The 110268-nt window shown below is 67.5% G+C and carries 114 protein-coding genes, 1 tRNA gene, 1 other RNA gene and 1 pseudogene (2 of these 117 cut by a window edge); 59 read left to right on the top strand and 58 right to left on the bottom strand.

Annotated elements, in window-relative coordinates:
* A pseudogene (locus IEY26_RS09165) lies at nt 1-657 on the top strand (hypothetical protein); its annotated part reaches 135 nt to the left of the window's first position; the annotation flags it as partial.
* 474 nt (nt 658-1131) lie between these two features.
* Here IEY26_RS09165 and IEY26_RS09160 read toward each other — a convergent pair.
* Complete coding sequence (locus tag IEY26_RS09160) at nt 1132-2172, bottom strand: tyrosine-type recombinase/integrase (RefSeq protein WP_188978926.1); 1041 nt, start codon at nt 2170-2172, stop codon at nt 1132-1134.
* A 132-nt stretch (nt 2173-2304) separates the two neighbouring features.
* On the opposite strand from IEY26_RS09160, the gene IEY26_RS09155 reads away from it, so the two are divergent.
* A complete protein-coding gene (locus tag IEY26_RS09155) occupies nt 2305-2619 on the top strand; it encodes a MarR family transcriptional regulator (protein ID WP_229773996.1) in 315 nt (104 codons plus the stop codon).
* A complete protein-coding gene (locus tag IEY26_RS09150; RefSeq protein WP_188978156.1) occupies nt 2616-2912 on the top strand; it encodes a hypothetical protein in 297 nt (98 codons plus the stop codon). The genes IEY26_RS09155 and IEY26_RS09150 overlap by 4 nt, the downstream gene beginning before the upstream one ends.
* A gap of 178 nt (nt 2913-3090) precedes the next feature.
* Here the strand turns inward: IEY26_RS09150 and IEY26_RS09145 are convergent, their stop codons facing one another.
* The 11 genes from IEY26_RS09145 to IEY26_RS09095 form a co-directional block, all read right to left on the bottom strand.
* Entirely contained in the window at nt 3091-4032 is a 942-nt protein-coding gene (locus tag IEY26_RS09145; RefSeq protein ID WP_188978153.1) for a hypothetical protein, read from the bottom strand.
* Entirely contained in the window at nt 4022-4780 is a 759-nt protein-coding gene (locus IEY26_RS09140) for a hypothetical protein (RefSeq protein WP_188978151.1), read from the bottom strand. Before IEY26_RS09140 ends, IEY26_RS09145 begins: the two co-directional genes overlap by 11 nt.
* A 46-nt stretch (nt 4781-4826) precedes the next feature.
* Nucleotides 4827-5252, bottom strand: a complete 426-nt coding sequence (locus IEY26_RS09135; RefSeq protein ID WP_188978149.1) for a hypothetical protein — start codon at nt 5250-5252, stop codon at nt 4827-4829.
* Nucleotides 5253-5453: 201 nt separating this feature from the next.
* On the bottom strand, nt 5454-5621 hold the full coding sequence (locus tag IEY26_RS09130; protein WP_188978147.1) for a hypothetical protein: 168 nt from the start codon (nt 5619-5621) through the stop codon (nt 5454-5456).
* Nucleotides 5618-5827 (bottom strand): hypothetical protein, encoded by a 210-nt coding sequence (locus IEY26_RS09125; protein WP_188978145.1) that lies wholly within the window; start codon nt 5825-5827, stop codon nt 5618-5620. Before IEY26_RS09125 ends, IEY26_RS09130 begins: the two co-directional genes overlap by 4 nt.
* The gene (locus tag IEY26_RS09120; RefSeq protein ID WP_188978143.1) at nt 5824-7383 is read right to left on the bottom strand and encodes a hypothetical protein; all 1560 of its coding nucleotides are present in this window, start codon (nt 7381-7383) and stop codon (nt 5824-5826) included. Before IEY26_RS09120 ends, IEY26_RS09125 begins: the two co-directional genes overlap by 4 nt.
* Before the next feature lie 88 nt (nt 7384-7471).
* Complete coding sequence (locus tag IEY26_RS09115) at nt 7472-7828, bottom strand: hypothetical protein (RefSeq protein ID WP_188978141.1); 357 nt, start codon at nt 7826-7828, stop codon at nt 7472-7474.
* Nucleotides 7829-7863: 35 nt separating this feature from the next.
* Nucleotides 7864-8238: a hypothetical protein gene (locus tag IEY26_RS09110; protein WP_188978139.1), complete on the bottom strand. Its 375-nt coding sequence runs from the start codon at nt 8236-8238 to the stop codon at nt 7864-7866.
* A gap of 75 nt (nt 8239-8313) precedes the next feature.
* Complete coding sequence (locus IEY26_RS09105; RefSeq protein WP_188978137.1) at nt 8314-10125, bottom strand: hypothetical protein; 1812 nt, start codon at nt 10123-10125, stop codon at nt 8314-8316.
* Nucleotides 10122-10352 carry a hypothetical protein gene (locus IEY26_RS09100; protein WP_188978136.1) on the bottom strand — a complete coding sequence of 77 codons (231 nt, stop codon included), beginning with the start codon at nt 10350-10352 and terminating at the stop codon, nt 10122-10124. Before IEY26_RS09100 ends, IEY26_RS09105 begins: the two co-directional genes overlap by 4 nt.
* Before the next feature lie 395 nt (nt 10353-10747).
* Nucleotides 10748-10822 (bottom strand) — tRNA-Arg (locus tag IEY26_RS09095).
* 86 nt (nt 10823-10908) lie between these two features.
* Here IEY26_RS09095 and IEY26_RS09090 point away from each other — a divergent pair.
* The gene (locus IEY26_RS09090) at nt 10909-11745 is read left to right on the top strand and encodes a geranylgeranylglycerol-phosphate geranylgeranyltransferase (RefSeq protein ID WP_188978134.1); all 837 of its coding nucleotides are present in this window, start codon (nt 10909-10911) and stop codon (nt 11743-11745) included.
* Nucleotides 11746-11839: 94 nt separating this feature from the next.
* On the top strand, nt 11840-12250 hold the full coding sequence (locus tag IEY26_RS09085; RefSeq protein ID WP_188978132.1) for a CoA-binding protein: 411 nt from the start codon (nt 11840-11842) through the stop codon (nt 12248-12250).
* A gap of 48 nt (nt 12251-12298) precedes the next feature.
* Here the strand turns inward: IEY26_RS09085 and IEY26_RS09080 are convergent, their stop codons facing one another.
* Entirely contained in the window at nt 12299-13279 is a 981-nt protein-coding gene (locus IEY26_RS09080; RefSeq protein ID WP_188978130.1) for a PLP-dependent cysteine synthase family protein, read from the bottom strand.
* Between the two features lie 25 nt (nt 13280-13304).
* On the bottom strand, nt 13305-13646 hold the full coding sequence (locus IEY26_RS09075) for a DUF5798 family protein (protein ID WP_188978128.1): 342 nt from the start codon (nt 13644-13646) through the stop codon (nt 13305-13307).
* A 123-nt stretch (nt 13647-13769) separates the two neighbouring features.
* Between IEY26_RS09075 and ffs the strand changes: the two genes are divergently transcribed.
* An RNA gene (gene ffs / locus IEY26_RS09070) (signal recognition particle sRNA) lies at nt 13770-14086 on the top strand.
* Between the two features lie 33 nt (nt 14087-14119).
* On the opposite strand, the gene IEY26_RS09065 is transcribed toward ffs, so the two are convergent.
* From IEY26_RS09065 to IEY26_RS09045, 5 genes are all read right to left on the bottom strand, one after another.
* Nucleotides 14120-14353, bottom strand: a complete 234-nt coding sequence (locus IEY26_RS09065) for a hypothetical protein (protein ID WP_188978126.1) — start codon at nt 14351-14353, stop codon at nt 14120-14122.
* A gap of 39 nt (nt 14354-14392) precedes the next feature.
* Nucleotides 14393-14686, bottom strand: a complete 294-nt coding sequence (locus IEY26_RS09060; RefSeq protein WP_188978124.1) for a hypothetical protein — start codon at nt 14684-14686, stop codon at nt 14393-14395.
* 232 nt (nt 14687-14918) lie between these two features.
* Nucleotides 14919-15824, bottom strand: coding sequence for a mechanosensitive ion channel family protein (locus IEY26_RS09055; protein WP_188978122.1), 906 nt, complete (start codon nt 15822-15824; stop codon nt 14919-14921).
* Nucleotides 15821-16066: a YhbY family RNA-binding protein gene (locus IEY26_RS09050; protein WP_188978120.1), complete on the bottom strand. Its 246-nt coding sequence runs from the start codon at nt 16064-16066 to the stop codon at nt 15821-15823. Before IEY26_RS09050 ends, IEY26_RS09055 begins: the two co-directional genes overlap by 4 nt.
* Nucleotides 16067-16100: 34 nt before the next feature.
* Nucleotides 16101-16388 carry a ribonuclease P protein component 4 gene (locus tag IEY26_RS09045; RefSeq protein ID WP_188978118.1) on the bottom strand — a complete coding sequence of 96 codons (288 nt, stop codon included), beginning with the start codon at nt 16386-16388 and terminating at the stop codon, nt 16101-16103.
* Nucleotides 16389-16578: 190 nt separating this feature from the next.
* Between IEY26_RS09045 and IEY26_RS09040 the strand changes: the two genes are divergently transcribed.
* Nucleotides 16579-17667 carry a glycosyltransferase family 4 protein gene (locus tag IEY26_RS09040; protein WP_188978117.1) on the top strand — a complete coding sequence of 363 codons (1089 nt, stop codon included), beginning with the start codon at nt 16579-16581 and terminating at the stop codon, nt 17665-17667.
* Nucleotides 17668-17691: 24 nt separating this feature from the next.
* Complete coding sequence (locus IEY26_RS09035) at nt 17692-18798, top strand: glycosyltransferase (protein ID WP_188978115.1); 1107 nt, start codon at nt 17692-17694, stop codon at nt 18796-18798.
* 360 nt (nt 18799-19158) lie between these two features.
* Here IEY26_RS09035 and IEY26_RS09030 read toward each other — a convergent pair whose 3' ends face one another.
* Complete coding sequence (locus tag IEY26_RS09030) at nt 19159-19632, bottom strand: hypothetical protein (RefSeq protein ID WP_188978113.1); 474 nt, start codon at nt 19630-19632, stop codon at nt 19159-19161.
* Between the two features lie 237 nt (nt 19633-19869).
* On the opposite strand from IEY26_RS09030, the gene IEY26_RS09025 reads away from it, so the two are divergent.
* Nucleotides 19870-20079 carry a hypothetical protein gene (locus tag IEY26_RS09025; protein WP_188978111.1) on the top strand — a complete coding sequence of 70 codons (210 nt, stop codon included), beginning with the start codon at nt 19870-19872 and terminating at the stop codon, nt 20077-20079.
* A gap of 128 nt (nt 20080-20207) precedes the next feature.
* Nucleotides 20208-20687, top strand: coding sequence for a hypothetical protein (locus IEY26_RS09020; RefSeq protein WP_188978109.1), 480 nt, complete (start codon nt 20208-20210; stop codon nt 20685-20687).
* Between the two features lie 3 nt (nt 20688-20690).
* Here IEY26_RS09020 and IEY26_RS09015 read toward each other — a convergent pair whose 3' ends face one another.
* The 4 genes from IEY26_RS09015 to mvaD form a co-directional block, all read right to left on the bottom strand.
* Nucleotides 20691-21827 (bottom strand): NAD(P)/FAD-dependent oxidoreductase, encoded by a 1137-nt coding sequence (locus IEY26_RS09015; protein WP_188978108.1) that lies wholly within the window; start codon nt 21825-21827, stop codon nt 20691-20693.
* Nucleotides 21828-21882: 55 nt separating this feature from the next.
* Nucleotides 21883-22506 (bottom strand): helix-turn-helix domain-containing protein, encoded by a 624-nt coding sequence (locus IEY26_RS09010; RefSeq protein ID WP_188978106.1) that lies wholly within the window; start codon nt 22504-22506, stop codon nt 21883-21885.
* A gap of 43 nt (nt 22507-22549) precedes the next feature.
* On the bottom strand, nt 22550-22912 hold the full coding sequence (locus IEY26_RS09005) for a group I truncated hemoglobin (RefSeq protein ID WP_188978104.1): 363 nt from the start codon (nt 22910-22912) through the stop codon (nt 22550-22552).
* 285 nt (nt 22913-23197) lie between these two features.
* Nucleotides 23198-24187, bottom strand: a complete 990-nt coding sequence (gene mvaD / locus IEY26_RS09000; RefSeq protein WP_188978102.1) for a phosphomevalonate decarboxylase MvaD — start codon at nt 24185-24187, stop codon at nt 23198-23200.
* Between the two features lie 97 nt (nt 24188-24284).
* Between mvaD and IEY26_RS08995 the strand changes: the two genes are divergently transcribed.
* The 3 genes from IEY26_RS08995 to nth are packed head-to-tail and all read left to right on the top strand — an operon-like array spanning nt 24285 to nt 27938.
* Nucleotides 24285-25646 carry an NAD-dependent succinate-semialdehyde dehydrogenase gene (locus IEY26_RS08995; RefSeq protein WP_188978101.1) on the top strand — a complete coding sequence of 454 codons (1362 nt, stop codon included), beginning with the start codon at nt 24285-24287 and terminating at the stop codon, nt 25644-25646.
* 2 nt (nt 25647-25648) lie between these two features.
* The gene (locus IEY26_RS08990; protein ID WP_188978099.1) at nt 25649-27229 is read left to right on the top strand and encodes an acetolactate synthase large subunit; all 1581 of its coding nucleotides are present in this window, start codon (nt 25649-25651) and stop codon (nt 27227-27229) included.
* A gap of 25 nt (nt 27230-27254) precedes the next feature.
* A complete protein-coding gene (gene nth / locus IEY26_RS08985; protein ID WP_188978097.1) occupies nt 27255-27938 on the top strand; it encodes an endonuclease III in 684 nt (227 codons plus the stop codon).
* A gap of 262 nt (nt 27939-28200) precedes the next feature.
* On the opposite strand, the gene IEY26_RS08980 is transcribed toward nth, so the two are convergent.
* The 4 genes from IEY26_RS08980 to IEY26_RS08965 form a co-directional block, all read right to left on the bottom strand.
* Nucleotides 28201-28920 (bottom strand): NAD(+)/NADH kinase, encoded by a 720-nt coding sequence (locus IEY26_RS08980; protein ID WP_188978095.1) that lies wholly within the window; start codon nt 28918-28920, stop codon nt 28201-28203.
* Nucleotides 28921-29058: 138 nt separating this feature from the next.
* Complete coding sequence (locus tag IEY26_RS08975) at nt 29059-30366, bottom strand: M28 family peptidase (protein ID WP_188978093.1); 1308 nt, start codon at nt 30364-30366, stop codon at nt 29059-29061.
* Nucleotides 30367-30462: 96 nt separating this feature from the next.
* Complete coding sequence (gene cysE / locus IEY26_RS08970) at nt 30463-31023, bottom strand: serine O-acetyltransferase (protein WP_188978091.1); 561 nt, start codon at nt 31021-31023, stop codon at nt 30463-30465.
* Between the two features lie 105 nt (nt 31024-31128).
* Entirely contained in the window at nt 31129-31392 is a 264-nt protein-coding gene (locus tag IEY26_RS08965; RefSeq protein ID WP_188978089.1) for an MTH865 family protein, read from the bottom strand.
* A 103-nt stretch (nt 31393-31495) separates the two neighbouring features.
* Between IEY26_RS08965 and IEY26_RS08960 the strand changes: the two genes are divergently transcribed.
* Both IEY26_RS08960 and IEY26_RS08955 read left to right on the top strand, forming a co-directional pair.
* Entirely contained in the window at nt 31496-32566 is a 1071-nt protein-coding gene (locus IEY26_RS08960) for a polyprenyl synthetase family protein (protein WP_188978087.1), read from the top strand.
* 70 nt (nt 32567-32636) lie between these two features.
* Entirely contained in the window at nt 32637-33689 is a 1053-nt protein-coding gene (locus tag IEY26_RS08955; protein WP_188978085.1) for a M42 family metallopeptidase, read from the top strand.
* Between the two features lie 699 nt (nt 33690-34388).
* Here IEY26_RS08955 and IEY26_RS08950 read toward each other — a convergent pair.
* Nucleotides 34389-34928, bottom strand: coding sequence for an SRPBCC family protein (locus tag IEY26_RS08950; RefSeq protein ID WP_188978083.1), 540 nt, complete (start codon nt 34926-34928; stop codon nt 34389-34391).
* Nucleotides 34929-35024: 96 nt separating this feature from the next.
* Between IEY26_RS08950 and IEY26_RS08945 the strand changes: the two genes are divergently transcribed.
* The 6 genes from IEY26_RS08945 (at nt 35025) to IEY26_RS08920 (ending at nt 40130) form a co-directional block, all read left to right on the top strand.
* Nucleotides 35025-35765, top strand: coding sequence for an NAD(P)/FAD-dependent oxidoreductase (locus IEY26_RS08945; protein WP_188978081.1), 741 nt, complete (start codon nt 35025-35027; stop codon nt 35763-35765).
* Between the two features lie 238 nt (nt 35766-36003).
* Nucleotides 36004-37164, top strand: coding sequence for a bifunctional phosphopantothenoylcysteine decarboxylase/phosphopantothenate--cysteine ligase CoaBC (gene coaBC, locus IEY26_RS08940; protein ID WP_188978079.1), 1161 nt, complete (start codon nt 36004-36006; stop codon nt 37162-37164).
* 48 nt (nt 37165-37212) lie between these two features.
* Complete coding sequence (locus tag IEY26_RS08935) at nt 37213-37653, top strand: universal stress protein (protein WP_188978077.1); 441 nt, start codon at nt 37213-37215, stop codon at nt 37651-37653.
* A gap of 88 nt (nt 37654-37741) precedes the next feature.
* Complete coding sequence (locus tag IEY26_RS08930; RefSeq protein ID WP_188978075.1) at nt 37742-38152, top strand: cobalamin B12-binding domain-containing protein; 411 nt, start codon at nt 37742-37744, stop codon at nt 38150-38152.
* Entirely contained in the window at nt 38153-39145 is a 993-nt protein-coding gene (gene meaB / locus IEY26_RS08925) for a methylmalonyl Co-A mutase-associated GTPase MeaB (protein ID WP_188978073.1), read from the top strand.
* A 25-nt stretch (nt 39146-39170) separates the two neighbouring features.
* Nucleotides 39171-40130, top strand: a complete 960-nt coding sequence (locus tag IEY26_RS08920; protein ID WP_188978072.1) for an alpha/beta fold hydrolase — start codon at nt 39171-39173, stop codon at nt 40128-40130.
* Here the strand turns inward: IEY26_RS08920 and IEY26_RS08915 are convergent.
* The 4 genes from IEY26_RS08915 to IEY26_RS08900 all read right to left on the bottom strand — a co-directional run bounded on the left by IEY26_RS08915 (nt 40107) and on the right by IEY26_RS08900 (nt 42867).
* Nucleotides 40107-40526 carry a Zn-ribbon domain-containing OB-fold protein gene (locus tag IEY26_RS08915; RefSeq protein ID WP_188978070.1) on the bottom strand — a complete coding sequence of 140 codons (420 nt, stop codon included), beginning with the start codon at nt 40524-40526 and terminating at the stop codon, nt 40107-40109. The two genes, IEY26_RS08920 and IEY26_RS08915, sit on opposite strands and share 24 nt — an antisense overlap.
* Nucleotides 40526-41692, bottom strand: a complete 1167-nt coding sequence (locus IEY26_RS08910; RefSeq protein ID WP_188978068.1) for a thiolase domain-containing protein — start codon at nt 41690-41692, stop codon at nt 40526-40528. The genes IEY26_RS08915 and IEY26_RS08910 overlap by 1 nt, the downstream gene beginning before the upstream one ends.
* Nucleotides 41693-41930: 238 nt before the next feature.
* Nucleotides 41931-42209, bottom strand: coding sequence for a DUF7111 family protein (locus tag IEY26_RS08905; RefSeq protein WP_188978066.1), 279 nt, complete (start codon nt 42207-42209; stop codon nt 41931-41933).
* Nucleotides 42210-42282: 73 nt separating this feature from the next.
* Nucleotides 42283-42867 (bottom strand): LOG family protein, encoded by a 585-nt coding sequence (locus IEY26_RS08900; protein WP_188978064.1) that lies wholly within the window; start codon nt 42865-42867, stop codon nt 42283-42285.
* A gap of 45 nt (nt 42868-42912) precedes the next feature.
* On the opposite strand from IEY26_RS08900, the gene IEY26_RS08895 reads away from it, so the two are divergent.
* On the top strand, nt 42913-43086 hold the full coding sequence (locus tag IEY26_RS08895; protein WP_188978062.1) for a hypothetical protein: 174 nt from the start codon (nt 42913-42915) through the stop codon (nt 43084-43086).
* The gene (locus tag IEY26_RS08890) at nt 43083-43427 is read left to right on the top strand and encodes a hypothetical protein (RefSeq protein ID WP_188978060.1); all 345 of its coding nucleotides are present in this window, start codon (nt 43083-43085) and stop codon (nt 43425-43427) included. The genes IEY26_RS08895 and IEY26_RS08890 overlap by 4 nt, the downstream gene beginning before the upstream one ends.
* A 63-nt stretch (nt 43428-43490) precedes the next feature.
* On the opposite strand, the gene IEY26_RS08885 is transcribed toward IEY26_RS08890, so the two are convergent.
* Nucleotides 43491-44633, bottom strand: coding sequence for an acyl-CoA dehydrogenase (locus IEY26_RS08885; protein WP_188978059.1), 1143 nt, complete (start codon nt 44631-44633; stop codon nt 43491-43493).
* 203 nt (nt 44634-44836) lie between these two features.
* Here IEY26_RS08885 and IEY26_RS08880 point away from each other — a divergent pair, with 203 nt between their 5' ends.
* The 4 genes from IEY26_RS08880 (at nt 44837) to IEY26_RS08865 (ending at nt 50264) form a co-directional block, all read left to right on the top strand.
* Entirely contained in the window at nt 44837-45586 is a 750-nt protein-coding gene (locus IEY26_RS08880; protein WP_188978057.1) for a sulfite exporter TauE/SafE family protein, read from the top strand.
* On the top strand, nt 45583-47982 hold the full coding sequence (locus tag IEY26_RS08875; RefSeq protein WP_188978055.1) for a heavy metal translocating P-type ATPase: 2400 nt from the start codon (nt 45583-45585) through the stop codon (nt 47980-47982). Before IEY26_RS08880 ends, IEY26_RS08875 begins: the two co-directional genes overlap by 4 nt.
* 143 nt (nt 47983-48125) lie before the next feature.
* Nucleotides 48126-48854, top strand: coding sequence for an ABC transporter ATP-binding protein (locus IEY26_RS08870; RefSeq protein WP_188978053.1), 729 nt, complete (start codon nt 48126-48128; stop codon nt 48852-48854).
* On the top strand, nt 48855-50264 hold the full coding sequence (locus IEY26_RS08865) for a hypothetical protein (RefSeq protein WP_188978051.1): 1410 nt from the start codon (nt 48855-48857) through the stop codon (nt 50262-50264).
* Here the strand turns inward: IEY26_RS08865 and IEY26_RS08860 are convergent.
* Nucleotides 50261-50893 carry a DUF3267 domain-containing protein gene (locus tag IEY26_RS08860; RefSeq protein WP_188978049.1) on the bottom strand — a complete coding sequence of 211 codons (633 nt, stop codon included), beginning with the start codon at nt 50891-50893 and terminating at the stop codon, nt 50261-50263. The two genes, IEY26_RS08865 and IEY26_RS08860, sit on opposite strands and share 4 nt — an antisense overlap.
* Nucleotides 50894-51261: 368 nt before the next feature.
* Nucleotides 51262-52119 (bottom strand): 3-hydroxyacyl-CoA dehydrogenase family protein, encoded by an 858-nt coding sequence (locus IEY26_RS08855; protein ID WP_188978047.1) that lies wholly within the window; start codon nt 52117-52119, stop codon nt 51262-51264.
* A gap of 152 nt (nt 52120-52271) precedes the next feature.
* Here IEY26_RS08855 and IEY26_RS08850 point away from each other — a divergent pair, with 152 nt between their 5' ends.
* The 4 genes from IEY26_RS08850 to IEY26_RS08835 all read left to right on the top strand — a co-directional run bounded on the left by IEY26_RS08850 (nt 52272) and on the right by IEY26_RS08835 (nt 56554).
* Complete coding sequence (locus IEY26_RS08850; RefSeq protein ID WP_188978045.1) at nt 52272-53060, top strand: class I fructose-bisphosphate aldolase; 789 nt, start codon at nt 52272-52274, stop codon at nt 53058-53060.
* The gene (locus IEY26_RS08845) at nt 53057-53950 is read left to right on the top strand and encodes a class 1 fructose-bisphosphatase (RefSeq protein WP_188978043.1); all 894 of its coding nucleotides are present in this window, start codon (nt 53057-53059) and stop codon (nt 53948-53950) included. The genes IEY26_RS08850 and IEY26_RS08845 overlap by 4 nt, the downstream gene beginning before the upstream one ends.
* A 108-nt stretch (nt 53951-54058) precedes the next feature.
* Entirely contained in the window at nt 54059-54787 is a 729-nt protein-coding gene (locus IEY26_RS08840; RefSeq protein WP_188978042.1) for a GAF domain-containing protein, read from the top strand.
* Nucleotides 54788-54832: 45 nt separating this feature from the next.
* Nucleotides 54833-56554, top strand: a complete 1722-nt coding sequence (locus IEY26_RS08835; RefSeq protein WP_188978040.1) for an acyl-CoA carboxylase subunit beta — start codon at nt 54833-54835, stop codon at nt 56552-56554.
* Between the two features lie 158 nt (nt 56555-56712).
* On the opposite strand, the gene IEY26_RS08830 is transcribed toward IEY26_RS08835, so the two are convergent.
* The 4 genes from IEY26_RS08830 to IEY26_RS08815 all read right to left on the bottom strand — a co-directional run bounded on the left by IEY26_RS08830 (nt 56713) and on the right by IEY26_RS08815 (nt 59949).
* Nucleotides 56713-57342, bottom strand: a complete 630-nt coding sequence (locus IEY26_RS08830) for a GNAT family N-acetyltransferase (protein WP_188978038.1) — start codon at nt 57340-57342, stop codon at nt 56713-56715.
* An 816-nt stretch (nt 57343-58158) separates the two neighbouring features.
* Nucleotides 58159-58764 carry a PH domain-containing protein gene (locus IEY26_RS08825; RefSeq protein WP_188978036.1) on the bottom strand — a complete coding sequence of 202 codons (606 nt, stop codon included), beginning with the start codon at nt 58762-58764 and terminating at the stop codon, nt 58159-58161.
* A complete protein-coding gene (locus tag IEY26_RS08820) occupies nt 58761-59420 on the bottom strand; it encodes a PH domain-containing protein (RefSeq protein WP_188978034.1) in 660 nt (219 codons plus the stop codon). The genes IEY26_RS08825 and IEY26_RS08820 overlap by 4 nt, the downstream gene beginning before the upstream one ends.
* A gap of 61 nt (nt 59421-59481) precedes the next feature.
* Nucleotides 59482-59949, bottom strand: a complete 468-nt coding sequence (locus IEY26_RS08815) for a MaoC family dehydratase (protein ID WP_188978032.1) — start codon at nt 59947-59949, stop codon at nt 59482-59484.
* Nucleotides 59950-60291: 342 nt separating this feature from the next.
* Here IEY26_RS08815 and IEY26_RS08810 point away from each other — a divergent pair, with 342 nt between their 5' ends.
* On the top strand, nt 60292-60972 hold the full coding sequence (locus IEY26_RS08810) for a PGF-CTERM sorting domain-containing protein (protein ID WP_188978030.1): 681 nt from the start codon (nt 60292-60294) through the stop codon (nt 60970-60972).
* 119 nt (nt 60973-61091) lie between these two features.
* Nucleotides 61092-61940 (top strand): HpcH/HpaI aldolase/citrate lyase family protein, encoded by an 849-nt coding sequence (locus tag IEY26_RS08805; RefSeq protein WP_188978023.1) that lies wholly within the window; start codon nt 61092-61094, stop codon nt 61938-61940.
* Nucleotides 61941-62334: 394 nt separating this feature from the next.
* Here IEY26_RS08805 and IEY26_RS08800 read toward each other — a convergent pair whose 3' ends face one another.
* Nucleotides 62335-63594: a Glu/Leu/Phe/Val family dehydrogenase gene (locus tag IEY26_RS08800; RefSeq protein WP_188978021.1), complete on the bottom strand. Its 1260-nt coding sequence runs from the start codon at nt 63592-63594 to the stop codon at nt 62335-62337.
* Nucleotides 63595-63758: 164 nt separating this feature from the next.
* Here IEY26_RS08800 and gdhB point away from each other — a divergent pair, with 164 nt between their 5' ends.
* Together gdhB and ggt are read left to right on the top strand one after the other, a co-directional pair.
* A complete protein-coding gene (gene gdhB, locus IEY26_RS08795) occupies nt 63759-65060 on the top strand; it encodes a glutamate dehydrogenase GdhB (protein WP_188978019.1) in 1302 nt (433 codons plus the stop codon).
* A 349-nt stretch (nt 65061-65409) separates the two neighbouring features.
* Entirely contained in the window at nt 65410-67032 is a 1623-nt protein-coding gene (ggt, locus tag IEY26_RS08790; RefSeq protein ID WP_188978017.1) for a gamma-glutamyltransferase, read from the top strand.
* Nucleotides 67033-67108: 76 nt separating this feature from the next.
* On the opposite strand, the gene IEY26_RS08785 is transcribed toward ggt, so the two are convergent.
* A complete protein-coding gene (locus tag IEY26_RS08785) occupies nt 67109-67309 on the bottom strand; it encodes a hypothetical protein (RefSeq protein WP_188978015.1) in 201 nt (66 codons plus the stop codon).
* A gap of 94 nt (nt 67310-67403) precedes the next feature.
* A complete protein-coding gene (locus IEY26_RS08780) occupies nt 67404-68546 on the bottom strand; it encodes an acyl-CoA dehydrogenase family protein (RefSeq protein ID WP_188978013.1) in 1143 nt (380 codons plus the stop codon).
* A 105-nt stretch (nt 68547-68651) separates the two neighbouring features.
* On the opposite strand from IEY26_RS08780, the gene IEY26_RS08775 reads away from it, so the two are divergent.
* From IEY26_RS08775 to IEY26_RS08760, 4 genes are all read left to right on the top strand, one after another.
* Entirely contained in the window at nt 68652-69446 is a 795-nt protein-coding gene (locus IEY26_RS08775) for an RIO1 family regulatory kinase/ATPase domain-containing protein (protein WP_188978011.1), read from the top strand.
* Nucleotides 69447-69494: 48 nt separating this feature from the next.
* A complete protein-coding gene (locus tag IEY26_RS08770; protein WP_188978009.1) occupies nt 69495-70340 on the top strand; it encodes a response regulator in 846 nt (281 codons plus the stop codon).
* 87 nt (nt 70341-70427) lie between these two features.
* Entirely contained in the window at nt 70428-71945 is a 1518-nt protein-coding gene (locus IEY26_RS08765; protein WP_188978006.1) for an aldehyde dehydrogenase family protein, read from the top strand.
* Between the two features lie 385 nt (nt 71946-72330).
* Entirely contained in the window at nt 72331-74364 is a 2034-nt protein-coding gene (locus tag IEY26_RS08760) for a hypothetical protein (protein ID WP_188978004.1), read from the top strand.
* Between the two features lie 6 nt (nt 74365-74370).
* On the opposite strand, the gene IEY26_RS17665 is transcribed toward IEY26_RS08760, so the two are convergent.
* Complete coding sequence (locus IEY26_RS17665; RefSeq protein ID WP_268239804.1) at nt 74371-74493, bottom strand: DUF7503 family protein; 123 nt, start codon at nt 74491-74493, stop codon at nt 74371-74373.
* Between the two features lie 303 nt (nt 74494-74796).
* Here IEY26_RS17665 and IEY26_RS08755 point away from each other — a divergent pair, with 303 nt between their 5' ends.
* The 3 genes from IEY26_RS08755 (at nt 74797) to IEY26_RS08745 (ending at nt 77216) form a co-directional block, all read left to right on the top strand.
* Nucleotides 74797-75759 carry a transcription initiation factor IIB gene (locus IEY26_RS08755; protein ID WP_188978002.1) on the top strand — a complete coding sequence of 321 codons (963 nt, stop codon included), beginning with the start codon at nt 74797-74799 and terminating at the stop codon, nt 75757-75759.
* 246 nt (nt 75760-76005) lie between these two features.
* The gene (locus IEY26_RS08750; RefSeq protein WP_229773993.1) at nt 76006-76884 is read left to right on the top strand and encodes a ParA family protein; all 879 of its coding nucleotides are present in this window, start codon (nt 76006-76008) and stop codon (nt 76882-76884) included.
* Nucleotides 76881-77216: a hypothetical protein gene (locus IEY26_RS08745; RefSeq protein ID WP_188978000.1), complete on the top strand. Its 336-nt coding sequence runs from the start codon at nt 76881-76883 to the stop codon at nt 77214-77216. The genes IEY26_RS08750 and IEY26_RS08745 overlap by 4 nt, the downstream gene beginning before the upstream one ends.
* 25 nt (nt 77217-77241) lie before the next feature.
* Here the strand turns inward: IEY26_RS08745 and IEY26_RS08740 are convergent, their stop codons facing one another.
* Both IEY26_RS08740 and IEY26_RS08735 read right to left on the bottom strand, forming a co-directional pair.
* Entirely contained in the window at nt 77242-78216 is a 975-nt protein-coding gene (locus IEY26_RS08740) for a Gfo/Idh/MocA family protein (protein WP_188977998.1), read from the bottom strand.
* Between the two features lie 68 nt (nt 78217-78284).
* Entirely contained in the window at nt 78285-78587 is a 303-nt protein-coding gene (locus IEY26_RS08735) for a PadR family transcriptional regulator (RefSeq protein ID WP_188977996.1), read from the bottom strand.
* 133 nt (nt 78588-78720) lie between these two features.
* Between IEY26_RS08735 and IEY26_RS08730 the strand changes: the two genes are divergently transcribed.
* From IEY26_RS08730 to IEY26_RS08720, 3 genes are all read left to right on the top strand, one after another.
* A complete protein-coding gene (locus IEY26_RS08730; RefSeq protein ID WP_188977994.1) occupies nt 78721-79698 on the top strand; it encodes a WD40/YVTN/BNR-like repeat-containing protein in 978 nt (325 codons plus the stop codon).
* Between the two features lie 127 nt (nt 79699-79825).
* Nucleotides 79826-80854 carry a WD40/YVTN/BNR-like repeat-containing protein gene (locus IEY26_RS08725; RefSeq protein ID WP_188977992.1) on the top strand — a complete coding sequence of 343 codons (1029 nt, stop codon included), beginning with the start codon at nt 79826-79828 and terminating at the stop codon, nt 80852-80854.
* Between the two features lie 84 nt (nt 80855-80938).
* Nucleotides 80939-82462 carry a hypothetical protein gene (locus IEY26_RS08720; protein ID WP_188977990.1) on the top strand — a complete coding sequence of 508 codons (1524 nt, stop codon included), beginning with the start codon at nt 80939-80941 and terminating at the stop codon, nt 82460-82462.
* A gap of 151 nt (nt 82463-82613) precedes the next feature.
* Here the strand turns inward: IEY26_RS08720 and IEY26_RS08715 are convergent, their stop codons facing one another.
* From IEY26_RS08715 to IEY26_RS08685, 7 genes are all read right to left on the bottom strand, one after another.
* A complete protein-coding gene (locus IEY26_RS08715) occupies nt 82614-83642 on the bottom strand; it encodes a phosphate signaling complex PhoU family protein (protein WP_188977988.1) in 1029 nt (342 codons plus the stop codon).
* Nucleotides 83643-83871: 229 nt separating this feature from the next.
* Entirely contained in the window at nt 83872-84939 is a 1068-nt protein-coding gene (locus tag IEY26_RS08710) for an ATP-NAD kinase family protein (RefSeq protein ID WP_188977986.1), read from the bottom strand.
* Between the two features lie 289 nt (nt 84940-85228).
* Complete coding sequence (locus tag IEY26_RS08705) at nt 85229-85933, bottom strand: competence/damage-inducible protein A (protein WP_188977984.1); 705 nt, start codon at nt 85931-85933, stop codon at nt 85229-85231.
* Between the two features lie 49 nt (nt 85934-85982).
* On the bottom strand, nt 85983-86690 hold the full coding sequence (locus tag IEY26_RS08700; RefSeq protein WP_188977983.1) for a DUF5803 family protein: 708 nt from the start codon (nt 86688-86690) through the stop codon (nt 85983-85985).
* A complete protein-coding gene (locus tag IEY26_RS08695) occupies nt 86687-87361 on the bottom strand; it encodes a DUF2110 family protein (protein ID WP_188977981.1) in 675 nt (224 codons plus the stop codon). Before IEY26_RS08695 ends, IEY26_RS08700 begins: the two co-directional genes overlap by 4 nt.
* Entirely contained in the window at nt 87362-87877 is a 516-nt protein-coding gene (locus IEY26_RS08690) for a transcription factor (protein WP_188977979.1), read from the bottom strand.
* Between the two features lie 55 nt (nt 87878-87932).
* Nucleotides 87933-88490 (bottom strand): tRNA (cytidine(56)-2'-O)-methyltransferase, encoded by a 558-nt coding sequence (locus IEY26_RS08685; protein ID WP_188977977.1) that lies wholly within the window; start codon nt 88488-88490, stop codon nt 87933-87935.
* Between the two features lie 198 nt (nt 88491-88688).
* On the opposite strand from IEY26_RS08685, the gene IEY26_RS08680 reads away from it, so the two are divergent.
* Entirely contained in the window at nt 88689-89579 is an 891-nt protein-coding gene (locus IEY26_RS08680) for an SDR family NAD(P)-dependent oxidoreductase (protein WP_188977975.1), read from the top strand.
* Between the two features lie 128 nt (nt 89580-89707).
* Nucleotides 89708-90640 (top strand): NAD-dependent epimerase/dehydratase family protein, encoded by a 933-nt coding sequence (locus tag IEY26_RS08675; protein WP_188977973.1) that lies wholly within the window; start codon nt 89708-89710, stop codon nt 90638-90640.
* Here IEY26_RS08675 and IEY26_RS08670 read toward each other — a convergent pair.
* Entirely contained in the window at nt 90629-90979 is a 351-nt protein-coding gene (locus IEY26_RS08670) for a BsuPI-related putative proteinase inhibitor (protein WP_188977971.1), read from the bottom strand. The genes IEY26_RS08675 and IEY26_RS08670 overlap by 12 nt on opposite strands.
* 48 nt (nt 90980-91027) lie before the next feature.
* Nucleotides 91028-92482 carry an arginine/ornithine antiporter ArcD gene (gene arcD, locus IEY26_RS08665; protein ID WP_229773991.1) on the bottom strand — a complete coding sequence of 485 codons (1455 nt, stop codon included), beginning with the start codon at nt 92480-92482 and terminating at the stop codon, nt 91028-91030.
* Between the two features lie 170 nt (nt 92483-92652).
* Here arcD and IEY26_RS08660 point away from each other — a divergent pair, with 170 nt between their 5' ends.
* The 9 genes from IEY26_RS08660 (at nt 92653) to IEY26_RS08620 (ending at nt 102897) form a co-directional block, all read left to right on the top strand.
* A complete protein-coding gene (locus IEY26_RS08660; RefSeq protein WP_188977967.1) occupies nt 92653-93294 on the top strand; it encodes a DUF7504 family protein in 642 nt (213 codons plus the stop codon).
* 150 nt (nt 93295-93444) lie between these two features.
* On the top strand, nt 93445-94305 hold the full coding sequence (locus tag IEY26_RS08655) for a TrmB family transcriptional regulator (RefSeq protein WP_188977965.1): 861 nt from the start codon (nt 93445-93447) through the stop codon (nt 94303-94305).
* 145 nt (nt 94306-94450) lie between these two features.
* A complete protein-coding gene (locus IEY26_RS08650; RefSeq protein ID WP_188977964.1) occupies nt 94451-95593 on the top strand; it encodes an NAD-dependent epimerase/dehydratase family protein in 1143 nt (380 codons plus the stop codon).
* A complete protein-coding gene (locus IEY26_RS08645) occupies nt 95589-96512 on the top strand; it encodes an NAD-dependent epimerase/dehydratase family protein (protein ID WP_188978921.1) in 924 nt (307 codons plus the stop codon). The genes IEY26_RS08650 and IEY26_RS08645 overlap by 5 nt, the downstream gene beginning before the upstream one ends.
* 19 nt (nt 96513-96531) lie before the next feature.
* Nucleotides 96532-97485 (top strand): NAD-dependent epimerase/dehydratase family protein, encoded by a 954-nt coding sequence (locus tag IEY26_RS08640; protein ID WP_188977962.1) that lies wholly within the window; start codon nt 96532-96534, stop codon nt 97483-97485.
* Nucleotides 97482-98687 (top strand): bifunctional sugar-1-phosphate nucleotidylyltransferase/acetyltransferase, encoded by a 1206-nt coding sequence (glmU, locus tag IEY26_RS08635; protein ID WP_188977959.1) that lies wholly within the window; start codon nt 97482-97484, stop codon nt 98685-98687. The genes IEY26_RS08640 and glmU (IEY26_RS08635) overlap by 4 nt, the downstream gene beginning before the upstream one ends.
* Nucleotides 98684-99838 carry a bifunctional sugar-1-phosphate nucleotidylyltransferase/acetyltransferase gene (glmU, locus tag IEY26_RS08630; RefSeq protein ID WP_188977957.1) on the top strand — a complete coding sequence of 385 codons (1155 nt, stop codon included), beginning with the start codon at nt 98684-98686 and terminating at the stop codon, nt 99836-99838. The genes glmU (IEY26_RS08635) and glmU (IEY26_RS08630) overlap by 4 nt, the downstream gene beginning before the upstream one ends.
* A gap of 3 nt (nt 99839-99841) precedes the next feature.
* A complete protein-coding gene (gene glmS / locus IEY26_RS08625; RefSeq protein WP_188977955.1) occupies nt 99842-101653 on the top strand; it encodes a glutamine--fructose-6-phosphate transaminase (isomerizing) in 1812 nt (603 codons plus the stop codon).
* Nucleotides 101654-101790: 137 nt separating this feature from the next.
* The gene (locus IEY26_RS08620) at nt 101791-102897 is read left to right on the top strand and encodes a glycosyltransferase family 4 protein (RefSeq protein WP_188977953.1); all 1107 of its coding nucleotides are present in this window, start codon (nt 101791-101793) and stop codon (nt 102895-102897) included.
* Nucleotides 102898-102911: 14 nt separating this feature from the next.
* Here the strand turns inward: IEY26_RS08620 and IEY26_RS08615 are convergent, their stop codons facing one another.
* Nucleotides 102912-103886, bottom strand: a complete 975-nt coding sequence (locus IEY26_RS08615) for an alkaline phosphatase family protein (RefSeq protein WP_188977951.1) — start codon at nt 103884-103886, stop codon at nt 102912-102914.
* 81 nt (nt 103887-103967) lie between these two features.
* Between IEY26_RS08615 and IEY26_RS08610 the strand changes: the two genes are divergently transcribed.
* From IEY26_RS08610 to IEY26_RS08600, 3 genes are read left to right on the top strand one after another with little or no spacing between them, the layout of a single operon-like run.
* Nucleotides 103968-105359, top strand: coding sequence for a sulfatase (locus IEY26_RS08610; protein WP_188977950.1), 1392 nt, complete (start codon nt 103968-103970; stop codon nt 105357-105359).
* Entirely contained in the window at nt 105360-106817 is a 1458-nt protein-coding gene (locus tag IEY26_RS08605; RefSeq protein WP_188977948.1) for an oligosaccharide flippase family protein, read from the top strand.
* A gap of 39 nt (nt 106818-106856) precedes the next feature.
* The gene (locus tag IEY26_RS08600; protein ID WP_188977946.1) at nt 106857-108218 is read left to right on the top strand and encodes a sulfatase; all 1362 of its coding nucleotides are present in this window, start codon (nt 106857-106859) and stop codon (nt 108216-108218) included.
* Here the strand turns inward: IEY26_RS08600 and IEY26_RS08595 are convergent, their stop codons facing one another.
* Nucleotides 108219-109355: a glycosyltransferase family 4 protein gene (locus tag IEY26_RS08595; protein WP_188977944.1), complete on the bottom strand. Its 1137-nt coding sequence runs from the start codon at nt 109353-109355 to the stop codon at nt 108219-108221.
* A gap of 39 nt (nt 109356-109394) precedes the next feature.
* On the bottom strand, nt 109395-110268 hold the 3' portion of the coding sequence (aglG, locus tag IEY26_RS08590) for a glucosyl-dolichyl phosphate glucuronosyltransferase (protein WP_188978919.1). 44 nt of this gene lie beyond the right edge of the window; only the last 874 of its 918 coding nucleotides appear in the window; its start codon lies off the right edge, out of view; the stop codon is at nt 109395-109397.

The raw sequence follows: 110268 nt of genomic DNA, 5'->3' as shown, positions 1-110268 counted from the left end.
CGCGAATACCTCCCCGCCGAGATGTGGACGTGGATGAACGAGGCGGCGATCCGTCGATGCAACCCGGAGAGCTTCTCCGCGTACGACTTCGAAATCTTCGACTACGACGTCGACGTCAAGACGTCGAGGGACATCTCCGCGTTCACTCCGCATGCCCTCGTCGAGAACGACTCCGACGACGACATCATCGTCATGGTGTGGCACCGGGACAACGAGGACGCGTTAATCCTCCTCGGCTGGGAGTGGGTCCAGAGCCTCACCACGAAGGTCGAGATGGAAGGAAAATACACCGGCGAGACGCCGGCGAAGCTCGAACCGATCGCCGCGAGCCCGATGAACGAACTCATCGACCTCGGACCCAACACCGCCCACCTGAACCAGATGCCGGAGAATCCCTTCTCACCGGGCGACCGCGTCGAGAAGAAAGAAGACCACCGCGGCGACCCCGCCGTCGTCGTCGAAGTCCTCCCACCCGAGACGGAAGCCAGCATCTACGGGAACACGATGGAAGAAGAAGCAGTCAACGTCGCGTTCCCCGGTCACTTGGAGGAGGGACCTGGGAACTGGGAAACCATTCACTCCGCGAAACTCGCGTCGTACTGCGACGACCAAGACATCAAACTCTACACGTACAAACACTCGAACTTGGAGTTCGCAGCGTAAGCGGCGACGTTCTCGACCTGGCAGCGTACTCGCGCGAAGCGCGAGTTTCGCCGCACGAACGAAGTGAGCGCGGAACGTCTTCACCGTAGCTTTTTGCGAGGAGCGGTGCGCGAAGCGTCTTCGAAAGGCGCGTCGCGCCTTTCGTGATGTCGTCGGATTCCTGCGGAATCCGACTGCAAGCGGGAAGCAAAGCTTCCCGCAATGACGAGAGAGTTTTGCTCTCTCGAACCACACCCGACGAAGTAAAACGGTACACGGGCGCTGCAGGATTTGAACCACGGTCGCTAGCGCTCCCGACTTGACGCTCGCTCTCGCTCGCGTCAACCACGGTCGCAACGCTGCGCGTTGCTCCCTGATTCAAATCCTTCGCGCCGCTCCGCACGTTTTCGCTCCGCGAAAACGGCTACGGGCGCTGCAGGTCTCTGAAACCGGCGGTTTCGCGGAGCCGGCCGCGCGAAGTTTCTACGGTCATCCGAGGAACTCCCACCGGCGGTCAGCCTTTTCGCGTTTGCTCGCTCGGTCGTAGTGCTTGTCCAGCATGTCCTCGGAGGTGTCGAGGCGATCAGACACGACGCCGCGGGGGACGCCATCGTTTCTGTACTTGGTCACACGGGCCTTCCGAACGTCGTGCGTCGACCGCGAACTCGGGCACTTCGTCATCCCGTCGTCGCGCGCCCACTCGCAGGTGGACGGCTCCCTGTCGTGGGGACAGACTATGCCGACCTTGCACGGCCTCGACCAGCGATAGAACGCGTTTCGGATGGTGGTGTGTGAGACGCGGCCGTACTTCGTCGTCACCAGCGGGGTACGTCCGGTGTCGTCGACGACGTCGTTTCGAGGGCCGTCGATGTAGTCCTGGAGCGTCGTCCGGACGCGGTCGCTAATCCTGTTGAACCGCTCTCCTTCTTCGTCGTTCTTGAGGGGTGTACCCGTTCCGGGTCGGTGTACGAAGTTGAGGCCCGGCTTGTTCTCGTCCAGCTCCACGTCGTGGAGGTCGAGCGCCCGGACCGCGCCGAGCCGCGCCCCGGTGTGCCAGACGAGCGACCAGATCACGTGGTCCCGCGACGCGTACTCGTACCGAGCCAGGTACTCGACGATTGCCGGCACCCTGTCCGGCGAGATCGTTCGGTCGCTCACTTCCTCGGCCGTCGAGAGGTTCGGCAGCGGGACCTTCTCGTACAGGTCTTCGGGGACCGCCTCGATTTGCGCGCAGAATCGGAGGAACGAGCGCACCGTGGTCAGGGCGGAGTGAATCGTTTTCGGCGCGATCTCCTCGTCTTGCCCCTTGGAATAGCCGCCGTTCCGCCTCCAGATTCTGAACTCGTAGAGGTCGCGCCCGTCGAGGTCGGTCATGTCGTCGACGCCGCCGTGCTCGCGGCACCACTCCGTAAACGCACGCAGGTGGCTCTCGTGCGAGGTCCGCGTCCACTCCGCACTGTCCTGCTTCATCGCCTCCAGATGCAGTTCCACCGCTTTCTCCGGAGCGAGCGAGGTTAGGTTGTCAGCCATACTTCCCACTGATGAGAAGCTTGACCATAAATGCGTTGCACAGTTTTCAGTGGTAACAATACCTGTAAGCAGTCATAGAAACTTCCAGTGGGTTATTCAACAGTCTATTGAGAACGCTACTCACAAGAGAGAATGATGCGCTACAGCGGCGAATGGATGCAGAAGTGGGACGACCGAATCCTCGAAGTCCTCGAGGAAGAAGGACCCCGCGGTGTCGGGTACATCGACGAGCATCCAGCTATCCGTTCGTCGCACTCGACTGTCTCGCGCCGCCTCAAGGACCTTGCCGCACACGGTCTGGTGAGCGAGAGGGGAAACGGTGTTTATATGATTACTGAGAAAGGGAAAGCCTACCTCAACGAGGAATACGACGCAGAGCATGAGGTATACCTTGACTCAGAGTCCGAGATTGGCTCGGATTCAGGAGATACGAACACTGTGTCATGAGATGGGAAGGTGACTGGCAGAAGTTCGACGACGAGCGGGTTATGGAGTACCTACGTGACCACGACACGGGGAACGTGAGCGAGATTCAGAAGGCACTCTCGCGAACAGTACCACACTACTTACTCCGGGAGCGGCTCCGGCTGCTTGCGCAGGCCGGGTACGTTGAGCCGGGACCAGATTACCGGAACTACGAGCTGACGAACTGGGGTCTACGATGGCTGGAGGGTCGAGTGCGCGCAGATCTCCTTCATCCAGCGCCGAGCGCGGCGCGGCCGGGGTACGTTCTTCGGTAGAAAGGGCGCGACCTCCCCCCGTTCAGGGGGTCGGTCGCTCGTTCGTTCGTTCGAGTACGTCACGAGTAGGCCGACATCACAGGCATCATCACTTTCGCAACTATCGGGATATTCACAACAGAGTACTTCAGTCGCCTCCAGTCAGAGAAACGCTTAGAACGCCATCAAAACGAGATAATCAGGAAGATAAGCTAAATTCTTGTTTTTCGTCAGGGTTGTAGGTAGCGGAAACCTCAGGAACCGGATCAACGGAGAACGCGTGATCGACGAGTTCGCCGCCGTCGACGCCACCGTAGAAGTGAGCACGGTACACGTCGTCGGCGAGGTCGTGCGCTTCGCGCTCCATTCGGACGACGTGGGTGCAGTGGGTGTGAATCGCGGGGGCGATGTCCTTGACGTCTTCGCGATGGCCGATGTTGATGATACGAAGGCCGAGCTTCGCCTTCGCGGTGATCAGCGGGTAGAGTTCCTCGTTCACCTCGTAGTTGTTCGTCTGTGCGTTCGCCTCCGAACTCATCTCGTCGAGCACGGCAATCACGTTCTCGTGCGCTTCAGCGACCGAACGGATACCCTCCGTCGTGTCGGCGAAGTGAGTCCGCTCGTTCAGTGAGTCCTCCTGCCAGTCGAGTTCACCGAGGTTCGCCACCAGGTGGGCGTCCGGGTCGTCGCGGAGGTAAAGCGCAGCGAGCAGGAGCGCCCAGTTCGTCTTCCCAGCGTTCGTCTGTCCACAGATGGTTTGCATATAGCCGTCGCGGCGCAGGTGGTGGACGATACGAGAGAACTCCTCGACCACGCTAAAGTCCGTCTCACGGTGGATGACGCCAGACATGAACGACAGCACGGAGAGCGAGCCTTGGGCGACGGCCTTCCGCGCGACGCGGGAGCCGTGTCCACCCACGAGGTTCTCGCAGTACTTCGTCAACTCGAACCGCGGCGGGAGGTCGCCCGAGTCGTCGAGCGCAAGCACGTGCGGGTACCGACGCTTCATCGTGATGTACCGCTTCAACGCGCGGCCTTCGAGGAACGGCGCGAGCGGGTACGTCCGCCTGTTGTCGGTCAGCCGGTCTTCGGAGACCTCGCGGAACTCGGCCGAGGCGATCCCGGCGCGATCACTCGGCATCGTTCTCACCTCCGTCGGGCTGCGCGTCAGCTGACGCTGGGTCCGGTTCGTCCTCGGTGGCGAGGTCCTCGTCGTAGAGATCGCCGAACTCGCGGTCTTCCTCACCGAGGTCGAGGTCGAACGGATTCGCCGACTCGTCGATAAACTGGTCATGCTCCGCACCGCGGAGGACGCCGAGCATGGCCTGGTCCGTCGCGTCGATCCGCGCAGTGTCCACCGACGCGCGTGCCTTCCGGGCAGCTTGGAGGCGTGGAACGACTTTCTCCAGCAGCGAGGAGTACGCTTCCCAGCGTTCGGCCACCTTGAGAGGCGGAACAATTCCTTCCCACGGGACGCGGATGACACGCTGGCGATACGTCTCCGTCTCCCCGTTCTCGTTCACTCTCTCGCGCTGCTCGAACTCGTGACCGAGCGAGATGTACACCGTCGAGTTCGAGAACAGCCCTTGCCGTGACGGCAGGCGCTTTCCGTCCACTTCGGCCGTTCGATGCTTCTCCGGGGAGAGCATCGTGAGGCCGATGGGGCCGTGGTCCTCGTCGATAACGAGATGTGGTCGCTCCGAGGAGCGCTTCCAAAGGTAGACCCACATCCCGATATATAGCACAAGCCACGGCCCGACGAGCAGCACCGTGAACACCGCGTATTTGAACTCGGGAACGGGAAAGCCGAAGACGAGCAGCATCGTCACGCCGCAGATGCAGACGAGAGCGAGCAGCAGGAACGGCAGCGTCCTCCAGAACGACGCCATGAACTTCTCCGTCCCGGTCTGACGCCGGGGTAGGTTCTGCGGGTTCTCAGAAGACAACGCGTTCACCTCCACGGTAGCGGTCGAGCGCCCAGGAGGCGAGCGGGAGCGTCACTACGACAAGCAGCACGACGACACCAACGGACGCGACGACGTCCGAGACTTCGGGGTTCCGAAGCCAGGACCCCGACGTGTCCTCTCCGACGTCCACCGTCGGGCACGACCGCGCCTGCTTACAGCCGTTCGTGACGATAGACGCGACAGCCTGCCCATCGTCTTTCGGCGCTCGCACCGAGACGTTCGTGGTTCCCTTATAGAACTGGACGTCGTGGATATCGAACCGCCCCGTGTCTGGGTCGCGGTTCCCGGAGATCGTCGCCGACCGATACGTATCGGAAACGATCACCATGTACATCACGCCGTCCTCCCAGTGCGCCGACTTCACGTAGCCGTGCGAGTCGATCTGCGTCACCATCTGGCTCGGGCTCGTCGCGTTCGGCGAGGCCGAGGTCGAGTTATTCGCGGCCGCGGCGACACCAGGCAATACCAGTGTCACCACGACCAGCAGCAGCCCGAGTTGACGGACAGATACCATAGACTCAGCCGCGGAGTCGAACCGCGGCCGCCGAGCACGGCGGGACCGTCCAGAGCGATTTCAGCGGCGTGTTCCGAGCCGTTAGAGCGACAGACCCGGAACGGACGGTAACAGCGCGTCACGGATTGGGTCGAGCGCCATGCCGACTACGTCGATGCCGGCGAGCGACGCCGCACCGAGTGCACCCACGGCGAGCATCGCGAGCCCGACGATGAACAGCACCAGGCGGACCTGCGGCGGCATCATCATTTGGCTGCCTCCGTGGCCGGGTCGTCCTGGACGGACGCCGCGGAGCGCGACACCGACACCCGGACACCGTGGTCGCGGGCGACACACGCGGCGAGCACGAGCGCCGGAACGAGTGTTGCGACGAGTGCCACAGCACCGAGGTCGAGGACGCGTGCGCTGACGAACAGCACGACGCTCGTGGTGATCCAGCGATAGGCCGAGGTCATCGCATACTCACCAGTATGATCGTCGAACCGATGACGAGCAGCGCCGCAACGCCTGCGACGAGCATCGTGTTGTTCGACCAGTTAAATCCGTCATCGTCCGACACCGGTTGCGACCCGCCGCCGGCGGTCGGTTCGCGCGCCTCGTACTGCGCGCTCAGATTCCGGATCTGCTCTTGAAGCGCGACGTAGTCGCTGTTGTTGATAGTCTGGTACTTGATCTGTACCGTCCGCGTGCTGTTGACCTGCGAGCCGTCGGTCGCCTCGATGGAGTCAACGGTAAACGAGCCCTGCATCTGCATCGTCCCGTTGTTCTTGGTGACCAGTAGCTCGCTACCGTTCAGAGACGCCGTGTAGTATGTTTCGCCAGTCTCCCAGCCCTGGTCAGGTGTCCGGGTTGAGGCCACGAAGCCCTCGTACGTCGAGCCGTTGAACGAGATCGTCATCATGCCGGTCGTGTCCATGTCAGGAGTCGACCAGCCGACGCCGCTCAAGGCCGCGAGCGACTGCGAGTAATGGCCGCCAGCAGAGCCGTTAACGCCGTACTCCTTCGCAAGCGCAAGCGGGCTCAGATAGCTACTTGCGGTCCCGTTACCGCTCACCACGTTGTCGTAGACAGTCGCTCCGTAGGCAGCGCCGCTATCGGAGACCTGCGAGGACTGGGCGGAAACGTCATTCCACGTGCTGTTCCACTCCTTATAGGTCGTCACGGTTTTTGACGGGTTAGTGCCGACATTATCAGCTTTCCACCCAACGACCTTGTACCCGTAAAATTCGTCAAGAACGCCGGGAGAACGCAATGTTAGTGTAACAGTCATACTGGGGTTCGACGTGCCACTCCCGGTATCCTTATCGTCAACGTACATACTCCCCTGATACTGAACACCTTTTTGCGAGACGGTGCTTCCATTGACCAAGACAGCATCAGACTGGACGACGGAATACGTACCTGAGCCGCTGTAAGTGTAGTTCTCGGACTTTGGCGTGGTTTTTATAATGGACAGAGTCGACCACGGACCTGCGCCGTGATTAGCCGACATATTTCGGATCGTCCACATTTTCTCGACAGCACTATTCCAGCGCTTGACGAGGTTTATCTGCTTTTTCGCGTAGTAGTCGTTAACAGCCTGACGAGCCGCAGCTTTGGTTTCAGAGCGGTTAGCTCCGTTTTCGATAGCCTCAACAGCGGCGCTCTCGGCTTTCGCCATCGCCGCCGTGCGGGTGTCCTGCAGATAGTTATCCTGCAGGGTAAGGTAGTCGTCTATTGACTTCCGTTGATCCGTGAGACGGTTGTAAGTCGTGACGTTGTTCGTGGCGTTCTGGTTCTGGTTGATGTCCTCGATGGTCTTACCGGCCTGATAGACCGGGTTACACGGGTTGTCCGCCGCTCCCTGTGGGTTGTTCGCTCCGACCATGTAGACTGAGTACATGAGGCCGTCAAGGAAGCCGCAGGTGTCCGAAGTCGTGGAGTTGTTCGCGGCAGCTGCACCGCCAACACCAGGTCCGGCGACCGCGGTGAGAACGAGGAGACCGGCGACTACGACCGCGCGAGCGTTCATACGCCAGCCCCCACGAGGAGACCGAGTGCCGTTACAAGCGCGCCGCCAGCCCACATACCGAGGTCGCGCTGAGTAATCACCTGCATGATTACCTCGCGACGACTCCACCGGCGGCAAGCTGCATCGCGAGCAGCACGGCGCGGGCAGGCAGGCCGATATCGCTGACCATCGCTTGGAACTCACCGAGGAAGGCGTACGCGAGCAGTACAATCATCGTGGCGACCACGACCCCGTACTCTGCAGGGTGGTAGTACCGCGGGTCGCGGGTCGAGGACGACGCGAAGATCACTGCGAGCGACAGCCCGGTCACGGCGAGCGGCAAGAACTTATACGTCGTCAGGAAGTCGATCACAGGCGTCGCGAGGCCGAGCATGACCGCTCCTGACACACCGAACAGCAGAATCGCGAACGACGTCACCACGGAAACCGACTGGTAGGCGTCCATGATTCCACCGAAGCCGCTTCCTTGACGGCGCGACATCAGGTGTCACCGTCCAACACGCGGACTTCGAACCCGTACGCCTCCTGCTCCTCGCCGTCCTCGTCCTCGAAGGTGTACGAGTCTTCGTCTTTCTTGATGCCGATAACGTCACCGGGGCCGACATCGGCATTGTCGAGCGGCCGCGTCACGGACGCGCTAGCGAAGTAGGACACGTACTTTGGTTCCTCGCCGTCCGTGCGGGTGAGGTGGTAGCGGTCACGGCCGTACCGGTCTGCGTCCCGCTCGATGGCGCGAACCTCGGCGACTACGGAGTCGCCAGGGTCGAGGTTCAGGACGTCGTCGTACTCTTCGTCGTCGTTGCCGGAGGAGACCTCGGAGAGGTCATCCCAACTCGGCTGTTTGCCTTGCGACATGCAGCCGAGTATTGTGTCTATAAAAACTAGGCTCTAAGCGAAGCACCGGAGCATGGGTTACTTATTTATAGACCTTCACTCAGGCGTCACCGCGTGCCTCGCGTGTTCGGCCGTTTCGAGGCCGTGAGTGCGCAAGTGCTTCGCCATCGTCTCGCCGTAGGCAGAGACACCGCACTCGCAGCGGTAGGACTGATTCTCGTCGAGAACCGAATCCAACCGACGGCGATAGTCATGCTCGATGCCGGAGGCTTCGACGAGGTCGACGCCGTTCCCGCTGCTGGCGGGGTACGTAGTTTCGCCGACAGTGACAGAGTCAACGCGCCAGGCGGGGCCGCGCTGGAAGCCGACGGCGTGTTCGCGGTCGAGGCCGGCGCGAATCTCGACGAGGAGGTCCGACCACTTGGGCGGTAGCCCGGTGAGTCCGAACAGGCGGGCATCTGTCGCGCGCGGATACCGGGTCATCGCATTCTCCAGTCGCTCGCGTGCAGCTGCGCGAGGGAGGGACTCGCCCCAGGTGACCGCGCCGCGTGCAGATTCCCACCGGTTTCGGAGGTCGTCGGTTCGCTCTTGGTCGAGGTCGAGGCCACCGTCGGTGGCCGCGCGCGGAGAATCAGCTTCAAGTCGGGAAGCGGACAGTGTCTGTTGTTGGTCGATACCGTGAGGAGAGCCGCAGCAGGCACATTCGAGCTTGACGCCTCGGCGCGAGGAGCGGACGAGGTTTTCACCGTGGTCGTCCTCTTGCTCAGAGGCCTTCGACTCGGCACGTTGTTTACATGAGTCCGCAGTCGCGGCCTGCTTCGCGGCGTTTGACCGGGTGACCGTTTTGATGTTTCCGGCGGACATGGCAGCGGCCCACGCCTGGTATTCAGTTGAGCGTTCGAGGAGATCGTCCGGCTGGATGGAACAGTAGTCAGCGACGTAGGCCGCGACATTCTCCAATTCATCGGGTCGGCGGATTGTGACAGTCCCGACGTCTTCGGGCCGAGCAATCCAGTTCGGCACGTCGAGGTCGTGAGCGTCAGCACCGGCCCAGTCGCAGCCGTCTACGTGTTTCTCAACGATTGGGCGGAGGTCTTCGGGAGTGATTTGCTGGTCGGTGACGAGCACGATGTGATCGTGCGAGTAGCAGGCGTTCGTGCCGCGCTGGTCGCCGCGTTTGCTGGTGTGCGGCTCTGAGCGGCGGTCGTACTGCCATTCGACACCGAGGTCTCGCATAGTGTTACGCAGGGTGTGGTAGACGGAGTCCCAACTGTCGCGGAGACGGTTGGCGTGGTCAACGGGAGAGACGCGGCCATTCGGGGTCGAGGACGCCGAGAGCGTGACAAGCGCGATGTGCGGGTCATCGAACGCGGCATCTGTCTCGCCACCGGACGGGCGCGTGCCTCCGCAGACCTCGCGGAGCCAGCCGTTCATCTGGGCATAGTACTTCTTTTGATAGGACGCGAACCAGCGAGTTTCGGCCTCGACGGAGAACTCGGCGTACTCTACGTCGGCCGGTCGGCCGCGGACGAGGTTGACGCGTGTTTGACGAGCCTCCGCGTGGCTCTTGAGGAGCCGGCGGACGGCTTCGCGCCACGCGACGGGTTCGTGCGCAGTGACGTGCGTACCGGACGCAGAGCGTTCAGTCTCGCCGAGCGCCTCGGTCTGGAACTCCTCGGTCACTTCGTTGGTGTAGTCCGCGCGCAGCGACGTGCCGTTTATCCCGGTGACCGGGAGGCCGGCGCGGTCGCCATAGGTTTCCATGAACTCTGCAACGCACTCGTCGGGCGTGGGTAATTCATCGGAGGCCGATTCTCCCGACGGGGAATTACCCGGCTCTTGGGGCGTTACAGAGTTGGTCTGGTTGGTGTGCCGAGAGCCGCCACCCGGTTGTTCACCGCTACTCATTCGCCAACGAGGTAGGAAACGTAGCAGTCGAGGCAGACGCGAGCGCGGTAGAGAATGGAGTCCGCGGGGTTGATGCATCCAGCCTTGCAGTTCGGACAGCGGTAGGCTCGATGATCAGCATCGAGGCTGGTGGACAACTCCGCCTCGATTTCTGCCCGGAACTCCTCAGCGGCCTGCCGTGTACCGGAGTCTGCCCAGCCGTGGGGCGATTGGATGCCGCCACTCATCGGCGTCTCCGTGCGTACGCGCTTTCGACTCCGCTCCGGAACGAGGGCGTTCGGCCTACGGCCTCACTATGTTCCGGGCGCGGGCGGCGCCGTTCCCTCCGGTCACGGAGTCGCCCGTGCCGGGCTTTCACCCATCCTCCGCTCCGTCGCCTACCGCGAAGACGGGAGGCGGTGGACGGACGCGGGGGCTGGTTGGTGGCAGCAGTGTCCTCGACGAGCCTGCCCGGTTGACCGCTATTTGCGAACGGAATCGCCAGACGGAGCGGGGCCGAGGCACGTCCCGTGTTGGTATCAGATTTTACCGTGTTTCTGAGAACGGCGGAAGCGTCGAGAACGCAGCAGAGAGCAGCGCTACCGCTGGAACGGTTTTGGCTGCGAACCGAGTAAATTTCACACGGGCGCTGCAGGATTTGAACCCGCGGCATCTTGGTCCGAAGCCAAGTGCTCTGTCCAGGCTGAGCTAAGCGCCCGCGTGTCTACGTAGTCGGAGGGTGTGTTTAAACTTCCCGACTCGGGGTTCGGGTGTTTTATCGGCGCGGGGGGTGGAGTCGGGTGTATGTCTGTGGGTGAGTCGATTCGGGGGCTAGTGGAGGTGACGCGGCCGGGGAACGCGGTCGCGTCGGGTGTGATGACGTGGGTCGGGGCGTTCGTCGCGGGGGTGCCGTTCGGGCTGGGGGCGGGCGTGGCGGCGGTGGCGACGGTGCTCGCGGTGGGGGCGGGGAACGCGATCAACGATTACTTCGACCGGGATATCGACGCGATTAACGCGCCGGAGCGGCCGATTCCGCGAGGCGCGGTGTCGCCGCGGGGCGTGTTGGCGTTCAGCGCGGCGTTGTTCGCGGCGGCGGTTGCGTTGGCGGTGACGCTGCCCGTGATTGCGCTGGCGATTGCGGCGGTGAATCTGGTGGCGCTGGTCGCCTACACGTCGGTGTTCAAGGGGCTGCCGGGGGCGGGGAACGCCGTCGTCGCCTACTTGGGCGGGAGTACGTTCCTGTTCGGGGCGGCGGCGGTGGGGAACCCTCTCGACGGCGTCGTGTTGTTCGCGCTGGCGGCGCTGTCGACGTTCACGCGCGAGGTGGTGAAGGACGTGGAGGACGTCGAGGGCGACCGGGAGGAGGGCCTCAACACGCTGCCGATCGCGGTGGGTGAGCGGACGGCGCTCTGGGTGGGCGTGGCGTGTCTCGTGGTCGCGGTGGTGGCGAGCCCGCTTCCCTATCTCCGCGGGACGTTCGGCGTGCCGTACCTCGTGCTCGTCGTGCCGGCGGACGCGGTGATGTTGGCGGCGGCGTACTGGAGTTTCGACGACCCGACGCGGGGCCAGTCGCGGCTGAAGTACGGGATGTTCCTCGCCATCGCGGCGTTCGTCGTCGGGCGCGCGTGGACGTACCTCTGAGACGGCCAGACTCTGAGGGGAATCGGACTCTGAGGCGAACCGGGATTTCCGTGGACCCTCCAATTTCTTGGGCGGCGGCGTCGTACCGTCAGGCATGCTCGTCGAAGACGACGCGGAGCTAGCGGAGATTCTCGAGTACGACACCGTCGCGGTCGTCGGGTGTTCGGCGACGCCGGGGAAGGACGCCCACGACGTCCCGAAGTACCTCCAGAACCACGGCTACACGGTCATCCCGGTGAATCCGTTCGCGGACGAGATTCTCGGTCGGGAGGCCTACGACTCGCTCGCGGACGTCGAGGAGGAAGTCGATATCGTGGACGTGTTCCGGCCGAGCGAGGAGGTCGCGGGTATCGTGGACGAGGCCATCGAGCGCGGCGACGTGAAGGTCGTGTGGACGCAACTCGGAATCGAGGACGAGGAGGCGGCGGCGAAAGCCGCGGACGCGGGGTTGCGCGTCGTCATGGACCACTGCATCAAGGTCGAACACCGCCGCCTGATGCGATAGCGACGCTATCTCGCCGGCCGGCGCGTCGGCTCATACCGATACCGCTCCTTAGCCCTCCCACTCCTCGTAGCTGCCGTAGATGCCCTTGGAGAGGTAGCGTTCGGAGGAGTCGGGGAAGACGGTGACGACGGTGTCGTGGGGGGCGTCGATGTCGCCGTCGGCGATGCGGCGGGCGACGCGCTGGGCGGCGACGCTCGCCGCGCCGGCGCTGGACGCGACGAGGTGGCCTTCCTCGCGCGCGAGTCGCTTCAGTTCGTCGTGGGCGTCCCGGTCGCTCACTTGTTCGATGGTGTCAACGAGCTCGGGGTGGAAGAGCTGGTTCGTCGTGAGGTCGTGCGTCCCGATGCCCTCGATTTTGTACTCGGATTCGTCGACGTCAGCGCCCTTCGTGCGCGCGTAGAACGACCCCTCCGGTTCGACAGCCGTAATGTAGGTGTCTGAGTCTTGTTCGAGGGCGTACTCGGTGAGGCCCATGAGGGTTCCTGCGGTCCCGCAGCCGGCGACGACCGCGCCGACCTCGCCGTCGAGCGCGTCGTAGATTTCGGGCGCGGTCAGCTCGTAGTGTGCTTCGACGTTGAGCGGGTTCGCGAACTGCTGGGGGACGACGGCGTCGTCGAACTCCTCGGCGAGCTCGTGCGCGCGGTTCACCGCACCGCCCATCCCGGCTTCCGTCGGCGTGTTCACGACGTCGGCGTCGAGCGCGCGCATGAGCGTCTGCTTCTCGACGCTGAAGCGCTCGGGAACGACGAAGACGGCGTCGAGCCCGAGCTGTTTCGCGGCGAGCGCGAACCCGATGCCGGTGTTCCCCGCCGTCGGCTCGATTATCGTGCCGCCCTCGGCGACCTCGCCGCGTTCGAGCATCTGTTCGAGCATGTACGTCCCGATGCGGTCTTTCACGCTCGCGCCCGGGTTGAACGACTCCAGCTTCGCGTAGACGTCGACCCCGTCCGGGGACGCCTGTACGCGCATGAGCGGCGTCTCCCCGACGGTGTCGAGGACGTTCTCCAGCGGCCGGCGATGCGTCGTCATATCTTACCGTTACCACGCGGTTTCTTTAGGCGTTCGCATCCCCGTCGACGTCCGCCTCTCCGCTCTCGCCGTCGTCGTCCCGGATCGCGTCCTCCGTCTCGGTTCCGTCCGGTCCCCAGCCGACGGCCTCCCAGTCCACGTCGTCGCCGAGGGATTCGAGGTCGACGCCCTCGCGCTCCGCGAGCGCCGCGAGGACCGCACCCTGCGCGTCCGCCTGCGCTTCGAGCGTCTCCACGCGCTCGTTCGTCTCCTGCACCGTCTCCTGCATCTCCTGCACGCGCTCGATGAGGTGGTTCACGCGCTGGTAGAGCTTCTCCGCGACGTCCGCGACGGTCTGAATCTTCTTCGCCGTGCTTCCGAGTCCCATACCCAGGGGTGGCTTCCTCGTCGCCTTCCGTCTTTCGCCACACGCGCCGCCGACGCGACCGAATCCGCTCACGCGACCCCGACGCCGTACCCGAAAGGCCTTAATGTATCACCCGGCTAGGAGTGGATGGACTAGACCGGGCGGTTTGGCCCCGCCCCTCGCCCGCAAAATGGTCATTAGCGGGGGTCGAACACCGGACCAGTCCGGTCCGCCCGGACCGGGCCCCGGAAGCCAACAGAGAAGCCTCGTCCTTCGGGGACGGCGGTCCGTCGCCCGCGCGCCTGCAGGGGCGTCGCGGCGCGGTTCGTCGGTGGAACCCCGTCAGGCACGGAAGTGAGCAGCGGCACACCGAACGTCCGTCGCTCGAAGGGTCGCGGGGTGGAGAAGGCGACCGGGACTACCCGGTCCGGAACGACCGGGCGACTCCGGTACGTCCACTATTCATACCGCATTCACACCGACCAGCGCCGGCGCTACTTACTCTCGTTCTGACCGCGTCCGGCCGGGCGGACGCGCGTCACGTAGACGTAGAGTGAGACGAGCGCGCCGACCGCCGTGGTGAAGACGGCGACGACGACCCAGACGCTCGCGGGCGCGAACACCCCGCGCTTTCTCGCGTCGTACGCGATCCAGCCGGCCACGACGAGCGGCACGCCGAACATCACGACGGCGAACCCGACGACTGCGACGAAGGAGACAGCGGCCATACGCGTTCCTCCGTCGCTCGCCGGGGAAGGCGTTCCGGTCTACACCAACCGACCGACCGCTATCCAGCCGGCGACGCTCGCCGCCGCGAGACCGAGCGCGCCGACGAACACCACGACGTCACGCCGCCAGCGCGCGGGCGCGCCGACGAGCCGCCGCCGACTCACCGGTGCGAGCGCCGCCGCCGCTCCCAACAACACGACGCCACCGAAAACCGGGAGCACCGCACCCGCCGCCCCCGCTGCGACGTGCACCGCGCCGAGCGCCAGCAGACCAAGCGCGAGGAGGGCTTCCAGGGCGCTACTCGTGTACCGGACCGCCGTCGCGTACGCCATACCCGAAGCGAGACAAACGCACGACAAAAACGTTCCGCCGACCACGAACGGCCGCGTCGTTCGCTCGTTCGGTGGAGTCTGCTGCCACACCGACTCGCGGGTCGTTTCTCCCCGCTCGTCCCTTCAGTCGCGCGCAGCGCGACGAAAGGAGCGAGCCAGCGAGTGCGAGCAGGGAGGAGCTCGTTCCGACCGTGCTCGCTCGGCCGCCTTCGTCGGCCTCTCTCCGAGCCGCTTACTCGAAGTGTTCTGCGTCGACGGCCTCCCCGTTGACGGTGACCGCGCCTTCGAGCGTGCGGGTCGGGTAGGGGATGTTGATGCCTTCCTCGTCGAAGCGCTCTTTCACGGACTGGACGTACTCGCCGCGGGTCTTCACGAAGTCCGCGCGCGAGGGGTCCTGTATCCAGAACCGGCTCTTCAGGCCGACGTAGGAGTCCCCGAGTTCGGTGAGGCGAACGGAGACGCCGGGGTCGTCGAGGATGTCGTCGCGCTTCTCGGCTTCCTCGACGATAATCTCGGTGGCTTTGTCGATGTCGTCGTCGTAGCCGACGCCGAAGAGGAACTGCACGCGGAGTTTATCCTTCGCGACCGGGTTCTTGATGACGCCGTCGGTGAGCGCGGAGTTCGGGACCGTGAGGAGCTCGTTGTCGAACGTCCGCACGCGGGAGACGCGGAAGCTGATGTCCTCGACGATGCCGGAGTTCCCGTCCCACTCGATCCAGTCGCCGATCTTGAAGGGTTTGTCCGTGTAGATGAAGACGCCGGCGACGAAGTTTGCGATGACGTCCTGCATCGCGAACCCGATGGCGAGCGTCGCGGCCGCCGCGATGGTGGCGAGCGACGTGAGGATGTTCCCGTAGCCCGCGAGCGCGAACGCGAACGCGATGGCGACGAACGCGACGACGACGCCGACGATGCGGCGGAGCGGGCGGCGCGCGTGCGCTTCGAGGCCCCGACGTTCGAAGACGCGGTCGGCGAGCGGGACGACGGTCGCCTTCCCGAGAACCCACACGAGGAACGCGACGACGACGAAAATAATCGCCGCGCCGAGCGGGACGGCGTAGTTCGCGGGGAGGAACTGGGAGAGCCAGTCGGCGACGAACCCGCCGCTCGTCTGGAGCGGGAGTCCGGTCGCGCTCATCGCGTGTACACCGCGGTGTTCCCTCGCGTCTCGTAGAGGTCGGCGTTCGCCTCCGTGGCGAGCTCCGCGGCGAGTTCGTCCGTGTCCGTCCCGCCGCGTGACGACCGCAGGAACTTGACTTTCACGACGTCGCGCTCCTGGAGCTGGTCGCTGAGTTCGTCGACGACCGCGCCGATACCGGCTTTCCCCACCCAGACCGTCACGTCGGCCTCGTGGGCTTTCGTAGCTAAGTCAGCCATCATCTATCCGGTTTTCTCCCCGCTCGGGTTTGAACCTTTAGGCTTCTCCGTAGGGATACCGGGACTGATGGCCGCAGTCACAGGTCACGACGACGTGGCCGGCGCGGGTGCGGACGCGCGCGTTCCGGCCGGGAATCAGGTAGGCGTCACAGGCGTCACAGGTGAACCGGCGGAAGCGCTTCGGGAGCGTGAGCCGGTTGCGCTCGGCGATGCGGCGGGCGAGCCGCACGTACTCCCGCGCGAGGTCGTCGTCGCCGCCGCGGGCGGCCTCGCGAGCGAGGTCGTGCAGGCGGTCGATGCGCTCCCGTGCGATGCTCCGCGTCACGCGAAGAGGTTCCCGCGCGCCCGGTAAGGCCGTGTCGATTGGCGGCCCTACCCCTCTCGCTCTCGGCCCGCCGGCCGACGAACGCCGCGACGCCGACGACGAGCGTGAACGCCCCGAAGAGCGGCGCACCCCTCAAACGCCGTGTCCTTCTTCCGGAAGACTATTTCCCGAACCCCGTGAGTTTCGGAGTATGCGCGCCCTGAACTATCTCGAACTGGAGTCGCACATCCGCGGGGGGATGACGACGGCGGCGGCCCAACAGCGCAAGGCGCTCGCGACGACCGACGTCGACGTCGTGACGACGCCGTGGAAGGCCGGCAACCCCGTGCAATCCCTCGGGACGGCGTTCGCCGGCATGGGCTACTTCGAGGAGTTCGACGTCGTACACTGCAACCTCGTCGGCCCCGGGAGCGTCGCCGTCGCCCGCCACGCGAAACGCCAGGATATTCCGCTCGTCCTCCACGCGCACTTCACCGCCGAGGACTTCGCCGAATCCTACCGCGGCTCCTCCACTGTCGCCCCCGCCCTCAAACCCTACCTCCGCTGGTTCTACTCACAGGCCGACCTCGTCCTCTGCCCCTCCGAGTACACCAAGGGCGTCCTCGAATCCTATCCGGTTACTGCGCCCATCGAACCCGTCACGAACGGCGTCGACATCGAGAGCCTCCAAGGCCACGAGGCCCTCCGCGAGGAGACTCGGGAGCGCTTCGACCTCGACGGCACGGTCGTCTTCGCCGTCGGCGAAGTCATCGAGCGCAAAGGCCTCACCACGTTCTGCGAGACCGCGAAACGAACGGAGTACGACTTCGCGTGGTTCGGCCCCTACGAGACCGGGCCGCAGGCCTCCGCGGTGACGAAACGCTGGACGCAGAACCCCCCCGAGAACGTCCGGTTCACCGGATTCGTCGACGACAAACGCGCGGCGTTCGGCGCGGGCGACGTCTACATGTTCCCCGCCAAAGTCGAGAACCAGGGCATCGCCGTCCTCGAAGCCATGGCGACCGGGAAAGCAATCGTCGTCCGAGACATTCCCGTGTTCGAGGAGTTCCTCACCGACGAGCACGACTGCCTCAAATGCGACTCGACGGCGGAGTTCGTCGACGCCCTCGAACGCCTCGACGCCGACCCCGACCTCCGCGACCGCCTCGGCGAGAACGCCCGGGAGAGCGTCGAGGAACACACGCTCGACCGCGTCGGCGACCGCCTCGCCGACCTCTACCAGACCCTCCTCGACGACAGCGGAACCGCGAGCGGAAATCGGGAAGGGGAGTCCCTTTAACCCGCGCGGCGGAAAGAGAGAACCATGTCGGACGACCGGCCCGCCGTCGCCGCCTTCACGGACTCCTACCTCCCGACCGTGAACGGCGTGACCTACACCGTGCGGACGTGGCGCGACCGCTGGCGCGCCCGCGGCGGCCGCATGGACGTCGTCTACCCCGCCAGCGCCCACGACCCCGAACCCGGCGAACACCCCGTCCCCGCCGCCTCCTTCCCCTTCTACGAGGGCTTCCGCGTCGGCACCCCCACGGTTCCCGACGCCGTCGCCGACGTCGACGTCGTCCACGCCCACACGCCCTTCGCCCTCGGCCTCGCCGCCCTCCGCCTCGCCCGCCGCCACGACAACCCGCTCGTCGCCACCTACCACACCCCCGCCAGCGAATACGCCGACTACGTCGCCCCCGACGCCGCCTCCGGCGCAGTAAGTGCCGTCTCACGCCGCTACGAACGCTGGTTCCTCGACCGCGCCGACCTCGTCCTCACCCCCAGCGAAACCACCGCACGCGACCTCCGCCGCGACCTCGGCGTCACCACCCCCGTCCGCGCCCTCCCCAACGGCGTCGACACCGACTTCTTCCGCCCCACCCCCAGCGAGGCCTTCCGCGACCGCCACGACCTCCCGGACGGCCCGCTCGTCGGCTACACCGGCCGCCACGGCCACGAGAAAGAACTCGACGACCTCGTCCGCGCCGCCACCCACCTCGACGCCCCCGTCGTCTTCGGCGGCGACGGCCCCGCCCGCGACGAACTCCACGACCTCGCCGCCGACCTCGACGTCGACGCCCACTTCCTCGGCTTCCTCGACCGCGACGAACTCCCCGCCTTCTACTCCGCCCTCGACGTCTTCGCCTTCCCCAGCCCCGTCGAAACCGAAGGCCTCGTCGCCCTCGAAGCGAACGCCTGCGGCACCCCCGTCGTCGGCGTCGACGCCGGCGCACTCGCCGACACCGTCGACCACGGCACCACGGGCTACCGCTACCCCCGCGGCGACACCACCGCCTTCGCCGACGCTATCCAGCGCGCCCTCGCCGACGAACGCCACCTCGCCGAGAACTGCCTCGACGCCCGCGACGACATCAGCGTCGACCACGCCATCGACACGCTCGAAACGCTCTACCGCGACGTCCGATAGCAAAACACGCCCGCCGCTCGTCTTTCTCCGGTTCCACTCACGCTGGCTCACAGGGGTAGCGCGAGCAAGGAAGAAGTCGTTCCGACCGCGCTCACTCCCGCCTTCGCGCTGGCCTACGGGCCGCCGGACTCGCGGCGATGCCGTCACCGGAACGCGACGCGTTCCGGTTTCGAGCGAGAACTCCGTTCTCGCCACCGTTCGTTCGGCGGAACCGAAGGGTCCGCCTGCTCCCCGTTCGCCTTCCCGCGGTTCTCGGCCGCCTCGCGTGGTCAGCTTGGTCGCGCTGTCTCACGGGTCGCTCCTCCCCGTTCGCTGTTTCGCGGTTCTCACTCGCGCCTTCGGCGGTCGCTCCGAACCGCGTTAGTCGTCTTCTTCGAGCGCGATCGCGATGCGGTCGAGCTTGTTGTTCGTGCGCTCGACTTCCTTCCGGAGCTTCTTCATCTCCTCGGCGATCTGCTCGGTGTGCTCGCCGCCGGCGTCGCCGCCGCGCGAACCGGGTCGTTCGGGCTCGCCGCGGCCGCCCGGACCGCTCGGGCCGCCCATTCCACCGGGGCCGCCGGGGCCGCCGCCCATACCGCCGGGACCGCCGCCGCCGCCCATCATGCCGCCCATCATCTGCGCGAACGGGTTCCCGCCGCCGCCCATGCCGCCGGGGCCGCCGCCCATCGCTTCCTCCATGCGTTCGCGGCGGTCGCCCTCCTCGCCGTCGCGCTCTTCGCGCTCCTGCTCGCGCTGCTCGCGGATCTCTTTCACGCGCTCGCGGAAGGATTTCTCGTCGCTCTCTTCCTCTCCCTCGACGTCGACGTCTTCGGTGTTCGCGTCGTCTTCCGGCATACATCGGCCTTCTACCGGCGCGCGGAAAAACCCTTCTTCCCCGGTACGAGCCGGTTCGTCAGACCGCGAGATACAGGTACGAGCCGGTTCGACAGACCGCGAGGTGTCTGCGTGAAGACACGCGACCCCACTTAGTCTGCTTGAGTTTCCACGGGGCAAGCGTATCCGCGAAAACGCCCACTACTCAGGTGGAAGCAGGCGGCCGCACCCGCGGTCGCCGCGTTCCGAAATCCCCCCATGAGTGAACCCACGTATCCACGCGATTCGAGTGCGCTCCGCCGCGAACTCCGCGACGTCATCCGCGGCGCGTACGAGAACGGCGTCGCCGTCGAGGGGAGTTACGACATCCGATTCGACGACTCTATCCCCGACTACGACGCGACGCTCCTCGAAGTGACGAAACCGACGATGAACGCCGACGACGAATCCGAATCTCTCGCCGACTAACGCTCGGCGAGCACTTTTCCCTCGCCGGCTGGCGCATCGGTTCCGGGTGCGCCGCGGCTCGATAGATGCGGCGCTACTCGTCCGGGTCATCCCGCATGGCTAAGTATCGAACCCGAGTAGAGGTAGGCATGTCTGCCGCGCTCGCGCTCGTCGGGCTCCTCGTCGTGCTGCTCGTCTTCTACTGGAGCGCGCAGTCTCTCTTCGGGATGCTCCTCGGCGGCGGTCCGACGGCCGACCTCCTCGGGTTCGCCGGCCACGGCCTCCTCGGTCTCCTCGGGACGTTCGTCGGGTTCGCCGTCGCCGCCGTCGGCGTCTACGCCGCCGAAGCCGCGCTCTTCGAGGGCGGCGACGCCTTCCGCGCGCTCGGCACGACCGCGCTCGCCGCCGTCGCCATCGCGCTCGTCGGCTGGATACCGATGGTCGGCCCCGTCCTCGCCGTCGTCGCCTGGCTCGGCGTTCTCTTCTACCGCTACGACGACTCCTGGGTGAACGCCGTCGTCGTCGGCGGCGTCTCCTGGCTCGTCGCCTTCGCCATCACGGGCGTCGCGAACGTCTTCCTCGGTCTCTTCGGCTCCGGCCTCCGCGCCGTCGGCATTCCCGGTATCTGATCGTTAGAGGTCTCGCAAGTCCTCTTGAACGACGGAGACGGCGCGGCGGAGCGAGCCGTGTTCGGCGAGATAAGTGACGCCGACGCTCGACTTGATGACGTTCGCCGCCGCGCCCGTGAATACCTCCGGGCCGAGCTGGGCGACCGCGCCGTCGCCGACGCTCACCAGCCACCCGGGCGTGTCGAACACCCACTGCTTCAGGCGCGGCCGCGGCTCGCCCTCGCGGGCGGCTTCGACGACGCGCGTGACGTTCTCCGCGACCGTCTCCGACGCGCGCACCGCGGCGAGCGCCGCCGCCGGCACGACTGTGCCTTCCGCGTCCGTGATCTCGACCGCGTCCCCGATGCCGAACGTCCGGTCGTCGATGCGGAGGTCCGCGCGGACGCTCGGCCGGTCGCCGCCGAGCCCGTGGTTCCCCGTGATGCCGCCCGTCCACACGAACTGGTCGTACGCGTGCTCGCCGTCGTCGAGCGAAACCGTCCCATCGTCGACCGCAGTTACGGTCGTCTCTGTGCGGATGTCGACGTCGCGCTCGCGGAGTTCGTCGCGGACTGCGTCTCGGAAGTTCGCCGGGAACGACGGCGCGATATCCGACCGCTGTTCGAGCAGCGTCACGGAGACGTGGGACTCGACGCCCTCGTCGCGGGCGTACTGCGCGAGTTCGCCTGCGACCTGCACGCCGGAGAGGCCCGCGCCGCCGACGACGACCTCGCCGCCGCCCGCTTCCAGCACCGCTTCGAACTCCCGTCGCACCGCCGCGGCGTGCTCCAGGCGCTTCAGCGGCGTCGCGTACTCCTCCAGTCCCTCGATGCCGTAGTACGCCGTCTCCGCGCCGAACGCCACGACCGCCGCGTCGTACTCGATGCTGTCGCCGCCGTCGAGTTCGACGACGCGCTCCTCGCGGTCGACCGCCTCGACGTCCGCGACGCGGACCGTCGCGCGCTCCGTCAACTCCGTCAGCGGAATCGAAATCGCGTCCGTGAACGACGGCCGGCGAATCGCTCGGTGGAGCTCGTGCTGGACGAGGTGGTCGCCGGTGTCGTCGACGAGGAGGAGTTCGACGCCGTCCGGGAGTCGGTCTTCGAGCTTTCGCGTGGTGAGGAGGCCGCCGTAGCCGCCGCCGAGAACGACAACTCGCATAGCTGTCGTTTCGACGGCCGCCGGGATAACTGCGGTGGCAAACTACGCTGCGTGTTCAGGTGTCGTCGGCGTAAGCACGCACGAGCGCGGCTTCGGCTCGCCGGAGCACGCCGCTGAGCGTCGACTTCGCCACGTCGAGTTCGGCGGCGAGTTCGGTGAGCGAGCAGTCGCGCGGTTGCTCGTAGTAGCCGGCGTCGAGCGCCGCGAGCACGACCTCGCGCTGGTGGTCGGTGAGCGCGTCCTCCGTTTGGTTCGCGCCGCGCACGCCGTCGAGTCGGTAGTCGAAGCCGCGCGCGTCGAGTTCGGTGCGGAGGTCGGCGAGCCGGTCGTGGGAGACGGTGAACGTCCAGTGGGCTTCGCCGTCGCGGATGTGGAACGGGAACTCCAGCGGGACGCCGGAGGACTGCGTCGCGCGGAGCAGCATCGGCGATTCGGTCTCGAACTGGACGAGCGCGCTCTCGTCGAGGCGGCGGAGGACGGAGACGTCGCGGAGGTCCGCGGCTTCGACGGCCGCGAGGAGCGGGTCCACGTCGTCCCCGTTGAGTTCGAGCAGGCCGACGCCACCGTCCGGCGCGGGGAGCGCCGAGAGCACGCGGAACGCGGCGTCCGAGTGAGCGCGCGAGATCCGTCCGATCCACGCCGGCTCCGGGAGCGTCACGACGAGTTCGACGCGAGGCACATCTCGTGCTCACGCGTCGAGGGGAGAAGAACGCCGCGCTTCCTTACTGGCCGACGACGTCGTCTTCGAGCGCGGCGACGTCCTCGATGATGGACTCGACGGCGTCGCCCGGCACGCCGTTCTCGCGGAGCGCGGCGTCGAGATGGTCGGCGACGTGGGCGAACGCCTCCCCCGTGATTCCCATGCCTTCGTGCGCGGCCTGCATGTCTTCGCCGTCGTACTCCACGGGGCCGCCGGCGACGGAACTCACGAACTGGACCTGGTGGGCGAACAGCTCGTCCATGTCCGTATCCTCGAAGTAGGGCGTGAGGACGGGGTCGTCGAGCACGCGGTCGTAGAAGTCGTCCACGACTGACTCGACGGCGTCACGACCACCGATCTCGGCGTAGATGGATTTAGCAGACATCGAGTGAACGGACACGCGACACCCGGATGGTGGTTCTCCCGAACAGCTTCGGTCGCGCCTGTCGACCCCACGCAAGGACGGGGTCGAGCGCGCGGGGGCTAGCTGGCGGCGGCGACCGACCGCGCCCGGAGCGGGCCGCCGCACGACCGCAGTGCGCCCCGGGACAGCGTGGAACTGATACGCCGTCTCGCCGCCCGATATCGGATAAACTCTCGGACTGGACAGCCCCCTCGCCCGGGGTCGGTCGGAGAATCGGGCGGGGTGCGGCGAGAGCGCGGGACGCGGTTAGAAGAGCGCGTCGGCGTCGTCGAGGACTCGGGCGGGGCCGCCGGGCTTCCACACCATGGTGTCGACGCCCGTTTCGGCGACGGCGGCTTCGACCTCGTCGGCGTGCTCCGCTTTGGTGTTGACGTAGACGGTCGCGCCGGTGTCGGTCGAGAAGTAGACGGGAATACCCTCGTGGTTCCGGAGGTCGCGGACGGTGTTGAATATCTCGAGCGTTTCGGGCTGCCAGTAGACCCAGGCGGCGGGGCCGGTCATCGTGGTGGCGGCGAGGCTCAGGCTGTCCTTCTCGGCGGTCTCGAAGACGCGGTCGAAGTCGCCCGCTCGGAGGGCGTCCTTCATCTCGACGAGCTGGTCGTGGACGTGCGCCATCCGCGCTTCGAACATGTGGGATTCTTCTGCTTCCTTGTGCGCCTGCTCGGTCTCCTTGTACGCGGGGACGAGCCCGATGACGATGCGGACGTCCTCTTCGAGGTCGTCGGCGACGTCGAGGCGCTCGCTCCGGCAGTCCGCGTCGTTCCCGCCCGTGTAGAGGTCGCTGTACGCGCCGGTGACGGCGCGCGCGGCGCTCGCCGAACCGAGGCGGGCGATGGTGGACACGTCGGGGAGGGTGTAGTCGAGGTCGGCGGCCTCGGCGAGTGCGAGCGCGGCGGCGGCGAACCCGGAGGCGGAGGAGCCGAGCCCGACGTTCGACGGGAAGTCGTTCTCGGATTCGAGGCGCACCGGGTCGGCGGCGTAGTCGGCGGTCGCGCGCTCGCGGACCTCGTCGACGACGGACTGGATGCGTTCTGCGCCGCGGCCTTCGACGCGGTCGCCGTCGATGACGAAGACGTCGCCGTCGAGGGAGCCGTCGAACTCGACGGTGGTCTTGGTGTGGCTGGGGGCGGTGCAGAGGCTGATGGAGTCGTGGTAGGGGTAGCGTCGCTCGGAGTTCCGCATCCCGTGGTACTTCACGAGGCCCTGAATGGGGTGGGCTTTCGCGGTCGCCTTCATGCCGTAGAGGGGACGCGACGCCACAATAAACGGCCCGGTCTCTCAGCGGGTGGAACGGTCCCAAACTTGTTAGCCGCTGCCACGAGAAGACGCGAGTATGGACGCTGTGAATCCGGCGACGGGAGCCGTTATCGAGTCGTACGAAGAGGCGGACGACGCCGAGGTGGAGGCGGCGCTGGCGGCCTCTCAGTCCGCGTTCGAGGAGTGGCGGGACGTCCCGCTCCGGGAGCGCGAGGAGCTCATCGCGAACGCCGCGGACGTGCTCAGAGAGAACGCGGAGCGGTACGCGCGGCTGATGACCGACGAGATGGGGAAGCCCGTCGAGCAGGCGCGCGGCGAGGTGGAGAAGTGCGCGTGGGCGTGTGAGTACTACGCGGAGCACGCGAGCCAGCATCTCGCGGACGAACCTCGCGCGAGCCCCGCGGGGACGGAGGTCTACACGTCCTACGAGCCGCTCGGCCCCGTTTTAGCAGTTATGCCGTGGAACTACCCGTTCTGGCAGGTGTTCCGGTTCGCCGCGCCCTACCTGACGGCGGGGAACACGGGCATCCTGAAGCACGCGTCGAACGTACCGGGCTGCGCGCTCGCCATCGAGGAGGTCTTCGAGAAGGCCGGCTTCCCGGAGGGCGTCTTCCAGTCGCTCCTCGTCTCCTCCTCGAAAGTCGACGGCATCATCGCGGACGACCGGGTGCGGGCGGCGACGCTGACGGGGAGCGAACCGGCGGGGCGCGCGGTCGCGGAGACCGCGGGCCGCGAACTGAAGAAGACGGTCTTAGAGCTCGGCGGGAGCGACCCCGTCGTGGTGCTCGACGACGCCGACGTCGCGCAGGCCGCGGAGACGGGCGCGTGGGCGCGCTGTCAGAACACCGGGCAGTCCTGCATCGCGGGGAAGCGCTTCGTCGTCCACGACGCCGTCTACGACGACTTCCTCGACGCGTTCCTCGACGAGATCGACGCCTACACCGTCGGCGACCCGCGCGACGACCAGACAGACATCGGTCCGATGGCGCGCCGCGACCTCCTCGAAGACCTCCACGAGCAGGTCGTCCGGTCCGCACAGGCCGGCGCGGACGTCGTCCGCGGCGGCGAGCCGCTCGACCGCGAGGGCGAGTACTACCCGCCGACCGTACTCACCGATGTGCCGCGCGACGCGCCGGTCGCCGCCGAGGAGACGTTCGGCCCCGTCGCCGCCGTCCTGCGCGTCGACTCGGAGGAAGAAGCCGTCGAGGTCGCGAACGATACCGACCTCGGGCTCGGCGCGAGCGTCTGGACGGAGGACCGAGCTCGCGGCCAGCGCGTCGCCCACCGCATCGACGCCGGCTGCACCTACGTGAACGAGCTCGTGAAATCCGACCCCCGCGTCCCCTTCGGCGGCGTGAAGGACTCCGGGTACGGCCGTGAACTCGCGTCCGACGGCATCCGCGAGTTCGTGAACCGGAAGACGATCTGGGTGAACTAGCGATGAACGCCGCCGACCGACTCGTCGCGGGCCTCGAAGCCGAGGGCGTCGAGTACGTCTACGGGCTCGCCGGCGAGGAGACCACGGACCTGCTCTTCGCTATCCGCGACTCCGGTCTCACTTTTGTCCCCGTCCGCCACGAGCAGGGCGCTGCCTTCATGGCGGACGTCGAAGGCCGCCTCACCGGACGCGCGGGCGTCTGTTTCGCGACGCTCGGGCCGGGCGCGACGAACCTCATCACGGGCATCGCGGACGCCCAACTCGACAAGAGCCCGCTCGTCGCCGTCACCGCGCAGGGCGGGATGGAGACGATGCACCACGAGAGCCACCAGCACCTCGACATCGTCGAGACCTTCGACCCGGTCGTGAAGTGGAACACGCGCGTCCACCACCCGGACATCACCCACGAGGCGGTTCGGAAGGCGTTCAAGGTCGCGGAGACGGAGAAACCCGGCGCGACCCACCTCGAGCTCCCCGAGGACGTCGCCGCCACGGAGACGGCCGTCGAGTCGATGCCGGCGCGCGGGCCCGCGCCCGAGTCCGCGCCGAACCCCGACGCCGTCGCGGACGCCGCAGCACGCCTCGAAGCCGTCGACAGCCCGGCGGTTCTCGCGGGGAACGGCGCGGTCCGCGGGCGCGCCGCCGACGTCCTCCGCGCGTTCGTCGACCGCACGGAGATTCCCGTCGCCTCGACCTACATGGCGAAGGGCGCGATTCCCGACGACAGCCCGCAGAGCCTGATGACCGTGGACTCCGGGGACGGCGCGGGAGCGGCAGCCCTCGCCGCCGCCGACCTCGTGCTCGCCGTCGGCTACGACGTCGCCGAACACGACCCCGCGGGCTTCCACGGCGCGGACACCCCCATCGTCCACGTCGACAGCCAGCCCGCCGAAGTCTACGCCGAATACGACCCCGCCGTCGAGGTCGTCGGGAACATCGCGCGCGGCGTCGCCGCCATCGACGACGCCACCACCGGAGCGAGCTTCGACACCGACTGGTACGCGGGCTACCGGAACCGCGTCACCGACCGGCTCGCGACCGAACCCGAGCCCGACGCGCCGTTCACCCTCGAAGGCGTCATGCCCGCGCTCCGCGACGCCCTCGGGAACGACGACGTCCTCCTCTCCGACACCGGCCGACACAAGATGGTCATCGCCCAGGAGTTCCCGACGTTCGACGCGAACGCCGTCGTCATCTCGAACGGCCTCGCCACCATGGGTATCGCCGTCCCCGGCGCGGTTGCCGCCGACCTGAACACCGATGGAAACGTCGTCGCCGCGACCGGCGACGGCGGCTTCCTCATGAACGCCGCCGAACTCGACACCGCTCAGCGCCTCGACTGTTCCTTTACGACGCTCGTCTTCCGCGACGACGACCTCTCGCTCATCACGGAGAAACAACGCGAGACGCACGGCGACTCCTTCGGCACCGAACTCACGAACCCCGACCTCGTCGCGTTCGCGGAGAGCTTCGGCGTCGACGCCTACCGCCCCGAGACCCGCCGCGACCTCCGCGCCGACCTCCGACGCGCCGTCGAGAGCGACGACCTCGCCCTCGTCGACGTCCCCGTAGCGTCACTGTAAAGGCCGCGCGCGTGGCGTCTCCCCTATGGGCGAACCACTCGACTCCCGCGAGCAACAGGTCGTCGAGGTCATCGACCGCCTCGAAGGCGTCTACCCCGAACCCGAAATCTCGCTGAACTTCGACACGAGGTTAGAGCTCCTCATCGCCGTCGTCCTCTCCGCGCAGTGCACCGACGAGCGCGTGAACAAGGTCACCGCGGACCTCTTCGAGAAGTACCACTCCGCCGAGGACTACGCGAACGCCGACGTCGACGACATCGCCGACGACATCGACTCCATCACCTACTACAACTCGAAGGCCGGCTACATCCACGACGCCTGCGAGCAAATCATCGCCGAACACGACGGCGAGGTCCCCGACACCATGAGCGAACTCACCGACCTCCCCGGCGTCGGGCGGAAGACCGCGAACGTCGTCCTCCAACACGGCCACGACATAACCGAGGGAATCGTCGTCGACACCCACGTCCAACGCATCAGCCGCCGACTCGGCATAACAGAGGAAGAACGCCCCGAGAAAATCGAAACCGACCTGATGAGCGTCGTCCCCGAAGAACACTGGAAGGAGTACACCCACTGGCTCATCAGCCACGGCCGCGACACCTGCACCGCCCGCAACCCAGATTGTTCGGACTGCGTCCTCGAAGACATCTGCCCCTCCAGCAAACTCGACCACGACACCGACCTCGCCGACGGCAGCGCCTGGTAACGACCGCGAACGCTCTCTCGCTCCCGTTCGGCACCTCGCCTTCTCGCGGCTCCTAGCCGTCGAGAGCGGTGTTCCTCTGTCGCGCTGACTCACGGCTTCGCCGTTCGCCTTCTCGCGGTTCTCACTCGCTGCGCTCGCTCACGGGTCGCAGGCTCCCCGTTCGCCTTCTCGCGGTTCTCGCTCGCTTCGCGCTGGCTCACGGCTTCGCCGTTCGCCTTCTCGCGGTTCTCACTCGCGCCTTCGGCGCTCGCTCCGAACCGCGTTACTCGTAAAACCCGCGTGACTCCCCGGTCGTGAGAAGCTCGACGGGCCGCCCGGCTTCGACGTGGACGGGCGTATCGGGGTCGAGCGGGCCGACGTCGTCGCGGTCGACGAGGAGGGTGACGGGCGTTTCGTCGCGTTCGATGGTGAGGTCGAGGGGCGGGGAGAGCACCCAGTCGGTGTGGTCGATGCGGAAGGGGGCGATGGGGACGACGGAGACGACGGGCGCGCCCGGTTCGACGACCGGGCCGTCGGCGGCGGCGTTGTACCCGCGGCTCCCGGTCGGCGTCGCGACGAGGAGGCCGTCCGCGCGCACTTCGTCGACGGTCGCGTTCCGCGTGTGAACGCCGTACTCGGAGATCTCTGCGACCTCCGCCGTCACGAGCATCACGTCCGCGAGCGCGCGGTACGACGAGTCGCCGGCGGACACGGTCAGCGTCGCGCGCTCTCGCGTTCCCGTGTCGCCCTCGACGAGCGCCGCGACGGCCTGCGGGAGGCTCTCGCGCGGCACGCCCTCGTAGCCGCGGCCCGCGCCCACCGGGAGGACGGGCGTCGCGGCGTCCGCGTGCACGACGTCCAACAGCGCCTCCTCGCCGAGCGCGACCGCCGCGTCGTACGAACCGACCGCCCCGGCGTCCACCGCACGCCCCGACGCACCGTGGTCCTCGACGAGCGCGACGGCCTCCCCCGAGCCCTCGCCGACGACCGCGACTCTATCCATTACCCGACGCGACTCACCCCACGATGAAAAATCCGTATGGCTCACCGCCGACCCGCACTCGGCGTTGACGCGACTGCCCTCGGCCGCAGCCATCCGAGCGCGGAAACTCAGCAAACGGACCGCTCGTCCTCGCAGCTGTTAGTCGTCGTAGGGCCAGTCGCCAGTGATCTGCATGCCCTTCGCTTGGTCGTCGCGTTCGAGGCCGGCGGCGATGTCCTCGGGGCTGGCGTGCGCGACGGTGAAGCCGTCGTCGGCGAGGCGGACGGCGAGCTCCGCGAGGAGAATCGCTTGCTCGCGGAAGTCGCGGACTTCGAGCTTGTCGAGGGTGTCGGCGAACGTGTGCCCCCACCCGCGGCCGCTCCCTCCGGTGTCGCTGGCGACGTGGTAGCCGGGGACGCCCCACTTCGTGTACTCCCAGTGGTCGGAGTGCGGCCCCATCTCCGGCGTCACCGAGACGGGGTGGCCGAAGTCGCTCCCCAGGGATTCGGCGGCGTCGACGAGCGCGTCGAACCGGTGGCTCGTGAAGGAGAGCGTGCGTCCCTGCGTCACGCCGTCGAAGTTGAGCACCGTCTTCACGGCGTCGAGATCGCGGTTCGCGGCGTCGTAGGCGGCCCCGACGAGACCGACCTCCTCCGCGCCGAAACAGATGAAGTGGACCTTCGTGTCGAGTTCCGCCTCGCGCTCCGCGAGGACGCGTGCGACCTCCACGACCATCGCCGTGCCCGCGCCGTTGTCCATCGCGCCCTCCGCGATGTCGTGCGCGTCGACGTGCGAAGTGACGAGGACTTCCTCTTCCGTGTCGGGGCCGAGTTCCGCGTGGACGTTCTGGCTCGTCGCCTCGTACGTCTCTGCGGCCGTCTCCACCGTCACCTCGTCGCCCTCCCAGCGCCGCGCGAGGCGCGCGCCGACCTCCGAAGAGACGCCGACGGCGGGGATGTCGCCGATGGGGTTCTCCTCGTTCCCGACGCTCCCGGTGGGCGGCAGGCAGCCCTCGACGTGGTTCTTGTAGACGAACGCGGCCGCGCCCGCCTCCACCGCGTGGTAGTACTTCTCGCGGCGGTGGATGTAGCGGTCGAACCAGCCCGGCACGTCCGACGCGACCATCACGACCTTCCCCTCGACGTCGGCGTTCTCGAAGTCCTCCGGGAGACCGTACCCGAGGTCGACGAACTCCCCGGCCGCCGTGCCCGTCGGACTCCGCGGAAGCGCGATACAGTCCTGAGGCTCGCCGCCCGCGAGAATCTCGCTCATCTCCCGCTCCCACCCCTGCAGGTCGAACTCGTCGAGGCGCGCGTTCCGCGCGTACTCGCCGAGCGCGTCCCGCGTCGCCTCGGCGGCCTCGCGCTCGCCGTCCGTCCCTGCCATCCGGTCGCCGATGTCGACGAGCGTCTCCAAGTGCGCCCAGCCGACGTCGCTCCGGAACGTCTCACCGATCCAATCTACCATACTCGGAGTGCACGGAGGACGCGGGTAATAGTTGCGAACGGGGGAGTGGATTGCCGACTGTGAACGAACGAGTGCCGACCAGCGAACCGGGCGTCCTTAGATGTCGGCGTCGAGCTCGGTCTCGGTGTCACCGAGCTCGCCGACGCAGTCGCCGACGAGCTCCGCGGGGTTCCCGATGGCCGTGCAGTGCGCGGGCACGGAGTCGAGGACGACGGACGCCGCGCCGACTTTCGCCTCCCGGCCGATGGTGATGGGGCCGAGCACGGTCGCGCCCGTCCCGATGGTCGCGCCGTCTTCGACCGTCGGGTGGCGTTTCTCCCGCTTCATCGAGTCGCCGCCGAGCGTCACGCCGTGGTACATCATCACGTCGTCGCCGATTTCGGCGGTTTCGCCGATGACGACGCCGTCGCCGTGGTCGATGAAGAACCGCCGGCCGATTTCCGCGCCGGGGTGGATTTCGACGCCGGTGAGGAAGCGCGCGAAGTGCGAGACGAGGCGTGCGAGGATGACGTGCCCGCGCTCGGAGAGCGGGTGGGCGAGGCGGTGGAGCCAGACCGCGTGCAGGCCGGGGTAACAGAGGAGGACCTCCACGGGGTGGCGGGCGGCCGGGTCCTTCTCCATCGCCGTTCGAACGTCCTCGCGCACGCGACTAAACATCACCCGTGCGTTCGGCGGCCGCGAGTAAAGGTCTACGCACTCGCCGACGACGACGTGACACGCACACACGCACCGCGGGAACGCAGAGCAGCAGCAGGAGAGGAGCTATTCGAGGTCGCCTTCGTCTTTCAGGCCGCCGATGATGTCGTCGACGAGGGACTCGACGTCCGCGTAGGGGAAGTCGGCGCGGCCGGAGAGTTTCGTCGCGAGCTCCATCGCCGTGTAGGATTTCCCGCCGGCTTCGAACTTCGTCGCCGGACCGCGGGGGAGCGCGGGGACGAGCGCCATCTGGTTCTTCACGGGGTAGTCGGCGTTCTCGAAGGCGTCGGTGAGCTGCTTCCGGAGTTCGGCTTCGGCTTCGCTTGGCATACCGGGTTCTGCTCGCGGGGAGGGGGTAAAGGTTGCGGGACACGAGGTCCGCTCGGGGCGGCGAACTGAAGGTTTTTCCCCGCCGGTGCCCGACAGAGAGGGTATGCGAGAGGCCCTCGCCGAGTGGCGGCCGGAGATTGACCGGGAGATCGAACGCGTCCTCCCGCGGGACCTCGACGCCGACTACCTGGCCGAGTTCTTCGGCGCGGCGCACTACGAGTACGACGAAGCCGCAATCGACGACGCGCTGTCGACTCCCGTCTGGGACCTCCTCGACAGAGGCGGGAAGCGCTGGCGCGCCGTCGCCTTCCTCGTGCTCGCCGACGGCCTCGGCGGCGACCCCGCCGAACTCCTGCCGTACGCGACGATTCCCGAAATCCTCCACAACGGCACCATCGTCGTGGACGACGTGGAGGACGAGGCGACGATGCGCCGCGGCGAGGAAGCCGTCCACCACCGCTACGGCACGGACGTCGCGCTCAACGCCGGGAACGCCCTCTACTTCATCCCGCTGAAGATCATCAGCCGGAACCCCGCCGACCTCGACCCCGCGGCGCGCCTCCGCATCTACGAGATGCTGACGTACGAGCTGAACCGCACGCACCTCGGGCAGGGGATGGACATCCGCTGGCACAACGACGACGCCGTCGACATCACCGAAGACGCCTACATGGAGATGTGCGCGTGCAAGACGGGGAGCCTCGGCCGCATCGTCGGCCGCCTCGCCGCCATCGTCACCGGCCACGACGAGCAGGTCGAAGAAGCGCTCGCGCGGTACATGGAGAAAGTCTGCATCGCCTTCCAGATCGGCGACGACATCCTCGACGTGGAACACACCATCGACGCCGACCGAGCGGGCGACTTCGGGAAGGCGTTCGGGAACGACATCCACGAGGGGAAGAAGACGCTGATGACCGTGCACGCCGTCGCGCACGCCGACCCCGAGCGCGCCCGCCGCCTCGAAGGAATCCTCGCCGACCCCGCCTCCACCGAAGCCGACGTCCTCGAAGCCATCGACGTCATCCAAGCGACTGACGGCGTCGACTACGCCCGCGAGGAGGCGTATCGGCTCTCCGCCGAGGCGCGCGCGCACCTCGACGACGTCCCGCTCAGCGACGACGCCCGCGCGCAGATGGACGAGTTCGCGCGGTTCGTCGTCGAGCGCGACGCCTGACCGCGACCTACCGGCAACCCGCGTGCGGAGTTCGAACCGTTAAGTAACCGCCGCACTCAGTCGACGTACGATGAGTTTTGACTACGACCTCCTGAAGGAACTCACGGAAGCACAGGGCGCGCCCGGCTACGAGGACCGAATCCGCGACATCGTTCGCCGCGAGTTCGACGGCGTCGCCGACGACGTCCGCACGGACGCGATGGGGAACGTCGTCGGCACAATCGAGGGCTCCGAGAACCCCGACTACGAGGTCGCCGTCGCCGCCCACATGGACGAGATCGGCTTCATGGTGAAACACGTTACTGATGACGGCTTCGTGCAGGTGGACGCGCTCGGCGGCTGGGACCCTCGCGTCCTCCGCGCGCAGCGCGTCACCGTCCACGCCAGCGAGGGCGACCTCCCCGGCGTCATCGGCTCCCCGCCGCCGCACACGCAGAAGGAAGAAGACCGGGAGAAGAAGGACGAAGTCGAGGACGTCTACGTCGACCTCGGGCTCTCCGGCGAGACCGTCCAGGAGAGAGTCGCGGTCGGCGACATCGTCACGATGTCCCAGGAGACCGAGCGCGTCGGCGACCTAGTAACGGGCAAGTCGATGGACGACCGCATCTGCCTCTTCACGATGCTCGAAGCGGCGAAGCGCGTCGACCCGGACGTCACCATCCACTTCGCGGCAACAGTGCAGGAGGAAGTCGGCCTCCGCGGCGCGAAAGCGCTCGGCGTCGACCTCGACCCCGACCTCGCCGTCGCCCTCGACGTCACCGTCGCCAACGACATCCCCCAGATCGGCAGCGACGCGAAAGCCGTCACCGACCTCGGCGACGGCGCGGCGATCAAACTCAAAGACGGCAGCGTCATCACCAACCCGAAAGTCCACCGCCGCATGCGCTCCGTCGCCGAAACCGAAGACATCCCCTACCAGATGGAGGTCCTCCCCGCCGGCGGCACCGACACCGCCGGCTTCCAGAACACCCACGGCGCGAAACCCGTCGGCGCAATCAGCATCCCCCTCCGCTACATGCACACCGTCACTGAAGCCGCGAACACCGACGACGTCGACGCCGCCATCGACCTCCTCACCGCCGTTCTCGACACCGAAACCGGCGAGCACGACTACACCTTATAACGCCCGCCGCTAGCCGCGACCGCCAGTCGGTCGCGGCTTTCACCTCTCCCGCTCGCGATCGTACCGGTCGAGCGAGAGACTTCAGATTCGACCCCGTCGCGAACGCCGCCGTTCGCGTATCTTCTTCCGGTTGACTCGGTGTCGCCGAAGGCGCTCCGGCGGCTTGAATCGGCTCCCCTCCGAATCGCTTCGAAACCAGGGTATCATCGCCGAAACGACCAGTGAGGTGGATCAGTGGATAACTCGACTCGGGAGGACGAGTTGGCTCAGAGCGAGAAGCACGGTCGCGGACAAGATACCCAGAAGTAGATTCAGTGTCTGGTGCGGAAATCGACTTGCGAGGTAGTACATGATCGCGAGCAGAGAAGCAACTCCGATTAGCTTGGGGACCGACCGCCAGTAAGTACGGAGGCGATTGATTCGGGAGGCCGTCATCGCTACCATCCCGAGGAGAACCAAGAGTATCGAATCCCACGCCTGATTGAAGAACGCTGTGAGTATCACGAGAAGGACGACAGCGAGTAGTGTCTCACCGATTCTGGGAGCGTGCAACGTATTGGGGCTGGACTCTCGCGCCCTCTCGTCAATGGTCTGATTCCGCAATACTCGAAGAGTACAACCCAGCAACACATAGAATTCCCTCAACATCGATGAGCGGTCGGACCGACGGAACGAGTCTCTGACTATCAGGTCGGTCACTCACTCGTCGTAGACGACGTCGCCGTCGACGCGGACCTCGATGGGGACGTGTCGGCGGTCGCCCTCTAAGTCGGCGGTGACGTTCTCGACGACCTGTCGGCCTTCGTCGACGAGGAGGCCCGTGAGTTTGCCGAGCACCCAGCTCGGCGAGACGAGCGGCGGGAGCGAGACGCTGGCGCTCTCGAAGGATTTCGGGCGGTACTCGACGCGGAGCGTGACGCGGGTCGCGGCGTCGACGCCCTCGGGGGCTTCGTCGCTCGCGCCCGCGAGCTGCCACCCCCCGCGGGCGTTCAGGTCCTCGGTGACTCTCCACGCGATGCGGTGTGGCGGCTCGACCTCGGTGACTTCGGTGTGGGCGGTGTAGTCGAGCTTCCACCACGCGAACGTGAGGGCGTACTCGGTGCCGGGGCCGCCGTCGCCGCGCTCCTCGACCGACCGGAGGTGCTCCGAGTAGCCCGCGTAGCCGGGAAAGTCGAGGAGGAACTCGTACACTCGGGCGGGCGGCGCGAAAATTACCGTCGTGACCTCGACTGTCTGCACACCCGAGAGTCCGCGGCGACGACCCTTATACTGTCGGCTCGCCCGTCGACTGCGCCGACCGGCGGCCTTTTACTCGCCTCCCTGCTACCGTCGAGTATGCCCGAGACTCCGCGCGTCGTCGTGGTCGGCGGCGGCCCCGCCGGCCTCACGGCCGCGACCTACACCGCGCGACACGACGTCGAAACCACCGTGCTGAACGCCCCGGAACCCATCCTCCGGCGGAACGCCCACCTGGAGAACGTCCCCGGCTTCCCCGCGGGCGTGAACTCCCGGCTCTTCCTCGACATGCTCGAAGACCAGGTCGAGCGCGCCGGCGCAGTCCGCGAGGAAGCCGAGGTCACGGCCGTGGCGCGCGACGACGAATCAGGCGTCTTCACGCTCGAAACCGCCGGCGGCGACGCCTACGAGGCCGATGTCGTCGTCGCCGCGACGAAGTCGAACCCCGACTACCTCGACGGACTCGACATCGACCGCCTCCAACACGGCTCGAAAGTCCACGTCGACGTCGACGACCGCGGACGCACCGGCGTCCCGGGGCTCTACGTCGCCGGCCGCCTCGCCGGGAAACCCCATCAGGCCGTCGTCGCGCTCGGCCACGGCGGCGAAGTCGGCGTCACGATACTCGAAGACGCCGATGTCCCCTTCTACCACGACTGGGTCGCCCCCGAGGGCTACTTCACCGGCCGCGGGCGCGACGTCCCGCCGGGCTGTGAGGAGATCGACGAGGGGGAACGCCGCGAGCGCGAAGCGGAATCCCGCGAGGTCATGCGCGAGTACTTCGCGGAGCCACACCCGGAGGAGCCGACGCAACACCCGAGCGTCGAAGACGACGACTGACGACGAATCGACTGACCGCGTACCCCACCGACCGACGCCCACCGCTCGCGAGCCTTTTTACGAGATGACGCGGCGAGTGCGGCGTGTGACGTAGCGTTCACCGGTCGACGGTTCGCGGTTGTGCGGCCGCGCGTCGACCGACTGATTCGACCCCGCCGGCGGCCGCCCGTTCGCACCTATCGAAAGCTGACGCTTCATCGCCGCAATTTAAGCCGTCGCCCCCCGCACTCGCGAGTGAATGCTCGAAGGAGTGAACGTCGTGCTCGGCGTGTCGGGGAGCATCGCGGCCGTGAAGGTCGTGGAGCTCGCGCACGAACTCCGCCGCCGCGGCGCGGACGTGCGCGCCGTCATGTCGCCGGCCGCGCAGGATATCGTCGACCCGTGGGCCGTGCAGTTCGCGACCGACAACCCCGTCGTCACGGAGATTACGGGGCGCGTCGAGCACGTCGAGCTCTGCGGCCGCGAGGGCTGGGGGGACGTGCTCCTGCTCGCGCCCGCGACGGCGAACACGGTCGGGAAGGTGGCAGGAGCGATCGACGACACGCCGCCGACGACCTGCGCGACGACGGCGCTCGGCACGGACATACCGGTCGTCGTCGCCCCCGCGATGCACGAGCCGATGTACGACCACCCCGGCGTCCTCGACAGCATCGCGCGCGTCGAGGAGTGGGGCGTCGACTTCGTCGACCCCCGAGTCGAAGAAGGGAAGGCGAAGATTGCGACGGAGGACGCCATCTGTCTCGACGTCGCGCGCGCCGTCGGCGACCGGCCGCTGGCGGGCGAAGAGATCGTCGTCACGTCCGGCGCGACGAGCGAGCCGGTGGACCCGGTGCGCGTCCTGACTAACCGGGCGTCCGGAAAGACGGGGCGTGCGGTCGCTCGCGCGTGCTACGTGCGCGGCGCGGCCGTCACACTCGTTCACGACGACGGCGACGTGCCGTACGCGACCGTCGAGCAGGTCGAGACGGGCGCGGAGATGCTCGCCGCGGTCGAGGACGCCGTCGAGGGCGCGGACGCGCTCGTGTCGGCCGCCGCCATCAGTGACTTCACCGTCGACGCGGCGACGGAGAAAATCCGCTCCGGGGAGCCGGTGACGCTCGACCTCGAACCGACGCCGAAACTCCTCGACACCGTGCGCGAGGCGCACCCGGACCTAGCGATGGTCGGCTTCAAGGCCGAGACGTCGGGGGACGACGACGAGATGATTCAGCAGGCGCGGGACCTCAGAAACCGCGTCGACCTCGCCTTCGTCGTCGCGAACGACGCGAGCGTCATGGGATCGGTCGAGACGCGCGCGCTCGTCGTGAAAGCCCGAAGCGCCGACGAGTTCGCGGGGAGCAAAGACGGCCTCGGATTCCGCGTCGCGGACGAGCTCGTCGAGACGCTCGACGACACCTGAGGCGGACGCGCCGATAGCTCCATAAGTCGGCCGGGTGACTCGTCGAGTATGTACGACTCTGTCCTCGTACCGACCGACGGGAGCGCGGTCGCCGACCAGGCCGTCGAGCACGCGATGCACATCGCGAAGCAGAACGACGCGGAACTACACGTGGTGCACGTCGTCGACCCGGACGCCATCCCGGTGTCGGCGAACGCCGGCCGCGTCGAGGACGAACTCACGGACGCCGGCGAGCGCATCCTCGAAGACGTCCGTGACCGCGCGGTCGGGAAGGGGCTCTACGTCGAGACGGAACTCCTCCTCGGTACGCCGCACGTCGAGATTCTCGACTACGTCGACGACCACGAGATCGACCTGGTCGTGATGGGGACGCACGGGAGGGGTGGCGTTAGCCGCCTCCTCCTCGGGAGTACGACGGAGCGCGTCGTCCGGAGCGCACGCGTTCCCGTGCTCACTGTGCATCTGGACGAGGAACCCGGCGAACAGTAGACGTTCGTTCAAACCTCGTTGTAGTAGCTCAAGTCCACTGTAATTATCTTCCGTTAGAGTGAAAGCCGGCGTCGGTCTCTTCTTAGCTATGAGCGACTCCGACCGGAAGATCCGCTGTCTCGTCGCGAAGGTCGGCCTCGACGGCCACGACCGCGGCGCACACGTCATCTCCCGTGCGTTCCGCGACGCGGGCTTCGAAGTCATCTACTCCGGCCTCCACAAATCCCCGGACGAAATCGTCCAGGCGGCGGTGCAAGAGGACGTCGACGTCGTCGGCATCTCCATCCTCTCCGGCGCGCACAACACGCTCGTCCCGAAAGTCATGGCGGGCCTCGAGGAGTACGGCGCGCTCCACGACACGCTCGTCCTCGTCGGCGGCATCATCCCCGAAGAGGACCGCGAGCGCCTCGAAGACGCCGGCGTCGACGGCATCTTCGGGCCGGGCACGCCGATGGAAGAGACTATCGAGTTCGTCCGCAACAACGTGAAACCACGCTAGATGGCTGACGCGGACCCCGAACTCATCGACGACCTGCTCGCCGGGAAGCACAGAGCGCTCGCGCGCGTCATCACGAAAATCGAGAACCGAAGCGAGGGCTACCGCGACCTCGTCTCCGCGCTCTACGCGCACACCGGGACCGCCGACGTCATCGGCATCACCGGCAGCCCGGGCGCTGGGAAATCCACGCTCGTGGACAAACTCGCAAAGCGCTACCGCGACCGCGGCGAGACGGTCGGCGTCATCGCCGTCGACCCCTCGAGTCCCTTCTCCGGCGGCGCGGTGCTCGGCGACCGCATCCGCATGGCGTCGAACGTCGGCGACATGGACGTCTTCTTCCGATCGATGAGCGCGCGCGGCAGCCTCGGCGGGCTCTCCACCGCCACCGGCGACGCCGTCCGCGCGCTCGACGCCTTCGGCAAGGACAAAGTCATCATCGAGACCGTCGGCGCGGGCCAGAACGAGATCGACATCGTCCGCACCGCCGACACCGTCGCCGTCCTCGTCCCGCCCAGCAGCGGCGACGACGTCCAGATGCTCAAAGCCGGCATCCTCGAAATCGGCGACGTCTTCGTCGTGAACAAAGCCGACCTCGCCGGGAGCGATAAGACGGTGCAGGAGCTCCGCGGGATGCTGGAGATGCGCGAGTCGGAGGGCCCCGACGACTGGGAGCCCGAAATCGTCGAGACGGTGGCGAAGACCGACGAGGGCGTCGCGGGGCTCGTGGAGACGTTCGACGACCACGCGGCGTGGCTCGACGAGACTGGCGAGCGCGAGGCGCGCGAGCGCCGGCGGACGGCCGAGGAGATCCGCCGCCTCCTCCGGAACGACCTCTCCCGGCTCGCCGAGCGCGAACTCGAACGCAAGGGCGGCATCGAGGAGTTCGTGGATTCCGTCGTCGCGCGCGAGACCGACCCGTACTCGGTCGTCGACGACCTCCTCGACCCCTTCGAAGCCGTCACCGACGAGTCCGACGGCCGTCACAACGACTAACCGTTCGCCCGTCGTCGATTTCGACATGAACCTCCGGAACGCGCTCGCCGCGACGGCGGGCGGACTCGCCGCGACGGGCGTCGCGAACCGACTGCTCGAACGCCGCGCCGGCCATCTCGGCCCGCCGCTCGACGGCCGCCAGCGCGTCCACCGCTGGCGCGGGTTCGACGTCGCGTACACCGAAGCCGGCGACGCTGACGACCCCGACGTCCTCCTCCTCCACGGCCTCTCGCCTGCGGCGTCCGCCCACGAGTTCCGCGGCGTCTTCGACGCGTTGAGCGAGCGCTACCACGTCGTCGCTCCCGACCTCCCCGGGTTCGGCCGGAGCGACCGCCCGGACGTCACCTACGACGCGGAGCGCTACGTCCAGTTCGTCGGCGACTTCGCCGACGCCGTCGTCGAGAACCCCACCGTCCTCGCGTCCGGTCTCACCGGCGCGTACGCCGCGATGGCCGCGGGACGGGGCGGCGACGACGCCGCGGGCGGCGCGGCCGTCGACCGCCTCTGTCTCGTCTGCCCGACCGCCGACACCGCCGTCGACCGGCCGTGGCTCGAATCCGTCCTCCGAACGCCCGTCGTCGGCCACGGACTGTTCAACGCCCTCGTCTCGAAGCCCGCACTGGAGTATCTCGACCAGCGCGACGACTACTACCACCCGCAGGACGTCGGCGCGGGCGTCGTCGAGTACCAGTGGCGGACCGCTCATCAGGCCGGCGCGCAGTACGCGCCCGCCGCCCTCTTCGGCGGCCGCCTCGACCCCGTCGTCGACCTCGGGAGCGAACTCGCGGCCGTCGACTGTCCCGTCACCCTCGTCTGGGGGCGCGAAGCGCGAACGCCGCCGCTCGCCGCCGGCCGCACGCTCGCAGAGGACGCCGACGCCCGACTCGTCGTCCTCGACGAATCCCGACGCCGCCCGCACGCAGAACACCCCGAAATCGTCCTCGAAGCGCTCGCCGCCGACCTACCGCGGCTCGAAGACGACTGACCGCTCCGTCTCTGCGTCTCCTGTCTCTCCCCCGTCCCCGCCCGCTTCGCCTTCTGCGCTCGCGCCGCCGTCGACGCCGACAGTGACAGTCATGCCCGTCTCGACGTCGTCCGCGTCGACGCCACGCAGGATGCCGGTGAGGTTCACCGGACCGAAGTCGACGACCGCAGTCACGTAGGGGGCGTCGTCGACGAACGACGGCGTCGCCACGTGAACCTCCGTGTACGAGGCGACGTCGCCCGTCTCCGGGAGGGGTTCCTCGCGGAGGTCGCCGCCGCAGCGCGGGCAGACGCGGCGCGGCGGCAGGCTTCCGTGGTCGTTCTCGCAGGCGAGGTAGTAGCCTGTGCCGTCCGCGAGCGCGTCGAGGAAGTCGTCGTAGCCGGCGTCCCGCGCCATCAGTCGAGCACCTCCAGCACGTGGACGGTGGCAGACGCGACCGTGCCGCCGGCGTTGTGCGCGACGCCGACACGCGCCCCGGAGACGGCGTCACTGTTGTGGTGGTCGCCGCGGAGGAGGCTCGTCACTTCGGCGAGCTGGCTCACGCCCGTCGCGCCGACCGGGTGGCCCTTGGCCTTCAGCCCGCCGGAGAGGTTCACGGGGATTCGGCCGTCCTTCCTCGTCTCGCCCTCGCGGGCGGCGGTGATGCCGTCGCCGCGCTCGGCGAACCCGAGTGATTCGACGGCGAGGACTTCGGCAATAGTAAAACAGTCGTGGACTTCGGCGAGGTCGACGTCGTCGGCGTCGATGCCGGCGTCGTCGTAGGCTTCCGCGGCCGCGTCGTCCGCGGCGGGCGACGCCGCCATCGACGCGCGGTCCTGGAGCGCCATCATGTCCCCGCCCTGCCCCGTCCCGGTGACGGCGACGGGCGCGTCGAGGTCGTGTTCGTCGGCGTAGTCGTCGCTCACGAGCACGGCCGCGCTCGCGCCGTCCGTGATGGGGCAGGCGTCGTAGAGGTGGAGCGGGGAGGCGACGGTCGGCGAGTCGAGCGCCTGCTCGACCGTGATTTCCTTCTGGTACTGCGCGTGCTCGTTCCCGACGGCGTTCGCGTGGTTCTTCACCGCGATGTGCGCGAGGTCCTCCCGACTCCCGCCGTGCTCCTCGAAGTACGCGCGCGCCATCAGGCCGTACGCGCCGGGGAAGGTGAGGCCCGCGCGGACCTCGTAGAGGTCGTCCGCGGCGATGGCGAGCCCCTCCGTCGTCTCGTCCGTGCCGACGTGACTCATGCGCTCTGCGCCGCCGACGACGAGCACGTCCGCCTCGCCGTTCCGCACGTCTTTCACTGCCTGTCGGAGCGCCACGCCGGAAGACGCACACGCCGACTCGTAGCGCGTCGCCGGCGCGCGCACGCCGAGCGCCTCCGCGGCGAGCGGGCCCGTATGTCCTTGGTGCTCTGCGACTTCACCCATGAAGTTCCCGTAGAAGACGCTCTCGACGTCTTCTCGCGGCACTCCCGCGTCCTCCAGTGCGACGGCTCCCGCCTCCGCGAACAGGTCTCGGCTGGTGCGCTCCGGGTGACTCCCGAAGTGCGTCAGCCCCACGCCGGCAACACGAACGTTCGTCATACACGGAGGTTAGACGACCGTCGTGAAAAGACCGCCGGATACGGCCGTCGCGTCCGACGAGAACGCGCGAGAACCGACCAACTACCCGACACGCCCGCTCACACCTGTCGACCAGTGATTCGTCACGCGTCGAACCACTGACTGCCGGGAACATTCTCAGCCGTGAGAATAAGCGGAAAGCACTGAGAGATCACCGGCAGTCGAAGCCGCCGCATCGAGCCCGTCGCGTCCGCCGTCGCTACATCCCCATGTCGGCGGCGGCCTCGGGAACCGGGAGGTCGTTCGGCGAGACGCCGAGCAGCTCCGCCGCGTGGTCGAGCGCCATATCGAACCCGTAGTAGCGTTCGAGCTCGTCGCCGTCGGCGGTCGGCCGGACTTTGAGCATCGCGTACCCCTCGCGGTTCTGCGCGATTGCCGCCGTCGCGCGCTCCCCCTCGAACTCTAACACGCGTTCCTCCGCCGTCTCGTAGTAACGCGCCGTGATACCGTTCGCGTCCGCGGTCTCCGCGTCAGACATACCCGGAGTTCTCGGCCCCGACAGTCGAAGGTATCGGTACGAGCCGAGCGCCAGCCGGTTCGGCCTTCACGCGTTAGGTCTGTTCGATGTCGTCGACGTAGGATTCGGTGACGGGTGAGCGGTAAGCGTCGAAGTCGTCGAGGAGTTCGGGAACGGTGTCGGCGACGAGGACCATGTCGCGGTGGTCGTCGGCGATGAAGCCCTCGTCGGTCTGGTGGTCGAAGAAGGCGAGGAGGTCGTCGAAGTAGCCCTCGACGTTGAGGAAGCCACAGGGGTTCGCGTGGAAGCCGAGTTGCGCCCACGTGACGACTTCGACGATTTCTTCGAGCGTGCCGAAGCCGCCGGGGAGGGCGGCGAAGCCGTCGGCGCGTTCGGCCATCCGGGCTTTCCGGGCGTGCATCGATTCGACGACGTCGAGTTCGGTGAGGCCCGGATGGGCGTGCTCTTTGTCGTCGAGCGCTTCGGGGATGACGCCGTAGGCGTCGCCGCCGCCGTCGACGACAGCGTCCGCGACCGCGCCCATCATTCCGACGCTCCCGCCGCCGTAGACGAGCGCGATATCCCGCTCGGCGAGCGCGCCGCCCAGTTCGCGCGCCGCCTCGACGTACGCCGGGTCCGCGCCGGGACTCGACCCGCAGTACACGCAGAGCGCATCCATGCCTCGACGTTCGCTCGCCGCGAGGTAAACGCGTCGAAGCCCGCATTGGCGAATCACCGCGGCGAAGACGACGAGGAAGAAGCAGACGAGGGCCGCGGCGACTGCGAGCAGCCCGCAAGGGCCGCCGACTTCGAGTATCACGCCCGCGGCGAGCGCAACGCGATAGCCGACAGACGCGCGGAGCACCCCATCGAGACGCCGATATCGACGCCGCCGTGAAAAGCACGGAGACTCCTGCGACCGATACACGTATCACACTCACCGCCGAACTCGACACCGAATTGAACGTTCGAGAGTTCCGCTGGGAGATGATCGCGTGCTTCCTCACGGGACTGCTAGCCCTCGCCCTCTACACCGCGCTGGGGCTCTATGACCGGGCCACGACCGACCCACTCGCCGCCGCGCTCTTCCCCGTCCCCTACGCCCTCCTCGCCTACGGCTGGTCGGGCGGAGACCCCCGCAGACGGCTGCAAACCCTCGTGGTCGTGTCCCTCCTGCTCGCCGTCGGCGTCGCCACGCGCGGCCACTGGCTCCCCTTCGCCCGCTCGCTCACCGCCTAACGGGAATCCGCCGGGAGAACCGCGAGGGGCGAACCGGTCGTCCGCTCGTTCCTCCAGCGCCGGTCAGTCGAGGAGCTGGCGGGCGATGGTGTTCCGGAGCACTTCGCTCGTGCCCTCGTAGATCTCGTTCAGCTTGGCGTCGCGGTAGTAGCGCTCGACGTCGAAATCCGTCGTGTAGCCGTAGCCGCCGTGAATCTGGATGCCCTCGTTCGTGACTTCCCGCGAGATTTCGCTCGCGTAGAGCTTCGCCTGCGCGGCCTCCTTGACGAAGTCTTCCCCCCTGATTTTCAGGTCGGCGGCCTTGTGCATCAGGAGCTCTGCGGCCTGAATCTTCGTGTCCATGTCCGCGAGCTTGTGCTGGATGGCCTGGAAGTCGCTGATGGGCTGGTCGAACTGCTCGCGGTCCTGCGCGTACGCGAGGGCGTCGTCGCGCGCGGCCTTCGCGAGGCCGATGGAGCGCGCCGCGATGGTGATGCGCCCGCCGTTCAGCGTCTCCAGCGCCTGCTTGAACCCCTCGCCCTCCTCGCCGAGTAACCGGCTCTCGGGAATCCGCACGTCGTCGAAGCGGAGTTCGGCCGTCGGACACCCCTTGTCCCCGAGTTTGTCCTCCGTCCCCTCGACGTGGAAGCCGTCGTCCTCGTCGGGGCGCACGACGAACGAGGAGATGCCCCTGCTTCCCGCGTCCGGGTCGGTCTTCGCGAACACCGTCACCGTGTCCGCGACGCTCCCGTTCGAAATCCACAGCTTCCCGCCGTTCACGACGTACTCGTCGCCATCCTTCTCGGCGGTCGTCTCCATCGCCGGCACGTCGCTCCCCGCGCCCGGCTCGGAGAGCGCGAACGCCCCGACGTCCTCGCCCGTGTTCATCGGCGCGAGATACGTCTGCTTCTGTTCGTCACTCCCGTAGTGGTAGACCATGTTCCCCGCCAGGCTCGTGTGCGCGGCGACGACGGTCCCGAGCCCGCCGCTCCCCCGCGCGATTTCCGCGAGCGCCAGCGCGTACGAGTGGTAGTCGAGCCCCGCCCCGTCGTACTCCTCAGGGAACGGCATCCCCATCAGCCCCAGCTCCCCGAGGTCGTCGACGAGGTCGCGGGGGAACTCGTCCGTCTCGTCGATCTCCGCCGCCCGCGGCTTCACCTCCTCGTCCACGAACTCCGACACCATCTCCTGAATCTGGCGCTGCTCCGCGGAGAGACTGAAATCCATACGCGAAACTCCGTCGGAATCACACTTCACTGTTGGCATAGTTCGTGAGACACCGCGCCCCCACGCGCCGTCGACGCCCACTCGTCGACGCCGCATCCTGCTCCGTCTGTCGAACCGGGGGCGTATCGAGACCGACACGGGTAAACGGCCGTCTCACCGAATTCCGACTACTAGTCGGCCGTCGGCGCGCGGCCGCTCTCACCATGCCAGGTCAGCCACTCGAACTCGCCGCGTTCTTCGTCGTCGGCCTGCTCGGGGGCGCGCACTGCCTCGGGATGTGCGGCCCGCTCGTGTCGACGTACGCGGGGCGAATGTCGACTGATTCGGGGCCGCCGACGTGGTTCGAACTCCGCCAGCACGCGCTCTTCAACCTCGGGCGCACCGCGAGTTACGCCGCCGTCGGCGCGCTCATGGGCTTCCTCGGGAGCGCCGTGTACGTCGCCGCGGGCTACGCGGCGCTCGGCGACACCATCAGGGGCGTCTTCGGCGTGCTCGTCGGCGGCTTCATCCTCGCCGTCGGCGTCGTCCGCGTCGCCGGCGGGAGCGCCCACTCCCTCCTCCCGGAGGGGCCGGGCGGCGCGCTCTTCTCGCGCGTCTCCGGCTGGGCGGTCGAACGCATGGACGACTTCGTCGACAGCCCGAAAATCGCGCTCCTCGGGACGGTTCACGCCGTCCTCCCCTGCCCGCTCCTCTACCCGGCGTTCGTCTACGCGTTCGCGCAGGGCGACCCCGCGGCGGGCGCGTTGAACCTCGCCGTGCTCGGCGTCGGCACGATTCCCGCGATGTTCCTCCTCGGCACCGTGATGGGCACCGTCTCCGCGACGCGCCGACAGGCCGTCGAGCGCGCGCTCGGCGTCGTCTTCGTCCTGCTCGCGTTCGTCCCGCTCCTCATGGGGTTCCGCCTCCTCGGCGTCCCCGTTCCGATGATTCCGCTCCCGTACTCACCGCTATGACCACCTGCACACTCTGCGACCTCGACACGCCCGACCCGCCGATCACGGACCCGGACGTCGACGGCGCGTTCTGCTGTCGCGGCTGCCTTTCAGTCTACCGCGCCCTCGGCGACGTCGACCCCGACGCAGTCGACGGGGAGGACATCGCAGCGCCCGCTGACGACGCGGACGTTCCGGAGGACGCGGACACGGCCTTCCTGAGCGTCGACGGGATGCACTGCACGGCCTGCGAGGCGTTCGTCGAAGCGACCGCCGCCGACCACGACGGCGTCTACGCCGCCGACGCCTCCTACGCCACCGAGATGCTGAAAGTCGACTACGACGACTCGGCGCTCGACGAGGCCGACCTCCCCGACCTCGTGAAGCGCATGGGCTACCGCGCCGCGGTTCCCGACGTCGGCACGGACGCGAGCGAGGAGGAGCGCTTCGGCCGCGACGAGATCCGCACCGTCCTCGGCCTCGGTTCGATGATGGTCGTCATGACGCTCTACGCCTTCTTCCTCTACCCGTCCTACCTCGGCATCTACCCCGACTCCTTCCTCCGGGAGTCCGCCACCCGCCTGATGGTCTTCCTCCCGATGCCCATCGTCAGCACGTTCGCGCTCTTCGTCGTCGGCTTCCCCATCCTCCGCGGCGCGTACGTCAGCCTCAGCTCGGGGAGACCGAACATGGACGTCCTCATCGCCGGCGGCGCGCTCGCCGCCTGGGGCTACTCCATGCTCGTCGTCGCCGCCGGCGGCACCGAAGTCTACTTCGACGTCTCCACCGCCATCGTCGGCGTCGTCACCCTCGGCGACTTCCTCGAAACCCGCGTGAAACGCCGCGCCGTCGGCCGCCTCGGCGACCTCGACTTCGGGCGAGTCCGAGAAGTCACCGTCCGCGACCGCGCCGGCACCCACGCCGTCGACCTCGAATCCGTGGAACCCGGCGACGAGTTCGTCGTCAAACGCGGCGACCGCATCCCCCTCGACGGCGAAGTCGTCGACGGTGACGCCGCCGTCGACGAATCCCTCCTCACCGGTGAGGCCGCGCCGCGCGCCGTCTCCCCCGGCGACGACGTCGTCGGCGGGACCGTCCCGACTGACGGTCGCCTCGTCGTCCGCGCCGGCCCCGACGCCACCAGCACCTACGACCGGCTCCTCGGCCAGCTCTGGAACCTCCAATCCAGTAACACCCGCGCGCAACGCCTCGCCGACACCGTCGCCGCCCTCTTCGTTCCGTTCGTTCTCGGCCTCGCCGCCCTCACCGCCGCCGGCTGGTTCCTCTACGCCGGCTCCGTCGAACAGGCCGTCGTCACGGGCGTCAGCGTCCTCGTCGTCTCCTGTCCCTGCTCCTTCGGACTCGCGACCCCGCTCGCCGTCGCCGCCGGCGTCGACCGCGCCGCCGAAGACGGCATCGTCGTCACCCACGCCCCCGCCATCGAATCCCTCCCCGACGTCGACGTCGTCGCCCTCGACAAGACCGGCACCCTCACGACCGGCGAGATGACCGTCACCGACGTCGCCGCCGCTGACCCCGAGCGCGTCCTCCGGTACGCCGCCGCCGTCGAACGCGACGCCAGCCACCCCATCGCCGACGCCACCGTCGACGCCGCCGAAGCGCGAGGCATCGACGACGCCCTCCCCGAGCCCTCCGAGTTCACCGAACACCCCCGCGGCGCGGAAGCAGTCGTCGACGGCCACCGCGTCCTCGTCGGCCACCCCGCGCTCTTCGGCGACGACTGGACGCTCCCCGCGGAGTATTCAGAGGCCATTGACGCCGCCGTCGACGCCGGCGGGCTCGCCTCCGTCGTCGGCTGGGGCGGGGAAGTCCGGGGTGTCCTCACCGTCAGCGACACGCCGCGCGACGGCTGGCAGGACGCCGTCGAGCGCTTCGCGACCGCGTCCGGCGGCAGTGATTCATCTACCGACTCGGGCCACCGCGGGTCCGACCGCCCCGTCGTCGTCGTCACCGGCGACGACCAGACCTCCCTCGCCGCCTTCGACGACCACCCCGCCATCGCGGACGTCTTCACCGGCGTCCTCCCCGAAGCCAAAGCCGCCGTCGTCGAACGCCTCCGCGCGAAACACGGCGCGGTCGCCTTCGTCGGCGACGGCACGAACGACGCCCCCGCGCTCGCCGCCGCCGACCTCGGCATCGCCTTCGCGTCCGGGACCGAACTCGCCTCCGAAGCCGCCGACGCGACCATCGTGGACGGCGGCCTCGCCGGCGTCGAACGCCTCTTCGACCACGCCGAAACCGTCAAAGAACGCGTCCGCTCCAACATCGTCTGGGCGCTCGGCTACAACGTCATCACCCTCCCGCTCGCCGTCGCCGGCCTCATCAACCCGCTCTGGGCCGCCGTCGCCATGGCCGGCTCCAGCATCATCGTCGTCCTCAACTCCAGTCGCGACTAACGCCCGGCCGAAGTCGGCGCGCCGCCCCGCACCGGAATGGCCTCTACGGCGGTGCACGCTCTCCGTGGCGCGCTCGCGGTGCCGCCGGTCGAACCCCGTCACGGCGGGTACTTCTAAGGGGGAGTCACTCGACGTGTCGGGTAATGACGGCTCTCGACGTGCGGGACCTCCGGCGGTCGTACGGCGACGTGACGGCGCTCGCCGACCTCTCTCTCTCCGTCGCAGACGGCGAGCTCTTCGGCTTCCTCGGGCCGAACGGCGCGGGGAAGACGACGACGATAAAGATCCTCACCGGCCAGCTCACGCCGGACGGCGGCACCGCCGAGGTGGCGGGCGCGGACCCCGTCGAACACCCGCTCGACGTCCGCGAGCGCATCGGCATCCTCCCCGAGCAGGAGTCCCCGCCGAGCTTCCTCACGCCGCGGGAGTACTTCCAGTTCGTCGGCGACGTCCGCGACCTCGACGAGTCGAGGGTCGCCGAGGCGACCGAGACGTGGGCGGACAGACTCGGGTTCGCGGAGAAACTCGACACGCTCTCCACCGACCTCTCGCGCGGCCAGCAACAGAAGGTGATGATCACGCAGGCGTTCCTCCACGACCCCGGCCTCGTCTTCATCGACGAGCCGCTCGTGAACCTCGACCCGATAGTCCAGGAGCGCTTCAAGGCCTTCCTCACCGACTACACCGAGGCCGGGAACACGGTCTTCCTCTCGACGCACGACATCGACGTCGCCGAGGACCTCTGCACGCGCGTCGGCGTGCTCTCCGGCGGCGAGCTCGTCGCGACGCGGCGGCCGAGCGACCTCGACGAGGGGGAGAGCCTGCTCGACCTGTTCCTCGAAGACGTCGACGCCGCGGCGATGGAGGCTTAGATGTCCGGCTCCGACGCGTGGACGTACTTCCAGGGGATGCTCCGCGAGGAGTGGCGGCTGCACGCGAACCTCTTCGGCGGCGCGCGCTTCGCCGCGTTCCCCGTCTTCGTCGCGCTCGTCGGCGGCCTCACCGTCTGGGCGCTCACGCGAACGGGAACGAGCACGGGTAGCCTCGTGCTCGGCGTGCACGCGCTCGTCGCGCTCTTCGGCCTGCAGACCGGCGCGGTCGGCTTCGTCACGCGCGACGCGATGCGCGACCTCCTCGGCGACGTCACCCTCCTCGTCTTCACGTCCCGCACGCTCCCCGTCAGCCAGCGCCGCCTCCTCGCCGTCTTCCTCGCGAAAGACGCCGTCTACTACGCCGCGCTCTTCCTCGCCCCCGTCACGGTCGCGCTCGCGCCCGCGCTCGGCGTCGCCGCGCTCCCGTGGCTCTGGGCGACGCTCGTCTGCACGTTCACGCTCGGCGCGGCCGCGACGCTCGCGCTCATCGCCGCCTCCACGCACGGCCGCCGCGGGAAACTCGCCGCCGGCCTCGTCGCCGTCCTCCTCGGCCTCGCCGTCGCCGCCGGCGTCCCCGTCCTCGACTACACGCCGATCGCCCTCTACGAGACTCCCGGCCTCGCGTCCGCGCTCGGCACGCTCCTCTCCATCGGCGCGCTCGCCGCCATCGGCGTCGGCACCTACGACACCGAATACGTCCGCCCCGCACGGACCGCCGAAAGCGCCTACTACACCTGGAAGGACCGTATCCCCGACGCCGATTCCCTCCTCGTGAAGACGCTCCTCGACGTCGCGCGGTCCGCCGGCGGATTCTGGAAGGTCGGCCTCACAGCCGGCATCGTCTTCGCCGTCGCCTACTACCTCGTCGACCTCGTCGACGCCCTCGTCGGCGTCCGCCCTACTCCTGGTGTTGCCTTCGGCGCGATCCTCTCCCTCACCGCCTTCACCACCTACAACTGGCTCACCCAGTACGACGACATGGACTTCTACCTCCTCTACCCGACCAGAGTACGGGACCTCTTCCGCGCCAAACGCCAGGGCTTCCTCGTCGTCGGCGGCCCCGTCGCCCTCCTCCTCTACGCCGCGGCCGTCGTCCTCCTCGGCGCGACGCACGCCGACGCCGTCGCCGGCCTCGCCATCCTCTGTGGCACCGGCCTCTACCTCTTCGGCCTCACCGTCTACGTCGCCGGCTTCGACCCCAACGAACTCCTCTTCGACACGCTCGTCTTCGCGCTCTACACCGGCGGAATCATCGTCGGCCTCGTCCCCCCGCTCGTCGCCTCCATCGCCTTCGACGTCACCCCCGTCGCCGCGTTCGCCTACGCCGGCTGGGCCGTCGTCCTCGCCGCCGGCGGCCACCTCGCCTTCCAGCGCGCCATCCCCCGCTGGCGGCAGGAACTCCGCGCCTAATCCGCCGACTCGAACCAGTAGGAGTGCCGGAGGTCGACGTCGCAGAACACGACGTCCGCCGGGAGTTTCTGGACGAACGCGAGGCTCCAGAGGTCCGCCGCCGCCCCGCCAGTGTTCAGTGTCAGAACCATCCACGCGAACAACGCCACGAGCGCGTTCGGCGCGGCGAGCAACAACCCGAGACCGAGCACGTCGAGGACGATCAGCGGCGCGACGAGCACCCACACCGTCTCCGCCCGCGAGACGTACTGCCCGAACGCCGCCGCGTAGAACCCCCCGACGTGCGACGCCGCCCCGTAGGAGACGTCGTACCCGAAGTACCCGAGCACGAGGCCGTGCACGGCCTCGTGCAGCACGATCGTCACCACCAACGCCACGAGCACCGCCCCGCCGACCACGAACGCGTTCACCGTCACCCCGATACTCGTCGCCGTCTCCGACACCACCACCAGCCCGTCGAACGCCCGCGGCCCACGGACCAGCCCGTTCACCGCCCCGAACACCACGAACGCCGCGAACCCAGCCACCAGCGCCACGACGTTCACCACCAGCGCCGGCAGCCGCACCGGCTGCGCCGGCCCATACCCCGCCGGCGACGCCGGCACCCGCTCCGTCTCAGACTCAGACATGACTCACGGCCGACTCGACGACGCCCGACGACAAGAAGATGAAGGCCGCCCCACGGCTCGCTCCGAACCGCGTTTCGGAGTGAGCGTCGTCGGCGAGCCGGTTTCGAAGCTCTCACCCGCGCCGTCGGCGAATCCACTCCCCACGTCGCGCGGGCTCACGGGTCGCGTTGCTCCCCGCTCGCGTTAATCGCGGTTCTCAGTCGCGCCTCAGTCGGAGCAAGCTCCTCCTTGCCCACACTCGCTCCGCTCGTGTGGACTTCGGCGCGCCCTCCGAACGACGTTGCTCGCGTGTCGCTCCTTACAGTCGCTCCCGCTCGCGTTAATCGCGGTTCTCGCTCGGCCGCTTCGCGGCCTCGCTCCGAACCGCGTTAATACTCGTAGAACCCTCTCCCGGTCTTCTTGCCGAGGTCGCCGGCGTCGACTTTGCGTTTGAGGAGGTAGGCGGGCTTGTAGCGGTCGCCGAGTTCGTCGTGGAGGGTCTCGGAGGCGTCGAGGCAGATGTCGAGGCCGATGTGGTCGGCGAGCGTCAGCGGCCCCATCGGGACGTTCGTACCGAGCGTCATGCCCTTGTCAATGTCGTCCTTGGAGGCGACGCCCTCGTCGAACGCGCGGATGCCCTCGTTGATCCACGGCATGAGGATGCGGTTCGTGACGAAGCCGGGTTTGTCGTCGGACTCCCACGTCTCCTTCCCGAGCCCCTCGGCGAAGTCGTGTGCGAGGTCGACGACGGCTTGGTCGGTTTTCTCGCCGACGACGAGTTCGACGCCCTTCATCACGGGCACGGGGTTCATGAAGTGGAGGCCGACGATGAGGTCCTCGCGCTCCGTCGCTGACGCGATGGTCGTGATGGACAGGGTGGAGGTGTTCGTCGCGAGCACGACGTCCTCCGGGACGGTTTCGTCGAGGTCCTGGAAGATGGACTGTTTGACCTCCATGTTCTCGGAAGCGGCTTCGACGACGAGGTCGCAGTCGGCGAGCGCGTCGAGGCTCGTCGTCCCCTCGATGGCGTCGACGACCTCGTCGGCCTCCCCCTCGGTGAGCTCGTCCTTCTTCACGAAGCGCGCGAGGGAATCCTCGATGGTGTCGAAGCCCTTGTCGACGAACTCCTGTTCGATGTCGCGCATGACGACGTCGTAGCCCGCCTGCGCGGCGACCTGTGCGATTCCGCTCCCCATCGTGCCGGCACCAACGACGCCGACGGTCTCGATATCGTCGAGTCCACGCATACGTGAACGTGCCGGCGGTTCAGAGGTAAACCTGCCGGAACCCCCCGCAGTCGAGAACAACGCTCGTAGTAAATCGGGCGTTTCGCGGCGCGAGGCGCGCGTCTGCGGCGCTTCGGTTACCTTATTATACCGCCTCGACGAACGGCTAACTGATGCGCCCCTTCGACGACAGCGACCTCTCCCGCGACGGCAAAGTACTCATCCTCGCGTACGACCACGGCCTCGAACACGGCCCGGTGGACTTCGAGGACGTCCCGGAGACGATGGACCCCGAGCGGGTCTGGGACGTCGCCACGCACGACGCCGTCACCGCGTTCGCCGTCCAGAAGGGCATCGCGGAGGCCTACGCGGACGACTACCCCGACGTGAACCTCCTCCTCAAGCTCAACGGCACGTCGAACCTCTGGATGGGCGAACCCGACTCCGCCGTGAACTGCTCCGTCGACTACGCCGCCGAAGTCGGCGCGGGCGCGGTCGGCTTCACGCTCTACGGCGGGTCGAACCACGAAGTCGAGATGGCCGAGGAGTTCCGCGACATCCAAGAGGACGCGCGCGAGCACGACCTCCCCGTCGTCATGTGGTCATACCCCCGCGGCCAGGGCGTCAAAGACGACACCTCCCCCTCCACTATCGCGTACGCCGCCCGTCAGGCCCTCGAGCTCGGCGCGGACATCGCGAAAGTCAAGTATCCCGGCAGCCCGGACGCGATGGCGCACGCCGTCGACGCCGCCGGCCCGACGAAAGTCGTCATGTCCGGCGGGTCGAAGACGAGCGACGAAGCCTTCCTCTCCTCCGTGAAAGACGCCATCGACGCCGGCGCGGTCGGCCTCGCCGTCGGCCGGAACGTCTTCCAGCGCGAGGAGCCCGAGAAGATGCTCGACGCCCTCGAAGCCGTCATCTACGAGGAAGCGAGCGTCGACGCCGCGCTCGAACACCTGTGAGCGGGCGAGACAACGACACGGACCCGTCTGTCGAGCCGGGTCAGCGTGTCTCCCTCGACGCGGTCTTCGACACGCTGGCGGACGTCGCGCCGGAGATCCGCGCAGGCCTCCCCGGTCGCCGCGTGAAGACCGAGGAGACGAACGAGTCCGGGGAGCGTCAGCTCGCCGCGGACGTCTGGGCGGACGACGTCCTCGAAGACCGCCTCGGAGGTCTCGACGCCGTCGGCGAGTACGCGAGCGAGGAGCGCGCGGACGTCCTCGACACCGGGGACGGCGCGCTCTCCGTCGCCGTCGACCCGCTCGACGGCTCCTCGAACCTCCAGTCGAACAACCCGATGGGCACCATCGTCGGCGTCTACGACGAACCGCTTCCGGCACCCGGGAGCGCGCTCGTCGCGTCCGCGTTCGTCCTCTACGGCCCGCTCACAACGCTCACGGTCGCGCGCGACGGCACGACGACCGAGTACGTCGTCGAGGACGACGGCCCGCGCGAGGTCGGGACCGTCTCGCTCCCCGACGACCCGACCGTCTACGGCTTCGGCGGGCGCGTCCCCGACTGGACCGACGACTTCACCGGGTACGTCCGCGAGGTCGAGCAGGAGTTGAAACTCCGGTACGGCGGCGCGATGCTCGCCGACGTGAATCAAGTCCTCACCTACGGCGGCATCTTCGGCTACCCGGGCCTCCGCGAGAACCCGGAGGGGAAACTCCGCCACCAGTTCGAGGCCGCGCCGATGGCGTACGTCCTCCACTGCGCGGGCGGCGCGTCCAGCGACGGCGCGCAGTCCGTGCTCGACACGGAGCCGGACGGCCTGCACGGCCGCACGCCGGTCTACCTCGGGAACGAACGCCTCGTCGACGACCTCGAAGCCGCGCTCGACACCCGGTAGCGCTGCGACCCACCAGACGACGGCGGCTCTCGCCGGGCACCCGGTCGGGCCGCGATCCGGGAGCCACAACGTTCTTCTAGCCGGCTGTCGACAGTTGAAGTATAACGGATGGCGGCAGCTTCCGACACTCGCGTTCGCTATCGCTCGGCCGACCCGTCGGTTCGTGAGTTCTTCGCGGGGCTCTCCGGGTTCCGACTCGTCGACGACGCGCCGGACGTCGTGGTCGCCGACGACGACGCGTCGTCGCCCACCGGCGTCCCCACCGTCGAAGGCCCGCAGACCACGGACGAAGCCGACGCGCCCGCGCGCCTCGCCGTCGAAGTCCGCGAAGCCGCCGGCCACGCTCCCCTCCCCTATCCGGTTCCGCGCGACGAGAACGCGCGCCTCGACGCCCTCCACCGCTACGACACGACCGAGCAGACGCTCAACGCGCACCTGAACGCGCTCACTGTCGCCGTCAGCGCCTCACTCGAAACCCCCGGCTCCTTCATCGGCGTCGTCGACGAGCACGTCGAACGCGTCCTCGCCGACGACGGCCTCGGCATCGAGGAGATTCCGCGCGACGTCGCCGCCTGCTCCTACGGCATCCTAGACGACGACCCGCTCGTCATCGACGACGTCGACGCCGACAGCCGGGTCGACGTCACCGGCCTCGACCTCCCGTTCGAACCACAGAGCTACGCCGGCGCGCCGATTCGAACCGACGACGGCCACGCGGTCGGCATGGTCTGCGTCCTCGACGAACGCGAACGCTCCTTCGGCGACAACGAGACGGACGCGCTCACCTGGTTCGCGGACGAAGTTCTCCGCCACCTCGACGACTACGGCCGCGCGTAACCCAAAGGGAAAACCGTTTCAAATCTACCCCGGGTAGTGCCGGCTATGAGAGTTCGCATCGGCCCGGACGCCACCGACGAAGAGGCCGCCGCGGTCGCCGCCGCCATCGCCGACCACGTCGCAGCCACCGTCGACGTCTACGTCGGCGACGCCGACGAGCCAGCCGCCACCCACGAACCCGCGGAATCCGGCGACTCAGAGGCCGACGACGCGGCCGACGACCTCGGACCGACCGAGCGCGAAGCCCGCCTCCGCGAGGAAATCGAGGACATCCTCTCCGGCGGCCCCGAGAAGTACAAAGCACGCCTCGCCGAACAGGACAAACTCTTCGTCCGCGACCGCCTCGACCTCTGGTTCGGGGAGGACGGCTTGCAGTTCGAGGACGGGAAGTTCGCCGCGTTCGACGACGACGACCGCCTCCCTGCCGACGGCCTCATCACCGGCGCGGCCGACTTCGAAGGCCGCGACCTCCACTTCATGGCGAACGACTTCACTGTTAAGGCGGGATCGATGGCCGCGAAAGGCGTCGAGAAATTCCTGCGAATGCAACAGCGCGCGATGAAGACCGGGAAGCCCGTCCTCTACCTGATGGACTCCTCCGGGGGACGCATCGACCAGCAGTCTGGATTCTTCGCGAACCGCGAAGGAATCGGGAAGTACTACTACAACCACAGCCTGCTCTCCGGGCGCGTCCCCCAGATATGCGTGCTCTACGGTCCCTGCATCGCGGGCGCGGCGTACACGCCCGTGTTCGCGGACTTCACCATCATGGTCGAGGGGATGAGCGCGATGGCCATCGCCTCGCCGCGGATGGTGAAGATGGTCACCGGCGAAGAGATCAGCATGCAGGAGCTCGGCGGCGCGCAGATGCACGCGCGGGAATCCGGGAGCGCCGACCTCGTCGCGACAGACGAAGAACACGCGCGCGAACTCGTCGCGCAACTCACGAGCTACCTCCCCGATAACGCCGACGAGAAACCCCCGCAGACCGGGACGGTCGCGCCGGCGAAATCCCCCCGCGGCATCGACGAAGTCGTCCCGCAGGAGCCGAACCGCGGCTACGACATGCACGACCTCATCGAACGCGTCGTCGACGGCGACTCCTTCTTCGAGCTCAAACCCCAGTACGGCAAGGAAATCCTCACCGGATTCGCACGCGTCGACGGCCGACCCGTCGGTATCGTCGCGAACCAGCCCGCCGAACGCGCCGGCGCAATCTTCCCCGACGCCGCCGAAAAGGCCGCCGAATTCGTCTGGACTTGCGACGCCTACAACGTCCCCCTCCTCTACCTCGCCGACACCCCCGGCTTCATGGCCGGCTCCGGCGTCGAGAAGGACGCCATCCTCGAGAAGGGGAAGAAGATGATCTACGCGACGTCCGCGGCGACCGTCCCCAAACAGTGCGTCGTCGTTCGGAAAGCCTACGGCGCGGGCATCTACGCGATGTCCGGCCCCGCCTACGACCCCGAATCCACCATCGCCCTCCCCTCCGGTGAAATCGCCATCATGGGACCCGAAGCCGCCATCAACGCCGTCTACGCGAACAAGCTCAACGACATCGACGACCCCGACGAACGCGCGAAACGCGAACAGGAACTCCGCGAGGAGTACCGCGAAGACATCGACGTCCACCGCATGGCGAGCGACGTCGTCATCGACGACATCGTCCCGCCCTCCGACCTCCGCGAGGAGCTCGCCGCGCGCTTCGCCTTCTACGAAGACGTCGAGAAAGACCGCCCGAGCAAGAAACACGGCACCATCATCTAGGCGCGGAGCGCGAGACGGAGACCGCAGATTACCGCGTCGCGCGGGCTCACGGCTCCCGTCGGTCGCCGCTCGCCTGTTCCGCGGCTCTCGCTCGCTCGTTTCCGCTCACTCATTCCGAGCCGCGTTTCGCTCACGGCTCACTCCGCTTGCCGTTCGCGTTAATCGCGGTTCTCGGCCGCCTTCGGCGGCCTCCGAACCGCGTACTCCTCTCGGCTGATGCTGTAGCGCACGGAGTCCCGAGGGTCGCCGCTGATGACGATGTCGTTTCGAATCACGCCCTCGCGGCGGCCGCCGAGGCGGTCGACGTACTTCTCGATGGCGCGTTTCGACGGCTCGTTCTCGGGGTCGTGGGTGACGGCGACGACGTCGAGGTCGAGCGTCTCGAAGGCGACGTCGCACATGGCTTCGGCGCGCTCGCCGGAGTAACCGCGGCCCCAGAAGGGCTTGCGGAGCCACATCCCGAGCGTGGCGACGCGGCGGTCCCAGTCGACCTGGAAGCCCGCGCTCCCCGCGATGTCTCCAGCACCGTCCTCGTCCTCCTTCGGGCGGATGATGTAGGTGATCCCCTCGTTCTGCTCGCGCTGCTCGGCGGCGTGCGCGAGGTACTCAGCCGTCTCCTTCGGCGTCTCGTGCGGGCTCCACGTCATGTACTCGGTGACGCGCTCGATACCGGGTTCGCCGCGGGAGCAGACACGGTAGTAGTCGAGCGGGTCGAGGTCGGCGGCGTCACTGCCGACGGCGCGGAAGTCGAGGCGCTCGGTCTCGACGCGGTCGGGGAAGAGCGACATACCACCGAGAGCGTGACCGACGGCGAAGAAGGTTGCCCGAGCGAGAGAGTGTGTGGCGTGCAGGCGGAACGAACAGGCGTCGTCGCGTGCGCATCGTTCCGCCGGATTTCGCTGGCGCGCACGCGCTGGTCGTCAGGTGATACCGCTGTGTGGCCTCCTCTCCCTATTTGAACCTTCACCTGCTTCAGCCGATAATACGAACCCTTACTCGATACAGTGAACAAATCACTTACCGACCAGGAATTCTGGCTGAGATGGAATGAGTCACTCCCAGTAACCTCTATTTTTATCCAGGGTAGCCGATGTGATGTTATGAATCATACTCGTCGTCGTTATATTGGTGGGTTAGTGGCTGGAGCGGGTGTGGCCTCGATCAGTGGTTGTTTGGGGAGCTTGTCGAATAGCAGTTCCAGTTTGACTTTGCGGAACAATGGCGACAACACAGTCTCCGGAATCATCACGATTCAGTCTGGTGGTGAGGTGCTCGAAAGCCAGGCGTTTAGACTCGATACCGCGGAGTATCAGACGGTATACGAAACCACACGGAAGGAGTCCTACACTGTGGAAGTGGAATGCGATGGGTCAGTTGCGGAGGTAACCTGGGATGCAGGGCGGTGTTCTGGGGGAGAGATACGAATCACGGAAAATGAGGAGGTAGCGGTACTGTATCGGTGTTGATTGAATTGATGGCCGGGCGTGAGTCATTATATCCGCAAGTAGGTGTTCGCTCTCAGGCTGTTCTGCAACGCTGAAGCGGAAACTGCTGGCGACCGGTCTCGATAGGTCGACTTCGCGTGGAACCGACGACGCGGAACGCTACCTCTGGCCGTCGTCGTTGGCGAGAGCGCGTCGAAGCGCGCGGACTTCCCCGCGGACGGCGCGCCAGTCGTCGAGACTGCCCGGAAGCTCGCCGCTGGTCTGCTGGAGTTGGTCGTCGAGGAGGCGGCGGACACCGGACGGGTCGTCGACGCGGTCGAAGGCGAGGTCCGCGCCGCCGGCGACGGCGACGTGGACGGTGCCGTAGCCGAAGAGCGAGCCGGACACGCTCTGCCGGGACGAGCTGTTCTGGACGGTGTCGAGGGTGACTTGGGTGACGCGGCGGCCGAGCACGCCGCGTTTGACGTAGACGGCGCGGTCGGTGACGGCGTACTGGACGCCGCGGCGCGCGACCTCCCGCCAGCCGGCGAGCGCGAGGCCGAACGGAACGACGGCGTAGAGCGGCCAGAATCCGGTTCGCCACGCGACGACGCCGGCGGCGAGCGCGAGCACGAGGCCGACGGCGACGGCGGGGAGGGCGACGGTCCAGCGCGGGCGACCGACCCAGACGACCGTCTCGCCGTCGCCGAGCGGAATCGCGTCGCTGACCGGCGCGCTCTTCGTCCGCTCCGTCTCGTCTGTCCCTCCCTCGTCGTGCTCGCTCATCGGCCGTCGGAGAAGGTGTCGTCGCTCACGCGTCTCGTGACGGCGCTCCCCCGGCCCGCCGCATCCTCGGTGTCGTCGGCGTCGACGTCGCCGCTGTCGATGTCGCCGACGTCGTCCGCGTTCGCGTCGGCCTCGACGGCGTGGCGGATGGCGCGGAGTTCGGTGAGGATGTCGTCGAGCACGTCGCCTTTCGACTCCCCAGTCTCCGTGTCGCTCGGGCGGCCGGCTTTCACGCGCTTGTTGACGAGCTCCTGCACGCCCTTCGGGTCGGGGACGGAGCCGAAGCGCATCTCGACGCCGGAGCCGCCGGCGGTGGAGACGTCGACGTCGCCGTAGCCGAAGCGCGTGCCGAAGAAGCCCTGGCTGTACGAGGTGTTCTGGACTTTCTCGAAGTCGATGCGCTGGACGTCTCGCGAGAAGATACCGGTCTTCTTGTAGAGGGCGTCGGTGGTGACGACGAACTGCGTGTTCTCCCGGCTGAGGTAGGCCTCGGCGATGACGGCGAAGCCGACGAGGACGAGACAGAGCGGGAGACCCATGAGGACGGATGGCAGCATGCTGCTCTCGTGGGGGTTTCCGGCCCAGACGACGGACTCGCCGTCGTCGAGCGTCAGCCAGTCGAGGTCGGCGGAGTCGAGCGTGGATTCAGGGGGCACACTCGCCCCTCGTGCCGCCCGCCACAAGAAACCGGCCCCTCCCTTCCCCTCCGTCTCTTCCTCACTCCGCGTTCGCTCGCTTCAGACTGAGCGCGGTGCGGTCGAACTCGCAGACGAGCTCGTCGTCGCCGTCGCCGTTCACTTTGTAGGCTTCGACGTGCATCGTCACGACGCCGCGCTCGCCGTCGCTCGTCTCGCGCTTATCGGTCACGGTGGACTGCGCGCGGAGCGTGTCGCCGTGGAAGACGGGGTTCGGGTGTTCGACGTTGTCGTAGGAGAGGTTCGCGACAATCGTCCCGTCGGTCGTGTCGGGGATGGAGACCCCGACGGCGAGGCTCATCGTGTAGAGCCCGTTCACGAGGCGCTCGCCGAACTGCGTGTCGGCCGCGAAGTCGGCGTCGAGGTGGAGCGGCTGCTGGTTCATCGTCATGTCGCAGAACGCCTGATTGTCCGCCTCGGAGACCGTGCGTCGCTTCTCGTGTTCGATGGTCTCGCCGACCTCGAACTCCTCGTAGTAGAGACCCGTCACGCCCTGAGTCTCTCCCGGCGACGGCAAAACGATAACGAAAGACCACGCGTATCGGCGGCTCACGACCCGATTCCCGACAGCGCGCTGTCGAGTGGCCGTACCCCTTTTTCAGACCGCCCGGGTAGACGGGAGCGACGCAGCCTCACGCTGGTACTCACACCAATGACACAGCGAACGCGCTCTCTCGACACCGACCCGTCTGTCGAACCGGGTCGTATCGGTACCGACTCGTCTGTCGAACCGGGTCGTATCGGTACCGACTCGTCTGCCGAACCGAGTCGTATCGGTACCGACTCGTCTGCCGAACCGAGTCGTATTATCAGTCTACTCCTCGTCGCCCTCGTGGCGCTCGCGGCCGTGACGGGATTCGCGGCCGCCGCGTCCGCGGGCTCGGTCACGTCCAGCCCCGCCGACGCGAACGCGACAGTGACGCACACGGCGACCGCAACCGTCACTGACGGCGCGGCCGGTGGCTCCCTCACCGGGTTCGCCGTGAACTACTCGTGGACCGACGTGAGCACCGTCGGCCAGGGCGACATCGCGAAAGTCGGTATCGACCGCGGCGACGACCAGTCCGGCGCGGCCATCGACGTCGACGTCTCCAACAGCCTCGGGAGCGTCAACGCCGACGACAACGGCCACGCGCTCCTCGTCGGCCTCGACGGCTCCTACAGCCCCCACGCGGGCGACGAAGTCGTGGTCGTCTACGAGAACGTCCAGAACCCGAGCGCCGGCTCCTACGACGTCGGCCTCGACGTGAACCCGCAGTCGAGCGGCGGCGAGACGACCGCGACGCTCGACGTCGGCACGCAGTCGAACTCCGCCGGCACGAACGACGGCTCCGCGGACACCAGCGACGCCGACACGTCGAGCCAGACCACCGGCGACGACACCGCGAACACCGATTCACCTACTGACTCTCCGCAGACGACGACGCGGACGCAGTCGCCCGGCTTCGGCGTCGCCGCCGGCATGGCCGCGCTCTTCGGCGCGGCGCTCGTCGCGCTCCGCCTGGAGACCTAACTCCCTCTTCGACGCCCGGAAGCTCCGCTCCGTTTCCCGGACGCCCGCCCTCGGAGTTCTCGACTGTTCACAACCGCCGAGAGCAGTAGTTAGAAGTCGCCGGGGGACGCCCTCTCGGTATGCCGAGACGCTCCGTTCTCTTCACGCCCGGCGACCGCGCGTCGATGCTCCGGAAAGCCCCGTCGAGCGGCGCGGACGTCGTCACGTTCGACCTCGAAGACGCCGTCGCGCCCGAACGCAAGGCCGAAGCGCGCGAGACCGTGCGCGGCGTGCTCGCCGACCCCGACTTCGACCCCGACTGTGAGGTCTGCGTGCGCGTCAACCCCGTCGGCACCGTCGCCGACGACGACGTGCGCGCGCTCGCCGGCGACGACGTCCGCCTCGACGCCGTGATGCTCCCGAAAGCCGAATCCGGCGACGACGTCGACACGCTCGCGCGCCTCCTCCGCGAGCACGACGTCGACGCGGCCGTCATCGCTATCGTCGAATCCGCCGCGGGCGTGCTCGACGCGCCCGCTATCGCCGCCGCGGACGCCACGGCCGCCGTCGCGTTCGGCGCGGAGGACTACGCCGCCGACGTCGGCGCGACCCGCACCGGCGAGGGCACGGAAGTCCTCTACGCCCGCGAGCGCGTCGTCGCCGCCGCGGCCGCCGCCGGCGTCGACGCTATCGACACCCTCCACACCGACTTCGAGGACGCCGGCGGCCTCCGCGACGACGCCGCATTCAGCGTCCAACTCGGCTTCGACGGAAAACTCGCCATCCACCCCCGGCAGGTCGCCCCCATCAACGACGCCTTCTCCCCCGACCCCGCCGACGTCGCGTGGGCGCGCGACATCCTCGCCGAGAAAGCCGACGCGGACGCCGACGACCGCGGCGTCTTCCGCGTCGACGGCGAGATGATCGACGCGCCCCTCATCAAGCAAGCCGAACGCATCCTCGAACGCGCCGACCTCAACCGCGAATAGGTCCGCTCCGCCAGACCGGATTTTCGACAAATCGTTGGAGACGACACAGCAGTCGCGGTGCGGCCCCACCTACGGCCAACGAGTCGAACGAGCAAAGCCGGATGAATAGTGAGCGTGCGGTCGCGGCGCGGTTGAGGTGCGGAAGCGGTAGCGGTGGCGGCAGCGATTCGGTCGCAGTAGCAGTTGTGGAGGCGGTAGCGGTTGCGGCGCGGAAGCGGTGCAGTGGCGGTCAGGTCACCGCGTGATGCCGCGGGCGGCCGTCAGGCCGCCGTCTGCGTGCGCCGACGTTCGCGTGAGCCGACGGCGAACGCGAGCAGGGAGGCGCGCTCCGACCATGGTCAGGGTGGGAATCTGCAAGGGGTTTTCCGGGCGCTATGCGCCCGGAAAAGGGCTTTCAGGGCCAGTTCCCGTTGCCCGTGTACGCATCCACGACGCGTTGGATGGCGACGACGTAGGCGGCGACGCGGAGGCTGGGGAGGTCGAGAGTTTCGTAGGCGTGAGTGAGATTGTCGAAGGCGTCGACGATGACGTCTTCGAGTTCGTCGTTGACGCGTTCTTCCGTCCAGTAGAAGCGCTGGCGGTTCTGGACCCATTCGAAGTAGGAGACGGTGACGCCGCCGGCGTTGGCGAGGATGTCGGGGACGACGGTGACGTCGGCGTCTCGGAGGACGTCGTCGGCGTCAGGAGTAAGAGGACCGTTGGCTGCTTCGACGATGACGTCGGCTTTGACGTCTTTGGCGAGGTCTTCGTCGATGGCGTTTTCGAGGGCGGCGGGGACGAGGAGGTCGACGTCGAGGGTGAGGAGGTCCTCGTTGGTGAGTTCCTGGGCAGAGTCGTAGCCGGCGACGTGGCCGGTCTCGTTCTTGAACTCCTTGACGGATTCGGGGTCGAAGCCGTCTTCGTCGAAGATAGCGCCGCTGGAGTCGGAGACGGCGACGACGTTCGCGCCGAGTTCGTCGATGAGTTTCGCGCTGACCCAGCCGGCGTTCCCGAAGCCCTGTACGGCGACGGACGCGCCGTCGATGTCTTTGTCGAGGTAGTCGAAGACTTCGCGGGCGGCGAACATGGTGGAGCGCCCGGTGGCTTCGACGCGGCCCTCGCTGCCGCCGTTCTCGATGGACTTCCCGGTGATGACGCCGGGTTCGGTCTTGTCTTCGAGGGTCTCGTAGGTGTCTTTGATCCAGTTCATCTCGCGCTGGCCGGTGTTGACGTCGGGCGCGGGGACGTCGCGGTCCTCGCCGATGAAGGGGCGGAGTTCTTTGGCGAACGAGCGCGTGAGGCGTTCGAGTTCGCCGGCGGAGTGCTCCGCGGGGTCGACGACGATGCCGCCCTTGCCGCCGCCGTAGGGGATCCCCACAGTGGCGCACTTGTAGACCATCCACCCGGAGAGCGCCTTCACTTCGTCGCGGGAGACGTCTGGGTGGTAGCGGATGCCGCCCTTGTAGGGACCGCGGTCGCCGTTGAACTGCGAGCGGAAGGCCTTGAACGTCTGGATGCTCCCGTCGTCCATGTCGACGGTGAGGTTGGTTTCGAGGACGCGCTCGGGGTGTTTGAGTCGCTCGAGGACGTCGTCGCCGACGTCCGCGGGGAGATGAGAGGCCGCGTCGTCGATCTGTTCTCGGAGGTTGTCGAACGGGTTCTCCTCGTCTGCCATGTGTTATCCGTTCTGCGTCTGGCGGAGTGATAAAGATGGGTATGCTGGAACTGCAAGGACGCTCGAAATGGACGAATGTGCATATAATGCATATTATCACGGTAAGTCCATAACGATTATATCAGGGTGGATGCCTACCCGTGAGCGACGACCCCATTCCCACTATGTCCGGAACACCGACCACAGAACTCGACGCAGAGCCGGAGTCCGCCGACGCAGAGGCAGAACACGAGTCCCCGCTGGAGACCGCGCGCCGGCAGCTCGAAGCCGCGTCCGAAGAGATCGACATCGACCCGAACGTCGTCGAACGCCTCCGCCACCCCGAGAAAGTCACGCAGGTTACCGTCCCCATCGAGCGCGACGACGGCACCGTCGAGGTGTTCACGGGCTATCGCGCACAACACGACAGCGTCCGCGGTCCCTACAAGGGGGGCCTCCGCTACCACCCCGACGTCTCCGCCGAGGAGTGCGTCGGCCTCGCGATGTGGATGACGTGGAAGTGCGCCGTCGTGAACCTCCCCTTCGGCGGCGGCAAGGGCGGCATCGTCGTCAACCCGAAGGAGCTCTCCGCCGACGAGAAAGAACGCCTGACGCGCCGATTCGCCCAAGAGCTCCGCGACGTCGTCGGTGAGAACAAGGACATCCCCGCGCCCGACATGGGCACCGACGCCCAGACGATGTCGTGGTTCATGGACGCCTACTCCATGCAGACCGGCGAGACCTGCCCCGGCGTCGTCACCGGCAAACCCCCCGTCATCGGCGGGAGCTACGGCCGCGAGGAATCCCCCGGCCGCTCCGTCGCCATCATCGCCCGCGAAGCCATCGACTACTACGGCAAGGACTTAGAGGAAGCCACCATCGCCGTGCAGGGCTTCGGGAGCGTCGGCGCGAACGCCGCCCGCCTCCTCGACGAATGGGGTGCCCGCGTCGTCGCCGTTTCCGACGTCAACGGCGCGCTCTACAACCCCGCCGGCCTCGTCACCCACGACATCCCCAGCCACCTCGAACAAGCCGAAGCCGTCACCAGCCAGGGCGAGGACGTCATCTCCAACGAGGAACTCCTCGAACTCGACGTCGACGTCCTCATCCCCGCCGCCATCGGCAACGTCCTCACCGCCGATAACGCCCACGACGTCCGAGCCGACATCATCGTCGAAGGCGCGAACGGCCCGACGACGACCGCCGCCGACGAGATCTTCGCCGAACGCGGCATTCCCGTCGTCCCCGACATCCTCGCCAACGCCGGCGGCGTCACCGTCTCCTACTTCGAATGGCTCCAGGACATCAACCGCCAGGAGTGGACGCTCGAAGAGGTCCGCGAAGAACTCAGCGAGAAGATGCTCACCGCCTGGGACGAAGTCCGCGACGTCGTCGAAGAGAAAGACATAACCTGGCGGCGCGCCGCCTACGTCGTCGCCCTCACCCGCATCGCCGACTCCCACGACGCACGCGGACTCTGGCCCTGAAAGCCCTTCACCCGGCGCTGCGCGCCGGGTGAACCCCTTTTCATGTCCCACCCTGGCCATGGTCGGAGCGCGCCTCCCTGCTCGCGTTCGCCGTCGGCTCACGCAGACGGCGGCCTGACGGCCGCCCGCGGCATCACGCGGTGACCTAGCCGCCACCGCGACCGCTGCCGCTGCCGCACCGTTTCCGCGCGCTCACCATCCATCCGTTTCGGCTCGCTTGGGGTTGGGGCCCGCGCGCGAGCCGTGCGTGCAGAGTTCCGTCCCCATCACCCGCTCGATTTTCGTCGAGTGCCGGGAGCCGAATCAGTGCGGGCCGACTCTTAAGTGCGCCGTGGGCTGAGAGTTCGACATGGATTTTGAGTATCCGTGGCGGTTCTCCTCGCGGCGGTCGGCGGTGCAGTCGCGAAACGGTATCGTGGCGACGAGTCAGCCGCTCGCGGCGCAGGCGGGGCTCTCGATGCTTCGACGGGGCGGGAACGCGGCGGACGCGGCGGTGGCGACGGCGGCCGCGCTGAACGTCGTCGAACCCCACATGACGGGGATGGGCGGCGACGCCTTCGCGCTCACGCACTTCGACGGCGACTACGAGGCGCTGAACGCGAGCGGCCCCGCGCCCGCCGCGGCGGCCCTCGACGACTACCGCGAGGCCACGGCGGAGACGGACGACGACGGCGAGCCCGTGATGCCGGCGGACGGCGGCCTCCCCGTGACGGTTCCGGGCGCGCTCTCGGGGTGGCACGCGCTCGTCGAGAGACACGGCGCGCTCGACTTCGCCGACGTCCTCGAACCCGCGGTGCGACTCGCCCGCGAGGGCTTCCCGGTCAGCGAGTACGTCGCCCGGCAGTGGCAGGACACCGAGGAGCGACTCGAACAGTTCGACGCGAGCGCGGCGACCTTCCTCCCCGACGGGAGCGCCCCCGAACCCGGCGACGTCTTCGCGAATCCCGACTTCGCGGAGACGCTCGAACAGCTCCAGGACGAGGGCATCGGTGCGTTCTACGGCGGCGACATCGGGCAGGCCGTCGTCGAGACCGTGCGAGACCACGGCGGGACGCTCGCGCTCTCGGACCTCGACGCGTACTCGGCGGAGTGGACGGAGCCGGTCAGCACGACCTACGAGGGCGTCGAAGTCCTCGAACACCCGCCGAACGGCCAGGGCACCGTCGCGCTGGAGGCGATGAACGTCGCGGAGCGGTTCGACCTCGCCGAGAACCCGACGGACCCCGACCGCCTCCACCACCTCGTCGAGTCGATCAAGCTCGCGTTCGCGGACGGCTACGCGAACATCACGGACCCCGAGCGTTACGACGTGCCGCTGGAGACGATGCTGTCGAAGGAGTACGCCGCGGAGCGCGCCGAGGAAGTCGGTCACCGCGCGCGGACGTACGGCGCGAAAGCGAAGAAGGTCGCGAACACCGCGTACATGACGGTCGTCGACGGCGACGGGAACGCCGTCTCCCTCATCAACTCCGTCTACTACCCCTTCGGGTCCGCGCTGAGTACGAGAGGATTCGCGCTCCAGAACCGCGGGCACTCCTTCAGCCTCGACCCCGAGCACGCGAACCGCCTCGACGCCGGAAAACGCCCGTACCACACCATCATCCCCGCGATGCTCCGCGACCCCGAAACAGGAGAATTCCGCGCGTCCTGGGGCGTGATGGGCGGCTCCATGCAGCCACAGGGCCACCTCCAGGTCGCGACGAACCTCGCGAACGGCCTGAACCCGCAGGCCGCGCTCGACGCGCCGCGGTTCCGCTGGGTCGAGGAGAACACCGTCGCGCTGGAGACGAACCGCGTCCCCGACGAAGTCGTCGCGAACCTCCGCGGCCGCGGCCACGACGTCCTCGAGGAGGACGACTACTTCGCGGAGGGCGGCCACTGGGGCGGCGGCCAGATAATCTACCGCCGCGAGGACGGCACGCTCGTCGCCGGCTCCGACCCCCGCCGCGACGGCCAGGCCGTCGGCTTCTAATCGAGGCGTCGGCGGCGCTCCGCACAGCGAGCGTCGCAGAGAACGTGAGCGTCGGCCGGCTCGCGGTCGGGCCGGGTTACGCGGTCTTTTTCAGGACGGACTCGATTTTGTCCGCGAGTCCCTCGGCGCGGCGTAACGCGATGTCGCGCGCGCCAGACGCGTCGCGTCGTTCCTCTTGGAGGGCGTCTCTGAGGTTCTGCGTCGCCTCGGCGACGGCGGACTGGTCGTTCGACTCGGAGCCGGACACGTCCGTGCGAGACGGTGACTCACTGGACATCGTCCTACCCGGCCATGAACGGAGTCACACGGAAAAAAGTGGGGCTCGACCCGACAGAATCCGGGCGGCGTCGCCGCCGACGGATTTCGGCCGTTTAGAGCCCGAGCTGGCGGCCGATGACGAGGTGTTGAATCTCGCTCGTCCCTTCGCCGATCTCCATGAGTTTCGCGTCGCGGAAGTACCGCTGCGGGTCGAAATCGGTCGTGTATCCGTAGCCGCCGTGGACCTGTACGGCCTCCTCGGCGACTTCCCGCGCGGCCTCGCTGGCGTCGAGTTTCGCGAGCGCGGACTCCTGATTCACGGTCTCGCCCTCGTCGTACTTCGTCGCGGCCTTGTGCGTGAGGAGGCGCGCGCGCTCGACTTTCCGGTGCATGTCGACGACCTTGTCGCGGACGGCGTCGAACTTCGAGATGGGGCGGCCGAACTGCTCGCGCTCCTGCGAGTAGTCGTGCGCGCTCTCGTACGCGCCCTGCGCGAGGCCGGTGGAGAGCGCGGCGATGCTGATGCGGCCGCCGTCGAGCGTCTTCTTCGTCTGGTCCCAGCCCTCGCCCTCCTCGCCGAGCAGGCGGTCCTCCGGGATGCGACAGTCAGTGAACTTAATCTCGCAGGTCGGGGAGGCGTTGAGCCCCATCTTGTCCCACTCGGTGACGACCTCGAAGCCGTCGTCCTCGTCGGGGTCGACGATGAAGGTGGAGATACCGTCGTAGCCCGCGCCGGGTTCGGTGACGGCTTTCACGAGGATGCTGCCGGCGACGCTCGCGTTCGTGATGAACTGCTTCGTCCCGTCGATGACGTACTCGTCGCCGTCCTTCTCCGCCGTCGTGTCCATGTCGCTCGCGTCGCTCCCGCTCCCGGGTTCGGTGAGCGCCCACGAACCCAGATAGTCGCCTTCCGCGAGCGGGCGGAGCCAGCGCTCCTTCTGGGCGTCGGTGCCGAACGCCTCGATGGGCTTCGACGCGAGCGACGTGTGGGCGACGTAGGAGAGACCGATGCTGCCCGAGATGCGGCCGAGCTCCTCGGCGACGAGCGAGTACATGAGGTAGTCGCCGCCGAGCCCGCCGTACTCCTCGCTCACGGGGACGCCCATCACGTCGAGGTCGGCGAGCTGCTCGAAGATCTCGGCGGGGAAGCGATGGTCGTCCTCGATGTCCTGCGCGATGGGGCGGATCTCCTCCTCTGCGAACTCCCGGACGGTGTCACGGATCATCCGGTGTTCGTCGGGCAGGCTGAAGTCCATACGCAATATGTGCCGATTGAGCGGATAAAAACACCGGAACGTCCCTTATACTCTCGGCCTCGCCGAGCCGGCGGAACTAAACGGGCCGCCGCCGACGACTCAGCCATGAGCGTCCGCCGGTTCGTCCGCGGCACGGTTCCCTGGGACCAGCTCGACGCGGTGTTCGCCGAGTTCGCGGAGCGCTACGACGAGCCGGTCGTCCGCGTCGAGTTCCTCGACGCCGAGAACTGGTTCTCGACGCCCTGCGTGGTGAACGAGGAGTGGTTCGTGAAAGTCGTCACGCCGCAGAACGCGTTCGTCCACTCCCTCTTCACGGGCGTCCGGAACCTCGGCGTGTTCACCTCCGGGACAGAGGGTTTTTTCGAGCCGTACGACGACCCCGTTGAGATGGCGGCGCACGAACTGGAGGCGACCGAGCGGATGCGGGAGCTCGGCGTGAACGCCCCCGAACCGGTCGAGGTGTTCTCCGTCGACGAACTCGGCGTGCTCGTGATGGAGTACCTCCCGGACTTCGTCGCGCTCGACGACCTCGGCGAGGAGGCAATCGAAGCACACCTCGACGCGCTGTTCGCGGCGCTCGCGACGATGCACGAACACGGCCTCGCGCACGGCGACCTCCGCGCGGAGAACGTCCTCGTCGTCGACGACGACCTCTACTTCATCGACGCGACGAAAGTGAACGAGGGCGGCATCACGGCGGCGCGCGCGTACGATCTCGCGTGCGCGCTCGCCGTCCTCGAACCGCTCGTCGGCGCGACCACCGCCGTCGCCGCCGCCGCCGCACACTACGCGCCCGACGACCTCCTCGAAGCCCGCGAGTTCCTCGACTTCGTCGCCATCCGCCCCGACCACGACTTCGACGCTGCCGCCCTCAAGGCCGAGCTCGACACCATCACGTAACTCGTACTGACACGTGCATTTATCTCGACAGGGGGTGAACGAAACCGTATGGAACCCGAGGGAATCACCGTCTTACACATCGACGACGACGAGGAATTCCTCGACTTGACGCGGACGGTCCTCGTCCGAGACTTCTCGAGCATCGACATCGTGACCGCGACGTCAGCCGAGGACGGCCTCGCGCTGCTCGACGAACACGAGATCGACTGCGTGGTCGCCGACTACCGGATGCCCGGCATGGACGGCATCGAACTCCTCAAGCGCGTCCGCGAGAACCACGAATCCCTCCCCGTCGTCTTCTTCACGGGGTACGGGAGCGAGGAACTCGCCGCGGAAGCCATCCACTCCGGCGTCACCGACTACGTCCGGAAAGAGCCGACGTCGAACCGGTTCGCGCTCCTCGGGAACCGCATCATCACGCTCGTCAAGAGCTACCGCGCCGACCGCGCGCTCGAAGAGGCGACCGCGCGCGAACTCGAAGTCTACGAACGCATCAACGCCGGATTCATCGGACTCGACGAGGCCTTCCACGTCACCTACCTGAACGAGTACGCGGAGGACCTCTTCGGCGTCGACGCCACCGACGCGATGGACGAACTCCTCTGGGACGTCGTCCCCGACGTCGTCGGAACGCCCTTCGAGCGGGAACTCCGAGAGACGACCGACTCCGGCGAGGACAGCGGGCTCGAGTTCTACTTCGCCCCCCTCGACGCGTGGTTCGACCTCTACATCTACCGGGACGACGCCGGCACGTCGGTCTACGTCGAGGACGTCACCGAGGAAGTGACGACGCGGAACGAACTCGAAGACCTCCGCGAGGACCTCGAACTCACCGAAGCGGAGTTCCGAACGCTCCAAGAGAAGCTCTCGCGGCCGCCGAGCCCCTTCCGCTAACCCCCTGCGTCGTCCTGTCGGTTTCCCGGTGAGTGACCATGGAAGGTGTGGTTTTTTACTCCTACCTCGCCGATTTTCGGACGAACGATGAGTACGTACAAGCACTACATCGACGGTGAGTGGGTCGAGGGCACCGGCGACGAGACCTTCGAATCGGTGAACCCGGCGACCGGCGAGACGCTCGGCGAGTTCGAGAAAGGAACGACGACGGACGTCGGCGCGGCCATCGAAGCCGCCGACGACGCCTTCGAGGAGTGGAAGGACCTCTCCTACATCGACCGCGCGGAGTACCTCTGGGACATCTACCACGAGCTCCGCGACCGCACCGACGAACTCGGCGAGATCGTCACGAAGGAGTGCGGGAAGGAGATCAGCGAGGGGAGAGCCGACGTCGTCGAGGCCGCGCACATGGTCGAGTGGGCCGCCGGGAACGCCCGCCACCCGCACGGCGACGTCGTCCCCTCCGAGGTCGCCGCGAAGGACGCCTACATGCGCCGGAAGCCGCGCGGCGTCATGGGCTGCATCACGCCGTGGAACTTCCCGGTCGCCATCCCGTTCTGGCACATGGCCGTCAGCCTCGTCGAGGGGAACACGGTCGTCTGGAAGCCCGCCGAGCAGACGCCGTGGTGCGGGCAGATTATCGCCGAGATGTTCGAGGACGCCGGCATTCCCGACGGCGTCTTCAACATGGTGCAGGGCTTCGGTGACGCCGGCGCGGCCATCACCGACGACGCCCGCATCGACACCGTCCTCTTCACCGGGAGCGCCGAAGTCGGCCACGAAATCGCCTCCAAGGTCGGCGGCGAACCCGGCAAGCTCGTCGCCGCCGAGATGGGCGGGAAGAACGGCATCGTCGTCACCGAGGAAGCGGACCTCGACATCGCCGTCCACTCCGCCGTCATGTCCTCGTTCAAGACGACCGGCCAGCGCTGTGTCTCCAGTGAGCGCCTCATCGTCCACGAGGACGTCTACGACGAGTTCAAGGAGCGCTTCGTCGAGCAGGCCTCGAAGGTCTCCGTCGGCAACCCGCTCGACGAAGACACCTTCATGGGGCCGGCCATCGAGCCGGAGCACGTCGAGAAAATCAAGAAGTTCAATCAGCTCGCCCGCGACGAAGGCGCGAACGTCCTCGTCGACCGCGAGAACCTCGACGACTCCGAGATTCCCGAGGGCCACGACGCCGGGAACTGGGTCGGACCGTTCGTCTACGAAGTCGACTACGACCCCGACCTCCGCTGCATCCACGAGGAGGTCTTCGGCCCGCACGTCGCCCTCATGTCCTACTCCGGTGACATCGAGGACGCCGTCGAAATCCACAACGACACGCCCTACGGCCTCGCCGGTGCCATCATCTCCGAGGACTACCGGCAGATCAACTACTTCCGCGACAACGCCGAAGTCGGCCTCGCCTACGGCAACCTCCCCTGCATCGGCGCGGAAGTCCACCTCCCCTTCGGCGGCATGAAGAAATCCGGGAACGGCTACCCGAGCGCCCGCGAGATCATCGAAGCCGTCACCGAACGCACCGCCTGGACGCTCAACAACTCCAAGGAGATAGAGATGGCACAGGGCCTCTCCGCGGACATCAAGACGAGCGACGACTAACCCGCGACTCAGCCTACCACGTTTTTCTGCCGGCCGTCATCCACTCAGCGTAGCCGCCACCTCCTCATGCGTCGTCGAGTCGCGAGGGGCGAAGCGTGAGCGGAGCGAACGCTACACGGGACGAGTCGACGTCGAAGCGGCGAGGAGTGGCGGTGGAATGGGGCCGGGGTCCGCCGGCCCCGAGGTGTCCGGTGCGGGCGACCGGACGGTGGGACGAGGTGGGGCGAATTTGAGGTTGCCGACTCAGACGAGAAAAGCGTCGTTCGTCGGCATCCCTTGCTTGTTCGTCCCGACGTTTAAACCTATTCACCGCGCGGCGTCGCTCGGCGTCGGCGGCGCGCGGTCCGAGGATAGGTTCTTTAGCGGTGAGTCGCTAGGAGGGGTAGTGCGGCCAGAGTTCACGTCCCCAGAATCGGGTTACGGCGTCCGTATCGAGGACCCCATCGAGAACGCGCAGGCGGAACTCTACACGCCCGCTCCGGTCGCCGTCGACGCCGTCGGCGACGACGAGTTCTACTTCCCCATCGACGCCGCGGTCCGCTTCACGACCGAATCTATCGTCTACCCGCACCGCCACCGCGTGTACGTCCGCCGGCGAGACGGCGACCTCGTCGGGGAGTTCGTGCCCGGAGAGGACCCGCTCGAACTCCCCGACGGCCGGTACAACGTCGAACTGTCGAGCGCGCCCGTGAAGACCTACCTCCTCGTCGACGGTCGCCTCGACGTCACGGAGTCCGAACACGCCATCGAGTTCGACTTCGACGCCGACACGACGGTGCGCGTCGGCGCGCGCTCCTTCCACGAGTCGCCCGCGGGCACCATCACCGTCACCGACGACGTCGAGGACGTCATGCGCGCCGTCTCCCTCTTCGGCTCCAGCCTGAAGACGCTCTCTCCCGAGCGCTCCTTCCCCACCCTCCGCGGCCACCCGCCGCTCGTCGAACGCGGCGACGAGTTCCGCGCGCCCGCCGGCATCGAACCTCCGGACTCCGCCGTCGAGATTGCGGTCCCCGCCGACTACCGCTACGTCTACCCCGCCGTGCCGCTCGCCTTCTACCTCGGCGCGACCCTCACGCCGAGCGACGCCCCCGAACTCCGCCTCCCCGAGCGCACCTACGACCTGACCGCCGACGGCACTTACGAGGCGACGGTCAATCGTCTCCTCCGCCAGTTCGTCCTCTTCGACTGCGTCGTCAGAACCGAAGGCTACTACCCCGTCGACCTCGCCGAACGCGACGCCTTCGACGCCGCGACCGACCTCGACCCCGCCGCCCTCTACGACCTCGACCTCACGGCGCGCCTCGACCGCTACCTCGACGTCTCCCGCGACGCCGTCGCCGACATCCTCCCCGAGTGGCACCTCACCACCGACATCGCCCCCAGCCCCGAGCAGGTCGAACTGCTCCCCTTCCTCGCCAACGACCTCTCCCTCGTCCGCACGACCGGCACCGCCGCCACCGGCGACGCCCCCGAACCCGCCGACACCCAGTTCCGCACGCCCTCCGGCGAGCTCCTCGTCGACCCCGACCCCGTCGACACCCCCGAGCACGTCTGGGCCGCCCCCGGCTACCCGCTCGGCGCGAACAAAGCCAGCGTCGCCGCCTGCCGCCGCCGCCTCGACCGCACCCCGCCCGAGAAATCCTTCATCGAGATTCACATCGTCTGCAACGACGAACAGATGACCGCCGAGAGCGCCGTCGACGAACTCTACGGCCTCCGCGAGATGATCCAGTTCGACGTCAACGTCCACTACGAACTCTCACAGACCGAACTCGCCGACCTCCTCGAACGCGACTTCGACTTCCTCCACTACATCGGTCACGTCAACGAAGACGGCCTCCAGTGCGCCGACGGCTTCCTCGACGCCCACACCCTCGACGACGTCCGAGTCAAATCCTTCCTCCTCAACGCCTGCCACTCCTACGACCAAGGCCAAGCCCTCATCGAGAACGGGAGCTACGCGGGCGTCGTCACCCTCGACGACGTCGCCGACTCCATGGCGACGCGCGTCGGGAAATCGCTAGCGCGACTTCTCAACGCCGGCTTCACTATACGCTCATCCCTCGGTATCGTCCAGAATGAGATGTTCACCGGCGACCAATACATCGTGTTGGGAGACGGTGGGACAACAATTGTGCAGAGTCAAACGGGGATGCCCGCTTCCGTAGACGTTGCAAAAACGAGTTCGTCGGAGGTAATTGCGGAGTTTACGCCTCATCCGTCGCCCGAGGTTTCTGTTGGTGGTATTCTATCCATCATTGATGTGACTGATTTGAATTATCTCTCTCTCGGCACAATTGGGCCAATGAATCTCCAGCGGGACGAATTAGCCGCTGTGTTTCGTGAGGCCCTTTACCCGATTCACCTTGGCGGACAATTAGTCTGGAGCGACGAGGTGGACGCTAAAAACCTCCCGTAGACTTAGTTAAGGGCCGGCGACATGGTTAATTCCGGCAACACTGCCGGCCTGGCTGACGAGGAGAACCATTGTGAAGACGACGCCGATCATGCGCGGGTGTTCCGAGAGGAACGTGTTGAGGTCCGTCATAGTACACCTCAACGTACTGGTCGGCTCGCGGAGAATTTATCTTAATAATTGTGGGGTGACAGAGTTGAGACTAACGGCGGGGGCGTTACATGAGTGTAGAGGCCGTCGACGGATAGTGGTGTAGTTCGTTTTCGCGTGCGAGTCGAAGCGAACCGTCAAGTGGGACAACGAGTAGGGGAGAGCGACGGAGAGCGTGAGTACGGCGTGGTTCTCCCGTCCTTGCTAGCGCTACTCGTGCTATAAGACTTATGCAGGGAGTTAGGCAAAGGGGTTAAAACTATCGGTGTCATTGGTTAGAGTACGATGGTACGCCCGAGCCGGCAGAAGGAGCGGGAGTCCGAGGCGGCGAACGAGCGGCAGTCCGAGGAGGGGACGCGCCAATGCCCGGAGTGTGAGTCCGAGAACATCAGCCGGAGTGCGGACCAGGGAGAGCTGATCTGCGAGGACTGTGGTCTCGTGTTGGAGGAGGACAACGTGGACCGGGGTCCGGAGTGGCGGGCGTTCAATCACTCGGAGCGCCAGCAGAAGTCGCGGGTGGGCGCGCCGACGACGCAGACGATGCACGACAAGGGTCTCACCACCCAGATCGACTGGAAGGACCAGGACGCCTACGGTCGGTCCATCAGCTCGAAGAAGCGCTCGCAGATGCACCGCCTGCGCAAGTGGCAGGAACGAATCCGAACGAAGGACGCGGGCGAGCGGAACCTCCAGTTCGCGCTCTCCGAGATCGACCGTATGGCGTCGGCGCTCGGCGTGCCGCGCTCCGTGCGCGAGGTGGCGTCGGTCATCTACCGGCGCGCGCTGAAGGAGGACCTCATCCGCGGGCGCAGCATCGAGGGCGTCGCGACGGCGTGCCTCTACGCGGCGTGCCGGAAAGAGGGTATCCCGCGCTCGCTGGAGGAGGTCGCGGAGGTCTCCCGCGTCGACCAGAAGGAGATCGGCCGCACGTATCGGTACGTGGCACAGGAGTTGAGCCTGGAGATGGAGCCGGTGGACCCGAAGCAGTTCGTTCCGCGGTTCGCGTCCGAACTCGGTCTGAACGAGGAGACCATCGCGAAGGCGAACGAGATCATCGACGTCTCGGCGGAGCAGGGGTTGCTCTCCGGGAAGTCGCCGACGGGCTTTGCGGCGGCGGCGATCTACGCGGCGTCGCTGCTCTGTAACGAGAAGAAGACGCAGCGCGAGGTCGCCGACGTCGCGCAGGTCACGGAAGTCACCATCCGGAACCGCTACCAGGAGCAGATCGAAGCGATGGGCTTCCAGTAGCGCCGTCGGACTGCGGTTTCTCGTTCTCCGCGTTCGGTCACGCGCCCCTGCTCTTTCTGGGAGCGTTCGGTACGTTGACGCCGACTGCGAGGCGTTCTCGGTCGGGGGTTTCGTGAGATAGCGGCGGTGCCGGGGAGGGAACTGTTTCACAGCCGGGCACAATGTTTATGGACCAAACAGATGTACGTGAAATTAAATCGGTCGCGGCGTCGGCATCGCCGGCGACGCCGCGGTCACTATCTATCCATGTCACGTCACGCGACCTCGAACCCGCAGGCCGTCAGCGTCTCAATGCTCAAAGGCGGCGTCGGTAAGTCGACCATCGCCGTGAACCTCGCGGACCGACTGGCGGCCCGCGGGAACGACGTCCTCTTCGCGGACCTCGATCCGAACGGCCACGCCTCGATGGGGCTCGGGTTCAAGGACGCCTACCGGGACACCGACGAGCACCTCGGGAACGTCCTGTTCGAGGGCGGCGACAGCGGCCCGATGGACGTCGTCCACGACTCCGGGTTCGGGTTCGACGTCGTCCCCTCCTCGGCGAACTTAGCGCGAGTCGAGCGCCGCCTGCGGAACTCGATGTTCTCCGACGTCCGCCTCCGCCGGGATTTCGTCGACCCGCTCCTGAGCGGCGAGGCCTACGACTACGTCGTGACGGACACGCCCGCGTACCGGGGGGCGCTCGCCGACAACGCGCTCGTGGCGACGCAGAACCTCATCGTGCCGCTCACGCCGGGGCACGAGGCGCTCGCGGGCTTCGAGCGCACGCTCCAGCGACAGATAAAACCCGTCCGCGAGCAGATCGGTCTCGACATCCTCGCGGTCGTGCCGAACCGCGTGTCCGGGCGGATGGACCAGCAGAACCTCGACCGCGTGCTCGTCGAGGACCTGAACCGGAACTTCGGCGAGTTCGTCCCGGAATTCGCGCGCATCACGCCGGAGGAGTTCGACGCCATCGACGACGGCCGGCTCACCGACCTGCCGAAGCCCGGGCTCAGGGACAGAAAAGCGTTCACGGAGGCGTTCGGGGAGAACAAACCCGTCGCGCACTACGACCCGGAGAACGACGCCGTCGAGCACCTCGACGCGCTCGCCGAGCACGTCGTGGCGGAGGTGGGGCGATGAGCGAGAAGCCCGAGACGCCGCTCGGCGACCTCCGCGACCAGCTGGACGACGCGCGGGCCGACGACGCCGACGCCGCAGTGACTGAGGAGTCGGCTGACGGGCCGGCGTTCGAGTTCACGAACGACCTCCAGCGCTCCATCTACCCGCGCCCGGAGAGCTGGGAGGCGTTACAGGACGCCATCGACTTCGAAGTGAAGCGCCGGCTCGCCGAGCGCGACATCCGCGATTTCACCGGTCGCGAGGCCCACGACGCGATGGTGACGCTCGCCGCGGAGAACCCGGAGCGCCTCGCGGAACTCGTGCTCGACGCGCGCGGCTACGACACGGCGTAACGCCTCCGGAACCCGGCCGGTCTCCTTACTCGAGGTCGACGCGTTCGCCGCGTTCCGCGCTCTCGTAGAGCGCGTCGATGACGGCCATGTTCTCGACGGCTTCCGCGCCGCTCATCCGCGGCGCGCTTCCGGTGTCGACGGCGTCGGCGAACGCCTCGACTTCGCGCTCGTACTGGTCGACCGGGTCGAACGTTTCCGTCACTCGGCGACCGTCGGCTTCGTAGGTGAGTTCGGCGCGCTCGTCCGCGCCGGGCGTGAAGGCGTCGTGGACTTCGAGCCAGCCGTCCTCGCCCTCGACGCGGTAGTGTTCGACGGACTTCGAGTCGAAGCCGGCGGTGACGTTCGCGAGCGCGTGCGGGTAGTCGAGGACGCCCGCGACGTGCGTGTCGACACCGGAGTCCCGACGGTCGAGCGTGGAGGCGTGGACGCTGTCCGGCTGCCCGAGGAAGGTCCGCGCGACGTTGACGGCGTAGCAGCCGACGTCCATGAGGCTCCCGCCGGCGAGGTCGGGGTCGAGGCGAATATCGTCTGGTCGACCACCTAAGTTGAAGGTGAAGGTGGCGTTCACGCTGTGAATCTCGCCGAGTTCCTCGGCGGCGATTTCGACGGCGCGCTCCGTTCGGGGGTGGTGGCGGTACATGAAGGCCTCCATGAGCGTGACGCCGTGGTCCTCGCAGAAGTCGACCATGTGGGCGGCGTCGTCGGCGTCGACGCCGAGCGGTTTCTCGCAGAGCACGTGCTTCCCGGCTTCGGCGGCCTTCTCCGTCCACTCGCGGTGGAGTGCGTTCGGGAGCGGGTTGTAGACGGCGTCGACGTCGTCGTCGGCGAGGAGGCCGTCGTAGGAGCCGTAAGCAGCGTCGATGCCGAACTCGTCGGCGAGATCGCGCGCGCGGTCCCGGTTCCGGGAGGCGACGGCGACGAGGTCGTGGTCGCTCGCGGCAATCGCGGGCATGACGGCGGTTCGGGCGATGTTCGCGGTCGAGAGAATACCGAAGCGCATGCCCGGACGGTCGGCCGGGTGCGGGAAAAACGGTTCGGGCGTCTCGGAGGATTACGCGGCGGCGTCCGTCACGCGGGGATGTCGAAGGATTGCGGGCTCTGTTTGAGGTGCTCGTTCTCCCACTCGCGGCGGGCTTCGAGTTCGCGGCGGCCGCGGCGGGTGAGCGTGTAGATGTTCGTTCGCTCGTCCTGTTTGCCTTTCTCGACGAGGCCTTTTTCGACGAGGGTGTCGAGGTTCGGGTAGAGGCGGCCGTGGTGGATTTCCGATTCGTAGTAGTCTTCGAGTTCGTCCTTGATGTCGAGACCGTTCGGGTCGTCGAGGCCGGCGACGACGTAGAGGAGGTCGCGCTGGAAGCCGATGAGGTCGTGCATGATTTGGACACTCACTCGAATCTATAAAAATGTTCGTCTCCGGATACGACGCGGGTGCGTCGCGTCGCTTCGTCGGCGATGCGGCCACAAACCACTTTATTCCGGATACCGTTCCTTTCGAGTAGAACTTCGCATGCCCGAGACGCCGCTTTCCCGACGCCGCTTTCTCGCGGGCACCGCCACGGTCGGAGCGGCCACCGTGGGCGCGGCCGCCGCCACCGCCGCCGACTCCGGCGGCTGGGCGTCGGTGTCCTCACCGACCGGGAACGCCCTCTACGACGTCGTCTACGCGGACGGGCGACCGTGGGCCGTTGGCTCCTCCGGGAATCTCCTGGAGCGCGTCGACGGCTCGTGGCGCGTCGCGAGCGAGCACTTCGCGAAGAAGGACAAGACGCTCCACGCCGCCGCGACGACAGACGACGAGACGCGCGTCTGGGCGGCCGGAGCGAGCGGAATGGTCGGCTCCTACGACGTCGACACCGGTGAGTCGGTGAGCGAGAAGAAGCCGGTCGGGAACGGGAACACGTTCACCGACGTCGTCGTCGTCGGGGACGCGGGGAGCGAACGCGTCTTCCTCGCCGGCCCGTCCGGCCGGGTCGTCGTCGGGGAGCACGACGCCGCGGGCGAGCTGACGTGGTCGCTCTACAGGACGGGCGGCGGCTACGCGGTCAACGGCCTCGACTTCCGCTCGCGGGACGTCGGGTACGCCGTCACGGACGGGAGCACCGTGTTCAAGACGACGGACGGCGGGCAGTCGTGGAAAGCCATCGGTATCCCGAACGCGCAGGTGCCGCTCTTCGACGTCGTCGCGCGCGACGAGTCGGTCTACGTCTCCGCCGGGAGCGGCCGCTTCTACCGACTCGACTGTGCGTGTAACCTCTGGACGCCGTTCAAGACCGGGTCGGAGCAGGTGTCGGCGCTCACGTACCGGGGCGACCGGTTCCTCGGTGTCGGCGGGTCCGGCCGCGCGTACCGGAAGACGAACACGGGATGGACGTCGGTCGAGACGCCGACGGGGAACCGATTGAACGGCGTCGTCCCCGGCGAGCGCGACGATCCGGCGCGCCCGAGCGTCGCCGTCGGCGACAGCGGCACGATTCTCGAACAGTAGTCCGACCCCGCTTCCGTCCGGCGTTCATTTTTACTTTCCGAACAATCCACAGTTAGTCCATTAATCTCTCAGGTGGCCATAAATTCCTTTAGTTGCGGTGCTGTTTCGAGTAGTAGGTGAGCCGATAATGGCTGATATGCCCGCATCACGGCGAACGTTCTTGAAAGCGGCTGGCGGTGCAGCGGCTGCGACGGCAGGTGGCGCGGTTTTAGCCACGGGAGGCCTCGCCGCGTCGTCCAGCGGCTGGACGACCGTCGAGTCTCCGACGTCGAAGACACTCTACGGTGTAAGTGACACGGTCAACGGTCCTGTCGCCGTCGGGAAGACCGGGAACATCCTGCACCGGAAACCCGAGGCGGGCACGTGGGAGCTCGCGTACTCACACGGCCCGCAGACGCGGAACAACTCGCTCCGCGCGCTGGCCGTGACGGACGACGGGAAGCGCGTCTGGTTCGCCGGCGGGTCCGGTGCGCTCGGCGCGTACGACGTCAACAGCGGCGTCAAGTACAACTACTCCGCGCCGAACGAGATGACGTCCACGTGGGAGGGGATCACCGTCACGGGGAACCGCGAGAGCGAGACCGTCTACGTGACGAACGGCTCCGGAGAGGTCGTCAAGGGGACGACCGACGACGAGGGCTGTGTCACGTTCGGCAGCCCGCAGAAGCCGGGGAGCGGGTCGAACGCGGCCGCCATCGACTTTCAGGAGTCGAAGACGTCGACGGGGCACGTCATCGACACGTCCGGGAACGTCTTCGAGACGACCGACGGCGGGGAGAACTGGAAGGACGTGGGAATTCCGAACGCGCAGGTCATCTTCTACGACGTCGTCAGCTACGTCAACAGCGACGACGAGCAGCGCGTGTTCGTCGCGGGCGGTGACGGCCACGTCTACCGCCTCGACTGTACGTGTAACGTCTGGACGCCGCTCAAGCTCGGCGGGAAGAGCTTCCGCGGCATCGACCAGGTCAACGCCGGCACGAAGATCGCGGTCGGCGCGAACGGCTCGATCTACGAAGCGCCCGCCGGCGGCTCGTGGAGTGAGGAGGAGAACGTCCCGGTCTCCTCGACGCTCTACGAGGTCGCGCTCGGCGACCACTTCAGCGGCGGTCCGGACGTCATCGTCGGGAACGGCGGCACGATCCTCGAACGCTGACGCCGCGGTCGGCGGATAGTTTTATTCGTGGCGGACTCATTGTAAGAATCATGTCTGGGGGACCGTGTAACTCGGGTGGACGCGATGAAGGCTGACACGTGGACAGCGAGAACGTCGCCGACCGAGGAGACGCTCTACGACGCGTCGATGACGTCTCACGGCCCCGTCGCGGTCGGCGACGACGGTGTCGTCGTCGGGAAATTCGGCGACGAGTGGGAGGTCCTCGTCGAGGCCGGGCCGTCGGTGTCGAGTAACGACCTGACCACCATCGACGTGACACACGACGGCACGCGCGTCTGGTTCGCGGGGTCGTCGGGCGCGCTCGGCTGCTACGACGTCGACCAGCGCTGGAAGTCCGACTACTCCTTCCCGATCGAGAAGACGAGCACGTGGGAAGCCATCGCGGTGAACGACGTCCGCGGGAGGGAGGTCGTGCGCGTCGCGAACGGCTCCGGCGAGGTGTTCCCGTTCCGCGTCAACGGCCGGAAAGGCCCGGAGTGGGGAGAGCCGGTGAAGCCCCACTCGGGGTCGACGATCCCGGCGATGGACGCCGGACCGGACGGCACGTGGTACGCCGTGGACACGTCCGGGAACGTCTTCGCCGACGACGGCGGCGGCTGGGAGCGCATCGGCGTCCGGAACGCACAGAAGGACTTCTACGACATCTACGCCGACGAGAGCGGCATCCTCGTCGCCGCCGAGGAAGGCGTCATCTACCGCTACGAGCCGACGGCGGAGAACTGGACGCCCATCAAGGTCGGCTCGGAGAACCTGATGGACATCGCGCGGACGCCCGACGAAGTCCTCACGGCCGGCGGGGCCGGAACGGTGTTCTCGCGGTACCGCGGCGGTGAGTGGCGGCGCGCCGAGACGGCGACCGAGCACAACCTCTGGGCGGTCGCCGTCGGGGACACGGACGTCGCCGTCGGCGAGAGCGGTGCCATCATCGAGCGGACGGACGCCGCCGAGCCGAAACGCCACGAGGACTTCGGCGACGCCCGCTGGAAGGCGTTCGACGAGAAGTACCTCGGCCTGAACGGCCCGGAGAACCTCGACAACTGGGTGGACCCCGAGGACGAACCGGTCGTCTCCCCTCCGAAAGAACCCATCGAGGACGACGAACCCGACGTCTCCTGGGAGGAAGCGACCGAGTGGGGCGAGATGCCCGGCGACTGGGAGGAACCCGAAGAGGAGTCCGGCGACGAGTGGCGGAGTCGCGACGAGCTGTTCGGGTCGAACGAATCGTCCGAAACCACCGACGGGGCGACGCCCGAATCGTCGGCGTCGCCGACGCCCGAGGCGAACGAATCGAATAACTCGGACGAGTCGACCCCCCTGGCGGCCGACGTCGGCGACTCAGCGCGCGAAGCGCCGACGCAGAACGCACAGTCCGAGTCGAACACCGAACCCGAGACGGCCGAAACAGCCGAACCGGCTGAACCGGCCGAATCCCCCGAAAAGGATGCGTCGACCCCGTCCACGGACGGCGCAGGTGAGCCGCGTGACGCCGCCACCGACGATGCGGCGGCCGAGGCGGCGTCGGACGAAGACGACGAGGAGTGGCCGGACGCCGCCGAATCCGACGCCGACACCTGGTACGACGGATAACGCCTGACCCGGTTCGGACGACGGGTCGGTCAACGGTTCGAGCCGGTTCGGACGACGGGGCGATCAACGGTTCACTCGGCGCAGTCGGTGCGGACTGTTCGCTCGGTTCGTTCGAGAGATCGGCAGTGGCGAGTCCGCGCTCGGCGTGGGGTTAGTCGAGGCTGGTGTGCGCGGACTGCTCGTTGAGCGCGAGGTTGGCGGCGATTTCGGCGTTCCGCATGGCGTACTGTGCGGTCTGCTGGAGGCTGACGAGGACTTCGCGGACGCGGAGGAGCTGTTCGTTCTCCATCTCCGGGAGGTCGGCGAGGATGTCGCCTTCGCGGTCGCCGAGTTCGGCGAAGAGCTCGCGGACCTCGACGGTTTCGTCGTAGTCGCGGTCGACGACGGCCTGCACGGATTTCGCGGTGATCTCGTCGACCTGGTCGGTGAACTCGCGGATGCGGCGCATCGTGGCGGAGTCGACGTCGAGGGTGTGGCCCTCGGTTTCGAGGACGATTTCGGCGATGTCTTCGGCGTTATCAGCGGTTAATTCGAGGTTCTTGGCGACGGAGCGGTAGCCGATGAGGGGGAAGTTGTCGTCGAGGCCGACGGCGCGCGCGAGGTTCGGGTTCTGGTAGGCGGTGAAGATGAGGCGGAGGAGGAGCACGAAAATCTTGTTCGCCTGGCGTTCGCGGTTGAGCGCGCGCTGTGCGAGGTCGGGGTTGCCGTGCGCGAGCGCTTTCACGGCTTCGCCGCGCATCGTCGAGCCGGTGTTTTCGAGGCGCTCTAAGAGGTTGTCGAGCGTGAAGTCCTCGGGGTCGACGGAGCATCGAATGGTGATGCGTTCGGGGGTTTCCTCGATGACGCCGAGGCCCATGAGCTGGGTTTCGGCCTTGTAGACGGCGTTGATGTGCGCGGAGTCGAGCGTCTCCTCTGCGGTCACGTGGATGATGCGCCGGCCGAGGACGTACTGGCCGACGATGGCGCGCTCGACGGAGTCGGCGTCGATGTCTTCGACGTGAATCGTCGCTTCGGTGTCCTCGCCGCGCGCCGACGCCGGCGTCACCGTCAGCGGGCCCTTCCCGGACTCGCGGACGGTGACCTCGTCGCCTTTCTCGACGTTCTGCTCGCGCGCCCACTCGGCCGGTAGCGTCATCGCCAGGGTCGACGGCCCCAGCCGCTGTACCTTACGCGTTTCCATGGTGTACCAGTAGCAACCCTACACCCTTAACGTTGCGCTCTAGTAATAATACTCACTAAGGATGACTGGGTCGCGGGCTCTCCCCGTCGACGCTTGCACGGTTCGAACCGTGGACGCCTGTTGTTCGCCGTCGGCCACGTCGCTCTCGGGTTCCCCCGGCTTGAAACGGAAGCTGACGGGTCGCCGGCGATTTACCGGACGGTTCCGAGGCGCGGCGGCAGAGAACGAGCTAGACGATTTCCATCATTCGCGTCTCGAACGTCCCGGTTCTGACGCGCGTCCACCCTCGTAACTCCGCGTCGAGGTCGTCGTCGCCGGTGTCGACGCGGAGCGCGCCGAGCTGGTCGAGTTTCGCCTTCGACGCGACGACCTCCACCTCACACTGGCGGATGACGGCGGGGCTGAGCTGGTGGTTGCCGCGGCCGAAGACGAACCCCTGGCCGCCGATGGGGGAGACGACGATGACGTTTCGCTCGCCGAGGTGGTCGAGTATCTCGCGCTCGCTCGCGTCGCGCGCGAGGAGGTCGCCGTCCCGCCAGACGTCCACGCCGAGCGGGCTGCCGTCGAACCCCAGCTGTGCTTTCACCGCGCCGACCGTGGATCCGGGTCCGAGAACGTACGTCACGCCCGCCTCGGCGTCTTCTGCGACGCCTTTAGCGAGGGATTCGACGGTGCCGCCGGCGAGCTGCTTGCTCGACTGGAGGGACTCCGCGACGGGGACGTTCACGACGGCTTTCAGTTCGGCGCGGACCTCGCCGTCGCGGTAGGCGGCCTCGTCGATATCGTTCACCTCTCTCGACTCGACGCAGTCGAACGTCGCCGCCACGCGGCCGGCCTCGGCGGGCCGCACGACGAACACCGACGAGTAGACCTTCACGCCCGCGGGCACGCCGAGTATCGGCGTGTCGGCGTCGAGTTCGTCGAGGGTTTCCGCGACGTCGACGGCCGTCCCGTCGCCGCCGACGAAGAGCACGAGGTCCACGTCTTCTCGGACGAACGCCCGCACGGCGTCGCGGGTGTCGCTCGCGCTCGTCTCCCCGCTCTCGGGTTCGCCGACGACCACGGGGTCGAAGCCCGCGTCGCGCGCTTCGTCCGCGCCCATCGACCCGCCGTAGGCGAGAAGCGAGACCTCGGGGTCTGCGGCTCGCAGCGCGTCGAGCGCCGCGACGGCGCGCTCCGGCGCGCGCGGCTCCGCCCCTCGCGCCCGCGCCTCCGCCAGCACGCCGTCCGTCCCCTTCAGTCCGACGCGGCCGCCCATCCCCGCGATCGGGTTCACCACCACTCCGATACGTCGCATACCACGGGGTTCGACGCGCCCCCGGAAAACTCCCCTGACCCGCCGGTATCACACGCTCTCCGCCCGCCGCTGGGGATTCACCTCCGTTCGCTCGCCGCTGGACCCCTCGCACGCGACCCGCGGTGTCAGGGACGGGCGAGTCGGAAATCCTTAAGACCGCCGCGCGAAATTCGGCTAGTATGTTCACGCTCCTCGAAGCCACGTCCGGCCTCCCGATCAACGCCCTCGGCTGGGGCGTCACCGTCGTCGGTCTCGTCGTCGTCGCCGCCTGGCTCGCCTACCTCTACCGCTAACGCTCGCTCGGCTCTTCGTCTCGACCGTCGACGCGCTCGCGGAACCACGCGGCGGCGTCGCGGGCGCGCGCCGCGTCCACTGACTGTATCTTCACGCGCACCCCGTCGCCCGGATAGCTGCCGACGCCGACGTCGAAGCGCTCGCGGAGCTCATCGAACGCGTCGACCAGCGCGGACTCCGGCGCGTCGACGTAGACGGTTTCGACGTGCCGGCGCTCGCCCGTGAACTCGCCGGCGACGCGGTCGAACATCGCTTCCATCTCCGCGGGGACGCCGGGGAGGACGTAGCAGTGCTCGACGACGCAGCCGGGGGCGACGCCGACCTCGTTCGGGAGCATGCGCGCGCCCTCCGGGAGGTGGGTCGTTCCGGGGGCGAGGTCGCCCGTGTAGTCGGACTCGCCGGCGAACCACGCGGCGGCGTCCGGGTGGTCGGTGAGGTCGCGGTCGAACGCCGCGGCGACGCCGTCCATCGTCACGTCGTCGTGCGTCGGGCCGAGGCCGCCCGTGACGACGACCGCGTCGTAGCGCTCGCTCAGGTCGCGGACGGTCGCCGCGATTTCCTCGACGTCGTCGGGGACGACGGTGACGCGGCGGACGGTCGCGCCGCGCTCGGTGAGCCGGCGGCCGAGCCACGTCGCGTTCGTGTTCGCCGTATCACCGCTGAGGAGTTCGTCGCCGACCGTGACGACCGCGACATCCATAGGGGGATTTCGCGGGTCGGTGTGAAAACCGTGACGCCCGGCGTTCGAGTTAGGGGTCGAGGCCGGCGTCGCGGCGCGCCTGTTCGAGTTCGCGGACCTGGCGGCGGAGGTAGAGCGTGCCGAGGACGGCGATGATGGCGAGCGCGACGAGGAGGCCGGCGAAGATGTAGGCGTCGCGGTGGAGGTAGTATTGGACCTCGATGGTGGCGTCGTCGATGCTCGCCCAGCGGTAGTGCGCGCGGTTCTCCTCGATGCTGAGGGCGTACCCGCCGGGGGTGACGCTGCCGAGAACGGGGATTTCGGCGCGCATCCCGGGCGGCAGGGCGACGTCGTAGCTCCCGTTCACGGCGACGGGCACGATGACGGAGCGCGTCGTCGACGGGGACGTGTAGGCGAGCTGGCCGCGTTCGGCCGGGAGGGTCACGACGGTCTGTTGGTTCTGCGCGTCGACGGTGAGATTCCGCGTGACTGTACCGTTCTCGTAGCGGAACGCGGGCGCGCCGACCGTGACGCCGGTGTTCCCGCCGAGCTCGCTCGGCCGGGAGAGTGATACGGTCGAGCGGTTCTCGACCTCGTAGACGGCGTAGTAGTAGTCGGAGGTGACGTTCACGGTGACGTCGCTCCCCGTGGCGTTCGTGTGCCAGTCGTACGTCGTGTTGTCCGGAGCGGCCCCGGTCCCGCCGGGGCCGCCGACGCAGCCTCCGAGCGCCACGAGCGCGAGGAGCGCCGTGACGGCGAGGAGGCGGCGTGACGTCATGGAACGACGGCGAGCAGTTCCGAGCGGAGGTGGCCGCCGATGCTCGCCAGCAGGCCCGGCGGATCCGTCCCTTCGCCGCAGACGATGCTCTGCTCTAAGAGGCCGAGGCGTTCGACGGTGACGATGTCCTGTGCGTGGCCGGCGCGGTTCACGGTCGCGCGGACCTGGCCGCGCGTCGCGGAGTTCACGTTCACGCGGCCGGTCTCGGCGCGCGTCCACTCGAAGAGCCGGTCGCGCTCGTCGTCCGCGAGCCGGCAGGGGTCGTCGTCGCCGTAGACGAACCGGAGCGGGAGGTGTTGGACGAGGCCGAAGCGCGTGCGAATCTGGTCGGGCGTCCCCGGGCCGAGGCCGAGTTCGCCCGCCGGCACGCGGACGTCTTCACCGGCGTCGAGGACGAAGCCGTCGTCGTCCCAGTGTTCGAGCGTGCCGACGTGGACTTCGCCCGCTTCGAAGTCCGGCGTGATTTCGCCCCACGTCTCGCGGAGGACGTTCCGCGCGACCGTGGCGTCCTCGCCCTCGACCGTCACGGTGGGGAAGTCGTCGCGGCGCACGCCGACGTCGAACTCGACGTCGAGGTCGCCGACGTCGTTCTGCACGAGGGAGCGGAGGCCGTCGAGCGCGCGGTCGCGGGCGTCACCGGAGACGTAGACTTTCGTCGCGAGGACGACCATTTAGCCCAGCCCCAGTTCGCGTTCGAGGTTCTCGATGCGTTCGTCCATCGCACCGACGAGGTCGCGGTTCTCCATCGCTTCGACCTGCGAGCCACATTCGGGGCACTCGAAGCCGAGGTCCATCGCCTCCGCGAACTCGAACCGAATCGAGCACACCTGACAGAGGTAGAATTCGTTGTCGAGTTCGTAGTCGCGGCGCTCTCTCAGCGCGCCGAGCAGGCGCTCCATCTCGTCTACGAGGTTGTCCGGGATGTTGTCGTACTCGAACGTCCAGAGGTACGTCAGCCACCCGGAGTCCTCGTCGCGGACCCGGCGGTAGCTCGCCAGGTCGTTCTCGTAGAGGATGAAGAGCGCGCGCCGCACGTCGTTCAACTCGAGGTCGAGGCGCTCCGCGAGCTCTTCGTCCGTCACTTCCCCGTCCGGCGGGGACACCGCGACCGGCATCCCCGTCGGCCCCACCAGCTCGTGGAGATACCGCTGAACCACCGGGTCCTCCAAGAGTTCCTCAAAAGCCATTACTCGATACTGGCGGCCGTCTCGCCCTTAAAACGTTCGACCGACCCTCGCGCGCTCACTCGCCGCCCGCGCACTCGTCGTCGACGGACACCACGTTCTTCCCGGTCGCCTCGGGAATCACGCGGCGGTCCGCGTCCGCCCACTCCCGCTCCAGCTCCCGGCCGTCGAAGAGCCGGTCGAGGAAGACCGCGAGCCCCGCGACCTCGGAGTGCGGCTGATTCGTCACGCCGACGTTGTAATCCGCCGCCTCGTACACCGAGAACGGGACCTTCTCCCCGCCGACGACGACGAGCAGGTCGCCTTCCTCGTGGGCGTCGCGAACGTCGCCCTCGACGTCCTGCACGCGCTCGCCGTACATCGTCAAGTGGACCACCGTCCCATCCCAGCCTCGGATGAGCGCCGGCTGCTCGTCCGACAACTCCACCTCGAACGGCCCGCCGAACCGCTCCGTGATGTCCTCGACTGTCTCTTTCGACTGTCCGGCGTTGTCCGGGAACACCACTCTGTCTGCGCCGAGCGCCCGCGCGGTCAGTCCGACGTGCGTCGTCATCCGGTCGTCGCGCCCCGGTCGATGCCCGAACCGACACACCACGACCTCGTTTTCGCCCTGCATAGAGGGACGAAACCGCCGCGTCGGATAGGGTGTTACGGAACGCCGCCGAGCGTTCAAGTAGGAAGCCGGGGCCAACGGGGCGTATGCGGTGAACACTACCGTCGACCGTTCGCTTCGCCGGCGACGCCGCGGTCGACGTCTCCCCTGTCGGCGTCGCCCTGCCAGCCCCTTTTTAGCGTCAGCGTTCGACGTCCCGGTATGACTCAGCGAGCGGAAGTCGAAGCCGGCGTCGGCGACGCAGCCCTCGACGGACAGACCGCGTTCGTGACGGGCGCGACCAGCGGCGTCGGCCGCGAAGTCGCGCTCGCCCTCGGCCGTCTCGGCGCGCGCGTCGTCATTCACGGCCGCGACGAGACCCGCGGCCGCGCCGTCGCCGACGACCTCGACGCCCTCGATGCGGACCCGGCCTTCCTCGCCGGCGACTTCGCCGACCCCGACGCGCCCGAACAGCTCGCCGCCGCGGTCGCCGACCGCGTCGACTCCCTCGACATCCTCGTCCACGCCGCGGGCGCGCACTTCCGAAACGCGAGCTTTGCGGACTACGACGGCGGCGTCGAACGGACGTTCGCCGTGAACCAGCTCGCGCCGTTCGCGCTCACCGAGACGCTCCGCGCGCAGCTATCGCTCGACCGCGTCGTCATCGTCTCCTCCGAAGTCCACCGACGCGCCGACGGCGGCGACCTCGCTCGCGACGCCGTCACTACCCTCGACGGCTACGAGGGCTTCCACGCCTACTCGCGGTCGAAGCTCGCGAACGCGGTCTGGGCGCGCGCCCTCGCCGAACGAACCGACCTCTCCGTGGCGTCCTGCCACCCCGGCTTCGTCCCCGGGAGCGGCCTCTGGCGCACGACGAGTCTCCCGCTCTCCCTCCTCATGCGCGTGTTCGACGCCCTCTCCCAGCGGCTCGTCGGCCGCCTCGTCGACACCGCCCCGGAAGCCGCCGCCACCCCCACCTACCTCGCCGTCGCCGACGACATCGAGCGCGGGGCGTACTACCGAGACTGCGCACCCGGCGACCCCAGCGACGCCGTCACCGACGACGCGCTCGCCGACCACGTCTGGAACGTCTCCGCCGACCTCACCGAGTAACGCCACCCGAGCAAGCGGCTCGCTCATCCAACCGCCGAGAGACGGGACTAGAGGCTCGCCCGGCCAATGGCCGAGAGGTGGGACTGGAGACCAGAACGCACTTGCCGGCTCCCGCCGCTCTCTCTCGCATGGAACTCACCGGGAAGCGAATTCTCGTCACGGGCGGCGCGGGCCTCATCGGGAGCGAACTCGCGGGCGCGCTCGCCGACGAGAACCACGTCCTCGTCGTCGACGACTTCTCGAACAGCAGCGACGCCGACCTCCCCGACGGCGTCGAGTTCGTCGAGGGTGACCTCACGGACGAGTCGGTGGTCGCGGACGTCGTCACCGAGGACCTCGACGCGGTCTTCCACCTCGCGGCGGCGGACAAGTACGTGAACTCAGCGGAGCCTCGAAGGCAGTTCGAGGCGAACCACGAACTCACGTACAACCTCCTCGAACGCATGGCGGAAGTCGGCGTCGACCACTTCCTCTTCACGTCCTCCTCGACAGTGTACGGGGAAGCGCCGCGGCCGACGCCCGAGGACTACGCGCCCCTCGAACCCATCAGCATCTACGGCGCGACGAAGCTCTCGGAGGAATCCCTGCTCTCCGTCTACGCGCACAGCCACGACTTTACGGTGTGGAACTTCCGATTCGCGAACATCGTCGGCGACCGCTTCGGCGCGGGCGTCGTCCCCGACTTCGTCGAGAAGCTCGACGAGAACGGCGAGACGCTCACCATCCTCGGGAACGGCCGGCAGGAGAAGTCCTACATGCACGTCTCGGAGTGCGTCGAGGCGATGTGCCACGTCGTCGAGCACGCCACCGGGTCGATGAACACGTTCAACCTCGGGACGCGCACGACGACGTCCGTGAACACCATCGCGGACATCGTCGCCGACGAGATGGGCGTCGACCCCGACTACGAGTACACCGGCGGCGACCGCGGCTGGACGGGCGACGTCCCGAAGATGCGCCTCTCCATCGAGAAACTCGCGGCGCTCGGCTACGAACCCGACCTCTCGAGCGACGAGTCCGTCCGCCGCGCCGCGCGCGACCTCGTCGCGTCACTCGACTGAGTCGTCCGAGCCGACTGAGAACGTGGCGGCTGCGCGAACGTCCCGCATCGCTTCGAGTTCGGCGTCGACGCGGTAGTCGCCGGGCGTGGGGCGTCGCCACGCGCCGCGGGCAGTGAACGATTCGCCGGGCGGAACTTCCGTCGTTCGCATGAGCTGGGTGAACGCGCGGCCGCTACTCCACCGCCAGACGTCGCGGCCGGCCTCGGAGACGGTGAACTCCGCGTCCTGGTCGGCCTCGAAGGTGAGGTCGACTGCTTCCGGTCCGGTGTTCTCGACGGTGAGCGTGAACGCGACAGCGGACGCTTGGACGTCGACGTCCACGGTGGCTTCGAGCGGCATAGAGAGAAGAGAGCGCGCGGGAGGTTTCGGGGTTGCGGTCGGTGCGAGCTATTCAGCGGTAGCGTCGGCGGGCGCGTCGCTCGCACCGTCTTCGGGGATGAGCTGCCAGCCGGTGGCGGCCATGACGAAGAGGACGAGCGGGGAGAGGTAGGCGAAGAAGTAGTAGGGGGCGTACTGGAGGCTGGAGGAGAGCTGGAAGACGCCGGCCATGTAGACGCCGCCGGCGTGCCACGGGATGAGCGCGCCGGTCGGCGTGCCGGCGGCTTCGACGGCGCGCGAGAGGTTCGCGGTGTCGAGCTCGTAGTCGTCGTAGAGGTTCCGGAGGCTCATCCCGGGGACGACGATGCTCATGTACTGCTGGGCGGAGAGCGCGTTCACGACGAACGCGGAGACGCCGGTGCCGGCGATGAGGCTGCCGCGACTCCAGACGATGCGGGTGAGGGCGCGGGCGAGGGAGGCGAGAACGCCGGTGCGTTCGAGGAGGCCGCCGAGCGCGAGCGCGAGGACGACGATGGAGATGGTCCACGCGCTCCCGGAGAGCCCGCCGGTGGCGAGGAGGCTGTTCACGAGGTCCATCCCGGTCTCGGGTCCGGTGCCGTTGAGGAAGACGTCCCAGGCGGCGGTGAACGCGCGGCCCTGCACGACGACCGTCGTCGTCGCGCCGGCGAAGACGCCGGCGACGAGCGTGGGGAGCGCGGGGATGCCGTAGAGGGCGAGGGCGAAGGTGACGACGAGCGGGAGGACGACGAGCGGGCCGAGCGCGTAGGTACCGGCGAGGGCGCTGCGGATGCTCTCGACCTGGCCGACGGGAATCGCGCCGCCGGCGCTGAGACCGAGGTAGGCGTAGAGGAGGACGGACGCGCCGAGCGCGACGAGGGTGCCGACCTGCATCGCGTCGATGTGGTCGTAGAGGTCGGTGTTGGTGACGGCGGCGGCGAGGTTCGTGGTGTCGGAGAGGGGGCTCTGTTTGTCGCCCGCGTACGCGCCGGAGAGAATCGCGCCGGCGGTCATGGGCGCGGGGATGCCGAGGCCGTGGCCGATACCGATGAAGGCGACGCCGAGCGTGCCGGCGGTCGTCCACGAGCTCCCGATGGAGAACGCGACGACGGCGGCGAGGATGGCGGTCGCGGGGAGGAAGACCTTCGGGGTGAGGACGCCGAGACCGTAGTACATGAGCGCGGGGATGGTGCCGGCGCTCACCCAGGTGGCGATGAGCGCGTAGATGGTGAAGAGAATGAGGATCGCCTGGAGACCCATGAGGAGGCTGCTCGCGAGGCCGTCGTAGAGGTCGTCCCACGCGTAGCCGAGCCAGTACCGGCCGACGAGCCCGGTGAGGACGATGCTCCAGAGGAGCGGGGCGTGCGGGGCGAGTTTCAGTATCCCCGAGCCGACGCCGAGGAAGACGATCATCCCCAGGACGGGGACGAGTGCCTGCGCGGCCGAGGGGCGTTTCTCGGGCGGAATGTCGTCGTACGTCAGGGGCTGGAAGTCGAAGGATACCACGCCCGTCCCTATCACTGTGGCGCATATAACGCCGTTGGAATGATACCCCATAGGTATGGGATGGCACGCGGACAATCTCGCCACTATCTCAGACGCCCACGGATTCGTGAAACTCTCCCGACCAATCAGTCAGGGGTTTATACCGACTCCACCGCTACGTGGCGCACGAAATGTACGACGTGGGCGACGTGCTCCCGGTCGACGCCATCCAACCGGGGACGAACCTGATGATCGGCGGTCCGCCGATGTCCGGCAAGGCCGAACTCGGCCGGACGCTCGTCGAAGACGGCCTCGCCGCCGGCGACGGCGCAGTCGTCATCTCCACTCGCGACGACGCCACTCGCCTCCTCGACGACTCCCCCGCCATCGCCGACGGCGTCGCCAACGGCCACGCCGGCGTCATCGACTGCGTCACCCGCGAACGCGGCGAGGCCGCACGCGACCGCGGGTGGATTCGGTACGTCTCCTCGCCCGGCGACGTCACCGAAATCGGCATCCGAACGGCCGGCTTCTTCACCGCGCTCGCCGAGAACGACCGCGACACCATCCGCGGCGGCCTGCTCTCCATCCCCACGATGCTCATGTACACCGACCCCCGGCGGCTCTTTCGCTTCCTCCACGTCTTCACCGGGAAAGTACAGAGCGGCGGCCACCTCGGCATCGCCCTCACCGAACTCGGCGACAGAGAGACGTTCGAACGGTTCGCACCCCTCTTCGACGGCATGATTCAAACCCGACTCACCGACGACTACGAACGCCAACTCCGCGTCGTCGGCGTCGATCCCTCCCCGACCGACTGGGTCCCCTACTAACCTCACCGACTGCCGGACCGGGTCCGTGTCGTCGTCGTGCTGGGCGGTGATACGGACGAGCGCTCGACCGGGCGAGGAGTCGAGTGGATGTGGTCGTGGCGGGCGTCGGGAACCGTCATCCTATTGCGGTGCGTGCGCGGAGAGTGAGGTATGAGTCGCGATCGCTCCCCGGTGGAGCTCGCAGAGCGCTTGGATTTGACGGAGTACGAGGCGACGGCGCTCACGGAACTGCTCTCGCTGGGACGGACGACTGCGCCCGACCTCGCGGAGGCGACGGGGATTCCGAAGGCCCGCATCTACGGGGTGTTGGACTCGCTCGCGGACCGCGGGTTCGTGAAGATGATTCCGGGGCGGCCGAAGCACTACCAGCCGAAGTCACCGGGGGCGATTCTCGACCGGGCAGTAGAAAACGAACGCCAGGAGTTCGAGGCGTACCAACAGGAGATCGAGGCGAACCGGGAGGCGTTTCTGGCGGAGTTCGAGCCCCGGTTCGCGCAGGCGAGCAGCGACGTGACGCCGACGGAGGAGCTGTTCTGGGTCGTCGACGTCGGGGAGGCGTCGGAGCGGGAGACGCGGTCGCTCTACCGCGAGGCGGAAGAGCGAGTGAAGGTCATCACGAAGTCCTTCGAGTACTTCGACCGCGTGGAGGCGGCGTTCGGTGACGCGCTCGCGCGCGGCGTCGACGTGAGCGTGCTCTTCTTGCACCCGGACCATCTCGACGCGGAGAACGCGGCGACGCAGGCGGACATCGTCGAGCGGATTCGCGCGGGCTATCCGGAGGCCGACATCCGGTTCAGCACGGGGAAACTGCCGTGGCGCGGGACGTTCGCGGACCCGTCGATGGAGTACGACACGGGGCGGGCGATTCTGCTGGTCGAGGAGAAGGACGTGCCGTTGAGCATGCGGCAGGCCGCGGTGACGGAGAACGGGTCGTTCGTCGCCGGCCTCGAACGCTTCTTCGACCTCGTCTGGGAGCACGAGTCTGCGACGCCCGACGCCGTCCTCGACTGAGCCGGCGGAACCTTCGGCGGTTCTCGCAGTCGGTTCGGTAGTTCGATGCACGGAGTTCTTCCGAGGATTCTCGGTGGTTGTGAGCGGCGTGTGGGGGGACGGTCCAAAGACTTATGCCGATGGTTACTCACTTTCTGAGTAACCAATGACTGTCCTGCTCACTGGCGCAGACGGCTATCTCGGGTGGCCGACCACGCTCCGACTCGCCGACCGCATCGACGACCGTATCGTCGCCGTCGACAACGGCGCGCGCCGCGAGTGGGTGGCGGAGTCCGGCAGCGTCTCCGCCGTCCCCATCGACGAGCCGGAGGCGCGTTTCGAGACCGTCGACGGCGTCTCGTACGTGGAGGGAGACCTCGCGGACCGCGAGTTCGTCACGCAGCTCGTGGACGTCTACGAGCCCGATACGGTGCTCCACGCCGCCGCCCAGCCCTCCGCGGTGTATGCGGGAATCAACGGGGAGCGAGCGCTCTACACGCAGCGGAACAACGTCTCCTCGACGCTGAACCTCCTGCACGCGCTGCACGAAGCCGGCCTCGACGACACGCACTTCATCGAGACGACGACGACGGGCGTCTACGGCGCGCCCGAGTTCCCCATCCCCGAGGGGGGAGCGGAGATGTCGAACGAGGGCGAGAGCGACGAGGTGCCGTTCCCGGCGATGGGCGGGTCGTGGTACCACCAGACGAAGGCGTTCGACGCCGGGAACATGCGGCTCGCGAACGGCGAGTGGGGGATGCCGATCAGCGACGTCCGCACCGCCATCGTCTTCGGCACCGAAACGGAAGAAACGGAGGAGTACGGGATGCCGACGCGCTTCGACTTCGACTACTACTTCGGAACAGTCGTAAATCGGTTCTGCGCGCAGGCCGTCGCCGGCTACCCCATAACCGTATACGGGAAGGGCGAGCAGCGCAAGCCGATGGTCACGCTGGAGGACGCGGTGGAGAGCCTCGTCGCGCTCGTCGAGCGGGGCCCCGAGCAGGAGGAGGGCGTGACGGTCTACAACCAGGTGAACCGGCCCGTGGCCATCGTGGAGCTCGCGGAGACCATCGCCGAGGTGGGCGAGGAGTTCGACCTCGACGCCGACGTCGAACACTTCGAGAACCCGCGCGAGGAGGACGAAGAGCACCAGATGGAGATGGATAACGCGAACTTCCGCGGGCTCGTCGACGACGAGATGAGCATGGAAGAGGGCATCCGGCAGGTGCTCGGAACGCTCGTCGACCACCGCGAACGCATCGAGGCGCACGAGGACCGCTTCCTCCCGGGGGTGCTCACCGATTAAGCTCCTCGTCACGGGCGGCGCGGGCTACGTCGGGAGCGAACTCGTCCGGAACCTCCTCGACTCGGGCCACGACGTCCGCGTGCTCGACGACTTCAGCCTCTCCGACCAGCGGAACCTGATGGGGCTCTCGCTCGACGACGTCGAGTTCCACCGCGGCGACATCCGCGACGAGTCCGTCGTCGAGGACGCGATGGCGGGCGTCGACGGCGTGATTCACCTCGCCGCCGTCACGGGCGCGGCGAAGTCCCACGACATCAGGGACCGCGTGATGGACGTCAACGTCGGCGGCACGGAAGTCGTCGCCGACGCCGCCGAAGCCGCCGCCGTCGACACGTTCGTGCTCGCGTCGTCGTGTAACGTCTACGGCGACACCTACGAGGAGGAGCTCACGGAGGAGTCCGAGCCGATGCCCGGGAACCCGTACGCGGAGTCGAAGCTGGAGTGCGAGGACATCGTGGCGGAACGGGAGTTCCACGACGTGAGTCTCCGGCTCGCGACGAACTTCGGCTACTCGCCGGGCGTTCGGTTCAACCTCGTCGTGAACTCCTTCGTCTTCCGCGCGCTCGCCGGCGAGCCGCTCACCGTCTACGGCGACGGGACGAACTGGCGGCCGTTCCTCCACGTCCAGGACACCGCGCGCGCCTTCGAGGCCGCGCTCGACTGGGACGCCGGGACGTACAACGTCGGGCTCGGGAACTTCCAGATCGAGGAGATCGCCGACGTGGTGAGCGACGAACTCGACCGGCCCGTGGAGACGGCGTACCGCTACGAGCGCGACCCCGGCCCCTCCTACCACGTTCGCTTCGAGAAGATGCGGGACGCGGGCTTCGAACCGCAGACCGGCCTCGCGGCGGGCGTTCGAGAGCTCGCCGGGACGTACGACCCGGCCCACCGAATCGGTCGGGACACCTATCAGTAACACCCACCACTACCCAGCCATGACTCACACGTACTCTGTCGGCGTCACGGGCGCGGCGGGCTACATCGGGTCGCGGGTGACCCGGAACCTGCTCGCCGACGGCCACGACGTCGTCCCGGTCGACGACTTCTCCGTCGGCACCGTCGAGACCGTCGAAGGAACGACCATCGAAACACTCGACGTCCGGAACACCGACGCGCTCGCGGAGGCGTTCGCGGGCGTCGACGCCGTGATGCATCTCGCCGCCGTCAGCGGCGTGCAGGACTGCGACGACGACCCCGACGAGGCGTTCGACGTGAACGTCCGCGGGACCGAGGACGTCGCCCGCCTCTGCCGGGAGACGGGGACGCCGCTCGTCTTCCCGACCAGTATGGCGATTCTCGGCGACATCGTGGAGACGCCCATCACGGTCGACCATCCGCGCGACCCCCTGAACACGTACGGGCTGACGAAGCGGATGAGCGAGGACGACGTGCACGCGCTCGCCGCGCACGAGTTCCCCGCGCACGTCTACATGAAGTCGAACATCTACGGCCACCACGAGATAGACGGCGAGACTGTGGGGAAGAACACGGTCATCAACATCTTCGCGGACCGCGCGAAGGAGGGGAAACACCTCGAAGTGCACGAGCCGGGGACGCAGGCGCGCGACTTCATCCACGTGAAGGACGTGGCGCGCGCGTACTCGCTCAGCCTCGAACGGCTCGTCGGCGGCGATGTCGAGCCGGGCGCGGAGACGATTCCGCTCGCGAGCGGCGAGGAGTACAGCGTGCTCGCGCTCGCCGAGCTCGTCCAGCGCGTCACGCGCGAGGAGCTCGGCGTCGAAATCGACATCGAGATGGTCGAGAACCCGCGGTCGGCGGAGACGGACGCCGCCGACTTCACCGTGGACACGAGTCACGCGCGCGACGCCATCGGGTTCGAGACCGAACACTCCGTCGAGGAGACGGTCCGGGAGCTGGTGTCGGCATGAAGGCCGTCGTCATGGCGGCCGGCGAGGGGACGCGGATGGGGCCGCTGACGAAGACGCGCCCGAAGCCGCTCCTCCCCGTCGCCGGCACGACCCTCCTGGAGAACGTCATGGACCAGTGCGTCGACGCCGTCGACGGGTTCGTCCTCGTCGTCGGCCACCAGTCCGAGATGGTCGAAGAGCGCGTCGGCGACACCTACCGCGGCCTTCCCGTCGACTACGCCGTCCAGGACGAACAGCTCGGCACCGCGCACGCGGTCGAACAGGCCGAACCCTACGTCGACGAGCGCTTCCTCCTCCTCAACGCGGACGTGGTCGTCGACGACTCGCTCGTCGCCGCGCTCGCCGAGAGCGAGGGGTACGCGGTCGCCGTGCGCGAAGTCCCCGACCCCTCGAACTACGGCGTCGTCAGCCTCGACGGCGACCGCGTCACGGGCATCGTCGAGAAGCCCGCGGAGCCGCCGAGCAGTCTCGCGAACCTCGGCGCGTACGCCTTCGAGCCCGCGGTATTCGACTACGTGGCCGCGACCGAGAAGAGCGAGCGCGGCGAGTACGAGATTACGGAGTCCATCGCGCGCGCGCTCGCCGACGGCGTCGCGATCACCGCCGTCGAGTACGAGGGCGAGTGGCTGGACGTCGGCCGGCCGTGGGAGCTCCTGAACGCGAACGAACACCTCCTCGCCGACCTCGACCACCACGTCGAGGGCGTCGTCGAGGACGGCGCGACCGTCCACGGGCCGGTCGTCGTGGAGAACGGCGCGCGCGTCCGCGCCGGCGCGTACGTCGAAGGCCCCGCGGTCATCCAGTCGGGCGCGGACGTCGGCCCGAACTGCTACGTCCGCGGCTCGACCGTCGTCGGCGAGGACGTCCGCGTCGGGAACGCTGTCGAGGTGAAGAACTCGATTCTGATGACCGACGCCGCCGTCGGTCACCTCTCCTACGTCGGCGACTCGATTCTCGGCGAATCCGTGAACTTCGGCGCGAGCACGACGGTAGCGAACTTACGGCACGACGACGCGAACGTACGCATGCAAGTGAAAGGAGACATGATAGATACGGGAAGACGAAAACTCGGCGTCGTCGTCGGCGACGCGTCGAAGACGGGCATCAACACGAGTCTGAACGCGGGCGTACGCCTCGACCCCGAGAGCACGACGACGCTCGGTGAGACCGTCACGCGGGATAAGGTGGTGGACAGAGAATGAAGGCCGTCATCCTCGCCGCGGGCGAAGGCACGCGCTTAGAGCCGCTCACGGAGAGCCGCCCGAAGCCGATGCTCCCCGTGGCGAACCGGCCGCTCCTCGAACACGTCCTCGACGCCGTCAAACGCGCGGGCATCACGGACGTCGTGCTCGTCGTCGGCTACAAGCGCGAGCGCATCCAGAGTCACTTCGGCGACGGCGACGAGTGGGGCGTCGACATCGAGTACGCCGTCCAGCGGAAACAGCTCGGTACGGGGCACGCCGTCCTGCAGGCCGAATCACACGTCGACGGGCCGTTCGTCGCGCTGAACGGCGACCGCATCATCGACGCGAGCGCCATCGAACGCGTCATCGACCGCCAGGAGGAGACGAAAGGGACGACCATCGCGGTGACGCGCGCCGACCAGCCGAGCAACTACGGCGTCGTCAGCCTCGACGGGGAGTCCGTCGCGGACATCGTGGAGAAACCGCCGCGGCACGCCGCCCCCTCGGACGTCGTCAACGCCGGCATCTACGGGTTCGACCAGCGTATCTTCGACGCGCTCCGCGAGACCGAAGCGGACGGCGAACTCGGCATCACGGACACGCTCCGCGGCCTCACCACGGACGGCAGCGTGACGGCCGTGATGGTTCGCGAGCGCTGGCTCGACGTCTCCTACCTCTGGGACATCCTCGACGTGAACGCGCAGGTCGTCGCGCGGCGGGAAGCCGGGAGCGCGCGCGTCGCGGACTCCGCGAGCGCCATCGGCGACGTCGCGCTCGGCGCGGACGTCCGCCTCCAACCCGGCGCGCGCGTCCTCGCCGGCACCGCGCTCGGCGACAACGTCGAAATCGGCGCGAACGCCGTCGTCGCGAACAGCGTCGTCCTCCCCGACGCCACCATCGGCGCGGGCGCGGTCGTCCGCGACGCCGTCGTCGGGGAGAACGCCACCGTCGAAGCGAACGCCACCATCGCGGGCGGGGACGCCGACCTCGTCGTGAACCGCCGCGTCCACGAGAACGTCCGCCTCGGCGGCGTCGTCGGCGACAACGCCCGCGTCGGCGGCGCGACCACCCTCGCCCCCGGGAGCGTCCTCGGGAACCGCACCGACGTCGAAACCGGCTCCGTCATCGACGGCCGCATTCCCAGTGACGCGGTCGTGAGGAGGGCCTGACCCATGTGTGGCATCGTCGGCTACGCCGGGTCACGCGACGCCCTCCCCCTCCTCGTCGGCGGGCTGGAGAACCTCGAATACCGCGGGTACGACTCGGCGGGCGTCGCGCTCGTCGAAGACGACCTCACCCTCGTCAAACGCTCCGGGCAAGTAGAAGAACTCGCCGCCGCCGTCCCCGACGCCTCCGACGCCACCGTCGGCATCGGCCACACGCGCTGGAGCACGCACGGCGAGCCGACAGACGAAAACGCCCACCCGCACACCGACTGCACGGGCCGGGTCGCCGTCGTCCACAACGGCATCATCGAGAACTACGACGAACTCAAACGCGACCTCCGCGAGAAGGGCCACACGTTCGCGAGCGACACCGACACGGAAGTCGTCCCCCACCTCGTCGAGGACGAACTCGCCGCCGGAAAAACCCCGAAGGACGCCTTCGTCGACGTCGTCGCGCGCCTCCATGGGAGTTTCGCGCTCGCCATGGTCGTCGACGACGGCGACGAAATCTACCTCGCGCGCCAAGACTCACCTATCTGCGTCGGCCACGGCGACGGCGAGACCTTCGTCGGGAGCGACGTCACCGCCTTCCTCGAACACGCCCGCGAAGTCACCTACCTCGAGAACGGTGACATCGCCGTCGTCACCCCCGACGGCGTCACCATCGAACACGACGGCGAAGTCGTCGAACGCGGCGTCGAAGAGATCGAATGGGAGGCCGACGCCGCCGAGAAAGGCGGCTACGACCACTACATGCTCAAGGAGATTCACGAGCAGCCGCGCGCGCTCCGCCAGGCGCTCTCCGGGCGCGTCGACGAACTCGCCGGCGACGTCGACCTCGACGTCGACCTCCCGACCGAATACCTCGACTCCCTCGAAGAGATCCAGATCGTCGCCTGCGGGACCTCCTACCACGCCGGCCTCTACGCCGCCCAACTCCTCGAACGCTACGCCGACGTCCGCGTCTCCGTCCACGTCGCCAGCGAGTACGAGTTCGGCGGCGGCCGCGACCCCTGGCGCACCCTCGCCGTCGCCGTCACCCAGTCCGGCGAAACCGCCGAAACCCTCAGCGCGCTTCGGGAGGCCGCGCGCGCCGGCGCGCGCACCCTCGCCGTCACCAACACCGTCGGCTCCACCGTCACCCGCGACGCCGACGAAACCCTCTACATCCGCGCCGGCCCCGAAATCGGGGTCGCCGCCACCAAGACCTTCGTCTCACAGGTCGCCACGCTCGCCCTCCTCGCCGTCCACGTCGGCCGCCGCCGCGACACCATTCCCGCCGCCGACGCCCGCGACGTCCTCGACGCCATCCGCGGCCTCCCCGGTGCCGTCCAGCAGATCCTCGACACCGACTCCCAGATCCGCGAGGTCGCCCGCGAGTACGCCGACTCCAGCGCCTTCTTCTTCATCGGCCGGAAGCTCGGCCACCCCGTCGCCCTCGAAGGCGCACTCAAGTTGAAGGAGATCTCCTACGACCACGCCGAAGGCTTCCCCGCGGGCGAACTGAAGCACGGCCCCCTCGCCCTCGTCACCGACGACACCCCCATCATCGCCGTCCTCACGCGGGGCGCGAACCCCGACGCCACCCTCAACAGCGTCAAGGAAGCCGAATCGCGCGGCGCGCCCGTCATCGGCCTCTCCTCCGCCGGCCGCGGCGACAAGTACGCCGACGCCGCCCTTTCTGTTCCAGACCTCGGCGTCATGGAACCCCTCCTCGCCAACGTCCACATGCAGCTCCTCGCCTACCACATCGCCAACGCCAAGGGCCGCGCCATCGACAAACCGCGGAACCTCGCGAAGAGCGTCACCGTGGAGTAATCAGACGTAGCCGCGGTTTCGTTCCTGGCTAGTTATGTAGATTGGTGTCGAAATATTCCTGTATCTCACCGTGTGTGAATAACGGAATTATCCCCGTGGCAACATATTTAAATAGTTCAAATGGGCAATATTATCTGATGGGTACACCTCGCGTCTGTTTCGTTGTGAACTCGGTTAGCGAAACATCGGTTCCAGCGTCCATCGCGGCAGCCATTAACGAGTACACGGACGCAACCGTCGATATCCTCTCGTGGTTCTCAGCGGGCGAGTTTACACAGGACCCATCGCTGAAAATCCGCAACATTAACGCCCCAGATAGTTTCACAGGAATTAGTAGAGCCAGCTACGCGCGAGCGAAAACCATTCTCAGAGAGTACGATCTTATACAAGCGCATCACAACCACTCGGGGTCGTTTGCGAAAATCATCGGAAGGCGACTCGGTATCCCAGTAATCTCCCGCGAGGGAAACACACGAGATGGGTTCACGAGAGAGGGGCGAATACTGAACGGGCTAACCAACCCGCTGTGTGAGTTCGTCGTGTGTAACTCTACCGCAGTGCGGGACTCATTCAAGCAGTGGGAGTCCGTCCTGTTGAGCTCAAACTCGGTTCGGATAATTCCAAATGGGATCGATGAGGAGCAGATCTCTAACGCGCTCGCGAACGTCGAGAACCCCCTGGAAGGATTGGCCCTCCAGTCCGAATCAATCGTCGTCGGGACAGCGTCGAGCTTGACCACACAAAAGGGGTTAGACACCCTAATTAACGCAATAGCTCTCGCCAACACAGAGGCCGACTCCCCGTTTGAACTGGTCGTCGCAGGCGACGGACCGCTTCGAGAAGAGTTAGAACGGCTCGCCCGAGAGAAAGAAGTCGAGAACTCTGTCCACCTCTTGGGCTCACTCGAGCGGGCAGAAGTGTACCAGATGATGGATAACACCGATATTTATGCGATGCCGTCTCGCTGGGAGGGGTTCGCGAATGCGGCCGTTGAAGCGTTAGGTATCGGGAATGCCTGCGTCTTCTCTGATATCGCGCCGTTCAGTGAACCGTACGAGCAGGTCGCGTTATTCCACCCCGTTGACGACCACGAAAGCCTCGCAACGAAGTTACGTGAGTTCGGAGAGAACGCGGACCTCCGTAGAGAGTATGCAGAGAGGGGGAGAAACCTGGTCCGTGAGAAGTACACCCTTCCGGAGATCGCTGCACGGTACGAAGCACTGTACAACCGTGCTCTCAGTTAGTCTTCGGTAAGTAGCTACATGTAGCCGAGGTCTTCGAGCTGCTGCCGAACCGCCTCGGAGTCCCCGGCGTCGCCGCCGCGATGCGGATTCCCGGCGGGTTCGTGCGCGCCGTCCGCGAGCGCGGCGTCGATGGCGGCCTTCACGTCGGTGACGCTGTCGACGTCGTCGACGAGTCCGGGGTCGGTGGCCGCGACCATCGCCTCGTCCGTGTGGAGGCCCTCTTGGAGGCCGTGGTCGCTGACGAGGAGGAGGTCGTCGTCCCCGCCGAGGTCGGCTTTCACCTCGCCGACGAACTCGTCGAGTTCCGCGTAGGCGTCCGCCTGGAGACCGGGATTCGCGTAGGAGACGTGCCCGATGAGGTCGATCGCGCTCGTGTACGCGAAGACGAGTTCGTACTCGCGACTCCGGAGGCCGCGGCGGGCGCGCGCCAGTCGCACCATCCCCATCTCCATACAGCGCTCGTAGAACTCGACGGGGTCAGAGGACGTGTGCCCGCCCGTCGCGTCCGGGTCGCGCTCGAAGAGGTCGCCCATGCTCCGCCGGAGCTGGTGCTCGCGGTCTTCCGCGTCCGTGTCGACGACGTAGTTCGGGACGCCGATCGGCTTCGCGGAGCGACCGTCGAAGACGGTCTCGATGCCGCGCTCTCCGTAGTAGGACGCGGGCTCGCGGAACGCGTCCTCTCCCGTGTTCGTGAGGAGCCACGCCCCGATCTTCGTCTGCAGCGCGTCCGGGAGAACGTAATCCGCGGCCGTGCTTCCGAAGCGGAGGAGCGGGTTCTCCCACGCGACGCCGTCGTCGAGTTTCAACCCGTGCTCCTCCGGCGTGAGACCCGTGATAATCGTCGGCCAGAGCTCGTGCGTGCTCGGCTCGCCCGCCACGCTGACGATCGTCTCGATACCGTGATGGGCGTCCAACGTGAGGTTCGGGTGCTCGGCCGCGTCGACGAGATCCGGGTCGAGCGCGTCGAGCCCGAGGACCACGAGAGTCATATCGAACGCATAGGGGGTCCGCCCGATAACGCTTTCTTTGGAACCGATAGAAGTTTCATCGACCCCGCGTTTCACGGAACTATGACTCGGCGTCCGAACGTCGTCTGGGTGACGCTCGACAGCGTCCGCCTCGACCATACCTCCCTCGGTGGATACGAACGCGACACCACCCCGAACCTCGCTCGGATCGCGAACGACGGGGGCGGACAGGCGACGTCGAACGCCATCTCGCATGCCACGTGGACGCTCCCCTCGACCGCGTCGATTCTGAGCGGGACCTACCCGTCTCACCACGAAGTCGGGTTCGGGAGCGAGCGCCTCCCAGAGAGCCTCCGAACCGTCCCCGAACTCCTCCGCGAGGAAGGATACCACACAATCGGCGTCTCCCGGAACTCGCACTTGAGCGACGCGACTGACCTCTCACGGGGCTTCGAGGAGTTCGATTGGCTCGCGTCGTCGACGCTCCTCCAGGCTGCTGGCCTCAAGACGACGCTCAAGTACCTCTTCAACCTCCGAACTCATTCGGCGGGGTACGACCTCGACACCGCGAAGCACTCGACGCCGTTCTTGATGAACAGGCTCGCGAAACGGCGGCTCGACGACGCCGCCGACGGGGACGAGCCGCTCTTCTGCTACCTCCACTACAACGAACCACACCGCCCATACTATCCGCCGCTCCCCTATCTCGACCGATATACGGACGAGTTAGAGATGAGCACGGAAGAGGCAGCCGAGTTCTCGATGGACGTGCACTATAACCTCTACGAGTACGTCGCAGAAGGCTGTCCGTTCAGCGAAGACGAGTGGGGGGCGCTCGTCGCGATGTACGACGCCGAGATTCGCTACACGGACGAGATGATCGGTCGCCTCTTCGATTACGTGCAGTCGCTCGACCTCGACGACACCGTCTTCGTCGTGACTGCGGACCACGGTGAACTCTTCGGCGAGCACGGGATGCTCGCGCACAAGGCCGTCCCGCACGACGGCCTCGTGAACGTTCCGCTCGTCGTTCACGGTGCGGACTTCTCGTTCGACTCGGCGGACCTCGTCCAGCACGCCGACGTGATGCAGACGCTCGTCGCGGGCGCCGGCGGCGACACGGACCAGTTCCAAGGCGTCGACCTCCGCGAGGAGACCCGGGAGCGCGCCATCGTCCAGCGGGACCCGCTGGAAACAGAGCCGTACCTGCAGTACAACCCCGACTTCGATGTGTCGCGCTACCACGAGCCGATGCTCACCGCCGTCCGGGATACGGAGTGGAAGTTCCTCTACAGCGACGACGGCGAAGACCTCTACCGACTCCCCGACGAGTCCACGGACGTCGCCGCGGACTATCCCGAAGTCACGGCGGAGTTCGAAGCGTTCACCGAAGAGTGGCTCGACGGACCGGGCGCGCCGCTCGGCGAGCGTTCGGAAGCCGAGTTCACGGACGCGATGAAACAGCAACTCGCCGACCTCGGGTACGTCGAATAGATGCGGCTCGGACGCCGCACCGTCGTCCACTTTCTCTCGCAGATCGTCGTCACGGTCACGGGGTTCGCTGCGACGTTCATCATCGCTCGGCTCCTCGGCGCGTCCGCGCTCGGGACGTACAAGGTCGCGCTCGCCATCGGTCTCTTCTGGCTGAGCATCCCGACGAACGCGGTGGCGACCGCGATTACGAAGCGGATGAGCGAGAGCACCGACCGCAGTATCTACGCGGGCGCGGGCCTCCTCGTGAACGCGGTTCTCGGCCTCGTTCTCGCGGCCGTCATCGTGGTCGCCGGAACGGTGCTACCGTTCGTCGTTGACCCGCGTTCGACGGAGTTCACCAATGTCCTCGTGACGTACGGTGGATTCCTCGCGCTCATCGTCCTCGGGAACACGGCGTTCCGGACGGCTCGCGCGTCCGTCTGGGGGGAGAAACGCGTGATGTTCACGGGCGTGATGAACGCCGTGGAGCGCGCCAGCCGGACGGCCGTGCAGGTCGTGCTCATCCTCGCGGGGTACCGCGTCACGGCGCTCGTCGTGGGCCCCATCGTCTCACTGTTCGTGAGCGCCGCAATCGGCTTCGTCGTTCTCACGAACCGCCCGACACTCCCGGACCGCGCGGCCGTCGAGAGCGTGCTCGCCTACTCGCGGTACTCGTGGATGGGGTCGTTGACGTCGCGGATGTTCGGCTGGATGGACACTATCGTGCTCTCCTTCTTCGTCACGTCGACGCTCATCGGCGTCTACGAGGCGGCGTGGGGGCTCGCGTCGATGCTCGGGATGGTGAGCGCGTCGGTCAGAACCACCTTGTTCCCCGAGTTGAGCGAACTGGACGCCGCGAACGACTACGACCGCATCCACCACTTCCTCAACGAGGGGCTCGTGTTCTCCGGCGTCTTCCTCATTCCGGGGCTCGTCGGCGCGTACGCCGTCGGCGGGCGCGTTCTCAGAATCTACGGCGCGGAGTTCCCACAGGGCGCAGCCGTCCTCGTCGTCCTCGTCGGCGCGTACCTCCTGAACGCCTACGCCTCTCAGTTCATCGACGTCCTCAACGCCATCGACCGCCCGGACGTCGCGTTCAAGGCGAACGCCGCGTTCTCCGCCGTGAACCTCGTCGCGAACGTCGCGCTCGTCTGGGAGTTCGGCTGGCTGGGCGCGGCCGTCGCGACGCTCGGATCGTCCGCGCTCCGGCTCGGCATCGGGTTCGCCTCGCTCCAGGCGCTCATCGGCCGGCCGCGCGTCCCGTTCTACGACATCGGCGTCGAGCTCGTCGGCGCGGCCGTGATGGGCGGCGTCGTCGCCGTCGCCCTCACCGTCGCGCCCGGCGGGATCCCCGCGACAATCGGTCTCGTCGCCCTCGGCGCGACCTCCTACGTGCTCGTGCTCCTCGCGCTCTCGAAGCGCATCCGGACGAAGGCTATCGGTATGCTCCCCGTCGACGTCTCGCTCCCCGGGCGGTGAGACGATAACCGTTAAAGAGCGGGATTCCCATCCTCCGGTATGAGTCAAGCCCGCAACGTCCTGCTGGTCACCGTGGACTCCCTCCGCGCGGACCACGTGGGATACCACGGCTACGAGCGCGACGTGACGCCGTTCATCGACGGCCGCGCCGGCGACGCGGCGACCTTCGAGAACGCGTTCGCGCACGTCGGCGGCACGAAGTTCGCCTTTCCCTCCATCCTGTCCGGCGTGACGCCCCTGATGTACGGCGGCTACGGACGCATCTCCGAGGAGCAGACCGTCGTCGCCGAACCCTTCCGCGACGCCGGCTACCGGACCGGCGGCATTCACTCGAACCTCTACATCGGCGCGGACTACGGCTACGACCGCGGGTTCGACACGTTCTTCGACTCGAAGGAGGACGCCTCACCGCTCAGCAAGGCCCGCCAGTACGTGAAGACGAATCTCGAGGGAACGGCGCTCTTCGACGTCTTGCAGTCGATGTACGACTTCGCGGAGTCAGCGGGCGGCGTCAACGTCGGCTCCTACCACTCGCCGGGCGACGAAATCACGGACCGCGCCATCCGGTTCATCGAGGGGTCCGGCGACCAGCCGAACTTCCTCTGGGTCCACTACATGGACGTCCACCACCCCTTCCTCCCGCCCGCCGAGTACCAGGAGAAGTACCTCGACGAGCCGCTCGACGACCGCGAATGCATCAAGCTCCGGCGGAAAGTCCTCGAAGAGCCCGAGAACGTCGCGGACGAGGAACTCCAGACGCTGATCGACCTCTACGACGCCGAAATCCGATACACCGACGACGAAGTCGAACGCCTCGTCACGGCCGCTGAGGACGAGTGGGGCGAGGACTTCGTGTTCGCGTTCACCGCCGACCACGGCGAGCACTTCCTCGAACACGGCTACTTCTCCGGCGCGCAGCTCTACGACGTCAAACTCCACGTCCCCCTCCTCATTGATGGGCTCGGCGGGAGCGGGTCGTTCGACGACCTCGTCGCCCTCACCGACCTCCCGGTCACGCTCCTCGACTCGGTCGGCGTCGACGTCCCGGAGAGCTACTGCGGGCACAGCCTCGTCGACCTCGTCACCGAAGGAACGTGGCCGCGCGAGGAGATCTGCGGCGGGATGTTCGTCGACGACGGCGCGGGCGAGGACTTCCAGTGCCGCACCGACCGCTGGAAGTACATCGAGCGCCACGGCGGCGACCGCGAACTCTACGACCTCGACGCCGACCCCGGCGAGCAGGAGAACGTCGCCGACGACCACCCCGACGTCGTCGACGACCTCGCGGACCGACTGAACGACCACCGCCGCGCCGTCACCGAGACCGACACCGATATCTCCGACGTGGAGATGGAAGAACACGTCAAGGAACGCCTCCGCCGCCTCGGCTACTCGGAGTAGTCAGGCGCGGAGCGCCGCGAGAATCTCTCGATACCGGTCGACGGCGGCGTCGAAGCTGTACTCGTTCTCGACGAGCGCGCGGCCGTTCGCGCTTATCTCGGCGAGGTCGTCGCGTCCGAGGATGCGTTCGAGGTCGGTGAGAATCCGGTCGGCGTCGGCTGCCTCCATGAGGAAGCCGGTGTCGCCGGCTCTGACGACGTCGGGAACGCCGGCGACGGGCGTGGCGTAGACGGGCGTGCCGCAGGCGAGCGCTTCCAGTATCGTCGTCGGGAGGCCTTCGGTGGGCTCGGAGGGCATGACGAGGAGGCGGAGGCCGTCGAGTTCGCGGGGGACGTCGTCGTGGTCGACCCAGCCGGCGAGCTCGACGCTTCCTGTTTCTATTTCGGCGTCGAGTTCGTCGGCGAGCCAGTCGTCGAGGTCGCCGCTCCCGATGAACCGGAAGGTGTAGTCGTCGGGGAGGCGGCGGGCGACAGCGGCGAGCGTGCGGATGCCCTTCTCCTCGTCGAGGCGGCCGAGGAAGCCGACGGTCTTCGGGCGGTCGCCGTAGGGCGTGCGCGGGGCGAAGGTGTCGGTGTCGACGTAGCGCGCGCCGTTCGGGTGAACGTCGGCGTCGTCGGGGTCGAGGCCGAGCTGGCGCGCCATGTTGGGCGTGTAGGTGACGACGCCGTCGGCGGCGGCGAAGCTCGTTCGTTCGAGGAGGCGGACGAGCCCGGCGAGAACGGCGGCGACGGGGTCGGGGACGCGTTGCCGCCAGTTGAGTTTCAGCGTGAGCGGGACGTCGCCGCGGGGTTCGACGGCGACCGTCTTCCCCACGAGCCGCGCGACGAGGACGGGGAGGAGGTAGGCGGTCGCGCCGAAGAAGAGCACGACGTCCTCGTCGCGGCCGGCGACGACGCGGCTCATCCGGAGTTGGTTCAGCGCGAAGCGGACGGCGGCGACGAGAATCGAGTCGCCAGCGCCCGCGCGAGTGATCTCGACGACCTCGTGGTCGTCCCGAATCGTCGACGCCGCGGGGAGGTCCGCGGTGACGAGTGAGACCGGGCCGAGGGCCGCGAGGACGTCGAGGAGGGTTCGCGTGGCGTTCTCGCCGGACGAACTCAGCGGGTGGGTGACGACGCAGACGCCGCGGTCGGGCATACTCCGTCCTTACAGCATCGGCGGTATCAGCCTTGCCACCTACCGCGTGGCGACGCCGTAGAGATAGCCGAACCCGACGAGCGCGGTGAAGACGTAGAGCGTGACGAGCTGCTTCGCTTTCGGGAGGGAGGGGCCGGTGAGGAGGGCTTTCAGCCGCTGCGGGGTGGCGGTGAGGAGGAGGAAGGCGAGGAAGTCGGTCTCCTCGCCGCCGGAGTCGGGGAGGAGCTCCTCCATGGCGCGTTTCGAGTAGCCCTGCCAGAACGCGCGGTCACAGAGCCAGCGGAAGTCCGTGCGGTAGTCGAAGATCTTGTGTTCGACTTCGGCGGACGGAACGTAGTAGACGCCGCGGTCGTACTCGCGTCGGAGGCGCGCGCAGAGCTCGGTCTCGCCGCCCTGGAGGTTCTTCTCGCCCTTCCGGCCGCCGATCTCGGGGTCGAACCCGCCGAGGTCCTCGAAGATGTCTCTTCTGAAGCTGATGTTGGAGCCGAAGGTGTTGCGGACTTCGCCGGGGCCGTCGGCGAAGCCGGCGTGTTGCGCGCCGACGAGCCAGTAGAACTCCTCGGGGAGGAAGTCGGGTTTCCCGGCGACCCACTGGGGGAGGAGTTTCCCGCCGGCGGCGAGGGCGTCGGCGTGCTCGTAGGCGTCGACGAGGCCGACGAGCCAGTCCTCGTCGGCGACGGCGTCGTCGTCGATGAACGCGACGACGTCCCCGGTGGCGTACGCCGCGCCGCGGTTCCGACTAATCAGGAGCCCCTGATTCTCGTCGTTACAGTGGACTTGGACGTTTTCGATGCCTCCGTAGTCCTCGTTCACGGTGTCGTAGACGTCCTCGTAGCCGTCGACGACGACGACGAGTTCGACGTCGCCGTGAGACTGCGCGAGGACGCTGTCGGCGGCCTCGCGGAAGTGGTCG

Origin of the sequence: Halocalculus aciditolerans (assembly GCF_014647475.1) — an archaeon.
In the GTDB taxonomy this organism is placed as follows: domain Archaea; phylum Halobacteriota; class Halobacteria; order Halobacteriales; family Halobacteriaceae; genus Halocalculus; species Halocalculus aciditolerans.
Note: the sequence above shows the minus strand (reverse complement) of the source record. Positions and strands in the feature narration are given on the sequence as shown.

Excerpts from the sequence above, each read along its gene's own strand:
- IEY26_RS09160 (WP_188978926.1), bottom strand. The coding sequence starts at position 2,172 with ATGGCTGACAACCTAACCTCGCTCGCTCCGGAGAAAGCGGTGGAACTG.
- IEY26_RS09155 (WP_229773996.1), top strand. The coding sequence starts at position 2,305 with ATGATGCGCTACAGCGGCGAATGGATGCAGAAGTGGGACGACCGAATC.
- IEY26_RS09150 (WP_188978156.1), top strand. The coding sequence starts at position 2,616 with ATGAGATGGGAAGGTGACTGGCAGAAGTTCGACGACGAGCGGGTTATG.
- IEY26_RS09145 (WP_188978153.1), bottom strand. The coding sequence starts at position 4,032 with ATGCCGAGTGATCGCGCCGGGATCGCCTCGGCCGAGTTCCGCGAGGTC.
- IEY26_RS09140 (WP_188978151.1), bottom strand. The coding sequence starts at position 4,780 with ATGGCGTCGTTCTGGAGGACGCTGCCGTTCCTGCTGCTCGCTCTCGTC.
- IEY26_RS09135 (WP_188978149.1), bottom strand. The coding sequence starts at position 5,252 with ATGGTGACGCAGATCGACTCGCACGGCTACGTGAAGTCGGCGCACTGG.
- IEY26_RS09130 (WP_188978147.1), bottom strand. The coding sequence starts at position 5,621 with ATGATGATGCCGCCGCAGGTCCGCCTGGTGCTGTTCATCGTCGGGCTC.
- IEY26_RS09125 (WP_188978145.1), bottom strand. The coding sequence starts at position 5,827 with ATGACCTCGGCCTATCGCTGGATCACCACGAGCGTCGTGCTGTTCGTC.
- IEY26_RS09120 (WP_188978143.1), bottom strand. The coding sequence starts at position 7,383 with ATGAACGCTCGCGCGGTCGTAGTCGCCGGTCTCCTCGTTCTCACCGCG.
- IEY26_RS09115 (WP_188978141.1), bottom strand. The coding sequence starts at position 7,828 with ATGGACGCCTACCAGTCGGTTTCCGTGGTGACGTCGTTCGCGATTCTG.
- IEY26_RS09110 (WP_188978139.1), bottom strand. The coding sequence starts at position 8,238 with ATGTCGCAAGGCAAACAGCCGAGTTGGGATGACCTCTCCGAGGTCTCC.
- IEY26_RS09105 (WP_188978137.1), bottom strand. The coding sequence starts at position 10,125 with ATGAGTAGCGGTGAACAACCGGGTGGCGGCTCTCGGCACACCAACCAG.
- IEY26_RS09100 (WP_188978136.1), bottom strand. The coding sequence starts at position 10,352 with ATGAGTGGCGGCATCCAATCGCCCCACGGCTGGGCAGACTCCGGTACA.
- IEY26_RS09090 (WP_188978134.1), top strand. The coding sequence starts at position 10,909 with ATGTCTGTGGGTGAGTCGATTCGGGGGCTAGTGGAGGTGACGCGGCCG.
- IEY26_RS09085 (WP_188978132.1), top strand. The coding sequence starts at position 11,840 with ATGCTCGTCGAAGACGACGCGGAGCTAGCGGAGATTCTCGAGTACGAC.
- IEY26_RS09080 (WP_188978130.1), bottom strand. The coding sequence starts at position 13,279 with ATGACGACGCATCGCCGGCCGCTGGAGAACGTCCTCGACACCGTCGGG.
- IEY26_RS09075 (WP_188978128.1), bottom strand. The coding sequence starts at position 13,646 with ATGGGACTCGGAAGCACGGCGAAGAAGATTCAGACCGTCGCGGACGTC.
- IEY26_RS09065 (WP_188978126.1), bottom strand. The coding sequence starts at position 14,353 with ATGGCCGCTGTCTCCTTCGTCGCAGTCGTCGGGTTCGCCGTCGTGATG.
- IEY26_RS09060 (WP_188978124.1), bottom strand. The coding sequence starts at position 14,686 with ATGGCGTACGCGACGGCGGTCCGGTACACGAGTAGCGCCCTGGAAGCC.
- IEY26_RS09055 (WP_188978122.1), bottom strand. The coding sequence starts at position 15,824 with ATGAGCGCGACCGGACTCCCGCTCCAGACGAGCGGCGGGTTCGTCGCC.
- IEY26_RS09050 (WP_188978120.1), bottom strand. The coding sequence starts at position 16,066 with ATGATGGCTGACTTAGCTACGAAAGCCCACGAGGCCGACGTGACGGTC.
- IEY26_RS09040 (WP_188978117.1), top strand. The coding sequence starts at position 16,579 with ATGCGCGCCCTGAACTATCTCGAACTGGAGTCGCACATCCGCGGGGGG.
- IEY26_RS09035 (WP_188978115.1), top strand. The coding sequence starts at position 17,692 with ATGTCGGACGACCGGCCCGCCGTCGCCGCCTTCACGGACTCCTACCTC.
- IEY26_RS09030 (WP_188978113.1), bottom strand. The coding sequence starts at position 19,632 with ATGCCGGAAGACGACGCGAACACCGAAGACGTCGACGTCGAGGGAGAG.
- IEY26_RS09025 (WP_188978111.1), top strand. The coding sequence starts at position 19,870 with ATGAGTGAACCCACGTATCCACGCGATTCGAGTGCGCTCCGCCGCGAA.
- IEY26_RS09020 (WP_188978109.1), top strand. The coding sequence starts at position 20,208 with ATGTCTGCCGCGCTCGCGCTCGTCGGGCTCCTCGTCGTGCTGCTCGTC.
- IEY26_RS09015 (WP_188978108.1), bottom strand. The coding sequence starts at position 21,827 with ATGCGAGTTGTCGTTCTCGGCGGCGGCTACGGCGGCCTCCTCACCACG.
- IEY26_RS09005 (WP_188978104.1), bottom strand. The coding sequence starts at position 22,912 with ATGTCTGCTAAATCCATCTACGCCGAGATCGGTGGTCGTGACGCCGTC.
- mvaD (WP_188978102.1), bottom strand. The coding sequence starts at position 24,187 with ATGAAGGCGACCGCGAAAGCCCACCCCATTCAGGGCCTCGTGAAGTAC.
- IEY26_RS08995 (WP_188978101.1), top strand. The coding sequence starts at position 24,285 with ATGGACGCTGTGAATCCGGCGACGGGAGCCGTTATCGAGTCGTACGAA.
- IEY26_RS08990 (WP_188978099.1), top strand. The coding sequence starts at position 25,649 with ATGAACGCCGCCGACCGACTCGTCGCGGGCCTCGAAGCCGAGGGCGTC.
- nth (WP_188978097.1), top strand. The coding sequence starts at position 27,255 with ATGGGCGAACCACTCGACTCCCGCGAGCAACAGGTCGTCGAGGTCATC.
- IEY26_RS08980 (WP_188978095.1), bottom strand. The coding sequence starts at position 28,920 with ATGGATAGAGTCGCGGTCGTCGGCGAGGGCTCGGGGGAGGCCGTCGCG.
- IEY26_RS08975 (WP_188978093.1), bottom strand. The coding sequence starts at position 30,366 with ATGGTAGATTGGATCGGTGAGACGTTCCGGAGCGACGTCGGCTGGGCG.
- cysE (WP_188978091.1), bottom strand. The coding sequence starts at position 31,023 with ATGTTTAGTCGCGTGCGCGAGGACGTTCGAACGGCGATGGAGAAGGAC.
- IEY26_RS08965 (WP_188978089.1), bottom strand. The coding sequence starts at position 31,392 with ATGCCAAGCGAAGCCGAAGCCGAACTCCGGAAGCAGCTCACCGACGCC.
- IEY26_RS08960 (WP_188978087.1), top strand. The coding sequence starts at position 31,496 with ATGCGAGAGGCCCTCGCCGAGTGGCGGCCGGAGATTGACCGGGAGATC.
- IEY26_RS08955 (WP_188978085.1), top strand. The coding sequence starts at position 32,637 with ATGAGTTTTGACTACGACCTCCTGAAGGAACTCACGGAAGCACAGGGC.
- IEY26_RS08945 (WP_188978081.1), top strand. The coding sequence starts at position 35,025 with ATGCCCGAGACTCCGCGCGTCGTCGTGGTCGGCGGCGGCCCCGCCGGC.
- coaBC (WP_188978079.1), top strand. The coding sequence starts at position 36,004 with ATGCTCGAAGGAGTGAACGTCGTGCTCGGCGTGTCGGGGAGCATCGCG.
- IEY26_RS08935 (WP_188978077.1), top strand. The coding sequence starts at position 37,213 with ATGTACGACTCTGTCCTCGTACCGACCGACGGGAGCGCGGTCGCCGAC.
- IEY26_RS08930 (WP_188978075.1), top strand. The coding sequence starts at position 37,742 with ATGAGCGACTCCGACCGGAAGATCCGCTGTCTCGTCGCGAAGGTCGGC.
- meaB (WP_188978073.1), top strand. The coding sequence starts at position 38,153 with ATGGCTGACGCGGACCCCGAACTCATCGACGACCTGCTCGCCGGGAAG.
- IEY26_RS08920 (WP_188978072.1), top strand. The coding sequence starts at position 39,171 with ATGAACCTCCGGAACGCGCTCGCCGCGACGGCGGGCGGACTCGCCGCG.
- IEY26_RS08915 (WP_188978070.1), bottom strand. The coding sequence starts at position 40,526 with ATGGCGCGGGACGCCGGCTACGACGACTTCCTCGACGCGCTCGCGGAC.
- IEY26_RS08910 (WP_188978068.1), bottom strand. The coding sequence starts at position 41,692 with ATGACGAACGTTCGTGTTGCCGGCGTGGGGCTGACGCACTTCGGGAGT.
- IEY26_RS08905 (WP_188978066.1), bottom strand. The coding sequence starts at position 42,209 with ATGTCTGACGCGGAGACCGCGGACGCGAACGGTATCACGGCGCGTTAC.
- IEY26_RS08900 (WP_188978064.1), bottom strand. The coding sequence starts at position 42,867 with ATGGATGCGCTCTGCGTGTACTGCGGGTCGAGTCCCGGCGCGGACCCG.
- IEY26_RS08885 (WP_188978059.1), bottom strand. The coding sequence starts at position 44,633 with ATGGATTTCAGTCTCTCCGCGGAGCAGCGCCAGATTCAGGAGATGGTG.
- IEY26_RS08880 (WP_188978057.1), top strand. The coding sequence starts at position 44,837 with ATGCCAGGTCAGCCACTCGAACTCGCCGCGTTCTTCGTCGTCGGCCTG.
- IEY26_RS08875 (WP_188978055.1), top strand. The coding sequence starts at position 45,583 with ATGACCACCTGCACACTCTGCGACCTCGACACGCCCGACCCGCCGATC.
- IEY26_RS08870 (WP_188978053.1), top strand. The coding sequence starts at position 48,126 with ATGACGGCTCTCGACGTGCGGGACCTCCGGCGGTCGTACGGCGACGTG.
- IEY26_RS08865 (WP_188978051.1), top strand. The coding sequence starts at position 48,855 with ATGTCCGGCTCCGACGCGTGGACGTACTTCCAGGGGATGCTCCGCGAG.
- IEY26_RS08860 (WP_188978049.1), bottom strand. The coding sequence starts at position 50,893 with ATGTCTGAGTCTGAGACGGAGCGGGTGCCGGCGTCGCCGGCGGGGTAT.
- IEY26_RS08855 (WP_188978047.1), bottom strand. The coding sequence starts at position 52,119 with ATGCGTGGACTCGACGATATCGAGACCGTCGGCGTCGTTGGTGCCGGC.
- IEY26_RS08850 (WP_188978045.1), top strand. The coding sequence starts at position 52,272 with ATGCGCCCCTTCGACGACAGCGACCTCTCCCGCGACGGCAAAGTACTC.
- IEY26_RS08840 (WP_188978042.1), top strand. The coding sequence starts at position 54,059 with ATGGCGGCAGCTTCCGACACTCGCGTTCGCTATCGCTCGGCCGACCCG.
- IEY26_RS08835 (WP_188978040.1), top strand. The coding sequence starts at position 54,833 with ATGAGAGTTCGCATCGGCCCGGACGCCACCGACGAAGAGGCCGCCGCG.
- IEY26_RS08830 (WP_188978038.1), bottom strand. The coding sequence starts at position 57,342 with ATGTCGCTCTTCCCCGACCGCGTCGAGACCGAGCGCCTCGACTTCCGC.
- IEY26_RS08825 (WP_188978036.1), bottom strand. The coding sequence starts at position 58,764 with ATGAGCGAGCACGACGAGGGAGGGACAGACGAGACGGAGCGGACGAAG.
- IEY26_RS08805 (WP_188978023.1), top strand. The coding sequence starts at position 61,092 with ATGCCGAGACGCTCCGTTCTCTTCACGCCCGGCGACCGCGCGTCGATG.
- IEY26_RS08800 (WP_188978021.1), bottom strand. The coding sequence starts at position 63,594 with ATGGCAGACGAGGAGAACCCGTTCGACAACCTCCGAGAACAGATCGAC.
- gdhB (WP_188978019.1), top strand. The coding sequence starts at position 63,759 with ATGTCCGGAACACCGACCACAGAACTCGACGCAGAGCCGGAGTCCGCC.
- ggt (WP_188978017.1), top strand. The coding sequence starts at position 65,410 with ATGGATTTTGAGTATCCGTGGCGGTTCTCCTCGCGGCGGTCGGCGGTG.
- IEY26_RS08785 (WP_188978015.1), bottom strand. The coding sequence starts at position 67,309 with ATGTCCAGTGAGTCACCGTCTCGCACGGACGTGTCCGGCTCCGAGTCG.
- IEY26_RS08780 (WP_188978013.1), bottom strand. The coding sequence starts at position 68,546 with ATGGACTTCAGCCTGCCCGACGAACACCGGATGATCCGTGACACCGTC.
- IEY26_RS08775 (WP_188978011.1), top strand. The coding sequence starts at position 68,652 with ATGAGCGTCCGCCGGTTCGTCCGCGGCACGGTTCCCTGGGACCAGCTC.
- IEY26_RS08770 (WP_188978009.1), top strand. The coding sequence starts at position 69,495 with ATGGAACCCGAGGGAATCACCGTCTTACACATCGACGACGACGAGGAA.
- IEY26_RS08765 (WP_188978006.1), top strand. The coding sequence starts at position 70,428 with ATGAGTACGTACAAGCACTACATCGACGGTGAGTGGGTCGAGGGCACC.
- IEY26_RS17665 (WP_268239804.1), bottom strand. The coding sequence starts at position 74,493 with ATGACGGACCTCAACACGTTCCTCTCGGAACACCCGCGCATGATCGGC.
- IEY26_RS08755 (WP_188978002.1), top strand. The coding sequence starts at position 74,797 with ATGGTACGCCCGAGCCGGCAGAAGGAGCGGGAGTCCGAGGCGGCGAAC.
- IEY26_RS08750 (WP_229773993.1), top strand. The coding sequence starts at position 76,006 with ATGTCACGTCACGCGACCTCGAACCCGCAGGCCGTCAGCGTCTCAATG.
- IEY26_RS08745 (WP_188978000.1), top strand. The coding sequence starts at position 76,881 with ATGAGCGAGAAGCCCGAGACGCCGCTCGGCGACCTCCGCGACCAGCTG.
- IEY26_RS08740 (WP_188977998.1), bottom strand. The coding sequence starts at position 78,216 with ATGCGCTTCGGTATTCTCTCGACCGCGAACATCGCCCGAACCGCCGTC.
- IEY26_RS08735 (WP_188977996.1), bottom strand. The coding sequence starts at position 78,587 with ATGCACGACCTCATCGGCTTCCAGCGCGACCTCCTCTACGTCGTCGCC.
- IEY26_RS08730 (WP_188977994.1), top strand. The coding sequence starts at position 78,721 with ATGCCCGAGACGCCGCTTTCCCGACGCCGCTTTCTCGCGGGCACCGCC.
- IEY26_RS08725 (WP_188977992.1), top strand. The coding sequence starts at position 79,826 with ATGGCTGATATGCCCGCATCACGGCGAACGTTCTTGAAAGCGGCTGGC.
- IEY26_RS08720 (WP_188977990.1), top strand. The coding sequence starts at position 80,939 with ATGAAGGCTGACACGTGGACAGCGAGAACGTCGCCGACCGAGGAGACG.
- IEY26_RS08715 (WP_188977988.1), bottom strand. The coding sequence starts at position 83,642 with ATGGAAACGCGTAAGGTACAGCGGCTGGGGCCGTCGACCCTGGCGATG.
- IEY26_RS08710 (WP_188977986.1), bottom strand. The coding sequence starts at position 84,939 with ATGCGACGTATCGGAGTGGTGGTGAACCCGATCGCGGGGATGGGCGGC.
- IEY26_RS08705 (WP_188977984.1), bottom strand. The coding sequence starts at position 85,933 with ATGGATGTCGCGGTCGTCACGGTCGGCGACGAACTCCTCAGCGGTGAT.
- IEY26_RS08700 (WP_188977983.1), bottom strand. The coding sequence starts at position 86,690 with ATGACGTCACGCCGCCTCCTCGCCGTCACGGCGCTCCTCGCGCTCGTG.
- IEY26_RS08695 (WP_188977981.1), bottom strand. The coding sequence starts at position 87,361 with ATGGTCGTCCTCGCGACGAAAGTCTACGTCTCCGGTGACGCCCGCGAC.
- IEY26_RS08690 (WP_188977979.1), bottom strand. The coding sequence starts at position 87,877 with ATGGCTTTTGAGGAACTCTTGGAGGACCCGGTGGTTCAGCGGTATCTC.
- IEY26_RS08685 (WP_188977977.1), bottom strand. The coding sequence starts at position 88,490 with ATGCAGGGCGAAAACGAGGTCGTGGTGTGTCGGTTCGGGCATCGACCG.
- IEY26_RS08680 (WP_188977975.1), top strand. The coding sequence starts at position 88,689 with ATGACTCAGCGAGCGGAAGTCGAAGCCGGCGTCGGCGACGCAGCCCTC.
- IEY26_RS08675 (WP_188977973.1), top strand. The coding sequence starts at position 89,708 with ATGGAACTCACCGGGAAGCGAATTCTCGTCACGGGCGGCGCGGGCCTC.
- IEY26_RS08670 (WP_188977971.1), bottom strand. The coding sequence starts at position 90,979 with ATGCCGCTCGAAGCCACCGTGGACGTCGACGTCCAAGCGTCCGCTGTC.
- IEY26_RS08660 (WP_188977967.1), top strand. The coding sequence starts at position 92,653 with ATGTACGACGTGGGCGACGTGCTCCCGGTCGACGCCATCCAACCGGGG.
- IEY26_RS08655 (WP_188977965.1), top strand. The coding sequence starts at position 93,445 with ATGAGTCGCGATCGCTCCCCGGTGGAGCTCGCAGAGCGCTTGGATTTG.
- IEY26_RS08650 (WP_188977964.1), top strand. The coding sequence starts at position 94,451 with ATGACTGTCCTGCTCACTGGCGCAGACGGCTATCTCGGGTGGCCGACC.
- IEY26_RS08640 (WP_188977962.1), top strand. The coding sequence starts at position 96,532 with ATGACTCACACGTACTCTGTCGGCGTCACGGGCGCGGCGGGCTACATC.
- glmU (WP_188977959.1), top strand. The coding sequence starts at position 97,482 with ATGAAGGCCGTCGTCATGGCGGCCGGCGAGGGGACGCGGATGGGGCCG.
- glmU (WP_188977957.1), top strand. The coding sequence starts at position 98,684 with ATGAAGGCCGTCATCCTCGCCGCGGGCGAAGGCACGCGCTTAGAGCCG.
- glmS (WP_188977955.1), top strand. The coding sequence starts at position 99,842 with ATGTGTGGCATCGTCGGCTACGCCGGGTCACGCGACGCCCTCCCCCTC.
- IEY26_RS08620 (WP_188977953.1), top strand. The coding sequence starts at position 101,791 with ATGGGTACACCTCGCGTCTGTTTCGTTGTGAACTCGGTTAGCGAAACA.
- IEY26_RS08615 (WP_188977951.1), bottom strand. The coding sequence starts at position 103,886 with ATGACTCTCGTGGTCCTCGGGCTCGACGCGCTCGACCCGGATCTCGTC.
- IEY26_RS08610 (WP_188977950.1), top strand. The coding sequence starts at position 103,968 with ATGACTCGGCGTCCGAACGTCGTCTGGGTGACGCTCGACAGCGTCCGC.
- IEY26_RS08605 (WP_188977948.1), top strand. The coding sequence starts at position 105,360 with ATGCGGCTCGGACGCCGCACCGTCGTCCACTTTCTCTCGCAGATCGTC.
- IEY26_RS08600 (WP_188977946.1), top strand. The coding sequence starts at position 106,857 with ATGAGTCAAGCCCGCAACGTCCTGCTGGTCACCGTGGACTCCCTCCGC.
- IEY26_RS08595 (WP_188977944.1), bottom strand. The coding sequence starts at position 109,355 with ATGCCCGACCGCGGCGTCTGCGTCGTCACCCACCCGCTGAGTTCGTCC.